Below are 115,343 nucleotides of genomic sequence, written 5' to 3'. Positions count from 1 at the left end.
AGATTCAGTTAATTCAAACTTAAGTAAGTGGGCGGGTGCTTGATGTTTAATTAATATATTTTCTATTTTTTCAGCTAAGTTATTAATGGCTAAGTTTTTAGCGCTTAAGTTAACGCTAATTGTGTGCTCTTTATGGCCGCTGTTAATTAGCTCTACAAGATCTTTACAAGCTTGTTCAATAACCCACAAGGTCAGCTCATTAATTATTCCGGTATGCTCAGCCAATATTACAAGCTCTTCAATCGAAATGTTTTTATAGGTGGGATCAGGCCAGCGTAGTAGCGCTTCAGCGCCTATTACTTGATTATTGACTAAACTTATTTGCGGTTGATAATACAGCGCAAGCTGGTTTGTTTTAATTGCTTTTTGCAAATGAGCCGCCAAACCAACATCCATTATTAAACTGTTATTAATTGCAGACGACGCAACGCGATCTGCACGTCCTTTTGCATCTTTTAAGGCTAAGTAACCGCGCTTTAACCAATATTCAAAATCATTACTTTGGTTTGCACTACTAATGCCAATTGTGTAGTTGAGTTGCAGACTCAAACCTTTAATTTCATATTGCTTGGGGAGGTTACTAATGACTTTTGTGAGTAGTGTTTTGAGTGTGTCTTGGTTTTGGTTTTTGGTTGAGATACAAGCAAATACACCACTGTTTAAATCAGCCAGACGAGGACTGTTATTTAAATCGGTTTCAAGGTTTGCAAACTCTCTTTCGTGCATTAATTCATTCTCTAGTCGCTCAGCAATGTGCTTTATGAGGGTGTAACCTTGAGTCGATGTAATGATGGTATTAAGCGAATTAAAATGACATATTTTTATTAGGCACAAGGTGGTAGAACGGTTTTGGCTTTGCAGGGACATAAATGCTTGTTTGAGCTTAGAGCTATTAAGCAACTTAGTTTGTTGAGTGTGAGTTGCATGGTAAAGCGCGCGCTCTCGTTGATAGCGTACACGATCAGCCAACGCCATGGCCATTAAAACAATTTCACATAAAATCGCCACCAAAAAGGCGTGACGCGAAGTGAAACTGTAATCAATCACGCCGGTGAGCTCCAGTGGTTGTATTACAGCACCTAAAATAAGGGGAACCCACGAAAAAACGTAAAATTTGGCCCATCTAAAACCACTAAGCAGTTTTTTATAAATTAATATAGTGCATGCAACATATAGCAGCGCTAATACGCAGAAAAAAAGTGGCGCAGCGATGTTTTCAGGAATAAAAAAGCTAGCTATACCCATAACAAACATAAGAGAAAGCAGCGCTTTGCTCATTGTGTATCGCCAGCATTTATCTTTATGGTAGCGCAAAAACATAGTACAAAAGGCGAGAGTAAAAAACGAAACAGCGTAATTACTCACAATGACTTTGTGATGAAAAAATAGTTGCCATTCTAAAGGCCAAAGGTAAAACCCAAACCCAAGCACTATACCCATTAGTATCAGTGCGCTAATTATGTAACCAATATAAACAAGGTAAACCCGGTCTTTTATACCAAAATAGAGTACTAGGTTGTAAAGTGCAGCCATGAGTAATACGCCAGCAAATATTCCCCAAATACCAGTTTGAGAACGCATTAAATCTACAAATTCTTTATCGCGGTATAAATTGATAGGTGTTTTGCTAATGCCCACGGTGTCTATTTTAATAACGAGGCGCTGGGTTGATTTTTGCTCCATCAAAAAGTTGATGTGTGGCACGCTGTACTGAAACAAAGTCAGTTTTTTTTCTCTATCACCCAACTTATAAGTTTTTAATATATGGTTGTTTTTATCTAAACGATAAACTGTGAGGTGATCGGCCATTGGGTTATCAAAGTGAGCAACTACTTTTTGACTTTCTTGGCTTTTGTTTTCTAAATCAAGAAACAACCAATAATTTTGCTGAGTAAAACTCCAAGGAATTTCTGAAAAAGGAGCATGGGTAAGTAAATTAGGTTGCTTGATAATTGCATCGAATGTTTGGTTTTTGGTTTCATCAATGTAGTAGGCGTGATTGAGATACATTGGTGATGTTTTATCAATTGTGTAACGAGTAGGCACTACTAGGTTTGAAGCCAATGTATTGATAATAAAAAATATAAATATCAAAATGGCAACAGCAAGTGAATGATAACGTAAAGTTCTAAGTTCCAATGTATGCTTACTTTTTAAAAACTTTTAATTAGTGTAGCACTAAAAAAGCGCAGGCGAACTGCGCTTTTTTAGTTAAATTAATTGGTCATACCAATCAATTTTTATTAGCTTACTGCTCGCGAGCAATAGCACGATAAGCAATATCAGTTCGATACTCCATACCATCCCAGCTAATTTGTTTAACCAGCTCGTAGGCTCGTTGTTGTGCTTCTGTTACGCTATTACCCAATGCCGTTGCGCACAAAACACGGCCGCCGGCAGTAACAACATCATCGCCGCTTTGTTTAGTACCCGCATGAAATACTTTTTCATCAGCAGGGTAATTAACCTTAAGGCCTGAAATAGCATCGCCTTTAGGGTAGTCACCCGGGTAGCCTTTAGCTGCAAGTACAACGCCTACCGCTGCGCGTGGGTCAAACTCGATGGTGGTTTTATCTAGTTCTTCACGGTTAGCCGCTTCAATCAGTTCAACTAAATCTGATTGTAAACGTAGCATCATAGGTTGTGTTTCAGGGTCGCCAAAACGACAGTTATACTCGATAACTTTAGGTGTACCTGAGCTATCTATCATTAAACCTGCGTACAAGAAGCCAGTGTACGGGTTGCCTTCGCTTGCCATGCCTTCTACTGTCGGGGTGATCACTTCATCCATAATGCGTTGGTGGATTTCGTTTGTCACCACTGGCGCAGGAGAGTATGCACCCATACCGCCAGTATTTGGGCCTGCATCGCCATTATAAGCACGTTTATGATCTTGGCTTGTCGCAAACGGAAGGACGTTTTTACCATCTACCATCACAATGAAAGAGGCTTCTTCGCCATCCAAAAACTCTTCAATAACAACACGGCTACCAGCATCACCAAAGGCATTACCGGCAAGCATATCGCGAATAGCGTCTTCAGCTTCCTGATGTGTCATTGCTACAATAACGCCTTTACCTGCGGCTAAACCATCGGCTTTAATTACAATTGGCGCACCTTTTTCTTTTAAATAAGCAAGGGCCGGGTCAATTTGCTCAAATGTTTGGTAATCGGCGGTTGGTATAGCATGACGTGCTAAAAAGTCTTTCGTAAACGACTTAGAGCCTTCAAGCTGGGCAGCACCCGCTGTTGGGCCAAATATAGCCATATCATGTTCACGAAATTTATCCACAACACCTAATACGAGCGGTACTTCAGGGCCTACAATGGTGAGCTCTACATTGTTTTGCTGAGCAAATTTTAATAAGCCATCTAAATCTTCAACGTTAATTGCAACGTTTTCGAGTTTAGGCTCAAGTGCAGTACCTGCGTTACCTGGAGCAACAAACACGGTATTTACTTTACTGTTTTGAGCGGCCTTAAACGCAAGTGCGTGTTCGCGGCCGCCGCTGCCAATGACTAATACATTCATGGCGTACTATTCCTATTTAAAGCGGTTTTTTAAATTTAAGCGTCATACGGTCGCTTTCACCAATAGCTTTATATTTTTCAGCGTCTTGTTCGCCAAGTCTTAAGCTAGGTGGTAGCGTCCACACCCCTTTAGGGTGATCGGCTGTATCTTTTGGATTAGCATTTATTTCACTAGTTGCTGCTAGCTCAAATCCTGCTTGCTTTGCAAGGTCAACCACGTAACTCTGTTTCATATAACCTGATGTTTTTTGATCCTCATCAGCACGGTTTTCAGCTAAACGATGCTCAACCACACCCAATGTACCACCTGGTTTTAGTGCTTTATAAAACGCTTTAAATGCGCTCAATGCACCGTCTGTATCTTTACCCATATACCAGTTATGCACATTGCGGAAGGTAAGTACCATATCGGCAGATTCTGCAGGCGCAATATCTAGGTGGGTTAAAGGAGCAAACTCTGTAATTTTAACATTACTAAAGCGTTCGTCTTCAGCTACTTTTTGTTTAAACGCAGCTAATGAACGTTGATAGTAACCAACCGATGAGTCGCTAGGGAAATGAGCAGCATAGTATAAGCCTTGCTCTTTCAATGCTGGCGCTAAAATTTCACTGTACCAACCACCGCCTGGCGCAATTTCAACAACGGTCATTGACGGTTTAAAGCCAAAAAATGCCAATGTTTGCTCAGGGTGGCGATATTCATCACGAGCACTATTTTTAGCGCTTCGCTCGCTTGCTTTTATTGCGTGGCTTAGGCTTGATTCATGGTTATGGCTTAATGCCATTGTTGAAGTAAGTGCTAGGCTAGCAACAAGTAGAGACTTTAGTGCAAATTTCATCGTTTGTTCCTTCACATTAAAATTAGGAGTTAGAATAATCAGAATACGTGAATTGCTTGCAAACAAAAAGGGTTAAACGTTGAGCTTAACCCTTTTTGTGATTAGTGGCGGAAGTGACGCATGCCAGTAAACACCATAGCCATGCCTGCTTCATCCGCGGCCGCGATAACTTCTTCATCGCGCATTGAACCACCCGGTTGAATAACCGCTGTTATACCAGCCTCTGCAGCAGCATCTATGCCATCGCGGAATGGGAAAAACGCATCCGATGCCATAACAGAACCCGGTACTTCTAGGTTTTCATCAGCAGCTTTAATACCCGCTATTTTAGCAGAGTAAACGCGGCTCATTTGGCCTGCGCCTACACCAATAGTCATACCGTCGCGGGCATACACAATCGCGTTTGATTTAACAAACTTAGCGACTTTCCAGCAAAACAGTAAATCTTTAAGTTCTTGCTCAGAAGGCTGACGCTTAGAGACGACTTTTAAGTCGCCTTGAGTAACCATACCTTGGTCGCGATCTTGTACTAAAACGCCGCCGTTCACACGTTTAATATCGTGGCCCGTTGCTTTGCCACTCCATTGTCCGCACGCTAATAAACGTACGTTCTTTTTAGCTTCAACAATTTTTGCAGCTTCACTTGAAATGCTCGGGGCAATAATCACTTCAACAAATTGACGGTCAACAATGGCTTGTGCTGTTGCTGCATCAAGCTCGCGGTTAAAGGCAATAATGCCGCCAAACGCTGATGTTGGGTCTGTTTTAAATGCACGCTCGTAAGCACTAAGAATATCTTCACCAATTGAAACACCACACGGGTTTGCGTGTTTAACAATAACACACGCAGGTACATCAAATTCTTTAACGCACTCAAGGGCTGCATCGGTATCTGCAATGTTATTAAACGACAATGCTTTACCTTGTAACTGAGTAGCAGTTGCAACTGATGCTTCACTTACATCGTTTTCAACGTAAAAAGCAGCATCTTGATGTGAGTTTTCACCGTAACGCATATCTTGCTTTTTAGTGAATTGCATGTTGATAGTACGTGGGAACTTAGTGTCTTCGACGGCTTCTTCAGTGTAATCAGGAACCATTTTGCCAAAGTAATTAGCAATCATGCCATCGTATTGAGCTGTGTGCTCATAGGCGGCAATAGCTAAATCAAAACGTGTTTTATACGTAGTTGAACCATTGTTATTTTGCATCTCGCTAATAACGCGATCGTAATCGCTTGCGTTTACAACAATCGTTACGTCTTTGTGATTTTTAGCAGCTGCACGAACCATTGTCGGGCCGCCAATATCAATATTTTCAATGGCATCTTCAAGGCTGCAGTTTTCTTGAGCGACAGTATTCGCAAAGGGGTATAAGTTAACTACAACTATGTCGATTGCAGAAATGTTGTTATCTGCCATTACATCTTCATCTTGTCCGCGACGGGCTAAAATACCGCCGTGAATTTTAGGGTGAAGGGTTTTTACGCGGCCATCCATGATTTCAGGGTGACCGGTGTGATCTGAAACTTCAGTCACTTTTATGCCGTTATCAGCAAGGAGTTTACACGTACCGCCAGTTGATAAAATATCTACACCTTGCGCTTCTAGTGCGCGGGCGAATTCAACAATACCGGTTTTATCAGACACACTTAATAGTGCGCGACGAATGGGACGATGAGTATCCATTGTAGTTTGATTTCCTCAGTTAATGAGCTAGCTTAGAAGCGGGCATTTTAACTGATTACAACTTAAAAAACGACTTATAAAGCGCCAATAAGCGTGAGCATTTTGCAACATCTCTACTAAATTGTACGCATAAAAAAAGCACCCTAAGGTGCTTTTTTAATAAACAGCTGTGATTTATCACAGCCAGCATATTAGTTCATGCCGTATTTTTTAAGCTTTTTGCGTAAAGTACCACGGTTGATACCTAGTAAAATAGCTGCACGAGTTTGGTTACCACGTGTGTATGTCATTACTTCTTCAAGTAATGGCGCTTCTAGCTCTGAAAGAACAAGGTCGTAAACGTCTTGCACATCTTGACCGTTAAGCTGTTTTAAGTAGTGGTGAACAGCTTTTTTTACTGCATCACGCAATGGCTGCGGTTTCTCGTGTGACTGAACATGAGGGTTTGTGATAAATGGAGAAGTCACGTTTTGTTCGAACATTATAAAGTCTCTTTCTTTCTTAGTTAGCTGCTAGTGTTTTAAAGTATTGCTCTAATGCGACGACCTGTGCTTCTGAGTTGTCGAGCGCATTAAATACTCGCCTAAACTGACCATCACTGTCATGGGTTTGCAAATACCAAGATACATGTTTGCGAGCAATTCTCGCGCCCATTGGCTCACCGTAAAACGCATGGAGGTTTGTTAAATGCTCCATTAAAATACTGCGCACCTCTGCAATAGCAGGTGGCTGCATGTGTTCACCAGTTCGCAAATAGTGGTCTATTTCCCTAAATATCCAAGGGCGACCTTGGGCGGCTCGACCAATCATAATGGCATCTGCACCCGTATAGTCTAAAACCTGTTTTGCTTTTTCTGGCGAGGTAATATCACCATTTGCAACAACAGGAATTGACACTGAACGTTTTATATCCCTAATCGTGGCGTACTCTGCTTCACCTTTATACATACATGCGCGTGTTCGCCCATGTACAGCCAGTGATGCAATGCCATAACGTTCAGCTATTCTCGCAATCTCTACACCATTACGGTTATCCGGATCCCATCCTGTACGGATTTTAAGTGTTACAGGTATATCAACAGCATTAACCACTGCATCAATAATCTCTTCCACGAGTTCAGGAAACTGTAATAAAGCAGAGCCTGCGAGTTTCTTGTTCACTTTTTTTGCTGGGCACCCCATATTGATATCTATGATTTGTGCACCGTTAGCAACATTGAATTGTGCGGCCTGCGCCATAAGCTCAGGATCAGCTCCTGCAATCTGCACCGCGCGTATACCCGACTCACCGCTGTGATCCATACGATTCATCGACTTTTCAGTTTTCCAAACCTTTGGGTTTGACGACAACATTTCAGACACAGCAAGCCCGGCGCCTAAGCGACGGCAGAGTTGTCTAAATGGTCTGTCTGTAATGCCGGCCATAGGCGCAACAATTACATTATTCTCAAGTTGGTATTTACCGATACGCACTGTATTCAATAGGCCTCTTTTCAAGGGGCGCTAAGTTTACGGCTTTTTTGACAAAAATCAAAGGCTATAAATTGAACAAAAGTGACTTTTTTTTGCACTTTTCGTATTGACATTTGATAACCGTATGACGAAAGGGTTTATTTGTGTGAAATTTGAACGAATGGTGTTTTTATAATAAATAATGTTTATTTTTTATTTTGTAAAAAAATAGTAAAGCCTGTTAAATACAGGCTTTACATGCGACTTTTGAGTTAATACTCTAAAATTTATAATGTATATGCTTAGCTATTTTTTGTACCGCTAACACGGGTCCAATCACCTTCAATGGCAATTTCATCGAGCTCAATAAAGGGCGCGTATATGTCAGCAACCGATTGTGCTTGTTCTTCTAAAATGCCAGACATCGCAATTTTACCGCCTGGCTTTAACAACCCTAAAATCACACTGTGAAGCTCTCGTAGTGGTTGCGCTAAAATATTTGCCACAACAAAATCGGCTGTAAACTCAGGTTGATTTTCTGGCAGGTACACTTCAAGTTTGTCAGCAACGCCATTACGGTTAGCGTTATCTAAGCTTGCTTCGAGTGCTTGCGGGTCAATGTCTATCCCTATCATACGCTCAGCACCCAGTTTAATAGCAGCGATACCTAAAATGCCTGAGCCACAACCAAAATCCACGACGGTTTTACCGGTAAGGTCTTGGCTTTCTAGCCATTTTAAACACAGAGCTGTTGTTGCGTGTGTGCCTGTGCCAAACGCAAGGCCTGGGTCAAGTAAAACGTTAACAGCATCAGGATCAGGAATATCGCGCCAGCTAGGGCAAATCCATAGTTTTTCACCAAACTGAATAGGGTGGAAGTTATCCATCCATTCACGTTCCCAGTCTTTATCTTCAAGCTGTTCAATTTTGTAAACGAGAGATTCATTTATTTCGTCGTGGCGCTTTAATAGTGCGATCACTTCGTTCATATCGTGATTAGCTTCAAATAAACCAATTACAGTGGTGTCAGCCCAAAATTCAACAGTGCCAATTTTTGGCTCGTAAATAGGGGTGTCTTTAGCATCCATAAAGGTAACAGACGCACTGCCTGCTTCCATTAATAGGTCACTTACTGCATCTGCGGTTGCTGCATTGGCATTGATACGGATTTGGATCCAAGCCATCTTTATTTCCTTGAAATAGAAAAAAGGCCGCTACAGCGGCCTTTTTAGTTTATACAAAGCGCTAAATTACTTAGCGTCTAAAAAGCTTTTTAGTAAATCTGAGCGAGAAGGGTGGCGTAATTTACGCAGCGCTTTCGCTTCTATTTGACGAATACGCTCACGTGTTACGTCAAATTGTTTACCTACTTCTTCTAAGGTGTGGTCGGTATTCATATCAATACCAAAGCGCATACGAAGTACTTTAGCTTCACGCGCTGTTAAGCCCGCTAGTACGTCGTTAGTTGCGCCACGAAGCGACTCCATTGTTGCCGAATCGATTGGCGAATCAATGGTGGTGTCTTCGATAAAGTCACCTAAGTGCGAATCTTCATCATCACCGATTGGTGTTTCCATCGAAATTGGCTCTTTAGCAATTTTAAGTACCTTACGGATTTTATCCTCAGGCATCATCATGCGTTCTGCTAATTCTTCAGGATTTGGCTCACGACCCATTTCTTGTAACATTTGACGAGAGATACGGTTAAGTTTATTAATCGTTTCGATCATATGTACCGGAATACGGATAGTTCTTGCTTGGTCGGCAATAGAGCGAGTAATTGCTTGACGTATCCACCACGTAGCATAAGTAGAGAACTTATAACCACGACGGTATTCAAACTTATCTACCGCTTTCATCAAGCCAATATTACCTTCCTGGATTAAATCCAAGAACTGTAAACCACGGTTTGTGTATTTTTTAGCAATTGAGATTACAAGACGTAAATTAGCTTCAACCATTTCTTTTTTCGCACGGCGCGCTTTTGCTTCACCAATACTCATACGACGGTTAATGTCTTTAATACGCTCTATGCTTAAACCAGTTGTTTGCTCAATAATAGATAGCTTATTGATACAACGAATTATTTCAGGTTTAACTTCTTCAAGTTTAGCTGAGTATTTTTCGTTGTTTGAAATTTCTAAATCAACCCACGAAGGATCTGTTTCGTTATTAGCAAAGTGCTTAACGAATGCTTTTTTAGGTAGCTTAGCAATTTGTACAGCTTGTTTCATGATTAGACGTTCTTGAACACGAACGCGGTCCATCATTTCGCGCATGTTGTTAACCATGCGATCAAACTGTTTAGGAATTAGCTTGAAGGTTCTGAAAAGCTCACCAATTTCAAAAATGGCGGCTTGTGAGTCAGGATGTGAACGACCTTTAGCTTCAAACGTATCACGTGCTTTATTATATAAATCACGTAAGTTTTCAAAATGAATGCGAGCTTCTTCAGGATCTGGGCCTGTATCTACTTCTTCTTCATCTTCATCATCGTCACTTTTGTCATCGTCTTCATCATCGTCATCAAGTTGTTTTTCACTTAATTCTGAACCGATGTTAGTTGCTGAAATTGGCGCTTCGTCTTCGTTTGGATCAATGAAACCAACGATGATATCGCTTAAACGCATTTCTTCTGCTTCAAACTTATCCCACTGCTCTAGTAGGTAAGTGATTGCTTCAGGGTATTCAGCAACTGAAATTTGTACTTGGTTGATCCCTTCTTCAATACGCTTAGCGATAACAATTTCGCCTTCACGTGTAAGAAGTTCAACAGTGCCCATTTCGCGCATGTACATGCGAACTGGATCGGTAGTGCGGCCAATTTCTTTTTCTACCGTAGCAAGTGCAGCAGCGGCAGCTTCAGCTGCGTCTTCGTCTGTCGTTGTTTCTTGCATCATTAGTTCATCGGCATCAGGCGCGTTTTCGCTAACCTTAATACCCATGTCATTAATCATGCTTATGATATCTTCTACTTGATCTGAGTCAATTATGTCTTGTGGAAGGTGATCATTTACTTCTGCAAAAGTTAAGTAGCCTTGCTCTTTACCTTTTTGAATCAGAAGTTTTAATTGTGACTGAGGAGTTGGATCCATAGAGATTGTTTCTTCCACTCTGATAAGTTGATACAACAGGCGCCATCACTTGGTTTACATTAATGCCAACCAGAACAATGTGACGCAGTGAATAGCACAGTATAACATCCAAAACTAGATCTGACTAGCTGTTAGTCGCTTTTAACGCTGTCATTAGTAAATGACATTCTAGTCTTTCGTCGCTATTTAAACCTTGTGTCTTGTCTTTTATTAATAAGGTCTCTAGTCGATAATTTAAACACTGATCTTCAATAAATTTAAAAGTATTTTTAAAAACAGTCTCTAAACGCTCTTCATTTATTTCATGTTGCCAAGTAGCGAGCTTAATAAGAGGCTCATAATCGTCAGTATCTCTAAAAAATTCGAGTATCTGAGCCGTAGTGATAGTCTCTTTTTCAAGTGCTTGTTGCTGCAAGCGAAGCAATAAACCAATACCTGCAATGTTCATTTGTGCAAGTTCTGGCAAATAAGGAACACTTTTAGCTAGGTTTGGATGCTGAATTAAAATACCAATAGCCTGTCGCATTGGGGTTATTTTAAATTTTCGCTCAATAGAATGCTGTTGCTTTGGTGTTTTTAATCGATTATTAAGTTGTTCACGCGTGCGCCCAATTAGTCTGCCTAATTGCTCTAAAATATTTTCTTGGTAAAATTCACTCGGAATTTTTTCAATGAGCGGTAGGGCTGCACTGAGTAATTTTGCTTTACCCGAATCGAGTGTTAAATCAATTTCTTGGCTTAATCTGTTAAACATGACTTTAGTAAAGTCATCGGCTTCACTTAAACGCTGTTCGAATGCTTCTTTACCTTCTTTTTGCACTAATGAATCGGGATCTTCTCCATCAGGCAAAAATACAAAGTTCAATGCTTTACCGTCATTTAAGTAGGGGAGCGCATTTTCAAGTGCCCGCCAAGCTGCATCGCGTCCAGCTCGGTCGCCATCGTAACAACAAATGACCTTATCGGTCGTTCTAAATAACGTATGCATGTGTTCGCTTGTTGTGGCGGTTCCCAGTGCTGCAACAGCGTATTCAATCTCTTTTTCTGCAAGTGCAACAACATCCATGTAGCCTTCAACGATAAGAATGTGCTCTAACTTTTTGTGTGCTTGTTTAGCTTCATAAAGGCCATAAAGCTCAAACCCTTTATGAAAAATTCGAGTCTCTGGAGAGTTTAAATATTTAGGCCCTTGATCAGCTTGCATAACGCGACCGCCAAAGGCGACAACTCTGCCGCGTTTATCACGAATAGGAAACATTAAGCGGTCGCGAAAAAAATCGAACTGCCTGCCTGGTGTTTTTTCTGAGGCGAGCTTTAATTCGACGAGTTGCTCTTTTTGTTCTTTATTACGGCCAAGTTGTAAACATAAGCCATCCCATTCACTAGGGGCGTAGCCAACCATAAACTTTTTAACGGTTTCTCCGCTCAGTCCTCGACCTTTAACATAGTCAATGACTGCGGCCGAGTTAGCGTGGTGCTTTAGTTGGTGCTGATAAAAGCGAGCTGTATGAAGCATCAAATCGTAATCTGAACGCTTTTGCGCAGCGGTACGTTCTGGCGCAGAGCTACCGCCTTGTTCGCGGGGCACGTCCAAGTTGAGCATGCTGGCAAGCTCTTCAATGGCATCAACAAACTCTAGTTTGTCGTATTCCATAACAAACGATATTGCGTTGCCATTCGCCCCACAGCCAAAGCAATGATAAAACTGTTTATCTTGCGATACCGTAAACGAGGGAGACTTTTCGTTATGAAAAGGGCAACACGCTTGATAGTCTTTACCGGCTTTTTTAAGCCCAACTTTAGAGTCTATCAGGTCGACAATATCGGTTCTGGCAAGTAAATCATCTATAAAACTTCGTGGGATCTTTCCAGCCATTAGTAAAATACAGTCCTGAAATATTAAGAAGAATAACGAAAGTGAAACTTAAAATTTATACTCGTAAGGTATAAATAATTGGAACTTAACTTATCAAAATGACGGCTAAATAAATAGAGTCAGAATAAATAATTTCATTTTTGAATATAGGCATAACGTTTACTTTTTAGCGACGTAAAAACAAAGAAACCGAGCACAAGGCTCGGTTTACTTCAATTATACTTTACGTATAGGGAGTGTTAGGCAGTTAATCTTTGCTTTATTAAACCAGAGATCTTACCCATATCGGCGCGACCTTCAGCTTTGCTTTTGATTATACCCATCACTTTACCCATGTCTTGCATACCTGCTGCGTTAGTATCAGCAATAGCCGCGTCAATGAGAGCAATTATTTCTTCGTCACTCAACTGTTGAGGTAAGAAGGTTTCAAGTGCTGCTATTTCATTGGCTTCAATTTCAGCTAAATCATCACGCTCAGCATCTTTGTACTGAGTGTAAGAGTCGCGACGTTGTTTAACAAGCTTCACTATAACGGAGGTAATACCTGCGTCGTCTAGTGTTATTTGCTCGTCAATCTCACGTTGCTTGATTGCAGCAAGTACCATGCGAATAGGGTTAAGACGTTGTTTGTCTTTAGCTCTCATCGCATCTTTTTGCGCATCTTTTAGCGTTATTAAAAGGCTCATTTATACAAGACCTAATGTATTAGTATAATTTAACGCGACGAGCGTTATCACGAGAAAGTTTTTTCATGTGACGCTTAACTGCTGCAGCTTTCTTACGCTTACGCTCAGCTGTTGGCTTTTCATAGTGCTCGCGACGACGAACTTCTGAAAGGATACCTGCTTTTTCACATGAACGCTTGAAGCGACGAAGTGCTACGTCAAACGGTTCGTTCTCTCTTACTTTAATTACTGGCATTAAAAATTCACCTACCTAAATTATGAGCGTTGCTCAAGTTGATCAAACATTGATCAAGTGGTTCAAAAATGGTGCGGTATTGTAATCCGAAGCAACACCACATGTAAAGGATAATATTAACAGAAACGCATAGTGTAAAACAGTATTAATTTAGCTGGCGTTGGTAGAGTCTACAAAATACTTGGCCTGTTTTTTTTTCTTTAATTAACAGCCAGTTACTAGGTGGTTTGAACGTATTTAGATCGCTCTCTACTTCAAGGTAAATTAGTGCTTCTTCGCTAAGCCAATTATTTATTTCTAATAAGTTACAGCTAGTTTGAGCTAAATTTTTGCGAAAAGGCGGGTCAACAAAAACAAGATCAAAAGGCGTATTACTATTTTTTTGTTCTAAAAATGAAAGAGAGTTAGTGTGCCTTACCTGTGCATTTTGTAATTTTAGTGTTGCTATGTTTTGCGTTAGTTGCTTTGCTGCACTTGGGTCAAGCTCTATAAAAAGAGCAGTACTTGCAAAACGCGAAAGAGCTTCGAACCCCAACCCACCAGAGCCTGCAAAACAATCTAGAACGTTAGCATCACGCGTGTCTTGCATTAACCAGTTAAATACTGTCTCTTTAATTCGGTCTGTAGTAGGACGTAAACCTTGTACGTCTTTTACTGGAAGCCTTCGGCCGCGAAATTGCCCACTTATCACTCTAATAAAGCCATCAGTAGATTTGGTAATTGCTTTATTTTTAGTTGTTTTATTTCTCATTTAGCTCACTAAAAAATGGTATCTGGGATCTAGCTCAGATAATATTGTAGTAGATTACGTATAGCTTCATTTTTCAACCGCATTAAAAGTGTTACTATTGAACACTTATGTTTTGAATGGTTGTTTGGCTGGCAAAGTGTGTTGGCTCTTCCAAGCTATTTTCAAATTTTAGTTTATCAGATTTTTATAAGTGGTTATTAGCAAGTATGGCAAAAAAAAGTAAATTAATGTCTTGGCTCGGCTTTGGTAAGTCAGATAAAAAACAAGCCGAACAAAAAGCAGAGGCTGATAAACAACAAGCTTTAGCAGAGCAAGAAGCTAAACGCTTAGAAGAAGAACGCGTTGCCGCTGAAAAAGCTGAGCAAGAAAGCGCTGCTGCAGAGCAAGCGGAAAAGTTAGTAATAGAACGAGCAAATGCTGAGCTGTTAGCAAAAGAACATGCGGAAGCCGAGCAGCAGAGAGTGGAGCTGCAAAATCGCCTTGCAGAGCAAGCAGAAGCGCAGCGTTTAGAACAAGAACGTATTGCAGCACAGCAAGCAGAGGCGCAGCGTTTAGAACAAGAACATATTGCAGCACAGCAAGCAGAATCGCAGCGCATAGAGCAAGAACGCATTGCAGCAGAGCAAGCAGAAGCACAGCGCATAGAGCAAGAACGCATTGCAGTAGAGCAAGCAGAAGCACAGCGTTTAGAGCAAGAACGCATTGCAGCAGAGCAAGCAGAAGCACAGCGCATAGAGCAAGAACGCATTGCAGCAGAGCAAGCAGAAGCGCAGCGCATAGAGCAAGAACGCATTGCAGCAGAGCAAGCAGAGGCGCAGCGCATAGAGCAAGAACGCATTGCAACAGAGCAAGCAGAAGCACAGCGCATAGAGCAAGAACGCATTGCAGCAGAGCAAGCAGAAGCGCAGCGCATAGAGCAAGAACGCATTGCAGCAGAGCAAGCAGAGGCGCAGCGCATAGAGCAAGAACGCATTGCAACAGAGCAAGCAGAAGCGCAGCGCTTAGAACAAGAACGTGTTGCAGCAGAGCAAGCCGAAGTGCAGCGCTTAGAACAAGAACGTGTTGCAGCAGAGCAAGCTAAGAAAGAAGAAAAGCCTAAGAAAGAAGGCTTTTTTTCACGTCTTAAAAAAGGATTACTAAAAACCCGCGTTAATATTGGCGCAGGATTTTCGTCTATTTTTAGTGGTAAAAAAATAGATGATGACCTTTTTGAAGAGCTTGAAACTCAATTATTGACGGCTGATTTAGGCGTAGACACCACCATGAAGTTAATCGATAGACTAACGGACGGTGCAAATAGAAAGCAGCTTAAGGATGGTGATGCTTTATATGAGCTAATGAAGCAAGAAATGGCAGCGATGTTAAAGACTGCTGAACAGCCATTAACAATACCAGCAGAAAAAAAACCGTTTGTGATTTTAATGGTAGGTGTAAATGGGGTTGGTAAAACAACTACGATTGGTAAGCTAGCTAAGCAATTTCAAAATGAAGGTAAGTCGGTCATGCTTGCTGCGGGTGACACTTTTAGAGCTGCTGCGGTTGAACAACTTCAAGTGTGGGGTGAGCGTAACAGTATTCCTGTTATAGCACAGCATACCGGAGCCGATAGTGCATCGGTGGTATTTGATGCTTTTCAGGCCGCAAAAGCGCGTAATGTCGATGTGTTAATTGCTGATACAGCGGGTCGTCTGCAAAATAAAGATAATTTGATGCAAGAGCTTGAGAAAATAGCTCGTGTAATGAAAAAAATAGATCCTGATGCACCGCACGAGGTGATGCTAACTATAGATGCAGGTACAGGGCAAAATGCGATTAGCCAAGTAAACTTGTTTAACCAATGTGTAGGTTTAACGGGTATTACTTTGTCAAAACTTGATGGTACAGCAAAAGGTGGGGTTATTTTTGCTGTAGCTGATAAGTTTAACATTCCAATTCGTTATATTGGTGTTGGTGAAGGTATTGATGATTTGCGTTCGTTTAAAAGCGATGACTTTATTGATGCATTATTTAGCCAAGATGAGGACGACGCTTAATTTACCAAGAAGGGAGCTTGCTCCCTTTTTAATTGCGAGGAATACCAATTGCATTAACACTTTAATGAGGTTGGCATAATAAAAAATGATAAATTTTCAGCAAGTAAGTAAAACCTATCCAGGGGGGCATCGTGCCCTCGAAAAAGTTAATTTTCATATAAAACCTGGCGAATTAGCCTTTTTGACCGGTCATAGTGGTGCGGGTAAAAGTACACTTTTAAAGCTTATCAGCTTAATGGAACGTCCATCTGCTGGTAACGTATTTATTAATGGTGTTGATTTAAATAAAGTTAATTCGCGACAAATCCCTTATGCTCGCCGAGATATTGGTATTATTTTTCAAAACCATCGATTATTAGAACGATACACTGTATTTGATAATGTCGCGCTACCGCTGATCATCGAAGGAACTCATCGTAATCAAATCGCAAAGCGTGTTCATGGTGCGCTCGATAAAGTGGGTTTAATCGATAAAGTTAAATGCCATCCATCTATGTTGTCGGGTGGTGAGCAACAGCGAGTCGGTATTGCACGCGCTATTGTAAATTCTCCGCCAATTTTACTTGCCGATGAGCCAACGGGTAACTTAGATCCTGAACTCTCAATGGAAATACTTAAATTATTTGAAGACTTTAATAAGCATGGTACAACCGTACTTATTGCTACCCATGACTTAGGCCTTGTTGCACGCATGAAGTATAGGAGCTTAACGTTAAAGGATGGCAGAATGCTTGAAGATCCATTAGCGCAGGGGGCATTATGAGTTTACTGTTTAAAAGCCGCCAAAACAAAAATGAAAAACAAAAAAAATCAGTTATTTCAAATGGCTACTTTTTTATCGTTAACATTTTTCGCCAAGGGATTCATAGTCTGGGTGAAATGTGGCGTACACCACTGGCATCAATGATGACAATTGCGGTACTTGGATTAAGCTTAACGCTTCCTGCCACACTTTACTTAGTGGTTAAAAATGTGCAGCAAGTAAGTAGTGGCTTTGAAGAGGCTAGTGAAATATCGTTATTTGTAAAACAAACAATGACGAAACAAGAAACAGCGACGCTAGTTAAGCGCCTAGCCTTATATCCTGAAGTAGAGAGTGTAACGTTTATTTCAAAACAGCAAGCATTAAAAGAATTTCAGGAAGTGTCAGGTTTTGGGCAAGCGCTAGAATATTTAGATAGCAACCCATTACCCGATGTTGTGCTAGTTACGCCTACTAAGCGGCACCGCCAGCCTAATGCCGCCAAGGTACTTATGACTAAGTTAGAAGCGGAACGTGAGGTTGATTTTGGCAAACTTGATATAGCCTGGTTAGAGCGCTTAAATGCATTGCTTAGCTTGCTAAAAGAAAGTGTAATAACCATTACCTTATTATTATTAACGTCTGTAACTCTCATAATAGGTAATACTATTCGCCTATCGATTATGGATAAAAAAGAAGAAATACAAGTAATGAAACTTGTAGGTGCTACAAATACGTTTATACACGCACCATTTTTATGGACTGGTATTTGGTATGGCGTTATTGGTGGATTATTTGCTTTTATATCAGTTGCATTGATGATGTGGTGGCTTTCTTCAGCCGTAAACAGTGTGGCTGGTGTGTATCAAACTAACTTTTTACTCATTGGTTTAACGCTTAGCGAATTTGGCTTTTTAGTTTTACTTGCTACAAGTTTGGGGTTTGTTGGCTCTTACTTATCTGTAAATCGATACATTAAAGAAATAGAGCCAGACAAAGTGTAATACGCACCTATATAGCTCGCTGTTAATCAAGCGAGCTATATAGGTTATGCTATTGGCGCTTTATTCGCTTCAAAGTAAACTTTGTGAATATACATTTAACTTTATAAGCGTGTTTATCTCTTCCTCATTCGCGCAAGCTAATACAAGTGAACTAACTCAATGCTTAGCGCGTATGTTATTGGGTTGGGTTGTTCAGGTCCTATAAAAACTGTCACATTTATCTACTACCCTCCATATCAAGCATGAATTGTAAATAGAGTGAAAAACTGACGTTAATCACCCGCAATCCCTTAATTCATCGCTTATTCAGTCGCTTATAGTAGACTTCAATAACGCTAAAAAACCGCTTGATTTATACTTTAAAAAAGTTTTAAATTGGGGTTAGCACTCTTCAGGAAAGAGTGCTAAGATGGTTTCAAATGTTTATCACCGAGGTGAAAAATGAGTAAAGATTTATACGCAATGGCACTTACAGTTGGACAACAAAGCGCAAGCATGGATGGCTACCTTCAAGCGGTCAGCACAATCCCTATGCTTAAAGTTGAAGAAGAGCAAGAACTTGCTAAAAAACTTCAGGAAGAAGGCGATCTTAGTGCTGCAAAGCAACTCATTATGTCGCATTTGCGCTTTGTAGCGCATATAGCTAAAAGCTACTCGGGATACGGCTTGCCACAAGCTGACCTTATTCAAGAAGGCAATATAGGCCTGATGAAAGCGGTTAAACGTTTCGACCCAAGCGTGGGTGTTCGTTTAGTATCGTTTGCAGTGCATTGGATTAAAGCCGAAATACACGAGTTTGTTCTTAAGAACTGGCGTATAGTTAAAGTAGCTACTACAAAAGCACAGCGTAAATTGTTTTTTAATCTTCGTAAAAATAAAAAGCGTTTAGGCTGGTTTAACCAAGCAGAGGTTAGCACTGTTGCTAGTGAGCTGGGTGTAAGCGAAAAAGAAGTGCGTGAAATGGAATCTCGTATGAGCGGTCAAGATATGGGCTTTGACTTAACGGGTGATGATAACGATGACGCACCAACAAGCACTTATTCACCGGTACAATATTTAACGGATGGTTCTGCTGATTTAGCTGATGACATTGAGCAGCAACAATGGCAAGAGCAGTCTCATACTCGTTTGTTTAGTGCACTTAAAACACTAGATGAACGTTCACAAGACATTGTAAGTGCGCGCTGGTTGTCTGATGACAAAGCAACACTACAAGAGCTTGCTGAAAAATACAGTGTATCTGCTGAGCGTGTTCGCCAGCTTGAAAAAACAGCAATGAAAAAGTTACAAAGCGCTATGAGCTGATACGTTCTAAAAGCGTAATATTTTTGAAAGCCCTGCATTAAAATGCAGGGCTTTTTTGTTGAAAATTTATGCGCATTCATGTAGGTTCTAGTGATTATAAAAAGCTTAAAAGGATATTTAGCTTTGAATTACTATTTAATGTCGTTAATTATCGCCCTTGGCGTGATTATTAGTATTGGGCATGACCCAGACTATTACGAAGTAAACTACATCTTAATCCCCGCTTTTTTGCTCACTATATTTGGTTTTATTTATAGATTAACTGGTAAAAAGATATTTGGCTTTGTAGCAATGCTCGGCTTTATTTTTTTTGTCCCTATTGGTCTGATAGGTATCTACGCAATCAGAAACATGATGGATGATCATGCTAAATTACTATTCAAAAGGACACTGAAAAATGACAACAGAAACCATCGATAAACCTACAGGTATTATTAAAGTTGATAAAGGTAAACTGCAAATACAATTATATGTAGGTATATTAATTTTACCTTTAGTCTTTTTTACACCAATGGCTGCATTTTATGGTGTACTACTCATTACTATGTATTTTGTTAATAGCAATATTGAAGTGGTTAGGTTTTATTCTAAATATTCAGAGGTTAAACAAGGTTTAATTCGTTCACGTTGGTTAATAGCTAATAGCGCGGTTGTAAGTGCAAAAAAGTTAGATGAGCACATAGTTCTTACATTGATAGAAGATGAAAAGCTAAGAACACGAAAAATAACACTGAAACCACTTAGTGAAGACGGTCAAAAGAGTATTTTGAAATACTATCAGGCACAAGCAAGAAAGAATAAGCACCCTATTTAATTTAATTATCGCGCGCTAATTGTTTTCGCTTGAGCTTGCGCTAACTGAATATATTTACGTTGTACTAACTGAGAAACAGGAACTAACTCATAGCCTTGTTGAGTAAGCTCAGGCAGGGCTTTACGTAAAAAAGCAATGGTCTCAGGATAAGGGTGAGCAATGGCAATGGCAAAATTGTGATCTGTTGCTTTTTGTTTAAGTTCATCGAGCCTAAACTGAAGTTGATCTGCTGTTGTTATGTTGTCCAAAAAAACATGGCGACCAATATTTTCAACCCCAAAAAAGTTTGCAGCATTTTGTGCCTGGCTTAAGCCAGTTGTTCGGCTATCTAAAAAGTACAACTCGCGCTTTTTAAGGACTTCCATTGTCCATTTCATAGCTTGGCTTTGCTGAGTTAATGCAGAACCCATGTGATTATTAACACCTCTAACTTGCGGTAAACTTGCTAGTGCTGTTCCTAGGGTTTGTTGTAGTTGAGCTTTGTCCATATCAAGAGTAAGCGCACCAGGTCCTAGTGCTTTGCCGTTAAGTGCCTGCATAGGCACATGTAAAAGCAGCTCTTTATTTGCTTTGCTAGCACGTGTTGCAAAAACTTGCGAATAGGGTGTGTGGGGCAAAATTGAATAGGTCAATTGCCCAGGTAAGGTTAAAAACTCTAAGTCTCTTTGGTGATAGCCTATATCATCAATAACTATCGCTATTTGTTTAGCATTAGCGCTAAAGCAAGCGATACATACACTGAAAAAAAGCCACATCCGTATTTTTTTGTTAATAGTATTCACGTTTATAATTTTTATTATCTTTTTATGCCCAGTAACGCTCAAACAAAATAGATTACTGCATACTGAGTAATTGCTTTGCTTTAACTAACTGTAAATCAGCTAAGGTGTTAACAAGCTGGTGTTGATTATTTTTTACTTGCTCATTTTTTATTATAACGGCTTTATTGTTTTGTGGAAGTGTTGTTTGATTAATCGTCACATCGGGCTTTATTCCAACGCCATCTATTGATTCACCAGAAGGTGTAAAATATTTTGCGGTAGTGAGTTTTAAAGCGGTATTGCCATCACTTAATGGTATAAGTGATTGCACTGACCCTTTTCCAAAAGATCGGCTTCCGACCACTTTAGCCCTGTTGTTGTCTTTTAAGGCGCCGGCCAAAATTTCGGCCGCAGAGGCTGAATTTTCATTAATAAGTACAACAATTGAGGCGCCTTTGAGTATGTCGCCCCGTTTAGCATAAAAGGCTTGGTTAGCGTCAAAGTATCTGCCTTTCGTTGTTACTATAGTTCCGCTTTCTAAGAATAAATCAGAGACCGCAATCGCACTTTTTAGGGTACCTCCGGGGTTGTCACGTAAATCAATTACAAGCCCTAATAATGGATAATCATAATTATTTTGCATCGCTGCAGTTTGCAGTGCAACTTCGTGTAGCGTGTGATTAGAAAAACTATTAATAGCTAAATAGCCAATGCCTGACTCTAAAATTTTACTGGTTACACTCTCTAATTGTATTTGCGTACGAGCTACGTTAAACGACAAAAGTTCAGGGCTTTCATTTCGCTTAATGGTGAGGTTAACTGTTTTAAATTTATTTTCTTTTATTAAAGTTGCGACTTCGCTAACGCTGAGCAAATTGACCGTTTTTTGATTAACACTAACAATAATATCGCCAGCTAAAATACCTGCTTCTTTCGCTGGTGAGTTATTTACCACGTTAACTATTTTTATATCAATATCGACTTTTTTTACTTCAATACCTAAGCCCGTATATTGGCCATTGGTATTATCAAATAAGGCATCGAGCTCGTGTTCGTTAAGGTATTTAGAGTAGGGGTCTAGCTTTGAGTATAAGCGCTCAAATTGTTTGTTGTTGTATTGCACATAATGGCTGTTTTGTAGCTCTAAATCGTCAACATAATAGGCGTGTATGTTAAATAAAATTTCATCTATTTGTTGGCTTTTAAGGTTTTTTACTGAGCTGGCAAATGCATTGTTAAGTACTAAAGTAAAGGTGAATAAAAGCAGACTGAAAGCATAGCCTGCTTTTTTAAATGCGGGTATTACATTGTTGTTTTTCATCAGCGACTCCTCAGCGGAGCAGCGGTTTATTCAATTAAATACGTCTGCACCATTTTACGGGATTTACTGCGCGTCCTTTGTGTCGTATTTCAAAGTATAGACCAGAACTTGCCTGTCCGCCGCTTTGGCCAACCAACGCTAAAGTTTCGCCTTGGCGTACCATGTCACCTACGTCTCTCAGTAGTGTTTGTGCATGGCCGTATAGGCTCATAAATCCTTCACCATGATCGACTACAATTACCCAACCATAACCTTTTAACCAATCTGCAAATACAACTTGGCCATTGTGCACGCTATTAACATTTTCGCCTTCTTTAGCGCCAATTAGCACGCCTTTCCAATCAATGCCGCCATGTTTGCGCTGGCCAAATTGGTGTTTTAATTTACCTTTACTAGGCCAGTTTAATTTGCCTTTATTTTTATTGAGGCCAAGTAATTCTATTTTTTTTGTTTTTTCTTTTTCTAACTCTTCAATTGTATTAACAAGGGTTTGTTGGTTTTCTTTTAAGTAATCGATAGAGCTTTTAGTACTCGTAAGCTGAGCTTGAAGATTCCTTAGGTTTGCTTGGCGTTCACTTTGTGCATTTACTAAGGCTGTTTGACGCCTTTTTTGCTCGTCGTATAAAGCTAAAAGCTTTTCTTTTGTTTTGTTTAGTGCAACTTGGTTTAACGCGATTTGATGTTTAAGTTCTTTTAATTCTTCAATTTGTTCAATTCGTGATTTGTTTAGGTAATTATAATAGCTAAGTGTTCGCTCAAATTGCGCTGTGTTTTCTTGATTCAGTAACATTTTAGAGTAGTCATCACCACCTGCCATGTAAGCGCTTTTAAGTTGCGCTCCTAGAATACGTTGAAATTCGATGTGTTTTTTATCGAGTTCATCAGCTTTTTTTTGTTGTTGATTTTGCTGTTGTTGGGTTTCTTTAACAGACTGCTCAGCCATATTAAGTGCTTTAGCGTTTTTAGCTATTTCAAGCTCATGGCTTTTAAGATTTTTTTGAAGTTGAGATATTTTTTTTCGTTGTTGATTATACTCAGATTGGCTTTGTTCAAGTGCTTGTTTCACCTGTGAGAGATCTTTTTTAGTGCGATCTTCATTGGCAACTGCTGATGCAGTCACCAATGAGGCGAGTATTAAGCCGCACTTAAAGTATCGGTTAACACGTTTAATCATGGGTTATTTCAACGTCATGATAGGTGTGCCAGTCATTTCACTTGGCTGCTCCATGCCCATTAAGTGCAGCATTGTAGGGGCAACATCACTTAATGCTTTACCTTCAGATGGTGTCGCATCGCGACCAACATAAATAAATGGCACCGGTTCACTTGTATGCGCGGTATGTGCTTGGCCCGTTTTAAGGTTAGCCATTTGTTCTGCATTACCATGATCGGCTGTGATCAACGCTTCACCGCCAAATTCGTTCAATGCATCAACTACACGGCCAATACAGGTGTCAACGGCTTCACAAGCTTTTACAGCGGCATCAAATACACCTGAGTGGCCAACCATATCGCCATTAGGATAATTGCATATAATGGCGTCGTATTTCCCGCTTTTAATTGCTTCTACGAGCTTATCGGTTAGCATTTCTGAGTTCATTTCAGGTTGCAAGTCGTAGGTAGCCACTTGTGGTGAAGGGATTAATTCACGCGTTTCACCTTCAAATTCGTCCTCACGTCCGCCGCTAAAAAAGAAGGTAACGTGTGCGTATTTTTCTGTTTCAGAAATACGCAGTTGTGTTTTTCCTTGTTTTTCAAGCCATTCCCCTAATACGTTAGTAAGAGGAGTTGGGCCAAATGCAACGGGTGCGTCTATATCGGCTGCATATTCTGTCATCATAACAAATGCGCTGAGAGCGGGGGATTTTTTCTTGGTAAAGCCATCAAATTCAGGCTCTACAAAGGCGCGTGTAATTTCACGTGCTCGGTCTGCCCTAAAGTTTGCAAAAATAACGGTGTCGCCATCATTAATTTGCGCTGCTTCTCTACCTGCTGGTGTAATGGTTGTAGGAGCAACAAACTCGTCGTTTTCGTCGCGCTCATAAGCTGCATTTAATGCGGTTACGCCATCGCTGTAGTTAAACTCTCCAATGCCAGAGGTCATTACGTCATAGGCTTTTTCTACACGATTCCAGCGGTTATCTCTATCCATTGCATAATAACGACCAACGAGTGTTGCTAGCCGACCACATTCAAGTTTTGCAAACAACGCTTCTATACGTTCAATAGATTCTTTGGCACTACGCGGTGGTGTATCACGGCCATCTAAAAATGCATGAAAATAGACTTCCTTAGCACCGCGTTTTGCAGCCAGCTCTATGCTTGCAACAATGTGATCTTCATGACTATGAACGCCACCCGGGCTCAATAACCCCATAACATGAACGGCTTTGCCGGCATTAACTGCTTTATCAATGTTTTCAACAAGTGCAGGGGTTGAGTCAAATTCACCGTCATTTATTGCTTTGGTAATTCGAGTAAAGTCTTGGTATACAACACGTCCTGCACCTAAATTAACATGTCCAACTTCGGAATTACCCATTTGTCCATCAGGAAGACCTACATCAAAACCAGATGCTGAAATTAATGTGCGAGGGCGAGATGCCCATAAGTTATCTAATACGGGGGTATTCGCTGCTAGTATTGCATTGCTTTGCTCGTCTTCACGATATCCCCAACCGTCTAAAATCATTAATACCAGTGGTTTTTTATGTTCAGTCATAGTCACTCCTAAAAGTTAGCACCTGTTTTGCTTTAGCATACCGTGTTTTGTTACTTGAATCAGCATACAAAACAGCATATTAATTTTTTTCACTTAATTGAATATCGTATTGATGCTGATGTGCGGTTAATAACCTTTATATGGGGTGTTTTTCGTACTTTTAAACTCTGTGTAAACTCGCATTTTAAGTTGGTTTGGGTATACTTGCGTGGCTAAAGTCTAAAATGTCTAAAACATTGCGTTTTAGGATGTAATTTATAGTGGAAGTCGAATGGATCAATATATTGAATTTATAAGCAATCACCCTATTTTAAGCCTTGCTTGGGTTGGTATTGTTTTTCTTATTGTCAGTGGTTGGATAAAAAGTAAATTTTCAGCTATTCGTCAAATAAACCCTCAGCAACTAACGCTACTTATTAACCGTGAAGATGGCCAAGTAGTGGATATGCGCGCACAAAAAGAGTTTACGTCTGGCCGTATTTCGGGGGCTGAACACTTAAGCCCTGAAAATGCAAAAAAATCTGACTTTTCAGGCCTTGAAAAGTACAAGACTAAACCCATTATATTGGTATGTACTACAGGTATGACAGCCCAAGGCACGGCCACAGCAATGCATAAAGCTGGTTTTGAACAGGTTTATGTATTAGCGGGCGGAATGGGTGCATGGCAATCTGCTAGCTTACCAACGATAACAGGTCGCTAATCTCGTTTAGCTAAACCGATAGAGGATTTATTATGAGTAACGTTGTTTTATACACCAAGGCATATTGTCCATTTTGTCAGCGCGCTATGGCGCTTTTAAAAAGCAAAGGCGTTGAATTCACTAATTTTGATATTGGTGTACAACCTGAACTTCGCGATGAAATGATTACTAAAGCCGGTGGCGCAAGCACTGTACCGCAAATTTTTATTAATGATGAACATATCGGTGGCTGTGACGACATGATGGCTATTGAGGCTCAAGGTAAACTTGACGCTAAGCTTAACGCTTAATTTAATTATAATAACGAACAAGTTAGGAATAACAATGAACGAAGAAACTCAAAACGCAGCAGCGGCACAAGACGCAGGCGCACAATTTACTATTCAACGCATTTACACTAAAGACGTGTCGTTTGAAACGCCAAACTCTCCGGCAATTTTTCAAAAAGAATGGACGCCAGAAGTTAAGCTAGACCTAGATACTCGCTCTAACAAGTTAGACGAAGGTGTATTTGAAGTTGTTTTAGCATTAACTGTGACAGCATCAATTGGCGAAGAAACTGCGTTTTTATGTGAAATTCAACAAGCGGGTATTTTTACTATTGCTGAGGTTGAAGAAGTACAGCTTGCTCATATGCTAGGTGCATTTTGTCCTAACGTATTGTTCCCATATGCACGTGAAGCGGTATCTAACCTAGTTAACCGTGGCACTTTCCCACAGTTAAACCTTGCGCCAGTAAACTTTGACGCATTGTTTGCACAGTATATGCAACAACGTACTGCGCAAGCTGACCAGGTTACAGCAGACGCATAACTTATGAGTACAGCAACTTCAGCTGTTACTGTATTGGGGGCGGGGTCTTATGGCACCGCCCTTGCTATTTGTTTAGCCCGAAATGGTCATAAAGTGACGCTTTGGGGACGCAATAGCGACGACGTTGCTACGCTTGCAGCTGAGCGGAAAAATCAACGTTACTTACCAGATGCACCCTTCCCAGACACTCTAGTACTAGAAGCCGATTTACAACGTGCGGTTGCATGTAGTGCTATTGTGCTTGTTGTTGTCCCAAGCCATGCATTTGGTGACACACTTGCGCAAATAAAACCTGCATTGCAAATCGATGCTAAAGTCGCGTGGGCGACTAAAGGCCTCGAGCCAAATACAGGGCGTTTATTACAAGAAGTTGCGCAGCAAGAGTTGGGGGATGAAATCGCACTTGCGGTGCTTTCGGGTCCTACATTTGCGAAAGAAATGGCAATGGGTTCACCAACAGCTATTTCTGTTTCGTCTACCTCACCTGAGTTTGCACAACAATTGGCTGATTTACTGCATTGTGGTCGTTCATTTCGTGTGTATAACAATGACGACTTTATTGGCATACAGCTAGGTGGTGCGGTTAAAAACGTAATTGCTATTGGCGCGGGTATTTCTGATGGTGTAGGTTTTGGAGCCAATGCTCGCACAGCTTTGATCACACGAGGTCTTGCAGAACTGACTCGGTTAGGTTGCGCTCTAGGCGCAAAGCCAGAAACCTTTATGGGAATGGCAGGACTTGGCGATTTAATTTTAACCTGTACCGATAACCAATCACGCAATCGTCGTTTTGGTTTAGCACTGGGTAAAGGTGAAAGTGTTGAAGCTGCAATTGAGTCGATAGGCCAAGTAGTAGAGGGCTTTAGAAACACCAAAGAAGTGTATTTACTTGCCCAGCGTGCAGGCGTTGAAATGCCTATCACAGAACAGATTTACAAAGTACTTTATGAGAATAAAGATATGAAAGCTGCTGCCATGGCATTGTTAGGCAGAGAGCAACGATCAGAATAGCATTCACTACTGTGATAAAAACAAAAAAAACCGACGTAATGTCGGTTTTTTTGTTAGCTTTAATAATACGCGTATTACTGCGCGTTCGGAAAGCCCAGCTGTCGCCATGATTCGTAAACAAATACAGCGACTGCGTTTGATAGGTTCATGCTTCGACTATTTGGTTGCATTGGGATGCGTACGCGCTGCTCGTTTGGTAGAGCTTGAATCATCTCATCGGGTAGTCCGCGTGTTTCTGGACCAAATACTAGGCAGTCGCCGGCTTCGTAACGTGCCTCATGATGAAATTGGCTGCCTTTGGTTGTACATGCATACACTTTTTTCGGTTTACACTTTTCAAGATACGCTTCAAATGACGCATGACGCTGAACATGGCTGAATTCATGGTAATCAAGGCCTGCACGCTTTACACGTTTGTCGTCCCACTCAAACCCTAAAGGCTCAATTAAGTGCAGCGAAAAGCCGGTATTTGCACAAAGGCGGATAATATTCCCTGTGTTTGGTGGAATTTCAGGTTGGTATAAAACAATATCCAGCATAATTAGCCTTTTAATAATGGTATTTGACGAAAGCAGTATACACGAAACCCTTAAAAAAAATGATATACTCAAGGTATTGAATACTCTTTTTAGCGGATGAAATTGTGCATAACCGCAGTTACGAATTTTGGGTTAAAGCTTCTAGTATTATTACTATGGTAATGGTGAGTTTAATGATTGCGGCAAAGGCGTGGGCCTGGCTTGCTTCAGGCTCTGCTTCAATGCTTGGCTCCTTAACAGACTCATTAATGGACATTACCGCTACATTTATGAGTTTTTTAGTTTTAGGTTACGCACTGCGCCCAGCTGATGATGATCATCGGTTTGGTCATGGTAAAGCCGAGGCATTAGCAGGGCTTGGGCAAGCTGCATTTATTGCAGGCTCGGGCTGTTTACTGGCATTTCATGGTGTTGAGCGCTTATTTAACCCTATAGAGCTTACACATTCATTATTAGGTGTATGGGTAAGTGCTTTTGCAATTGCATGTACTCTGGTCATTGTTTTTGTACAAACTAAGGTTATTAAGCATACCGAATCGATTGCTATAAAAGCAGATTCGGTGCATTACAAAGGTGATTTGATTTTAAACGCTGCTGTTTTAATTGCGATTGCTCTATCTTATTACGGAATGATGTATGCCGATCCTATTTTTGCAATAGGGGTAGCAGGTTACTTACTGTATAACAGTTGGGATATTGCAAGAGATAGTGCCGATCATTTAATGGATAAAGAACTCCCAGACGATGAAAAGCAAAGCATTTTTGATATTGCTAAAGAGCACAGCGATGTGCATGGCGTACACGGGATCCGTACTCGCCAGGGGGGGAAAATTAAGTTTATTCAAATGCATTTAGAGCTTGATGACCATTTAAGTCTAATACGAGCCCATACTGTGGCTGATGAGGTTGAAGCGATGATTGGTGCTCGTTTTGAATCTGAGGTTGATATACTAATCCACCTCGACCCGCTTTCTGTTTTAACTAAGCCGTCACCGACTCACAAAACTTATACAGACTCTTAAGTACTGGCTGGCGTACATCATCACATTCAAAGAATAGTTCGTGCTTGGCATCAGTAAAGCTTTCTAAGGTAATATTTGCGTACTTATTAGCTAGTCTATAGTGCGCTTCATTATCGACAACTACATCGTTTTTTGCGCTTGCAATGTAAAGTGGAATATCAACAGTAAGCTCATCTATTGATGATAAAAAAGTAAAGGTTGAATTTAGCCACCCATAAGTAACCCCGCCAAGTTGCAGTAAAGGCTCCTCATTATATGTTTGCCTAAATAGGCTGTAGCGTAATTCGCAACTTGTTAATACGTTTAAAGGGAATTCTTCTGGGGTGTAGTCGGTTTGTCCAAGGGCATAGCTAAACTGAAAACCAAGACGTACGGCATTACTTGCAATTATTCGGGCTAAAGGCTTTGGAATACCTTTGGTGTGTATATCGAACATTGGGGCTGATAAAAACGCACCGCTAAAACTATGCTCGTAGTTTGCCAAATAATCAAATGCAATAGCACCTCCCATCGAGTGGCTCACTAATAGCTTTTTACCTTGCCAAACGGTGTCGACTATTTGGGTGTTAAATAAATTAAGATCGGCACTGTAGTCACCAAAATTATTTACATAGCCCTTATGTTTATTTTTTAAATAGCGGTAAGAGCGACCCTGTCCTTGGTGGTCAACAATAAAAACAGCAAAATTATTAGTATAAAGCTCCCATAACAACTCTTTGTATTTATCGAGCCCTTCGATTCTGCCTGAGCTAATAACTATGGCAACATGAGCTTTATCTGGCTGGGCATGCGCATAAAATAACTGCCCATTAGGCGTATTTAAATACGCTTTAACTAATGTGTTTTGATAAAAATCATTAATGGCTGATTGGTTACCTTTAAGCTCGCGCTCACTACTATAAAACATGGTTTACTCTTTGATTATTGGCAGTGTGATATTAGCACACAAGCCGCCCTGATCTTTGTTCGATAAAACTAAGGTGCCATTATGAGCTGTAATTGCATTTTTTGCGATAGCTAAGCCTAAACCGGTTCCACCACTGACTCTATCTCTTGCATCAGACTGCCTAAAAAACGGCTCACATAGCTTATCAAGCTGGTTATTTGGCACGCCTGGGCCATCATCACATATTTCAATATGCACGGCATCACCATGCGATAGTTTTATACTTATTGTGTTATTTGCATATTTAATGGCATTACGAAGTAGGTTTTCAAGCGCGCTGGCAATCAGGGCTTCATCGCAGCTAATGGTTACGCTTGCATCGCCTGTTATTGTTAACTGCTTATCATATTGTTTTGCTTCAAATTTTGCATCGTTTAAAACATGTTCAACAATAAGGTTTAGTGATTGCTTTTGCATTGCAAGGGTTTGGCTTTTTGCTTCTAAACGAGACACTTGAAGTACATCAGCAATCATTTGATCGAGTTGATTAGCCTCTTTTTCTATTCGTAATAAATAAGACTGACTTGCTTCATTTGCTTGCATTTGTGCAAGGCCTGTTGCCATTTTTAAGCGAGTAAGTGGCGAACGTAACTCATGGGATATGTCAGCAAGCAAGCGTTTTTGTGAGCTTATTAATAGTTCTAGCTGGTTTGCCATACTGTTAAAGTCTCGACCAAGTACCCCTAGCTCATCTTTTCTGTTAGTTGAAATGGCAGCACGTGCGCTTAAATCGCCAGAAGATAGTTTTATAGCCGCTTTTTTAAGGCTATTAATAGGTGCAATTAAGTTACGACTAAACAAAAAGCTTAAAATTAAAGAGGCAATAATTGCAATAGATACCTTAATCCAGCCGGGCATTAGCTTTAAGCGTATAAACAGAGGTGGCTGATTGTTTATGTCTATTTCATATAAATAAAATACTCCTTCGGGGACAGTTAATTGAACTGGTCCAAAGGCTTGATATTGCTCAGTGAAAACAATTTGCGGTGACATGTTTTTGGTAAAATTAAGAAGGCTTAGGTCTATGTTTATAGGTGTTTCTTTATTAGTAAAAGAAATATCTGATTGCTCAGCGCTTAAATATAAAAGCTTACGTTTAGATAAGCGTGGATGCGAAAGAATACTCTCAAGCGAACGCTTATGCTTATATGCAGAGCGCTCAATACTTCTTGCTGTATAAGCTAGGTTTTTTTCCATCGGGCCATGTAAGGGTTCATTACTTACTAAGTTCAGTACGCTGATATTACTTAAAAAAACAAGCGCAGTAACGGTGCCAATAATGGTTAGCCAAAACCAAACAAATATTTTAAAAAATAAATAATGCCTAGGGTGCTTAAGCCAAGATAAAGCGCCTGATTTATTCACCTTGGATGAAAACATAACCGCTGCCTCGCATTGTTTTAATTCGTTCTGTTTTAATGTGCTCTGCTATTTTTTTTCGGATATTACTTACATGCATATCAATAGAGCGGTCGAACGATGCTAAACGCCTGCCTAGCACTTCTTCACTAATTTGCTCTTTACTAACAACTTGGCTGGCGTTTTTACATAAAAGCGCCAGTATTTCGTACTCTGTGCCAGTAAGCGTGAGTGTATTCTCATCAATAGAGGCTTCTCGTGCTGCAAGGTTAATTGTTACACCATTTACAAGCAGCTTATTAGTTGTGTTGATATTTAAGCTGTTTATATGCTCTATACGACGTGCAATCGCTTTTACGCGGGCTAGTAACTCTCTGTGATTAAATGGTTTTGGTATGTAATCATCAGCGCCAAGCTCTAATCCAAAAATACGGTCAAAGTCTTCCCCTTTCGCAGTGAGCATAATAACGGGCGTAAGTTTTGTTTGCCTAAGCTGTTTTAGTACTTCGAAGCCATCTAAAGTAGGTAGCATGACATCAAGCAATATTAATGCGTAGTCGTTGGCCTGTGCTAACTTTAGGCCTTGTTCGCCGTCGTGTACGCTTTGTATTTCAAACCCTTGGCTTGAAAGGTATTCGCTGAGTAACTCACAAAGACCCGTATCGTCGTCAATCATTAATAGTTTCATTTACAAACCCTTAGGCAATATTTCATTTCTTTATTTTACGCCCTTAATTGCTCAAAAGTGAATCTTTACACAACCTTTACACTGCTTTGCGTTACTTTGCGTTGAGTTAGTTATAGTTAACTCACTGGCTAAGCAATTACACGACAGCCAACCACAACCAACCCAACAGTTAAGGTGATGATTATGACTAAAGTAAATACACTTTCAAAATTAGTACTTATTTGTGGCTTAGCAACAGCCACACTTGGTGCAGGTAGCGTACTAGCTAAAGGCGGTATGCATGATAGACAAGGGCATTCTTCAGCGCGTTTTTTGCTTTCTGAACGCGGCGCCGAAAAACTTGATTTAACGCAAGAGCAGCAAACTAAGCTAAAAGCTATTTTTGAAGCACAAAAAACACAAATGAAAGCCTTACGAGGCGACGATAAAGAAGCGCGAAAAGCAATGCGTGAAGCGCACAAAGCAAAAATGGACGCACTACTATCAGCAGCAACATTTGACGAAAATGCAGCAAAAGAGCTTTTAAGTGAGCGCCAAAGTAAAGGTGAAGAGTTCGCCTTAATTAAGCTAAAAACGCAGCATCAAGTAATGCAGTTGCTTAACGCAGAGCAAAAAGAAAAGTTTGCTAAAATTCAAAAGCGTAAAAGTAAAAAGCAGCGTAAGCAAAAAAGCTAACTGATCCTGAGGTTAACTTTTAAGTTAGTACTAAAAAGCCAGCATTTAGCTGGCTTTTGTTTATATAAAAACTAGATGGCATTACTTAAAAAAGTCATCTTCGTTTTTAGCCATCATGGCTTCTATGTCTTCAATCATGTCTTGGTTTATTTGATCAGCCGATGTGATTGGCGCTGAAATTTTATTATTTTCAAACGACCACTCACCCAGATCAATGAGTTGGCAACGCTTAGAACAAAATGGGCGGTGAGGACTTTGCTCAGACCACTCAACATTTGTTTTACAGGTTGGACAATTTACAACAGTAGGCATGTTTTACTCTCAACAGGTTACTCATTAGCGCTTGCTGTATTTAGAGTAAGCAAAGCGCTAAATAGTTTTACATATTAGTTACGCGGTTTATTTCAGCAAGTGACGTTAATCCATCAGCGGCTTTACGTAAACCCGATAGGCGCAAATTATTAAAACCGGCTTTTAATGATACCTCAGCGATTTCTAGTGAGTTACCACCGCGCATGATTATTTGTGCAATTTCTGGTGTGATTTGCATAACTTCGTAAATACCTACACGGCCTTTGTAACCATCGGTACAGCCATCACACCCTTTAGGTGCATATAGAGTCATATCTTCGATTTGCGCTTTGCTAAATCCTTGGCGAGAGAGCTCCTCGCTTGGCAATTGTTCTGCCGTTTTACATTTTGGACATAAACGGCGTGCTAATCGCTGTGCAATAATTAAACTAATTGAACTGGCTACGTTATAGGCGGGTACACCCATATTTAATAGTCGGGTGATGGTTTCTGGCGCTGAATTGGTATGTAACGTAGATAAAACCAAGTGACCTGTTTGCGCCGCTTTTATTGAAATTTCTGCGGTTTCAAGGTCACGTATTTCACCTACCATAACCACATCGGGATCTTGACGTAAAAACGCACGCAATGCATTAGCAAAGGTCATATCGGCTTTAGGGTTAATTTGTACTTGGTTTATCCCTTCAAGGTTTATCTCAACCGGATCCTCAGCGGTACTAATGTTTCGCTCAGGTTGGTTTAATATGTTTAAACCCGTATAAAGCGATACCGTTTTACCTGACCCGGTAGGACCTGTAACGAGTATCATGCCTTGTGGTTGACCAAGCGCATCCATGTATAGATTTTTCTGCTCTTCTTCGTAACCAAGTACATCAATACCTAGCATAGCGCTTGATGAATCAAGAATACGCATTACTATTTTTTCGCCCCACAGCGTGGGCATAGTACTGACACGAAAGTCGATACTTTTTCGCTCAGTAATTTTTAATTTAATTCGGCCATCTTGTGGTTTACGCTTTTCGGCAATATCAAGTCGCGACATTACTTTAATACGAGCAGAAAGCTTGGTTGCTAATGTATTAGGTGGACTTGCCACTTCGTGCAAGATGCCATCAATACGAAAACGAATTCGGTACTTATGCTCGTAAGGTTCAAAGTGTAGATCCGATGCGCCTTTTTTTATCGCGTCCATTAAAATTTTATTAATGTACACAATAATTGGTGCATCGTCTTTGTCGTCATCTTGCGGTGCAGATTCTTTTTGGCTTTCTGTGTCTAGGTCGGCAAATTCTTTAAACTCATCATCGCTCAAATCTAGGCTGCCGGTTGCATCTAGCAATTGCTCAATTTTATTATCGAGCTGAATGTAATCAACGACGACTATTTCGCATGAAAGACCGGTACTAAATTCAAAGTTTTCGAAGGCGCCGTAATCGGTTGGATCAGAGGCTGCCACATACACTTTTCGGCCTTTTTGTACCAACGGTAAAATATGGTGTTTGCGGATCAGTTTTTCTTTTACAAGATCGGCAGGAATAGACGCAGGGTCAAAGTCTTTTAAATCAAAATAGGGAACACGAAACAAATCAATACATTGCTCTGCTAACTCTTTACTGTCTATTTTTCCGCATTTAGAAATCAGTTCAGCGGTTGAGGCAAACTCTTGCTGCTTTGCTTTTACCGTATCGGCATCAATACGCCCAAGCGTAAGAAACTTTCTTAATAACGGTGAGTTAATATTCATTGCGCACCTTTTTAATCCTTCAGAGAGAGTAATTTATCAGAAAAAAGAAGGGGATTACATTACTCTTCACAATCTAGGCTAAATTTATTAATTAATATAGGAGATTAGTTTGTTTTGACTCGTTTTTACAATTTAAGTTGCTTGCATTTGTGCCATGTGCAGATAACGTTTATGCAGCGTTAATAAGTCGTGGTTAACGTCGTTAAGTGCACGGTCGTTATTTAAAATATCATCTGCTTTTTTTTGTTTGTCTTCGCGTGACATTTGCGCTGCAATAATCGCTTTTACTTGCTCAACACTTACGTTATCACGCGAAGCCGTGCGCTCTATTTGTACACTTTGAGGTATATCAATCAGTAGCGTTCGATTACACAATTTATCTAGGCTGTTTTCAAACAAAAGTGGTGCTACAAGTACTACATATGGACTTTTTGCGGCAGTAAGGTCGTTATGTATTATGTTTCTAATGAGTGGATGCAATAAATTATTTAGCCACTCTTTGTCGGCACTATTAGTAAAAATGCGTTCACGTAAAGCGCTTCTGTTTAGTGTGCCATCGCTCAATAAAATACTTTGGCCAAATTTGCTTACAATGGCATTTAAACCATCGCTTTTCGGTTTTACGACTTGGCGCGCAATAATGTCGGCGTCAACTATTGTAATGCCAAGCTGCTCAAACATATTACTTACAGCCGTTTTGCCACAGCCTATACCGCCTGTTAAGCCAAGAACCCAAGGTGATGTTTTATTTATGGTGTCACTCATTTTAGTTAGCACTCAAGTTAGTACCCAATTAAGTTAAAATACGCGCTTTGTAATTGGTTACCCCACATTAACGTGATCCACCCGGCTATTGCTAAGTAAGGACCAAATGGAATGGGCGTTGCCTTATCTTTACCCTGAATACTTAATAAAGCGATACCGATAATGGCGCCAACAACACTTGAAAGTAGTATTATAGTGAGTAATGATTGCCAGCCTAGCAGAGCACCAAATAACGCTAACAGTTTAAAGTCGCCATAGCCCATACCTTCTTTACCTGTTAGCAATTTAAATAACCAAAAAACACTCCATAAGCTTAAATAACCAAAGGCTGCCCCCATAATGGCATCACTTGGCGTAATTGTAATTCCGGCAACGGCAGCAATAAGTGCGAGCCAAACAAGCGGTAAAGTGAGCTGATCGGGCAGTAACATGTGGTCTATATCAATAAAGGTCAGTGCCACAAGTGCCCACGTGATCACTATATATAATAATGCTTGTTCTGTTGCGCCAAAGGTATAAGCAACCACTAAGCTTAATAGAGCGGTAATGGCCTCAATAGCAGGGTATCGAATAGAGATAGGGTTACTACAACTTGCGCATTTACCTTTAAGTATTAACCAGCTAATGATAGGAATATTTTGCCAAGGCTTAATGGCCGTTTTGCATTTTGGGCAGGTGGAATTTGGTTTTACAAGATTAAAATGCTCGCTGGTGTTTTTTGGTTTAGCTTGATTGGTATTGAGCTCGTCTTCAAGTAATAGCCTACACTCGCTTTGCCACTCTCGCTGCATCATAAGCGGCAAACGGTAGATAACTACATTTAAAAAACTACCCACACATAAACTAACTAAGCCAACGGTGGTTAAATAAAACCACAGTTGGCTTTGCATTACTTCAATAATACTTTGCATATATACCTGAAACTATTCTAAAAAAGTCTAAAAATTAAATGAAATAATAATCACAAAGAGAAGTTAAAGAAAGCAAATGAGAAGACTAAATCGCCAACCATAAAAATAAGACGCTCTTTAATTTCTGTAAAATTTTTTATTAATTAAATGACAGAACCTAATTGGAAAATAGGTAAGTACATGGCAACAATTAAGCCGCCTACGAGCACACCAAGTACCGCCATAATAAGTGGTTCTAACAGGCTTGAAAGGCCATCGACGGCATCATCAACCTCTTGCTCGTAAATAGTCGCTACTTTTGCCAGCATGCCATCTAACGAGCCAGACTCTTCACCAATGGCAACCATTTGAATTACCATATCAGGGAATATTTTAGAGTTACGCATGGCCCAGTTCATTTGATTACCCGAGCTAACCTAAGCTTTAATATCTAAAATAGCATAACGGTACACTGCGTTACCCGAAGCACCTGCAGCAGAGTCAAGCGCATCAACAAGTGGTACACCGGCTGCAAAAGTGGTGGAAAGTGTTCGGGCATAGCGTGCAACAGCTGCTTTATTTAAAATCATTCCAATCACAGGGAGCTTTAAAATGGCTCTATCGGTTGCATCTCTGAGTTTTAAGCTTCTGAGTTTGGCTTCTTTAAACGCATAACCAAAGCCAACAATTGCAATTAAAATCATCCACCAATACGCTTGCATAAACTCAGATATCCCGATTACAAATAAAGTAAATGCTGGGAGTTCAGCGCCAAAGCCAGAGAATATATCCTGAAATTGTGGCACTACGAAGATTAGCAAAATAGAAGTTACAATACCTGCTATCACTAATACAGATATTGGGTAAAACATTGCTTTTTTTATTTTTGATTTAAGCGCTTCAGATTTTTCTTTGTACAATGCAACACGATCAAATATTTTATCAAGCGCACCTGATTGCTCGCCCGATGCGACTAAGTCGCAATATAAGTCATCAAAATAACGAGGGTGTTTTCTTAGCGCTTGCGATAAAGGCTGACCTGCCTTTACTTCATCGCCAATGGTTTCCATTAGTTTACCCACGCTTTTATTAGTTGAGCCCGTGCCTATCATTTCAATGGCTTGTATAAGAGGTACACCCGCCATAAGCATGGTGGCGATTTGGCGTGTAACAAGCGCTATATCTTTAGGGGTGATTTTTTGAACACTTTGAATGCCAAATAAAGGTTTTGGCTTACGCTTTACTTTTGAAGGTGTAATGCCTTGCTTTCTTAGCTGAGCTTTAACAAGTGCAATGCTATTCCCTGTAAGCTCTCCTTCAAGTTTTTTCCCTCGGGCACTTACGCCGACCCACTGAAATGTATCGAGGCCTTTATCTTGTTGTTTTTTTGCCATGAGATGATCCAGCTGAATTAATATTATTAAAGAATGCTTTGTCTAGCATAACTTAATCGAATGATTCTTGGTAGAAATATACTGTTTATCAGGCACGTTGACCAATGGACCAAAACCTTGGCCCGTAAATATAGCCATTATCAGGATCGATATTATTATAAATTTCTATTGCTTTTTGTAAGTATAAAAACCAAGCGAGGATGAATACACACGCCAAAAATAACTTAGCGTATACATTTATAGGAATATGTTTGTACTTGTTTTTATTAAGCCTGCCAATAAGTAAGCCCCACATTATAAACAACAAGGTTTGAGAAACTGGCATCACATGTACACCAGAGAATAGTGAATACGTAATACCTATAGCAAAAGAGTAAAAAATACTTTCCGTAATTATATCTTTTTTATGATTTTTTAGATGTATTATAGATTTTCTCAATGTATTAAAAATTACGATTAAAATACAAATTAGTGCTACTCCTCCCCACTCATTTAAAACTTCTATCAATGAGTTGTGGGGATGACTAAACGGTGCTGAACTCCCGAGAGACATTTCAAATACACCAGGGCCACTTCCAATCAAAAAATGCTTCCATGATAGGTTAGAAAGTGTATTTAACCATAAATCAATACGGCCTGAAGAGGATGCACGAAGTATATCCGCACCTCCTTTATTCAACGAATCTAAAATATAAAAAGCGATACAGCTAAGAGCAAGGCAAACTAGCCCGGTTAAAATTTGCTTTTTTAAGGTTGTTTTCAATATGAGAGCAAATACTGAAAAAATAAAAAATGAGAGAAGCGCCCCTCGGGCTTGACCAATAAAAATTAGTAATAGATTTAAAAATAAAACAATGAATACGATGCGTTGAATATTTTTAAATTTTAGCAGTAATATTAAAAAGGGAAGAATAAAAACCTGTACCTGATTAAAGAAGCGAATGTTAATAAAACCAGAGTAGATTATGTAGGGGTTTAAAGGTTGCTGCTCTGCTAGTGTAAAAACTATGTTTAGCAGGCAAATTAAAATCAAGCTCGTGTGGGCTATCAGTAAGGTATAAATAATAAATAATACAGGCTTTTTATCATTGATTGCACTTACGTAACACATACATACAATAAGTAAACTTATATGAAATGTATAAAGCAAACTAAAGCTTGCATCCTGACTCATTAATGATGATAAGAAGCCACAAAAGATAAAGGTAAATAACAAAACGCAACTTCTTTTGTCTAATAATGATTTTCTAACTGGTTTGTTTTTAGAGGTGAAATAAGTAATAGCAAGAAGACTCGTACTAATCAAAAAAGCAATTTGGATTATTCGTTGATGGTTATGATAATCGTATGAGGCTATAGGTATGAAAGGTAATAGAGTGCTATAAAGAAACACAATTATAGGGGGGGAACTGATTATTTTGTTTACAATCATTGGTACTGAATCTAGGCATTAAAAAAGCGCCAAATTGGCGCTTTTAAAGAAAGAATAATTTTAAGAGTGTGGACAGCTTTTCGGCGCTAACTCTTGGTTGGCTGCCTCAGTGATTCCTGTAGTGGCACATGACCATCCACCAGTTGATGTTCTTGTCCAAGTTAGTATTGCACCTGATATTTGTGTTGGAGCATTAATAACTTCACATGCAATCGAAGTTCCAGTAACTGTTATGTTACAGTTAGCAGTAGTGGCTTGCAACCCTGCATCATCACGGTCTGGAGTTTCGCCAGCGTTAGCAGCCACTTCAAAACCAGTTTTACCAGCTGAAATTTCAGCTAAACCAGCGGTCAATTTTGATGATGCTTGATAGTTAGAATAAGCAGGCAGTGCTACTGCTGCAAGAATACCGATGATTGCTACTACAATCATTAATTCAATTAGGGTGAAACCCTGTTGTTTTTGAGTCATTGTTTTCATGTTTCCTCTCCTAAAGGATAGATTGTGTAAATTAAATCATTAATTGGCATTGTGCCTAACTTAATTTAACTGATTTACTTTACGGTTTTGCTTAAAATAAACTTTTTCGCTATCCACATTTTGCTGCAGAGTTAGCGCTATATTTGCACTTTAGCTTTAGGGTATGAAACACAAAAGCTAGGTGTGAATTCACTATGTTTTATACTTAACTGGCTGCTTATAGGCTGGATACAAATAATTGCTAACAGCAGCTAATAAAAAGTGTAGTCATAAGTAACTTGGATTGCTTGTTAGGATGAGCTTAAAAACAAGTATCTAGTTATTTATGACGATCTTTTATAATAAAACAGTACAAGTGTATCATTTTATTTTAGTTGTTAGCACGCTACTTTTCCTAAAATAGCTAATCAATTTAACAAATTGTTACAATTAGTTATTTTTAACTATTAAATTACTTTTGTTTTAACTTGTCAACGCTTTAGCATTTATTAAATGTAGAACTAAATTATTACTTTGGCCATACATCATTCAAAACGCATCGACAAATCGATTGATTGTAAGTTTTTTGTTAATGCACCGCTAGATATAAAGTCGACACCCGCTTGTGAATACGTTTTAAGTGTTTCTAGCGTCATATTACCAGACACTTCTAATTTAGCGCGTTTGTTAGTTAAAATAACGGCTTGCTTAATTTGTTCAACGCTAAAGTTATCAAGCATGATTATATCGGCGCCTGCGTCTATGGCTTGCTTTAGCTCTTGCAGCGATTCAACTTCAACTTCAACCGGTTTGCTTGGGTGATTTAGTTTTGCCTGAGCAATGGCTTTATTTATACCTCCGCAGGCTGCTATGTGGTTTTCTTTTATTAAAAATGCATCAAACAACCCAATACGGTGGTTTGCGCCACCACCGCACTTTACTGCATATTTTTGCAGCGCTCTGAGTCCTGGAATAGTTTTACGGGTATCGAGTAGCTGTGTGCTAGTGCCGCTAAGCTCTTTTACATAATGCGCTGTGGTTGTTGCTGTACCAGAAAGCGTTTGTACAAAGTTAAGCGCGGTGCGCTCTGCGGTTAAAATTGCGCGGGCGGACCCTTTTGCTGTAAATAGGGTGCTATTGGCAGTGACAACGTCACCATCGTTTACCAGTACTGACACTTGTACTGTTGGGTCTACTTGTTTGAACACTTCAATAATGATGTCTTTTCCACAAAATGTGCAGTCTTCACGGGTTATAACTTTGGCACTTGCTTGCTCGTTTTGTGGGATAAGCTGAGCGGTAATATCTCCATCGGCTGCGGTTTGGTAGTTTAAGTCTTCGTCGAGCGCAAGGGTAACAAGTTGACTAAGTAAAGTGTGCGAAATAGACATGGCTAAAAGCTCATAAGCATTAATAAATTAAAGAAAATTTTACTATGTTTAAATAATGAATAGAAGCGCTTTTAATTATTAGAGCATAGCTGAGAGCTTTAATATTAAAATATAAGCAGCTTATAATTCCCTACCTACCTAGGTGAGGCTTGGTTACTATCATTATTTTTATAAATCCTTTAGCATCAAGGTTATGAATAGTTTGGTATAAATGTAATGGCAATTGATTTAAATGGAGTGTTATTAGCGGCGCAACAGCGCGCATGCACGCACTGTGATGAGCGACCAGAACACACAGATATTACCTTGTTGGTCATTCATAATATTTCACTCCCCGCAGGGCAGTTTGGTACCCCCTTTGTGGATGATTTATTTATGGGGTGTATTGATTGCAACGCCCATACAAGCTTTGGTGATTTAAAAGGGCTGCGTGTATCAGCTCATTGCTTTATTAAACGCACTGGTGAGGTGATTCAATACGTGCCATTTAACAAGCGTGCTTGGCATGCCGGCGTATCTGAATATGAAGGACAAACTGCGTGCAATAATTACAGTATTGGTATTGAGCTTGAAGGCACCGATACAGCTGCTTATACTCGCGCTCAGTACGCCTCGTTATGTAATTTAAGTAAATTCATAATGCAGCGCTATCCCAAAATTACCTCTTCGCGTATTGTGGGGCACTGCGATATTGCACCCGGTCGCAAAACAGACCCCGGCAGTAGTTTTAACTGGCCATTATTTTTAAATATGCTTGAGCAACCAAGTTGAGAGAGTCACTATCATGATTTTAGTTTCTATTATTTTAGCGTTAATTTTAGAGCGTTTAGGGGCGCGAGCTAACTATTGGCAAATAAGCTATTACGCTAATGGCTATTTAAAACGCTCCAACCGCTTACTTGCCAGTAACGGTTTATTTAGTTCGGCAATGGGTTTTTTAATTTGGCTATTTTTACCTGTAGTAGCTATGGCGTGTATTTACAACTTGTCGGAATTTGTTTTGTGGGAGTTGGCCATTAATATTGCTGTTTTACTTGTTTGCTTTGGTTGTGCTAAGCAACGTGCTTTATATAAAGCGTATTTAAACGCACTTACACGCGATGATGGTACTGCGGCGTCTTTATATGCATTGCAAATGGGGCAAAAACGTACTGAAGATCAAAAAGGCGGTGAAACCTTTGGGCAAACACTTGCTTGGGTAAATTTTAGATTTTACTGTGCAGTTATTTTTTGGTTTGTTGTTTTAGGTGCGCCGGGTGCTGTTTTATATGCCCTTGTACGTACCTTTGCCGATTTAGTGCGAGACAACCACAAAGTGATATTTGCTAAACATTTTAAGCTAATACATAAATTACTGTTTTGGTTAGATTGGTTACCCGCACGTATAGCGAGTTTTGGTTACTTAGTAATTGGTAACTTTAATAAAGGAACGAGCTGTTGGTTACATTACGCGCTTGATTTTTCAAGCCCTAACCGAAAGGTCGTCACTTATACTGCGCTTGCAGCAGAGCAAGTAGAAAAGCGTTATTATGGTTGCACTTACGAGGCAACGTGTATGATTAAGTTAGTTAAGCGTAATGTGCTCTTTTATTTAGTTTTAATTGCATTACTTACTTTGTTTGGCGGTTTGTCTTAACACCTTATTTTTTTGAAGCCAATTTAAAGGCAAAGCACTTATTTACGCTAAAGTGCTTTGGTTTTGGCTTCCTTGCCTATTTAAAACGTTTTAAACATAGCGATTAAACCTCCCCCTAAAATAGAGTTAAAACTCTAAACCTATCTGGTCAGACCATTTGAATGGCCACCTTACTAGCTTCTCAAAACTAAGCTATATTGTGTATTGTTTGATCTTCGTTAAAAATGCGTTACGCTAATATCCCCGTACAAGTAACCTGTAAATTGACAGCCATATGGGTTTTTGATAACGTATTGCAAATTCTTGGTATGACCAATTTACCTTTTGGGTAAATCTTATAACTTTAAGCTCCAGTTTTAGGGCTTGGTATTTATACAACGCGGACGTTGATTCATGTCTTTAAAGATTAAAGCAGCAAAACTATCTGATGTTATTTTACAGCAACTTGAGAATATGATTCTTGAGGGATCGTTAGCACCAGGAGAAAAGCTGCCTCCAGAGCGTGAACTAGCAAAACAGTTTGAAGTGTCTCGTCCTTCGCTGCGCGAGGCCATTCAAAAGTTAGAAGCAAAAGGGCTAGTTACGCGTCGTCAAGGCGGTGGTACGTTTGTAAAAAATCAGCTGGAAGAAGGGTTAACTGATCCGTTGTTTGAACTGATAAGTAAACACCCTGAGTCACAATTTGATTTGCTCGAATTTCGTCATGCTTTAGAAGGTATTGCTGCTTACTACGCAGCACTGCGAGGTACAAGTAACGATTTTACTAAAGTAAAACAAAGCTTTGATAGAATTGCGCTTTCGCATGATGACCTACAGCAAAAAGCAAAAGCAATTAATGCCTTTCATTTTAGTGTGGCTGAGGCCTCACATAATGTTGTGTTATTGCACTTGGTGAGAGGTATGCAGGCGCTGCTTGAGCAAAACGTATTGCAAAATTTAACGGTTTTATTAGAAAAACCTGATATTAGCAGTCAGTTAGCCGAGCACAGGCGTTTGTTAATGGATGCGGTTATTGACGGCAATCCAGAGCAAGCTCGTTTAGCAAGTAATGCGCATTTAGCGTTTATTGAAGAAGCATTACTTGAAGCGGGCAAAGAATATTCGCGAATTGAACGTAGTTTAAGACGCACAAAACAAAATTAAGCTAATACTCTATTACTTGAACACACTAACTTAAGTATCAGTTGTATTAAATTAACAACATTCGTATTTTAAACATAAGGAAACCTCCATATGTCTGAAGTCAATAAAATTGACGTAGACGCGCTAGAAACACAAGAGTGGTTACAAGCTCTTGAATCAGTTGTGCGCGAAGAAGGTGTTGAACGAGCTCAGTACTTACTTGAGCAAGTATTAGAGCAAGCCCGTTTAGACGGCGTTGATATGCCAACGGGTATTACCACGAACTACGTTAATACTATTCCTGTAGATCAAGAACCTGCTTACCCAGGTGATGTGAACCTTGAACGCCGTATTCGTTCAATTATTCGTTGGAACGCGATTATGATCGTTCTGCGTGCATCTAAAAAAGATCTCGACTTAGGCGGCCATATGGCGTCTTACCAATCGTCAGCAGCATTTTATGAAGTGTGTTTTAACCACTTTTTTAAAGCGCCAAACGAGGTAGACGGCGGTGACTTAGTTTATTACCAAGGCCATATTTCTCCGGGTATTTACGCGCGTGCATTTGTTGAAGGCCGCTTAAGCGCAGCTCAACTAGACAACTTCCGCCAAGAAGTAGATGGTAAAGGTTTACCGTCGTACCCACACCCTAAATTAATGCCTGAATTTTGGCAGTTCCCTACAGTATCAATGGGCTTAGGTCCAATTGCATCTATTTACCAAGCGCGTTTCTTAAAATACCTAGACGGCCGTGGCTTAAAAGACACTAAAAACCAACGTGTATACGCGTTTTTAGGTGATGGTGAAATGGATGAGCCAGAATCACGCGGCGCAATCTCTTTTGCTGCACGTGAAAAGCTAGACAACCTATGTTACTTAATTAACTGTAACTTACAGCGTCTAGATGGCCCAGTAATGGGTAATGGCAAAATTATTCAAGAACTAGAAGGCCTATTTAAAGGCGCTGGTTGGAACGTAATTAAAGTTGTATGGGGAAGCGGTTGGGATATTCTGCTAGCTAAAGATACAACAGGTAAATTACTACAATTGATGAACGAAACAATTGACGGTGACTACCAAACATATAAAGCAAAAGATGGCGCGTACGTTCGTGAGCATTTCTTTGGTCGTTACCCAGAAACAGCAGCCCTTGTTGCTGATATGACGGATGACGAAATTTTTGCGCTTAAGCGTGGTGGTCATGAGCCATCAAAACTTTACGCAGCATTTAAAAAGGCTGAGCAAACTAACGACCGTCCTACTGTGATACTTGCTAAAACAGTAAAAGGTTACGGCATGGGTGAAGCAGCTGAAGGTAAAAACATTGCGCACCAAGTGAAAAAAATGGACATGAGCCATGTTGAACACTTACGTGACCGTTTAGGCCTACAAGACTTAGTCTCTGAAGAAGCAATTAAAGACTTACCATACTTAGAGCTTGATGAAAGCTCTGAAGAGTACAAGTACTTACACGCTCGTCGTAAAGACTTAGAAGGTTATACTCCAACACGTATAGCTAAGTTTTCTGAAAAATTACAGTTGCCAGAAGTAGCAGCATTTAAGCCACTACTTGAAGAGCAAAAACGTGATATTTCAACCACAATGGGCTTTGTTCGTGCACTTAATATTTTATTAAAAGACAAAGGCATTGGTAAAAACATTGTACCAATTATAGCCGATGAAGCGCGTACCTTTGGTATGGAAGGTTTATTCCGTCAAATTGGTATTTACAACCCACATGGCCAAAACTATACCCCTCAAGACCGTGATATTGTTTCTTATTATAAAGAAGCTACATCAGGGCAAGTACTTCAAGAAGGTATTAATGAGTTAGGTGCAATGTCGTCATGGGTTGCTGCTGCAACATCATACAGCACGAATGATTTACCAATGATCCCATTCTACATTTACTACTCTATGTTTGGTTTCCAACGTGTTGGCGACATGGCATGGATGGCGGGAGACCAACAAGCACGTGGTTTCTTGTTAGGTGCTACGGCTGGTCGTACTACGCTAAATGGTGAAGGTCTACAGCACGAAGATGGCCACAGCCATATTCTTGCAAACACGGTTCCTAACTGTATTTCTTACGACCCGACTTACGCATTTGAAGTAGCCGTAATTGTACAAGATGGTATTCGTCGTATGTATGGTGACGACCAAGAAAACATTTACTACTACCTAACGCTAATGAACGAAAACTACCATCAGCCAGCTATGCCAGAAGGCGCTGAAGAAGGTATTCGCAAAGGTATTTATAAGCTTGAAAGCTACGAAGGTAAAAAAGCCAACGTACAGCTATTAAGCTCAGGTACTATCATGACTGAAGTGCGTAAAGCGGCTGCAATTTTAAGTGATGATTACGGCATTGCATCAGACGTTTACTCTGTAACGTCATTCAATGAGCTTACGCGTGATGGTCAAGATGTTGAGCGCTTCAACATGCTTAACCCTGAAAGCGAGCAAAAAACAGCTTACATCACGAGCGTATTAAACGACTCAGTAACTGTTGCCGCTACCGATTACATGAAAAACTACGCAGAACAAGCGCGTTCATTTATCCCTAGCAACAATTATAAAGTGTTAGGTACAGATGGTTACGGTCGTTCTGATAGCCGTGAAAACTTACGTCGTCATTTTGAAGTTAATGCAAGCTACGTGGTTGTTGCTACGTTATCTGAACTTGCTAAACGCGGTGAAGTTGAAAAGTCTGTTGTTGTTGACGCGCTTAAGAAATTCGACATCGACACAAATAAACTAAACCCACTGTACGCATAAGAGGTTTGCAATGAGTATTGAAATTAATGTTCCAGATATCGGTGGCGATGACGTAGAAGTAACCGAAATCTTAGTAAGCGTTGGTGACAAAGTAGATGTTGACCAATCTTTACTGACAGTTGAAGGCGACAAAGCCTCAATGGAAGTACCTGCTGCGCAAGCGGGTACCGTAAAAGAAATTAAAGTAAATGTTGGCGATACAGTAACAACGGGTTCTTTAGTATTTATATTTGAAGGCGAAAGCGCAGATGCTGATTCAGCACCTGAAGCATCTGCTGAATCGGCGGCACCGGCTCACGCTTCAGGTTCTTCAACTAAAGAAGTAACCGTACCAGATATTGGTGATGACGAAGTTGAAGTAACTGAAATCATGGTTGCTGTTGGCGATACCGTTGAGGAAGAGCAATCTATCTTAAACGTTGAAGGCGACAAAGCAGCTATGGAAGTACCTGCACCGTTTGCTGGTACTGTAAAAGAAATAAAAGTAGCCACTGGCGATACAGTAAAAACAGGTTCATTAGTATTTGTTTTTGAAGTTGCAGGTTCGAGCGCATCTGCATCAGATGCACCTAAGCAAGAGTCTGCACCAGCAGAGCCTGCTCAAAGCGCCGAGCCAAGCATAAAAGAAGTAAACGTACCTGACATTGGCGACGACGAAGTTGAAGTAACTGAAATCATGGTTGCTGTTGGTGATACCGTTGAAGAAGAGCAATCTATCTTAAACGTTGAAGGCGACAAAGCGGCTATGGAAGTACCAGCGCCATTTGCAGGTACAGTTAAAGAAATTAAAGTAGCAGCGGGCAATAAAGTAAAAACTGGTTCACTTATTTTTGTATTTGAAGTTGCAGGCAGTGCACCTGCAAAAGCTTCAGCACCTGCTGAACAAAAGCCAGCGGCGGCACCTGCAAAAACCGAGTCTGCGCCAGCACAGGCTGCACCTGCTGCTAAAGTTAGCAACGAAAGTTTTGAAAACAATAGCGCGTATGCTCATGCATCGCCAGTTGTTCGTCGTTTAGCACGTGAGTTTGGTATTAACTTAGCGAACGTAAAAGGCACGGGTCGTAAAAACCGTGTGGTTAAAGAAGACGTGCAAAACTATGTTAAAAGCTTAGTGAAGCAGGTTGAGTCTGGTCAAGTTTCAGCATCAGCAGGTAATGCTGGTGGCAGTGAGCTTGGCTTAATTCCTTGGCCAAAAGTAGATTTTGCTAAATTTGGTGAAATTGAAGAGAAAAAACTGTCTCGCATCCAAAAGCTATCGGGTAAAAACTTACACCGTAACTGGGTACAAATACCGCATGTTACACAGTTTGACGAAGCAGATATCACAAGCCTTGAAGTATTCCGTAAAGAACAAAACGTTTTAAGCGAGAAGAAAAAGCTTGGCGTTAAAATCACACCACTAGTTTTTGTGATGAAAGCTGCAGCTAAAGTACTTGCTGAGTTCCCAACGTTTAACTCGTCGCTGTCTGAAGATGGCGAAAGCTTGATTCTTAAAAAGTACATTAATATTGGTGTTGCGGTAGATACGCCTAATGGCTTAGTTGTTCCAGTATTTAAAGACGTGGACAAAAAAGGCATTATTGAGCTATCTCGTGAGCTAATGGAAGTGTCTAAAAAAGCGCGTGAAGGTAAGCTAACTGCATCAGATATGCAAGGCGGTTGTTTTACTATTTCAAGTTTAGGCGGTATTGGTGGTACGGCATTTACGCCAATTGTTAACGCACCAGAGGTTGCTATTTTAGGTGTATCTAAATCTGAAATGAAACCTAAGTGGAATGGTAAAGACTTTGAACCTAAATTAATGGTTCCGTTGTCTATGTCGTACGATCACCGCGTGATTGACGGTGCACTAGCTGCACGCTTTACCGCAACGCTTGCTAGCTACATGAGCGACATACGTCAATTAGTGATGTAATCGCTACAATATGAACAAAATCAAATCCCAGCCAGTTGTTTTTAGCTGGGATTTTTACTATATGCAATGATACAATCTTTGCACTATTTGTGAATTGCTCTGATTTTCTGCCCATGCAGAAACATGGCAGTTAAATTTTAGGGCAGTGTCCCGTTCAAACAATTAAGGTAATAGCATGAGCAACGAATTAAAAACTCAAGTTGTTGTACTAGGCGGTGGTCCTGGTGGTTACTCTGCGGCTTTCCGTGCTGCTGACTTGGGCTTAGAAGTTACATTAGTAGAATCGCGTGAAACATTAGGCGGCGTATGTCTTAATGTTGGTTGTATTCCTTCAAAAGCACTTTTACACGTAGCTAAAGTAATTGATGACGCTGCAGAAATGTCATCTCATGGTGTTACTTTTGGTGCACCGCAAATTGACTTAGACAAAATCCGTTCTTGGAAAGAGTCTGTTGTTGGTCAGCTTACGGGCGGCTTAGACGGCATGGCTAAAATGCGTAAAGTTAAAGTTGTACCAGGCTATGGTAAATTTACTGGTAGCAACACTTTAGCTGTTGAAGGTGCTGACGGTACAACTACTATCACATTCGACAATGCTATTATTGCCGCAGGTTCAAAACCAGTTAATTTACCTTTCATCCCAGAAGATGACCGTGTAATTGACTCAACTGGCGCATTAGAGCTTAAAGATATTCCTGAAAAACTACTTGTTTTAGGCGGTGGTATCATCGGTCTTGAAATGGGAACTGTTTACCGCGCATTAGGTTCTGCCATTGATGTAGTAGAATTTGCTGATCAATTAGTTCCTGCAGCGGATAAAGATATTATCAAAATTTACCAAAAATACGTAAGCGATAAGTTTAACGTTATGCTTTCAACTAAAGTAGTTGCTGTTGAAGCGAAAGACGATGGCTTATACGTTACATTTGAAGGTAAAAATGCACCAGCTGAGCCAGTACGTTACGATAAAGTACTTGTTGCAGTAGGTCGTACGCCTAACGGTAATTTACTTGATGCTGAAAAAGCAGGCGTAAATGTAGATGAGCGTGGTTTTATTAACGTTGATAAACAGTTACGTACTAATGTAAGCAATATTTTTGCAATTGGTGACTTAGTTGGCCAGCCTATGCTTGCGCATAAAGCGGTTCATGAAGGTCATGTTGCTGCAGAAGTTATCTCTGGTCAGAAGCACTTCTTCGACCCTAAATGTATTCCTTCAATTGCCTACACTGACCCAGAAATTGCGTGGGTAGGTGTTACTGAGAAAGAAGCTAAAGAGCAAGGTTTAAGCATTGAAACTGCGGTATTCCCGTGGGCTGCTTCAGGCCGTGCAATTGCATCTTCTCGTACTGAGGGTTCTACTAAGCTTATCTTTGATAAAGAAAGCGGCCGTATAATTGGTGGTGCTATGATTGGTATTAACGCGGGCGAAATGCTTGGCGAAATCGGTTTAGGCATTGAAATGGGTGCAGATGGTGAAGACTTAGCACTTACTATTCATGCTCACCCAACATTGAACGAATCAATTGGCCTTGCAGCTGAAATTTTTGAAGGTTCAATCACTGATTTACCAAACAAAAAAGCAGTTAAAAAGAAGAAGTAAATTCTTTTAACTAGCAACGCTTTTTTAAAACCCAAGCTTCGGCTTGGGTTTTTTGTTTTTATAGCTGTTAATCCAAACATAAACAAAATTTGCTTTAATAAAATACCATTTTATTTTGAGCTGATAGCTGATAGCTGATAGCTGATAGCTGATAGCTGATATCTATTCATCACGTTTTTAGCTACAATATGCGCCGATCAAATTTAAGGTAATTAATCACTGTGACTCACTCTTCCCATAATTCAGTACTGGTATTACGCGCTCAGCAAATTAGTGAATCTCGTCGCGAATTTAATGCCCGTGGCGCTAAGTTAGCACGTTGTGAGCAATGCTTAATTGCAAAGCACTACTGTATTTGTGAAGGCGTAGAGAAAGCGCAGTGCGATGCTGCAGTGTGTTTATTGATGTACCATAACGAAAGTTTTAAACCTTCAAATACGGGGCGTTTAATTGCCGAAATTATACCCGATAACCATGCTTTTAAATGGGATAGAACTAATCCAGATGATGCGCTAATAGCGCTTATTAATGATGAGCAATATCAGCCAATGGTTATTTTTCCTGCTGAGGATGTAGAAGAGGGGCGAGCTATTACGCAAGTGAATATTGAGCCTAATAAAAAGCCGCTATTCATATTTTTAGATGGTACATGGCGTGAAGCGAAAAAAATGATTCGTAAAAGCCCATATTTAGATAACTTGCCCGTATTGTCTATTACAGCTGATAAGTTATCAGATTATCGCTTACGAGTTGCGCCTCATGCGCATCAATTAGGCACAGCTGAAGTAGGTATTTTAGTGCTAGCACTCGCGGGTGAAATGGATGCAGCTAAAAAGCTTGAGGATCACTTTATAAAGTTTAGAGATGCGTATCTTATGGGAAAACGAAATAAAGGCAGACCAGAGTCTCTTTAATACCGATTGTATTGAGTGGTAGTATTAAATTTAGGTCAAAGAAAAGCGCGCTCTATCTCTAGGCGCGCTTGCGGAATCTTCTAATTTTCTGCATCCTGCAATTGAACTTAATCAACTCCAATTTTTACTGTTCCATGTTTATTGCTATATTACTTTTTAGTTCTATGCAATATAAGCCAATCCGGGCTTATCTCCTTTATTCCTAAACGTCCTGTTGCGGTAAAACCTATTACCAAATCCTTCATTTGCACGTCCTAGTGCTTCCGTGTTGTTATCAGTCCATTGTGTTGCCTGTTAAGGCCTGTCCTTTATATTCCTTCAACTTCCTGTTAAGCAACACTCCAATGTTGCACTCCTTTGTGCATCTTCCTGATGCTGTCCGTTTATTAACACTCCGTTGCGATGCTCATCCTGAGCCTGTCCTAACTCCGTGTTATCCTTAATAACCAGTCACTGGTTTGCGAGTAATTGATCCCTGTCCTTTTACTCGTTAAGCGTCATTGCTTAGTTGATGAGGTAATTATAGGTGAATGGTCCAACTAAAGTAGGGCAAAAACCCTAAATAGTTTATGTATTATTATTGTTAAATACTATATAGGTATTAAATATCAATGGTTTATGTTGTTTTTGCTAGGTATTTAATCGGCGTTTTACTTATAAGCTGCCACTTCCGTGAGATATCTCTTACAGGGTATTTCTGTTTTGGACGCTTTTTTAGTATTTATGGGTATTTAGGGTGTGCACTTTTTAACTGTTCACGGTAGAATTATTGATAATAATTACTATTTAGGTGGAATAATGAAGAAAACACTCGCTATCGCTTTAGGGTTTATCGTATCGGCGCCAGCCTTTGCAAATGATGTTGTTAATATTTACTCTTTTCGCCAACCTTTTTTAATACAACCTATTTTAGACGACTTTACTAAACAAACCGGTATTAAAACAAATGTTGTGTTTGCTAAAAAAGGCTTAATCGAGCGTGTAAAACGCGAAGGTAAACATAGTAAAGCTGATTTAGTTCTTACTTCTAATTTTAGTGCACTCATTCAATTAGAAGATTTAAACTTAACTCAAACAATTAATAGCAATAATGTAAATGCTAACGTACCTTCTGCTTTTCGAGATGGAGATGGTCAATGGGTTGCGCTAACAAAACGCGTGCGAAATGTATATTCGTCGAAAGATCGTTTGGGCGCATTACCAAAGCTCACTTACGAAGAACTAGCCGATCCAAAGTATAAAGGGCAAATTTGTACTCGTTCAGGTAAACATCCGTATAACCTAGGGTTAGTTGCTTCAATGATTGCGCATCACGGTGAAGCGCAAACTAAAACATGGCTTGAAGGCATGAAGGCTAATTTAGCACGTAAACCACAAGGTAATGACCGTGCTCAAGTTAAAGCTGTTAAAGAGGGGCTATGTAATCTTGCGTTAGGCAATAGTTACTACTTGGGTAAAATGTTGCAAGACGAAGAACAAAAAGCATGGGCTGAGGCGGTACACATTAATTTCCCTAATCAAACTGATCGTGGTTCACATATTAATGTTTCGGGGGCTGTTATCACTAAATATGCTAAAAACCCTGAAAATGCCTTGAAACTCATAGAGTATATGACCGACAATAAATCGCAAAACATGTATGCATCGCTTAATATGGAATACCCAGTTAAGCCTGGTGTGCAATTATCCAGTTTGGTTGCATCATGGGGCAGCTTTAAAGAAGATAGCTTGCCACTTGATGAGATCAGTAAATATCGTCCGTTAGCGCTTAAGTTAATTGATGAGGTGAAGTTCGATCTTTAATGACTTATAAATTTAAGCTGTCTAAATGGCAGCTATTCGCGTGGTCGACAGGTTTAGTTTTGTCGGCCCCGTTGTTCTTCCTTCTTTTTGAATCGCTACAAGGCAACTCAGAGGTTTTTACTCACCTTTGGGACACTGTGCTTTGGGATTACATTTCTAATACTGTACTACTTATATTGGGTGTGTGTGCACTCAGTAGTGTTATAGCGTTGCCACTTGGTTGGCTAACTGCTTATTGTAACTTTCCCGGAAAAAAACATTTTGAATGGGCGCTCATGCTGCCCCTTGCTATGCCTACTTACATTATTGCCTACGTGTATACTGATTTACTTGATTACGCAGGACCCGTGCAAATTACTCTAAGGGAGTGGTTTGGCTGGCAATCTCCCAGTGACTATTGGTTTTTTGATATACGTACCCTGCCGGGCGCAATAGTCATGATTGCCTTGGTACTCTACCCATACTTATTTTTAATTTTTAAAACGGCTTTGAGAGAGCAGTCTTTTAAATTGGTACAGGCAAGTCAATTAATGGGACTTTCCCCAACTAAAAGTTTTTTTAAAGTGAGTCTTATATTATCTCGTGGTTCTATTGTTGCGGCCCTTGCGCTCATTAGTATGGAAACAATGGCCGATTTTGCAACAGTAAGTTATTTTGCTGTTAGCACGCTCACAACCGCGGTATACGATACATGGTTTGGTTATTACTCCTTGACTGCTGCTGCAAAAATATCAGGTGTAATGCTGTTACTACTTTTTTTAGCGCTTATGGCAGAGCGCTTTAGTCGTCGTAATCAAGCTGTATTTGAACGCCAATCGGGCGTAAATAGCGAAGCACTTTATATTTTAAAGGGAAAGTCGGCTTGGTTAGCAACGGCATTTTGTGGCACGGTTTTACTTGTATCTTTTGTGATCCCGATTGCAGTATTACTTAATTACGCCATTACCTACTTTGAAAAAGCATGGAGTGCTGAGTTTTTTAATTATGCGTGGCAAAGCCTAAAAGTGTCAGGCGTTGTGAGCGTAATAACAATTGCATTAGGTGTTTTTGTTGTTTTTTATCAGCGTATAGCAAAACAGTCTTACCCTCTCGTACCTGGGCGACTAGCTAGTACGGGCTATGCACTGCCTGGCACCGTATTAGCAATTGCCGTTTTATTACCTTTAACACTGTTAGAAAGTAGTATTAATAATGTATTAGAGCCTTATAATTTAGATATAGGCCTGTTACTAACAGGCAGTGTGTTTACTATTGTGATTGCTTATGTCGTTCGGTTTTATGCCATTGCTCACGGAGCGATAGAGTCGAGCTTTGTGCGTATTAGTCCATCACTTGATATGGCAAGCCAGTCTATGGGTAAAAGCCAAGGCCAAACATTGCGTTTAGTGCACCTACCTTTATTAAGAAGAGGCTTACTGACTGCTGCTTTACTTGTTTTTATTGAATGCATGAAAGAACTTCCTGCGGCGTTATTACTCAGACCATTTAACTTTGAAAGTCTAGCAACGCATGTTTTTCAGTACGTGAGTGATGAGCAGTTAGAGCTTGCTTCTATATCTGCTTTATCTATTGTTATTGTTGGATTTATCCCTTTGTATTTTATTAATCGTTCTATGGAGCAACACACTTAAATGAGTAGTTTAATTTTGCAAGGTGTCAGCTATCACTATAACGGTACAAAGGTGATCGAAAACTTAGACTTAACCGTGGGTAAAGATGAGATTGTATGTTTGCTTGGTGCCAGTGGCTGCGGTAAAACCACCACATTAAAAGCCATTGCAGGCTTAGTTGAGACCAAGCACGGAAGTGTATTTATAGATGGAAAGCTGGTAAGTGATGAGTCAACATTTATTGCACCAGAGAACCGAAATATAGGTATGATGTTTCAAGATTACGCGTTGTTTCCTCATCTAAGCGTAGCAAATAACATTGCGTTTGGGTTAGGTAAAATGAGCCAATCCGAAAAACAACAGCGTGTGGATGAAATGCTTCAGTTAGTGCATTTGTCTGGTTGCGCAGATAGATTTCCTCACCAGCTTTCTGGTGGGCAGCAGCAACGCGTTGCGATTGCCCGTGCGTTGGCTTATAAACCAAGTTTACTACTTCTTGATGAGCCGTTTTCAAATATAGATACCCAAGTTCGTTTTGAATTAATTGCAGATATTCGCCGTATTATTAAGGCGCAACAAGTATCAGCGGTATTTGTTACCCATTCAAAAGAAGAGGCTTTTGCTTTTTCTGATACGCTTGCCATTATGGATCGCGGTAGTATTGCCCAACAAGGCACGCCAGAGCAGCTTTTTGCTGCTCCTAGGTCAAAGGTGGTTGCAGAGTTTCTAGGTCAAGGCATATACTTATCCGCAGAAGCATTAACGGCTACTGAATATAAAACACCTTTTGGCACCGTTGAGTCAGATATGCAAACGAGCTGCTATCCATGTAGTGGTGAGTTATATGTGCGACCTCACCAAATTGAACTTGTGCAAGAGTGTCAAAGTGACAAACTCAGTAAACGGGCTACAATATTAAGTCGTCGCTTTATTGGCTCTGCGTATGTTTATAAAGTTGTTATAGCCGAACAAACGCTTGAAGTTGAAGCGCAATATGGCCAATCATTTGAAATCAATGAGCAGGTTATAATAAAAATAAAACCCCACACAGTGAATTTTTTTGAATCATAGTTAATGTGATTCACTGTGTACATATCTGTAAAACTGAGGAATAACAATGGCGCAAGCGCAATCTGGGATTTGTGCTGAAGCAAACCTGCATGGTTTGCATTTATTTTTTAATGTGTTTGATGGTCAAGACGAATCATTGCGCGCTAAATTAAAACAAGTAAGCGCAATTGAAGAAGAGTTTAATGATCAGTTTTCAGAGTCGATGTTGTCGTGCGTTGTTGCCATTGGCGCCCAATATTGGCCTCATATTCTTCCTGAGTATATTCCTAGTGAGCTGCAAAGCTTTCCAAATATAAATCATCCAGATCACCAAATGAGTGTTCAGCCGTGCGACTTGTTTGTGCAGGTGCGTTCAGACAGAGAAGACGTAAACCACTTATTTGCATTGCAAGTTTTAAAGCTTTTTGCACCTGATGTGGAGCTGGTGGAGCAAATACGTAACTTTCGTTTTTTAGATGGCCGAGATTTTAATGGTTTTATTTATGGTGGTGATACGCCACACGGAAGAAAAAAGCGTTCAACTGCTTTAATTAATAAACCTGGTTGTTTTGAAGATCAGGGAAGTTATATTCATGTTCAGCGCTATAAACACGACTTAACTGTTTGGCAGCACTTATCGCTCAGTGAGCAAGAGCAAATTATGGGCCGTACACGACTTGATAATACGCTTATAACCCCAGCACTAAATACCAGTCATGCCACGCGTAGTGAGTTAAAAGATGAAGAGGGGCAACCCCTTTTGTTGAATCAAAGCATGCCTTATGGCGATGTTTATGAGCAAGGTATGTTATGCATAAGCTGCGCAAGTACTGGTACTGCATTTGAGGCTGTATTAAATAGCCGTTTAGGGGAGGGGGAGTGTTACGACCATTGGCTTGATTTTACTCAAGCCGATATGGGGTCAGCTTTTTTTGCCCCCTCAGTTGGGTTTTTAAAGCAAATTTAAACCGTATCAAATAAAATACGTACTCGTTCAAGTGTGACGTCTATTTCAGAGATTTTTGCTGGGGCAATAAATATAGTATCGTCTCCGGCAATAGTACCTAATACACCATCGGCCTTTCCTAACGAGTCAAGTAAGCGGGCAATAAGCTGCGCAGCGCCTGGACTGGTGCGAATAATGATCATCATTTCATTATGCATAATATCAATGACTAACTGGCGTAATGGGCTTTTAGCTGTCGGCACTCCCATTTCAGCGGGTAGGCAGTAAACCATTTCTTGTTTAGCGTTGCGGGTACGCACAGCACCAAACTTACTTAACATGCGTGACACTTTACTCTGGCTTATATTGTCAAAGCCTTGCTCTTTAAGCGCATCAACTATTTCGCCCTGAGAGCCAAAGTTTTCTTCTTTTAAAAGTGATTTAAACGCTTTTACCAATGCTTCTTGTTTATCTTGAGGTTGCATAGTCTTTATTCATTATTGTTATTTATGCTGTAAATACTACACAAAAATGAATAATTATGCAGCAGTTGTTTAGTCAACTTGACAGTTTGATGCGATAAACCACCAAAGTTTACAACTATGGTCGAAAATATCGCAAAATAGGCCCGATAAATTTGTTTTTAGGCGCTAATTTCATTATCTTAAGGGCCACAAGTATTTCCTACCTCAAATGACGGAGAATTCCAATGAAAGTTGCTGTATTAGGTGCTGCAGGCGGTATCGGTCAAGCATTGTCTTTACTATTAAAAACAGGCTTACCAGCTGGTTCTGAATTATCACTTTACGATGTTGCACCAGTTGTACCAGGTGTTGCTGTTGACCTATCACACATCCCAACTGATGTTAAAGTAGCAGGTTTTGGCGCAGACGATTTAAACAAAGCGCTTGACGGTGCTGATATTGTTTTAATCCCAGCGGGTATGCCACGTAAACCAGGTATGGATCGTGCAGATTTATTTAACGTAAATGCCGGTATCATTAAAACACTAGCTGAAGGCATTGTAGCTAGTTGTCCTAAAGCACTTGTGGGTATTATTACTAACCCAGTAAACGGCACAGTACCGATTGTTGCTGAAGTGTTCAAGAAAGCAGGTACATACGATGCAAGCCGTGTATTTGGTATTACTACGCTTGACGTGATTCGTTCAGAAGCATTTGTTGCTGAACTTAAAGGCGTAGACGTTGCTACAGTTAAAGTACCAGTAATTGGTGGTCACTCTGGCACAACGATTCTTCCTCTACTTTCTCAAGTTGAAGGCGTAACTTTCACTGAAGACGAAGTTGCTGCACTTACTCCACGTATCCAAAATGCAGGTACTGAAGTAGTAAATGCTAAAGCAGGTGGTGGTTCAGCTACATTATCAATGGGTGCTGCTGCAGCACGTTTTTGTATGTCTTTAGTTAAAGGCCTACAAGGTGAAGATGTTGTAGATTACGCATACGTTGCTGTTGAAGATGGTGATGCAGAGTATTTTGCACACCCAGTACGTTTAGGTAAAAACGGCGTTGAAGAAATTCTTTCTTACGGCGAGCTAAGCGCATTTGAAGAAAAAGCGAAGAACGATATGCTTGAGACACTGAAAAAAGACATCAAAGAAGGTGTTGATTTCATGGCGTAATAGCCAGAATGAGCATTAAAAAAGCCTGCATTTGCAGGCTTTTTTGTTGCTCGAATGTTATTTACTATTAGTGTTAAATAACAGGCTCGTTAAGGTTAGTGATCACGGTCAACGGCTATACGGGCTAAGCTTACCAATGCGTGCTTGTATTCAGATTCTGGTAGAAAATCTAAGCAAGCAATTGCTTTATCGGCTTCAAGCTCTGCTTTTTGCATTGTAAACTCAAGCGCATTGGTTTGTTTTAACGTAGATAAAATCTCTTCTAAATGTTCCATACCATTACTGTGCTCAATTGCATCACGAATTAACTGTGTTTGATGCGCATTACCGTGTTGCATTGCATATATAAGTGGTAGGGTCGGCTTACCTTCGGCTAGATCATCGCCTATATTTTTACCTAGCTGGTCTGCATCGGCGTTATAATCAAGCACATCGTCAACAAGCTGAAATGCCGTACCTAAGTGCATACCGTATAAGTTTAATGCATTGAGCGTGGCTTCATCATTATTGGTAATAATAGCAGCAAGCCCGGTAGCAGCCTCAAACAGCTTAGCCGTTTTAGAGTAAATAACTTGCATGTAGCTGGCTTCGGTTGTGTCTGGATCGTTGCAATTCATAAGTTGCAGCACTTCACCTTCAGCAATGATATTGGTAGCATCGGCGAGTATTTGCATAATTTGCATTTTGCCTAAACCAACCATTAACTGGAATGAGCGCGTGTATATAAAGTCGCCAACTAATACGCTAGCAGCATTACCAAATTCAGCGTTAGCGGTTGGGGTGCCTCGGCGTAAGTTTGACTCATCAACAACGTCGTCGTGTAATAAGGTCGCGGTGTGAATAAACTCAACAATGGTCGCAAGTGTAATGTGGTCTTTACCAGTATATCCTAGCGCTTTGGCAGCTAAAATAGCCAACATAGGGCGAACGCGTTTGCCGCCGCTATTAACTATGTATAAACCAAGTTGGTTTACTAACGCCACCTCTGAGCGCATTTGCGCATGTATAAGTTGATTGACGTCATTCATATCGCTTTCTATTAACGCCTGGATAGCTTTTATATCCATTGATCTCCGAGCCAATTTTTATGTGTGAACGGCGCAGATTGTACAACAAAAAACGCACTAGCTCGATATTTTGTGACGATTGATTTAAAAAACCTACCTAAAGTGCTTAATAAGTGCTTAATTCAATCACAAATGTGTTTAATTACTAGACGATGAAAGATGGTTTTTGAGTTTGAATAATGTACAACGCAGGTTGTAATTTTATTAGTAGGGTTATTTTTGCAAAGAGTTAAAAAGCGCTTGGCAAAAGGCTTAATTAATATAAAATAGAGAAAATATTGAATTGCTCTCAAAGCAGCTACTTTTTATTCATTTTAATTACAAAATAGGCTTGCTAGTTATTTCGCGTTAGCGTAAACTTCGCGCCCTATCGAAGAATATTTTAGTTGCGCCGATTTGAGGGTGCACAGACGGAGTTAATTATGTACGCGGTTTTCCAAAGTGGTGGTAAACAGCATCGTGTGACTGAAGGTCAAACGATTCGTCTTGAAAAATTAGACGTTGAAACTGGTGCGGCAGTTGAATTTGATTCAGTGCTTTTAGTTGCTGATGGTGAGAAGATCGAGATCGGTGTACCGTTCGTAAACGGTGGTAAGATAACAGCTGAGGTTGTTTCACATGGTCGCGGTGAGAAAATTAAGGTTGTTAAATTTAGACGCCGTAAGCATTCTCGTAAGCAAATGGGCCACCGTCAATGGTTCACTGAAGTTAAAATCACTGGCATTAGCGCTTAATTAGAGGTACTTAGAAATGGCACATAAAAAAGCAGCTGGTAGTACTCGTAACGGTCGCGATTCAGAAAGCAAACGCCTAGGTGTTAAGCGTTTTGGTGGCGAATCAGTTCTAGCGGGTAGCATCATTGTTCGTCAGCGTGGAACACGTTTCCACCCTGGCACAAACGTAGGTATCGGTAAAGACCACACTATCTTTGCAAAAGCAGATGGTAAAGTTCAATTTGAACAAAAAGGTCCTTTAAACCGTAAATACGTAACTATCGTAACTGAGTAATCAGTAAGGTAGTTAAAAAACCCCGCCTTTGCGGGGTTTTTTGTTTTGAGACAAAAATATATACCAAAGCCAAGCCTGCAATCGGCTTGGCTTCGGTATATAATGTATAAATTAGCAAGCCAATCCCTAAAGTGAGTAATCATGAAGTTTGTAGATGAAGTAGAAATTCGCGCAGAGGCCGGAGACGGCGGAAGCGGTATCGTGTCTTTCCGACGTGAAAAATATGTCCCAGATGGTGGGCCTGACGGCGGTGACGGTGGAGACGGTGGTAGTGTTTATCTACAAGCTGATGAAAACTTAAATACCCTGATTGACTATCAGTTTGAGCGCTTTCACAGAGCTGAGCGCGGTACAAACGGACGTAGCCGAAACTGTACAGGTAAAAAAGCAGACGACTTGTTTGTAATGGTCCCTGTAGGTACGCGTATAACCGATGTTGATACGCAAGAAGGGCTTGGTGATTTGACCCAACATGGTCAACGAATTTTGGTTGCAAAAGGTGGTTTCCACGGCTTGGGGAATGCACGTTTTAAATCAAGTACTAACCGAGCGCCTCGTCAAAAAACACTAGGTACACCCGGTGAAGTACGTAACTTAAAATTAGAGTTACTATTGCTAGCTGACGTAGGTTTACTAGGTTTGCCAAATGCAGGTAAATCGACCTTTATTCGCAGCGTGTCTGCTGCAAGACCTAAAGTGGCTGACTACCCATTTACAACGCTTATTCCTAATTTAGGTGTAGTGCGTCCGGAAGCTAACAAGTCATTTGTAATAGCTGATATACCTGGGTTGATTGAAGGTGCGTCTGATGGTGCCGGTTTAGGTATCCGCTTCTTAAAGCATTTAGAGCGTTGTCGTGTGTTATTGCACATTATTGACGTAATGCCTGTAGATGGATCAAACCCAGTCGATAATGCGTTTGCAATTATAAACGAACTGCACCAATACAGTCCTAAGCTTGCAGAAAAGCCTCGTTGGTTAGTGTTTAATAAAATAGATTTGTTACCTGAAGATGAAGCACAAGCGCTATGCGATGCTATTGCACAAGAGCTAGGTGAGTCTGAAAATATTTATCAAATCTCAGCTATTAACAAGCTGCATACTCAACCGCTTATACATGACATTATGACATTGCTTGATAGCATGCCTAAAGAGAAGTTTGAGCAAGTTGAAGATGAAGAAATAGAATTTAAGTGGGATACCTACCATCAAAAAGCCACCAAAGGCGATGATGATGATTGGGATGACTGGGATGAAGATGATTACGATGTAGAAGTAGTCTACGAACGTTAATTTTCATTAAATATAAAAAGGAGCATAGGCTCCTTTTTGTTTTTTAATAATAAAGTACTAGGTATTTAGTGTGATTATTTCAATGATTGCCGCTATGGCAAATAACCGTGTTATTGGTCTTGATAATAAAATGCCGTGGCATTTACCCGCAGATCTTCAACATTTTAAAGCCGTTACTACAGGTAAGCCTGTGATCATGGGTCGTAAAACTTTTGAGTCTATTGGTCGTCCTTTACCTGGTAGACGCAATATTATTATTACGCGCAACACTGAATATAAGGCCGAGGGTATTGAAACTGTAACAAGTCCAGAGGCCGCGCTGAGCTTGGTTTGTGGTGTTGAAGAGGTCATGATTATAGGCGGTGGAAATGTTTATCAGCAGTTTTTAACACAAGCTGAGCGCTTATATTTAACCTTTATTGATCTTGATGTAGAGGGTGATACACAGTTCCCTGATTATCAAGCTGTTGCAAATTGGGAAGTGAAAGAAGAGCAAGTTAAACTGCCAGACGAAAAAAATAAACATAGTTATAAATTCGTAACTTTGTATAAATACTGCTAACATTATTGCGTAAGGTTAACTAGGTTGGTACAATAATAACCAGTTAACGTAGGAATAAAGTACCAAACAAGGGTCAACAATGTTTAAATTATCAAAGTTAGTTGTTATTTCTGCTATTGCTGCAGGTTCACTTTCGTACACAGCTCCAGCAAAGGCTAATGATCAACTAGCGCTATCTATTTGCGAGTATATCGCAGCAGATGATAAAAACCGTTTACGTAGCAAGTTAAAAAGCTCTCGTGTAAAAATTCGTAACATATATGATTCTATTCAATGTAACGGTAATAACTTATTGCGTCATGCTGTTGCCAGTAATGCAGTAAATGCAGGTGAGTATATTGTTAAAAACTTATCTAAAAGTTCATTGTCAGACGGTGCCGACATAGCCTGGGCTGAAGGCAATCACGCAGGTTCTGCGCTTATTCCTGTAATTAAAGACCGTGCTGGTTTGTAATTATTAGTAATTTAAAAAAAGCCGCGATTATCGCGGCTTTTTTGTTGCTGGAAAAATAATTGACTATTTAGAGGCCGATATTACTGAGTAATATCGGCCTCTATCTGTCTGAGTACTCTGATCAGCTTTTATCATGTTTATTTATGAATGTCTCAGTTCACTCACTTATAAATGCTTCACCTTCAATCATCCATTTAGCTGCAGGCTGACCCTTTAGGTAATGATCGAAGTACTGCATCATACGGACTGAAAAATCGACCTGATTTGGGAATTTTTTAAGGTGATGCGGTTCACCTTCATACTGTAAAAAAGTGGCATCTTTGCCTGCACGACGAAGTGCTAAATAATACTGTACGCCTTCGTGCCAAGGCACCGCATCATCTTTGTCTCCAAACATGATTAAAATTGGCGTATTGACCTTGTCAGCAAAAAATACGGGTGAGTTTTCAATATATAACTCTGGTGCCTCAAATAAGTTTTTACCTATGCGGCTTTGTCCTGTTTCGTATTGAAACTGGCGAGCAAGGCCTGACTTTAAGCGTATGCCACTGTATGCGCTGGTCATGTTAGATACCGGCGCGCCTGATACAACCGCTTTAAACATATCTGTTTGGGTGATCATAAATGCACTTTGGTACCCGGCCCATGAGTGACCTTGCAAGCCAATTTTGTTTGGATCGGCAATACCAAGATCTATTAACTTTTGGGTGGCGTTGATCATGGTTTGCGTTGACGATTTGCCCGGGTGACCTATTTCAAAACGAATATCAGGTAAAAAGATGGCGTAGCCATTTGATGTAAACATTGGGAAATTAGGGCGATGATTTAACTCCATTTTAGGAAAATCAAACATACGCTGGCTCATGTAACGATAAAAATAAACAACAACAGGCACTTTATCGCCTTTTTTGTAACCGTCAGGCTTTATTAAAACACCTTGCAAGTCTTCACCATCAAAGCCTTTGTAGCTAATCAGTTCAGGTTTTTCACCCCAAGCAAAATTTGCGGTTTGAGGGTTCAAATCAGTTACTTTTTGTGTGGTTAAAAAGCTTAAGTCGGTTTGATAGAAATCTGGGAACTGATGATAACTCTGTTCCGTAAATAGGTACCTATCTGCTTTCTTGGCTTTTTTAACAATATCAAAACGTTTATCACCACTGAGTGTCTCAGTAATGGTCGTATTTTCTAAATCAAGTTTTGCAACCCCCCGTTGCTTTGTTTGAAGGTTAACAGCAGTAACTAGTAGTGTTTCATCTTGTTTAAAGCCTACCTGGTTTCTATCAAGCTTGATGACGCGATACTGTGTGTTAGTCTGCTTTCCATTTGTTAAGCGTTTAGCTTGATTGGTATTTACATTAAACGCCCAAATATCATATTTGCTATAAGCAAGTACTTGGCTGCTATCGCTCATCCAGCCTGCAAAACCATAGCCTGGTTGTGTAGAAGGGTAATCGTGTTTGTCGTCGGCAAAAGTTGCTTTTATGGCTTTTGTAACCGGAGTAACTTTATTGTTAGCTAATTCTTTTAGTTGTATTTGGTTGTCAGCAAAGTAAGCCGCAAATAAGCCATTAGGAGAAAGAGAAGGTCTAAAAGGGCTGTTAGCCACAATAGGAGTTTGCTTGCCTGTATTGATGTTTACAGCGTAGTAATCTGCAAAAAAGCCGCCATACATTATTTTTTCTAAATAGGGAGAATTTGACGAGCCCAGCAAGGAAGTATCGCGTTCTGTATTAAGAGCAACACTAGGCATTGCAGGGGTACTCAGTTGAACCACTTTTTGTGAATTTACATGGTATACGGCTTCGTAATGACGGTGCTTATTAACCGTGTTCCATTGCTGTTTTTCTCGTGGTTTTATTTCTGGGTCTTTATTATGCCAAACATCCAAGCCTTTTTGATCGCGAATAGTGGCAATGTCATAAAGTGAGGTTTCATCTACGAATTCTTTGGCTTTTACTTTCGCTGCAAGTTTTGGTCGGTTTTCAAAGTATAAGCGTTCGCCGTTTTCTGACCAGCTTAGTTTTGCGGTTTTGCCTATAGTCCACTCTTTGTTTGTAGATTCAATAGTTAAAAGTGCTTCGTTTTTCCATAATTGTAGTAAGTGGTTTCGACGGCGGGTATCTTCGTTTACATAATTACCCAAAGTAAATGCTACGGTTGCTTCGATTGGGTGCCATGCTATTTTATTAGCAACAACACCGGGTTCATCAATTAGCACTTCACTTTTAAAAGTTGTTAGTGTGATTAGCTTTATCTGGTTGTCGTTACCATCAGGGTAACTTTGGCTTAGCAAAAGCTGTTCATTGGTAGCACTTATACTGTAACTAAAAACATTATCAATAGTTTCACTTTGTTGGTTTTTTAAATTAACAATAACGAGCGAGTAAACCTTGTCTTTTTTGTCAGGTGAAATGGCGCTATTGTCTTCATCTTCACTCTCATCCTTGGTATTTTTTTCTACATTATCAGTTTTATCTGCTTTTTTATCTAAACGATACGCAAGCCATACCCCGTCGTTTGATAATGCGTAGTCTTTTACATTCTCAAAACGTTTTTGCTCACCTGTTTCTGTATTTACTAGTACTAAGTTATTTTTAAGCGTGTTTTTTTTCTTGGTGGTTTCTTTTTCGAGTAATGTGGGTACTTGTATAAATGCAGTCCAGTTGGCTGCTTTGTTTATAAACGGCTTGGTGCCGCGGTCCACTTCGCTGATTAAACTATTTGAGGTTAAAGAGTAAACCTGACCTGCAGCATTGCCGCGGTATGGCGTGGCACTTAAAGATAAAATACGTCCATCTTCAGATAGTTGTGTGCCTTTGGCTGATTTAAAGTTAAATACATCTGTAAATTCTAATGCCTCTTTTGCATTAGGCGCGATGCTGACTAAGCCAGTAATAAGTGCGCTACTTAGGAGGGTGAGCTTTGTTTTCATTATTGAATCTCGTTTTTTAACATTATTTTATTGTAACGAGTTTGACCAATATTTCGACCAGATAGGATAGAAGGCAGGTAGTGGCGATAAGTAACAGGTATAAACGATAAAACGACCATTTGGTCGTTTTATTAAAAAAATAATTCAGTGGGTATGATTATGTTAGAGCCAAATTTTTTGCAATTCAGGCCATTGTTTTTCAAATTGCACGCTTGGCTTAGTTTTAAAGTCACTGCGCACAAATTGATTCATTTTTCCTTCAACATAGGCAAGTAAAAAGTTAGCCAGTGTAAGCTCATCGCTTTGGAAGTTTTTACCTTCACGAAGCTTACGTTCTCTGAGTACTTGTTTAAGTTGGGTCTCTAATTTCTCAAAAAAGCTTTGAACGCGTTCACGTAAGCGCTCTTGTTCACCTTGCAGCGCATCACCGGTTAAAATACGAGTAATACCAGGGTTTTTTTCGGCAAATGTTAAAAGTAAAAGTAAAATATTATAAACACGGGTTTGGCTTTCTTTTTCGTTTTCTAAAATAAGGTTGATGCGCGATAAAAGAGTGTCTTCAATAAACTCGATTAAGCCTTCAAACATACGCGCTTTGCTAGGAAAGTGACGATAAAGAGCCGCTTCAGATACACCAACCTCAGCAGCTAGTTTAGCTGTGGTGATACGTTGACCAGGGCTTGTTTCTAACATTTGTGCGAGTGCTTGCAGTATTTGCTCTTTGCGATTACTTCTTTTTGTCGCAGGCATGAACATTCCTTTTTTATTAGTTATTCTTGGCTGGGGTTAATCATTTTTTGTTCAAATGAAAAGCATATGTTAATGTTTTATTCAGTTTGTTTCCAGCCTTTTATAGATGTTTAGCCAGCTGTTCGATCACTTTTAAAGCAATTGCACTTTTACTGCTAACGGGCAGTTCTAACTGTTTATTTTGCCAATACAGAGTCAGCGCGTTTTGATCAGAATTAAACCCTAAACCACTTTGTGATACATCGTTTGCGCATATCATATCTAGGTTTTTATTAACTAATTTACCTTTAGCATAACTTTCAACGTTTTGCGTTTCAGCGGCAAAACCCACAGTGTAAGGGCGGTTTTTTTCTATATTAGCAACCGCTGCAATTACATCTGGGTTTTTAACTAACGTTAGTGTTAGCTCGTCGCCTTGCTTTTTCATTTTTTGAGTTGCTACTTCGCCAGCTCTGTAATCGGCAACAGCTGCGCAGCCAATAAACGCATCCGACTGCGGTGCATATACTAGTGCTTCATTTAATAGTTGCTCTGCGCTTTCTATATTTATTAGATTTGCACCAGTAGGGGCTTTTATAGTTACAGGGCCAGAAATTAAATTAACGTTAGCACCGAGTAACAACGCGGCTTCTGCAAGTGCGTAACCCATTTTTCCAGAGCTATGGTTTGATATAAACCTAACAGGGTCAAGCGGCTCACGGGTTGGGCCTGCGGTGATAGTAATTGTTTTACCAGCTAAAATTTGAGGAGGTTGCTCTTCAACACAAAACGCTACAAGCTCATGTGGTTCAAGCATACGTCCTGAGCCGACATCTCCACACGCTTGCTCTCCTTTACCCGGGCCCCAAATAAGTACGTTACGCGCTTTCAGGGTGGCTAGGTTTGCTTGCGTTGCAGCATGTGCATACATTTGCTGGTTCATAGCTGGGGCTACTGCAACTTTTGCTGGGGTCGCAAGCAGTAAAGTCGTCAGTAAGTCGTCTGCAATGCCGGTCGCCATTTTTGCAATGATATTACATGTTGCAGGAGCGACTAAAATAAGATCAGCCCACTTGGCAAACTCAATGTGTCCCATCGCCGCTTCGGCGGCAGGGTCGAGCAATGAATCCGATACTATCTCACCGCTAAGGGCTTGCATTGTGAGTGGCGTAATAAAATGCTTAGCAGACTCAGTCATGACAACTTTTACTTCACAACCATGCTCTTTTAATCGTCTTACGAGCTCAGCGCATTTATAGGCTGCAATTCCACCGCTAATACCCAGTACAATTTTTTTGTTTGTTAACGTCATCATGGTTGTCTGTCAATCTTATTAAATATGGCGCCTAAAATAACAAATCTTTACTCGTTCAGCTAAGTTTTTAATTTAAAATTACAAGCTAAATTTTTATTTTGCATTACATTTATAAGACACATGAGTTATTCAAGGATGAAAAAATGCAACTAACTTCACTGCCCAATGCTCAACGCCCACGTGAAAAGCTTATCGAAAAAGGCGCTAAAGCGCTAAGTGATGCAGAGCTCCTTGCCATATTTTTACGTACCGGGTTGCCGGGGATGAACGTAATAGAGTTGGCTCAGCACTTACTGAACGAAAATAAAACATTACATAACTTGTTTAATGCCAGCATGGACGAATTTTGTTCGCAAAAAGGATTGGGAACGGCGAAGTATGTTCAATTACAAGCGGTACTTGAATTAAGTCAGCGTTATATGCAGGAGCGCTGCCAACGAGATGCCGTGTTTAACTCCCCTAATTCAGTATACGATTACCTAACCATTCAAATGCGGGGTCTACAGCAAGAGGTATTTATGGTGCTTTATCTTGATAGTCAAAACCGCTTAGTAAAAGATGAGATTCTTTTTTACGGCACAATAAATGCCGCAAGTGTGTATCCGCGGGAGGTTGTTAAAGCGGCACTTAAAAATAATGCAGCGGCTGTTATCTTTGCTCATAACCATCCAAGTGGGATTGCTGAACCAAGCCAAGCAGATAAGCTTATTACCAATAAATTGCAGCAAGCACTGCAATTAGTAGACATAAATGTGCTTGACCATATCATTGTGGGAGGTGAAACGTGTGTTTCGTTTGCCGAGCGTGGCCTTATTTGACTCTCTTTAATATAGAAATGTGCTAAAAATGAGCGGTTTAATACATTTTAGCAAATTAGTTTAATTTAAATGCAGTTTTTACTTTCCCTAAGGGCATTCGATCTTTATAATTGGCCGCTATCAAATTTACATATGAGCTGGTTGGATAGATCAGTATTTGATCTTTGCCTGTAAAAGCTGTATAAAGAGCGCCCTTCGATTTATCTAGGGCAGAAATACACGGCCTTAGATTAAATTAAGCTCGAGCGAAGTTATTGGAGATATATAGACATGTCTAAAGTATGTCAAGTTACAGGTAAGCGTCCAGCGGTTGGTAACCACCGTTCACACGCGAGAAACGCGACTAGACGTCGTTTCCTACCTAACCTACAAACACACCGTTTTTGGGTTGAAAGTGAAAAACGTTTTGTAACATTACGCACTACTACTAAAGGTATGCGTATTATCGATAAAAAAGGCATCGACGCGGTTCTTACAGAAATCCGTGCTCGCGGCGAAAAAGTTTAAGGAACTGAATCATGCGCGATAAAATCCGTTTAGTTTCAACTGCCGGTACTGGTTTTTTCTACACTACTGACAAAAACAAACGTAACATGCCTGAAAAGATGGAAATCAAAAAGTTCGATCCTAAGGCTCGTAAACACGTGATTTTCAAAGAAGCTAAAATCAAGTAATTTTAGTTTTTTAGAATTTAAAAACCCAGCTTAGGCTGGGTTTTTTGTTTTCTGGTGATAAGTTAGTAATATATTTGAACTAATACGTGTGTTCATTAGCAACTATACTTAACCAGTTTTAGATAATAAAACTGATATTGTTCGTTTAATCTTTATATAAAACAGGTATATAACGAAGCTTCCTCTAGTGATTGACGAGGCTTAGTTGTCTAAAAATAGCTCGTTAGTATTAAGCCTCATTAAACTAAAAAATTATCTTATTCACAAAAAAAGGCCAAACAGTCAGTTTGGCCTTTGCTATCCCAAAGATTATGAAATTACTATTATGGTTGGTATTGTCCGCTAATAGTTAAACCAGAGAAAGTTCTGTAAGCATTTACACTTAAATGCCATGTACCGGCTTGTGGATTATTAAAGGTACATGTTTCAGCATTACCATTTTTATATGGACGACAATCGTAGCTAGACGATGTTGGCTGACTACCAAACTTCACAAATAAATCAGCATCACCTGTACCACCAGAAGTAGTTACAGTAAATGTAGACATACCAGCAGGCACATCTAGTGTGTAGTGTTTCCACTGACCAGCACTGGCACTTACGTCACTAACAGTACCGCCACCTGCTTCAGGTGTGCCTGAACCGCCACCAGAAGATGCACCTGTGATATTACCTACCAAACTCACACCAGAGTAAGCAGAGTAACCACGAAGCATTACATGGTATGTACCTGCCGTTGGATTATCGATAGAACATTCTTCGCTGTTGCCGCCTTTGTACGGACGACAGTCGTAGCTTGATGTAGTTGGTTGGCTGCCAGCACGAACGTATAGATCGGCATCACCTGTACCACCGCTCATTGTAAACGTCACATTGGTTGCTCCGCTTGGCACGGTCATGGTGTAAAAGTCTTGTGCGTTAGCACCACCGCTTAAGCCTGTTTTAGCTTCGCCATCAACAAGTTCACTATCACCTGCTGTAGGTGGTGTTGTACCGCCACTTGCTGCGGCAACAGCAGCTGCTGCATCAACAATACCTGTACCACAGTTGTTACATGTTGCAGGGAACGAGCGAGTAGACGATTTTAAAATACTCTCAATTTCATCAGGCGTAGCATTTGGTTTTGCTTGCTTGATAAGTGCAGCTACACCCGCTACGTGCGGAGCGGCCATAGATGTACCTTGAGAGAATGAATAGCTATCGGTTGATGGAGAAGAAGATCCCGAGTTATATGTAGACAGAACACCTTCAGAATCGTTAGCAAAGCTTTGCGCGCCACCGGGTGCAGCAACATCAATGTTACTACCGTAGTTTGAGTAATAAGCACGGCCACCATTTCGACCAACTGATGCTACATTAACAACACCGTTACAGTTACCTGGGTTGTAGTTTGCTGAGTTATCGTTATCATTACCTGCTGCAATAACTACAACAGCGCCATTGTTGCGAGCTGTATTGATTGCATTTTGTGTTGTAGAACTACAAGAGCCGCTGCCACCTAAGCTCATGTTAATAACATCAGCTGGGTTAGGGTTTCCAGGAATGCCCGATACGTTACCGCCAGATGCCCAAATAATGCCATCGGCGATATCAGACGTTAAACCACCACATTTACCAAGTACACGCACTGGAACTACTTTTGCGTCATAAGCAACACCGGCAACGCCTTCACCATTATTTGTAACGGCTGCAACAGTACCCGCAACGTGCGTACCATGCCAGCTAGACCCTTGCGCACCATTATTACCACATTCGCCGGCTGCTACTGCATCGCCCGGATCACGTGCATCGCTATCACGGCCGCCGCCATCGTTAGCAACTGATAGGTTAGAAATCATATCGTAACCTGGCAAAATATTAGCGTTTAAGTCGGCGTGAGGGCGGTAACCTGTATCAAGAACAGCCACTACTACACCACTACCTGTTGCTGTGTCCCAAGCTGTTGGTAAGTTTAAACCGCCAGCTTGCTCATAGTAGTGCCACTGGTCGCCATAGCGCGGATCGTTAGGTGTCGCAAAAGGTTTTAACATTTGGTCAACTTCAATGTACTCAACGTTGCCTGAATCAACCATTTCTTGCATAAACTCTTGTGCTTCTGCTGCGCTAAGCTTTTTATCAGCTCGCATAACATGGTGGTTATTTAGTGCCATTGCGCGAATGTACTTTGCTTTTACCTTCCCTTTTTTAGAAGCAAAGTTTTTAACAAAGTTTTTTGCACGCGCTTTCATGTTTACAGGGCTTTCATCTGCAGTTGAATAGCTCAGTGCGTCAAAATTGTTATTTTTATATTTAATGATGAATTGCGTTTCAAAGCCACTTTGATTTTGAAGTTTAGCTGTTGTGTCAGCCACTGAAGGGCCGATTGCTTGTGCTGGGTTAGCCATGCTTGATGCAGTAGCAAAAAGCGTACTAATGGTAAGTGCTATTGCACACTTATTAAATGTTTTACTTGTTGTCATAATTTTCCCTAGATTTTTTTATTAGTTATATCGTGATGAATTGTCACAATGCAGGTACAAAGGTAAATTATGTGTTAATAAAGTTAAAATACTAAATCATTATGTCCCTATTTCATTTAGTTATAACGAGTGTTTTAAAGGGGTTTGTCATTGTTTTGTATTTGTCATATAAAATAAAAATGATATAAAGGTACTGCTTTTTAATTTGTATTTTTAATACTTTTAAAAAATAGAAAATATATTTGTTGTGTTATTTGTAATAATGAATTCTGTACATTGCTGGCGATTAAATTTTGCTATAATCGAGCAAATTGTTAAGTGAGATCAATAGATGACCCAGGTAGATGTAATTGTAATTGGCGCGGGAGCGGCTGGATTAATGTGTGCGGCGCAAGCTGGATACCGAGGCCGACGTGTTACAGTGCTAGACATGGGTAAAAAGCCGGGTCGTAAAATTTTAATTAGTGGTGGCGGGCGCTGTAATTTTACAAATGAGAATGCAGCACCGGAAAATTACTTATGCAGCAATCCACATTTTGTTAAATCATGTTTGAGCCGTTATACGCAACATGACTTTATTGAGCTGGTGGACCGCCACGGTTTGGCATACCATCATAAAACGTTAGGCCAGCTGTTTTGTGATAATAGTGCGCAAGATATTGTGAATATACTTCTTACTGAATGCGAGTGGGCAGGTGTAAATATAACCTTGCGCAGTGAAGTGATTAATGTACAAAAAACAGAGTCGGGTTATAGCGTTACCACAGAGCAAGAGACCTTACATTGCGAGTCGTTAGTGGTTGCGTCGGGTGGGCTTACTATGCCCAAGCTTGGTGCTACACCTATTGGTTATAAAATTGCTGAGCAGTTTGGTTTAAACGTACTACCTACTATGGCCGCGCTTGTACCATTTACCCTTCACCAACACGACAAAGAACGCTTTGAAGGATTATCAGGCGTTAGCATACCGTGCGAAGTAACAAGTGAAGACGGCACCACATTTAAAGAAAATATATTATTTACGCACCGTGGTTTATCTGGCCCCGCTATATTACAAATAAGTTCATTTTGGCGTGCAGGGCAGGCTGTTACTATTAATCTACTTCCAGAGCTAGATTTAAAGCAGCAGCTTGCAGACTGGAGAGAAACGCAACCTCAAAAATCACTAAAAAATAGCCTAACGACAATATTGCCAAAACGGTTCATTGAAATATTACATGAAAGCAATGCAATACCTGATTGCAATATTAATCAGCTTACCCATAGTCAAATTGAAGACCTTGCTAACTACATTCATGCGTGGCAAATAAAACCCAACGGAACCGAAGGCTATAGAACTGCAGAAGTAACCCTGGGTGGTGTAAATACAGACGAACTAAGCTCTAAAACATTTGAAGCCAAAAAATCACAAGGCTTGTACTTTATAGGGGAAGTAACCGATGTAACCGGTTGGCTTGGAGGGTATAATTTTCAGTACGCTTGGAGCTGTGGATTTGCAGCCGGGCAATACGCGTAGTTATTTTATCCATTGTTAAATAGAGCACACTCATATTACACTTAAAGCTTATGTGGCTAATATGAGTGTTCTAATGCTGAAGCATGTTTTAATTGTTTTTTTGCTTTTATATGTAAGCATGGGTGCAAAAGCCTCTGAAAACTTAAGTGATCATGAAGTGTTTTGTATGAAAACAGACCAAGATTGCTTAACCTACATTCAATCTCGCCTTTTAAATACACAAAAGAACTCCTCTAATTGGTATAAATTGAAAACTTACGAGTTTGACTATTATTTTGATTATCAAAAATTCGATAATCTTCATAGCGCATTAAGCCCCTTTGTTGACCAAGAAGAATTACCCGGCGCATTTAAAATACAAGTTTATTTTTATTATGCTAAATCGCTTAATTACTTGGGTGATAAGCAACAAGCGAAAGCCTATGCGGCAAAAGCATTTGCTCAACTTGATGAAATTTATAATGTATTTGGTGATCCTTTAAGGCTTGTAGAGCTGGCTAATTTACAGCACATATTTGGCGATAAAAAAAAGGCACTAAGGGTATTGCTTGATGCCGAAAAGCGTTATGCAAAAAGTAGTGATGCTATTTTTCACTTTGAGCTGCACATCAATAAAGGGCACATTTATTACAATTGGCAACAGTACCCTCAAGCGATAGAAAGTAATTTAAAAGCCTACAACGCTATAAAAAGAACAAAACATCATGCTAAAACTGTAATTGCGCTAGGTAACTTAGCTTTTTCATATTTTAAGCATAATGATTTTAATAACGCAGTAAAATATTATAAAACTGCGTTCGACTACATCGAACCGGATAGCATTTACCAAGCAACCTATAGTTTACGTTTAGCGCAATCGTATTGGGAGTTGGGTAATAAAACACAAGCGGCGTTGTGGTTAAATAAAATAGATATAACTAATGTGGAATTCTCAAAAAGCCATGCAAAAATTTATAATGAAATAAAAAGTAAAATCTAATGCTAGTTTGCTCTTTAAATTTAAAAACAAAAAAGCCGATAATGCATATGCAATATCGGCTTTTTAGTGTTATTTATTAAAGCTATTAGGCTTTAGCAAAGGCATCTTGTAGTGGAGGTACTACTTGCTTTTTACGGCTTAATACACCATCTAACCATACTTTATCATTTTCTGGTTTTACGCCGTAAGCCTGCTCAACTAAGTTTGCATCGTCAGATACAATTAGCATTTGTGAGCCTTCTTTCATAATATCGGTAAGCAGTAAAAATACTGAGTGACGATTACCTTCGGCTTTAAGCTTTGCAATATCAGCTTCAAGGTCAGCTTTAATATCGTCAAACACTGCAAGGTCGATTACTTCTAGTTGGCCAATACCTACTAGGTGACCGTTCATGTTGAAATCTTTAAAGTCACGCATAACTAAGTCACGTGCAGGTGTATCTTCTACTGCAGACTTAACGCGGAACATATCCATGCCTAGCTCTTTAAAGTCTTCAACACCCGCAATTTCAGCAAGTGCTTCAACACATTTAATGTCGGCAGTCGTACATGTCGGCGATTTAAATATTACAGTGTCGCTTAAAATGGCACACATCATAATACCTGCGATGTCTTTAGGGATTTCTACGCTGTAAAAATCGTACATCATTTTAATAATGGTATTTGAGCAGCCAACAGGACGGATCCAACATTCAAGCGGAGTAGATGATGTTAAGTCACCTAATTTATGGTGATCTACCACGCCAACAACACGGGCTTGGTCGATATCATCAGGTGCTTGTGTTTTTTCTGTGTGATCGACAATATAAACATCTTCACCCGCGTAGCTTAGTTTAAGCTCAGGTGCTTCGAAGCCAAATTTATCAAGGATAAATTGAGTTTCTGGTGAAACTTCACCAAGACGAGTTGGTATTGCCGGCTCATCAATTTGGTTTTTTAAATAAGCCAGTGCAATTGCACCACAAATAGAATCTGAATCTGGGATTTTATGGCCCACTACATACATAGACATTGACGGAACTCCTTTAAATTTGCCGATATTCTAACAAAGTCTGCGCCCTTTAACATATAGACAGTGCAATTAAGTTTTAGTTACACTTTAAAATATTGAATTTACTAGGTGTATAAATATGCGACTGGGCCGTAAGGGGTGGAATAACGTTATAATCTTCTCGATGCTGATTATGATTTTCTTTTTAAATGGTTGGCATAAGCAGTTTTTAAGTGGTGAACAAGAGCCCACATTGCAAGCGGTGTTACCTACACAAAGCTTTGTTTTAACCCTTAGTTTTGTTGATCAAAAAATTGAGCGTATTGGTACTAGTTGGCGTACAACTGCAATAAAGAAAGATGTGCCTGTTTTTTGGCAACCATCAGAGCAACAACTACAAGAACTTGTTAATATTTGGCAAGGAATACAGTTGCCAGTGGTTAATGAGTCTGTGGTTTTTAACCCAAATGCGCCTTTGTTTGTTGCCACATTTGAATTAGCTGGAGAAAGTTTGCCTTGGGTATATTTACTTTACAAAGTAAATAATCAGTATTATTTACTCGAAAAAAGTACTCAGCGCGTATTTTCACTTGATATAACTACAGCTACACAGTTGTTTCCTAGTTTTGATTTTTCACAAAGTGGGTCTAATTAATGCCTGAATTACCAGAGGTAGAAGTGAGCCGAATGGGCATTACTCCTCACATAAAAAACCAAGTTGTAACCAAGGTTAATATTTATAATGCGAGTATGCGCTGGCCAGTACCTGACGATGTTTACCAGCTAGAGGGGTTAACTGTTACCAATATTGAGCGCCGTGCAAAATATTTATTGCTGCATTGTGAGCTTGGTAGCACTATTTTACATTTAGGTATGTCAGGTAACCTACGGGTTGTAGATAAGAGCGAGCCTTTAAAAAAGCACGACCATGTTGAATTTGTATTTGCTAATGATAAAGCGCTGCGCTTAAACGATCCTCGCCGCTTTGGGTGTTGCTTATGGCAAGAGCCAGGTGAGGTGCATAAGTTACTCTCAAAGCTTGGCCCAGAGCCCTTAACGGATAACTTTTTCGCAAAGCGCGTATACGAGCAGTCACGCAATAAAAAAGTACCTGTAAAACAGTTTATTATGGATAACGCTGTGGTAGTAGGGGTTGGGAATATTTACGCTAACGAGTCATTGTTTAAAGCTGGGATTCATCCAAAGCGCGAAGCGGGGAAGGTGTCACTTAAGCGCTATCAAGCACTTATCCCTATAATAAAAGACACGCTTGCTGCCGCTATAACTCAAGGTGGTACCACGCTTAAAGACTTTGCACAAAGCGATGGTAAGCCGGGTTATTTTGCTCAAGAGCTATTGGTATATGGGCGAAAAGGAAAGCCCTGTTTAACGTGTGATAATGAGCTGGAAGAAATAAGGCTGGGGCAGCGTAGTACTGTTTTTTGTTCACAGTGCCAAAAGTAACTACCTTTACTTTCTAATGCTATAAAGAAAACCCCGTTAACACATGGTGCTAACGGGGTTTTTAGTATATGCAAAGCGTTTTAAACTTTAAACTCGTCTACCGATAAACGCAGCTCTTCGGCTAGTTTTGCTACTTCAGAGCTTGAGATATTAGTTTGGCTTGCGCCTTCAGCTGTTTGTTCTGCAATAGCAACAATTGACTCTAAACGTTCACTAATTTCTTCAGCCACTTGTTGTTGCTCAAGTGCTGCTGTAGATATTTCTTCACTCACGTCATGGGCCTGTGATACCGCAAAGGTGATTGAGTCAAGCGCTGTACTTGCTAAGTCAGTTTGCTCTACACACGATACTGCGCGTTGCTTACCTTTGGTCATTGCTGTTACAGCCGCTTCTGCGCCCGTTTGTAGCGATTCAATCATTGATTGGATCTCTTGTGTCGACTCTTGAGTTTTACTTGCCAATGAGCGTACTTCGTCTGCTACAACGGCAAAGCCACGGCCGTATTCACCTGCACGGGCGGCTTCGATTGCGGCGTTAAGCGCGAGTAAGTTAGTTTGATCTGCAATGCCACGAATAACATCAAGTATGCTGCCAATCGATGCGCTATCTTGGTGAAGCTTATTAATAACTTGAGAGGCATCATCAACCTCGCGAGCTAATTGCTCAATAGTTGATTTGTTATTGTTGGAAATACCTTTAACACGTTCAGCTTCTTTATCTGCGTTTTTAATTTCGCTTAATGCTTGCTGTGCACTATTGCTTACTGTTTGCGATGTGCTGCTCATTTCAGTCGTTGCTGTTGCTGCCTGCTGCACTTGTGCTTGCTGGTTACTAATAGCTTGGCTTGATTCTGCAGTAATGGCTGAGGTTTCTTCTGATGCAGCTGCTAATTGAGTTGAGCGAGAAATAATACCTTTAATTAAGCTGCGTAAACTGTCTATTAAGGTATTACAGCTTTTAGATAGCTCGCCAAATTCGTCTTTAGCGCTGTCATCTAAGCGTTGAGTCATATCGCCACTGGCTACAATGTCTAAAATTCGGTTTACTTCGGCAAGTGGTTTTGTAATACGGCTTACGGTTATATATGCAATGGCGATGGCAAGTAAAGTTGCGATAACCATACCAACCCATGTCCATAAATTTGCTGAGTCTACGTCATTACGAACGCCTTTTTGAAGCTCAAAGGCAACATTACTTGCTTGCGAAACTAACTCGTCAATTTGATTAAGTGCTATTTTTGTTGCGGCTTCTGAGTCGGCTAGCTCTTTTTCAGTGAGCGCAATTGAATCAATTAAACGTTTTTTATTCGCGGCTAAACTGTTATTACCTTTTACGTTACTCTCAAGTGCTTCAACATGCTCTTTGAGGTCATTAAACAAGTCGCTATGGCTTTGCTCAATAGCCGGTTTAATTAGAGCAACAGTGCGTGTTACTTCTTCAAGATAGTAGGTTTGCTCGCTTTTAACGATATCTAATGTGGTTAACGTTTTTACTGTTAACATGTCGGTACTGTTGGTAACCACCGACATAAAGTTATTTTCCAAGTTATTCGCAGCTTGGAAAGCACGAGGGTGGTCTTGTTCAAAACCATCTATATCAATTATGTCTAAAACTACTGAGTTAGCATCTTCTGCGCTAAGCTCAATGGCTTCAATTTGTGCAGTGAGTGTTTTATTTAATGCCAGTTGCTTATTTTTATCTTCGAGTAAGTTTTCAACAATACTTAAAAAGTTTTCATAGGTTTGCTCAACACTTTGACTACTTTTACTTAGTTCAGGGTCGTTTTTAACAACGCTCTGAAGCTGTGCATGGAGTTCGTTGAATGATTTTTTTTGTTCGAATACTCTTTTTTTAATGGGTTCAAGCTCACTTGCGGATGAAGTATAAAAACTTGCTTGTGCTGCCTTACTCATTAATATGAATTCAGCTTGTAGCTCTGAACTTTTGTTTAATGCCGGTAATGATAGCTGGTTCACCTGTTGAGTAGAACGGTCTATATTCGCTATTTTAATTAACGAATTGCCGCCAATAATTAAAAGTAATAGCGTGATAAATATAAAACCACCCCAAATACGTTGGCTCACTGTTAGATTCATATGGATTTCCACTCAAAGATACTTTAATTAAAACTTATCGGCTTTTATTCGGATAAGTTAAGTAATTAAAATCAATTACTTTAATTAATTTTAACTATTAGTTTATAAATCTAACAGATGTATTGGAATTTTTCAGGTTATTTAGGTAAAAAGAGTCATTTTTCTATAAATAGATTTTTTGTTTTAAGTTCCATTAACGTCATCCCGTTACCCCATACACAGCCTGTGTCTAAAGCATGAACATGGTTAACCCCTGTTTTACCCTCAAGTGATGCCCAGTGACCAAAAATAAGCTCATTCTTAAGTATGGCAATGTTAGGGTGCATAAACCAAGGTGTTAACGAATTACTATCTGCTATTGCGCCTTTTGCATTAAGGTCAAGCATATTATTGCGGGTTAAAAAACGCATTCGGGTAAAGTAATTGACTATGTATCTAAATTTTTCATAGTCATTAAGTGTTGTTGACCACTTTTTAGGATGGGGATAGTACATATGCTCAAAAAAGTTTTTTGCATTCTTTGATTGATAGCAATCTTGAGCAAATTGTGCGTGTTGCAATGCCTCTTCAATTGACCAATCAGGGTTTAAGCCTGCATGGGAGATAAAGCAATTATGTGTTTTTAAATATAAAGCGAGTGGTTGGGTTTGTAAAAAAGAGATATAACGCTTAAGTAAGCTGCTTTTAAAAATAGGGGCTAATTTATCTTTTGGGTTAGTCGTCTTATTTAAAAAGTAGCAAGCAATCATGTGTAAGTCATGATTACCCAGTGTGATGGTCATGCTATCTTGATGTTGATAGATGAAATCAAGACAAGCAAGTGAGTCAGGGCCACGGGCAACAATGTCACCCACTAAATATAGGTGATCTTTACTTGGATTAAAATCAACCCGTTGTAACAAGGTGCTGAATTCTTTGAAGCACCCTTGTAAATCACCTATTGCATAATCGGCCATGTAGCGTTTTTACTAATGCAAAATATTAGGGCAAGCTAAACGAAACACATTGATAGGCGCTTCAAACTCTGCACCAAACTCGTTGCGTAGCGTGTAGTGGCCTTGCATTGTACCTACTGGAGTGTCGAGAATAGCACCACTGGTGTATTTGTAACTCTCACCTGGGCCAATTGTTGGGGTTTCGCCAACAACGCCTTCGCCTTCAACTTCAACTTCTTTGCCGTTTGCGTCTGTAATCAACCAATAACGATGCAATAACTTAGCACTACACAAACTATGATTTTTTATTGTTACAGAGTAGGCAAATACGTACTTTTCGATTTCAGGCTGTGATTGACCTTCAACATAAAATGTCTCTACAGACACCTTTACAGGTGATCCAATATTACTGCTCTTTGTCATAAATCCAGTTAGCTATATCAATAAATTGTTGTAAAGATAAACTTTCAGCACGTAATGTAGCGTCAACACCTATGCTTGCCATTTCTTCGGCTGTAAGTAAGTTGCCAAGGCTGTTTCGTAATGTTTTACGGCGTTGATTAAACGCTTCTAAACATACCGTGTTAAGTATTTTTACGCTTTTAGCTGTTCGTTGTTCAGGCTTTTTAGGAATTAAGCGAATAACTGCAGAGTCAACTTTAGGAGCGGGCTTAAAACATTCTGGCGGCACTTCAATTACAGGCATTGCATTACAGTAGTACTGAGTCATTACACTTAAACGACCAAACGTTTTACTACCAGGGCCTGCAACCATGCGTTTTACAACTTCTTTTTGAAGCATAAAGTGCATGTGCTCAATGTTATCGGCAAACTCAAAAAGATGAAATAACAATGGCGTGGAGATGTTGTAAGGTAAGTTACCAAACACTTTTAACTTTTTGTCGTCTTTAACTAAGCTTGCAAAGTCGTATTTCATTGCATCGCCTTGGTTTACCGTTAATTTTGGCCCTAAAAACGGGTGTTCAATTAAGCGTTTTGCAAGGTCTTTATCTAGCTCTACAACTGTTAGGTGTCCGCTAAGTTCAGCCACAGGTTCGGTGATTGCACCTAGGCCTGGGCCTATTTCTACTAAATTATCTTCTGGTTTAGGATCGATTGCTGAAACTATTTTATCGATGATCATTTCATCAAATAAAAAGTTTTGTCCAAAACGTTTACGGGCGCGGTGTCCTAAGTGTACTTTATCGGTCATTGATTCTGTGCTTTTTCATGGGCGAGCTTGATTGCTTCGCGGATCGCTAATTCAAAACTTCCAACATCGGCGGTACCTGTACCAGCTAAATCTAGCGCTGTACCGTGGTCAACTGAAGTGCGAATAAAAGGTAAACCCAGCGTGATATTCACCGATTTACCAAATCCTTTGTATTTTAGCACAGGTAAACCCTGATCGTGATACATAGCAAGTACTGCATCGGCTTCTGAAAGGTATTTATCTTGAAATAATGTATCGGCAGGTAGTGGACCAATTAAATTCATACCCTGGCTTCTTAAAATATCAAGGGTAGGGGTAATTGTGTCTATTTCTTCACGGCCCAAGTGACCATCTTCACCAGCGTGCGGATTTAACCCACAGACTAATATACGTGGCTTTTCAATACCAAACTTAGTTCGTAAGTCGTGATCTAATATAGTGGCAACTTTAGTCAGGCGATCTTCGGTGATTGCACGCGATACATAAGCCAGCGGGATATGTGTTGTCACAAGTGCAACACGAAGCCCTTCTGTGGCTAATAACATGACAACATCTGCGGTGTTTGATTGTTGTGCAAAATATTCTGTGTGGCCACTGAACGAAATGCCGGCTTTATTTATAATCCCTTTGTGAACAGGGCCTGTAACGACAGCGTCAAACGTGCCATCCATGTTTTTTTCGCTTGCGATACGCAAGGTGTCTAACACATATTGGCCATTAGCATCGTTAAGTACGCCTAGCTCTACATCATCACCTAAATTGACTTGATAAATATACACGCTGCCTGCGGGTGTTGCTTTAGCAGGGGCGCTTTCATCAAACTCAATGAGGTTTATAGGTAGACCTAACAGCTTCGCTCGTTCTTTTAATAGTTTGGCATCAGCAAGCACAACAAGTTGTGCGTCCCACGCTTGCTGAGCAAGCGTAATAAGCAAATCTGGACCAATACCGGCAGGTTCACCTGGTGTAATTGCTATTCTTAAGGTCATATTTATTCGTCTGTAGGGAAAATTTCAACATGGGCTTGTTCGCGCATTTCTTGCTGCCAGTTGAAGCTTTCTTCTTTAAATTTACGGTTAAATAGCATGCCATGTGCGCGGTTACGTTTTGCTAACTCAGTTTTATCAGCAACACGTTTGTCGAGTAGCTGTACTATATGCCAACCAAACTGGGTTCTAAAAGGCTCGCTAATCTCGTCTTGTTTGAGCGATAGTAATGTATCTCTAAACGCAGGAACATAGGTAGTTGGATCAGTCCAATCATATTCGCCGCCTTTAAGTGCAGAGCCTGGATCTTCAGAGTATTCTTTGGCGAGCTCGCCAAAATCAGCGTTGCCAGCACGTAAGTCTTTAGCAAAACCAGCAAGCATATTACGTGCTTTTTCTTCGCTTAGAATAATTGAAGGTTCAATAAGTATGTGGCGTGAGCGCACTTCTGTTGTTTCAACTACTTGTAGGCCACGCACATCTTGAACTTTAATAATATGAAAGCCAGCACCTGAGCGAAGTGGGCCTACGATAGCATCTTTCTTTTTACTCTTTACAGCTTCAGCGAAAAGAGAAGGCATCTCATTTATACCCATCCAACCTAATTGACCGCCTTCAAGTGCTTTTGAGCCGCTTGATGATGAAATTGCAATGCGTTTAAATTCTTGGCCGTCGTTAAGTAATTCAATAACTTTATCAGCACGGGTTTTAGCCGCTGATATTTCATCTGCTGTTGCTTCGTTAGGAATATCGATCAGGATGTGGCCAATATCATACTCTTCCGCACTTTGACCTTGGCTAGCCATTATTTTTAATAAATTATCGACTTCTTGCTCACTAATATAAATGCGGCGGTCAACGTTTGCGCGGGTAACTTGTTGTGTTGTGATCTCTTTACGTATTTCTTCACGGTATGCTTGAAAGCTATCGCCAGATGCCTCAACCGTACGTCGTAAATCGCTAATTGTACCGCCTTGCTCTTTTGCAATGTTAGCAAGCGTTTGATCTAACTGGCTGTCAGAAATTTGTAAACCCATGCGCTCAGCCATTTGCATCATCAGTGCTTGGCTAACTAAACGCTCCATGGCTTGCACACGTAAAGTTTCGTCTTTAGGTAATTGTTGACCTTGTTCTTGGGCTTGCTTTTTTACGCGATCAACAATGGAGTTTACTTCGCTTTGTAAAATAACACCTTGGTTTACAATGCCAACAACTTTGTCAATTTCTACTGGTTCAGCAAATGCATTTTGGCACAGGCTGATACTTAAAACGGTTGATACTAATAATTTTTTTAAAGTCATGTTCTATTTACTACTCTTGCTAATAGTACGTTTGTGATACTAGTTATTAAGAAAATACGGTCTACGATAGCCAAAAATACCTTGTTGTAATAGTTTTTGTGCATCATAGCGGCTTTTACTTCCCAGTCCTTTTAGTACAAAATTAAAACTAATACCTGAATCAAAGGTGGCTTGCTCTGTACCTATTGACTGATTTAAATCAGTTTCGATTTGGCGGTGACCAGTAATTTGAAACGCCCAACAGCACGATTCATACTGCAACCCACTTAATATTTCGACACTTCGGTTGTTTTCAAGGTCGCGATGATAGCTTGCAATAAACTGCCATTCGTCACTTATTGGAATACTTGTAAACACACCTGTTTGCTCGATTGTATTTCCTGAGACATCATTTGCATAGCGATGGTTCAATTGCACTAGCTGATTATTATCACCTTTGTAATCTAAAGTGGCATTTGATTGAATCATTTGTTTGCTATCAGTGTTGTACTGTATACCCGCAGAAAAATACCAACGACGATGCCAATGTACCATGGTTTGCGCTGCAAATAATGCATTGTAATTGGTATCTGAGTTTAAGCTTTGCTCGGTTGGCTTGGCATCATCAGATAAATAAAATATTTGTCCGGCACTAAAGTTAAAAATCTCTTCTTGTTTTTTATCAAATAAGCGCGTTGTTGCACCGAGCGTAAACTGGTTTGCAGCGGCTATTCTATCAACACCAGAAAAGCGTGTGTCTCTAAATAAGCCGTAATAATCGTCTTGTAATTTGGTTGTATCGTATAAACCAATATCAGACTGATCCTTATTAGGCGTATATAAATACTGTATTTGCGGCTCTAGTGTTTGAATACCGTCTTGGACAAGGTAGGACGTATCGCGCTCAAAATTAAGCTGTGAATATAAACGTACTTTTGGCAAAGTACGCGATACGCTTTGCTTAAACTGTGTGCCAGATAGGTCACCTTGTTGATCGTAATTTGTTTGTAATAAGCTTACTTCAGATAAAAATGACCATGCGTATTGGTCGTAATCAAACCGTGCTTTTGGCTCAATATGAACTCGAGTTGCTTGATCTATAATTGCAGAGCTGTTGGTAAAATGGCTCAATTCACCAGACACGCTAAAATCAAAATGATCAAATTTCCATGGTGCTGTTTGTGTGAAATTAATTTGTGGGATAGCAGTGTACGACTCTAAGTGATCACCCAGTACCTCAAAGTTTTGAACTTTTATATCGGTCCGCCATGTGTCTCCTAAATGAGTCAGTACGCCGGTACGATAAAGTTGGGTGTCGGTTTTACTCGCATAACTTGATTCTAAATCAGTAATGTAGTTATCGTCGCTTACATTGGTAACGTCAACACTTGCTCGCCAATTTTCGTTTAAGTAACTTTTTTGCTGCCAATGAAACATGTAGCGCTCACCAAGCGCTGGCTCTGAGTCGTCTTTGTTTAGGTATTCTATACCCACTAGGCCTTCATGTTGCTTGGTTAAATATCTAAGCTCTGTTTTTAGTTGCAAACCCTTGTTAGCCATATAACGCGGCGTGATGGTGGCATCTAAGTTAGGCGCAATATTCCAATAATAAGGAGTAATGGTTTCTAAGCCATACTTGTCTGAGCTTGAGATACTAGGCGTGAGTAATCCCGATTTACGGCGCTCGTCTAATGGAAAAGTAAAATAAGGTAAATACAAAACAGGGGTATTTAAAATTCGAAGTATGGCGTTGTGAGTTTCACCCCAACCTTCTTCGCGAGATAAATTAATCTCGTCGGCTTCAATTTCCCAAGCTGGGGTTTCACCCGGACAAGCAGTAAAGCTTGCATTCATCAGTACTAAGCCAGAATCATTTATAGTGAGCTTTTCAGCACCGCCTTTACCTTGTTGTTCTGTTAGCTTGTAATCAGCACCTAACAGGCTAATTTCTGAATTATTTAAATCGGCATTTAACCCTGAGCTATTTACGTTACTAACAGCATCGCGATATACAATAGGACCTGTGGCATTAAGTAAACCACGTTGCTTGTCTATCAATGCAGTTTGTGCGGACAAACTCATATTAACGGTGTTAATATCAACATTGCCGGTAAATTCGGCGCTTTGAGTACCAAGGAGTTCTACATCATCAGCTTTAATGTCAACATTACCGAGTTTTACGCCAGGTAGCGGTTGCCAAGCTCTGGTTTGCATTGAAGTGCCACAAAGTTTGTGTGTCAGTTCAGTTTCGGCAAGCGATGGTGCGCTAACTACGCTTAGCATCAAAATGCCCCAGGTTTTGCTCATTTATTGACCCTAATACTGTGTGTATAAATATAATTTACACATAATAAAGGAAAATAATGGCAAATACAGTAATTGACCTAATTAACTTAGTTAAAAATAGATATCTTATAAAATGACACGCTTTGATAATTTACAACACTTCATAACGACCCACTTTGGCAAACAGCCAGATACACTTGAGGCGATAACCGGAGATGCCAGTTTTAGGCGGTATTTTCGCTTAACAATTAACAATCAGCACTTTATTGTAATGGACTCCGATCCACAAAAGGTCAATAACGCACCGTACTTATCTTTGAATCAAGTTTTTACTGACCAGGGTTTTTTGTTACCGCATATTATTAAAAGTGATGAACAACAAGGCTTTTTTATTTTAACTGATTTAGGCAGCACACACTTAGCTGACATGCTTAATGATGCAAATAGAACCGACTACTACACACAGTTAATAAGTTTATCAGCCAAGTGGGCAAAAACGCCTGAGGCTTCAGATATGCAGGCCTATGGTAAAGACTTTATAGCGCTTGAATTATCGATATTTAGCCAATGGTTGGTAAAAGATTTTATTGCTGAAAGCGTTGATACAAACCAACTTAAAATGTGGGAGTCGAGCTGTGATCTACTCACTCAAACCATGCTTGAACAACCCACGGTAACAGTTCATCGCGACTTCCACAGCCGTAATATTATGCACAGCGATTCTCAGTGGGCAATAATTGATTACCAAGACACCGTACGCGGGCCACTTTGTTACGATTTAGTTTCGTTGTTACGCGATTGCTATTTTAAGCTCCCTAATAATGAACTCGCTCAGCTATTAGCATTTGGATATAACGAGTTTAAACGCGAAGGCTTAGTCAGTAATACTTCGTTTGAAGAATTTAAAGTTTGGTTTGACTTAACCGGTTTACAGCGTCATTTAAAAGCCGCCGGTATATTCTGTCGCCTGTATTTGCGTGACGGTAAGACAGGTTATTTAGCTAATATTTTACCTACCCTTGAATATATTGTAGATGTTGCTGAACGCTATCCTGAACTCAATGCACTCAGTGACTGGGTTAAAAATACGATAGTACCAAAAGTGACTAAAAGATTAGAGCAGGTAAATTTATGAAAGCCATGATTTTAGCCGCAGGGCGTGGGCAGCGCATGATGCCGCTCACTCAAGCTATGCCTAAACCTATGCTTAAAGTGCAAAATAAACCACTCATAGAGCACCATGTTAATAACTTGAAGGCCGCTGGCATTACCGACATAGTGATAAACCTTGCATGGCAGGGTGATAAAATTAAAGCGTACTTTAAAGATGGCAGTCAATTTGGTGTAAATATTGTTTATAGCCAAGAAGTTGAAGGCGGCCTTGAAACCGCGGGTGGTATTATTCAGGCACTTCCTTTATTGGGAGAGTCGTTTATTGTGATAAATGGCGATGTATTTACCGATTACGATGTAAGCTCGCTTATGCAATTACATTTACAACCAGGTGAGGCACATTTGGTGCTTATTGAAAATCCCCCACATAATCTTGATGGGGATTTTACATTGAGCCATTTATCGCCAGATAGTCAAAAATATACGTTTTCGGGTATTAGTCGTTATCAGGCTGACTTTTTTAATGGTTTAGAGCCGGGCATTCGTCCGCTTGGGCCGTTATTGCGAGAAAAACTAAGTAAGCATTTAGTGTCTACCGAGCTTTATATTGGTAATTGGGATGACATAGGCACACCAGCGCGTTTAACGGCATTAAATGAGCGCTTGGCTTAAGCCGACACATAATTAATAGGAGTAGTCGTTTACATGTGGGGAAAAATACTCGGATTTTGTTTTGGTTTTATGTTTGGCAAAATTTTTGGTGCTATTTTAGGGTTATACCTTGGTCATTTATTTGATAAAAGCTTAAAAAATAATTTTGATAAGGCGGGTGGTTTTTCAAGTTTATTTAATGGTGATGATGTCCACGAGCGCCAAGCGCTATTCTTTTCAAGCTGCTTTGCAGTGATGGGGCATATTGCAAAGTCTAATGGCCGAGTAAGCGAGGTACACATTAAAGCCGCTAGCTTATTTATGGACGAAATGGGTTTGAAAGGCGAAGAACGCCGTGAAGCACAGCATGCTTTTCAAGCGGGTAAACAAAGCGACTTTTCATTAAAAGAAACCGTCTATGATTTTAAAGAACGCTTTGCTAAGCGTCATGACTTACTGCAATTATTTTTAGAAATACAAATTCAAATGGCGTTTTCTGATGGCGTTTTAGCTGACCAAGAAAAGCAGTTATTAAGTGAAGTAAGCAAGCAGTTAGGTATTTCTAAAACTCATTTTGCGTTTGTACTTAAACGCTATCAAGCTGAATTTAACTTTAGAAAACAGCAACAGCGTTACCAACAGCAGCAAGGGCAAAGTAGCAGTTATAAAGAAGGCTCAGGGCACCATGTACCCCCCAACAATAATATGAATCGTGCGCAAGCGCTTGGGCTTTTAGGACTTAACGATGGGGCAACCGAGCGGGAAGTAAAAGTAGCGTACCGAAAGTTAATGGCGCAACATCACCCTGATAAATTAGTATCGCAAGGTTTACCAAAACATATGATGGAATTGGCGGTTAAAAAAAGCCAAGACATTCAAGCAGCCTATGAGTATTTAAAAAAGGCGGCGTAAAAAGCCGTCTATTTCTTTTGTTAGCCGAGCATGTTGTTGAGGTTGATCACGAAGCCCAAATAACTGGCGCTGGCGGTAGTCAAACTTAGCGTTTCGGTTAACCCAGCGCTGGCGATTTTTTAAGTTAATTAAAATATCACGGTTGTCGCTGGCGTAATAAATATCTAAAAGTGCAGGCGTAACAAGAGACGTTGTTTGGCTTAAGCTTTTATTGCGCTGTGCATTGGGCAGATAGCTACTTACACTAATAAACGCATCAATACGCTCTTGTGGAAAGTCTGCATAGTACTCAGTTAAAACTCCTGCGCTGGTGCCTTGCGCAATTACAACGATATTAGTGGGTTCTTGCATCGCGGTTTGGTAAAGCGCTTTGTAGCGAGCAAGTAAATTTAGTTTGTAGTTATCGAGTATTTCGTCGCTGATGGCTTCAATGGCACCCACATGATGAGGCGCTTCATTTTTACTTGAAGCATTAGGCTGCTCTGATTCACTGTTGGCTTGACTCTCTGTTTCAGTGGCGGCACTTGGTGCTGTTTCTGTAGCTGGCTCAGCTATTTTACTCGCTTGCCAATCAATATCAGGGGTGGTCATTGCATAGGTGGTGTAGCCTAAATTGTTAAGCTCTTTGCGTAAGTAACTCATTCCAGCATTGTTGGTAGGGGCTGATTGCCAATCGGGAATAAGTAATACAACCCCTCTAAAATCAGCGCTCATGTATTCACTACGTAAACTTAAAAATTCAGTTTCACCTGCTAGCATTGTTTTTACTTCGTCGGTAGGTAAAAGGCGTTTAATATCGCTATTTTCAATACTTGATAAAGAAGGCGGGGCAATATGTTCTGCAGCCGTTGTGCAGAGTGCTAAAAGGGCTACACAGCTAAATGCCATGTAACATAGAATCTTTTTAAATAATTGCAAAAACACCATAACACGCTCAACCAATCGTCATTAGTTAGGTATCGGCATGCTTGTTTAAAAGTTTAATTTTCCTAAGTAATTGAGTCCATTAAAACTCGGGTTCTGCTTCAAAGGTCATTACTTGTTCGGTTACTGGGTGTTTTAGTTGCAACATTTGTGCGTGGAGTTGTAAACGCGGTGCGGCTGCAAGCGCCTCTTTATGAGCATAGAGTCGGTCACCTAAAATGGGGTGGCCAAGACTTAGCATGTGTACGCGCAATTGATGTGAACGCCCCGTAATTGGAGTGAGCTCTACGCGTGTGGCGTTTTCCTCTCGTTCAAGTACTTTGAAATGAGTGAGTGATGGCTTGCCATTTTCATGATCTACCATTTGCTTTGGGCGATTAGGCCAGTCGCAAATAAGGGGTAAATCAACCGAGCCATTGTTTTGTTCAAGCTTACCAAAAACGCGAGCTATATAACGCTTAGCGGTTTCGCGTTCTTGAAATTGCATACTTAAATGTCGGTGTGCAGCTTTATTAATAGCTAGGCAGAGTATGCCAGACGTTGCCATATCAAGACGATGAACAATTCTTGCGGTTGGAAATACACGATTAACGCGGTTAATTAAGCTGTCGGCATGCTTAGGATCTTTACCCGGCACGGTCAATAATTCGCTGGGTTTATTAACAATGAGCAAGTCGTCGTCTTGAAAAAGTATGGTTAAATACGGGTTCATTGGGGGATTGTAATTAACTAACACGGCCGACCTTAATGATTTTGAAGGACGCTATTTTAGGGTAGCAAGGGCAAAGGCTCAAGGAAAACATTGATAGCCTGTACGAAGGCTTCTAATTTATATACTTTTTTGAATATAAAAAAGCGCGGTATAAATACCACGCTTTACTTAGCTGCTGTTGTTTGCAATTTTTACTAACAACTAAAAGCTCAAAACCTTAGTGAGAAACCACGATTAAGCGAATTGCATCTAGTTGTAACTGCGCTTTTTCAATGTGTGCAGTTAGCTCGGTGCGTTGCTTATCGTAAAAAGTAATTTCTTCTTGGCGAATATTAGGGTTAATTTGCTTAAGCGCGCTTAATCGCTCTTGTTCTTCGCTAAGAGACGTTTGCATTTTAGCTAGCGACTGTGTTCGAATAACCTCGAGCTTTTCTTGTGCCATGTCTTTTGCAGTTGTGATCATAGGGTGAATTGCGCTTTGTAGCGCACCCGCAAGTTTACTTGCTGTTTGACGACCAACGGCTGAAAGCTGTTGGTTAAACCCGTCAAATGCGACGTTTTCGCCTAAGTTATTACTGGCTTTATCAAGCAATATACGAATAGGCGTTGGAGGTAAAAAGCGACCCACTTGTAATGCTTTAGGCGCCATTGCTTCGGCTACAAAAATAAGCTCAACAAAAAAGGTGCCCGCAGGGAGTTTTTTGTTTTTGAGTAAAGCAACCGATGCGCTACCAAAGTCATCATCACAAATCATATCCATCGTGCCTTGCACCATTGGATGATCCCAACTGATAAAATGTACATCTTCTTGCGAAAGAGCAGTATCACGGTCAAATGTCACTGTCATGCCGTCATCTTTAAGCGATGGAAATGATGCGCTTAACATATGCTCTGTAGGCTTTAATATAATTGTATTTTCGCCTTTGTCTTCTTGGCTTACACCAAAGGTGTCGAACACGTTAATCATGTAGCTGGGCAGCTCAAACTGGTTGTCGAGCTTTTCAATATCAGCAACTAATGAGTCGGCGGCGCCTTGCCCCGATGAGTGCAGTTCTAATAAACGATCTCGTCCACTTTCCATTTTTTTACGTAGCACAGTATTTTGCTGAGCTACTTGCTCAAGGAGTGGGTCAAGTTCGTCTTCATCACAGTTATGGGCTGAAATAAACTCGAGTAAGTCATCACGAAATTCTTTATACAATAGCTGACCAGTTGTTGACGTGGTTTCAAACGCATCAAGGCCTTCGTTGTACCAACGCAGTAACACTTCTTGCGCCGTATTTTCAAAGTATGGCACGTGAATGTTTACATCTTGTGTTTGCCCTATACGGTCTAATCGACCAATTCGTTGTTCTAGTAAATCGGGGTTTAATGGTAAATCAAATAACACTAGGTGATGTGAGAACTGAAAGTTACGACCTTCTGAGCCAATTTCTGAACACAATAATATTTGTGCGTTATCGTATTCGTCTGCAAAAAAGGCGGCCGCGCGGTCACGCTCTATAATCGACATACCTTCGTGGAAAACCGAGGCTTTAATCGCTTCACGTTCACGCAGTATTTGTTCAAGGCTAATAGCCGTTTCTGCCTTGGCACAAATAAGGAGTACTTTTTCGTGTTTAAGCGTTTTAAGTGTTTCGATTAACCAATCTACGCGAGGGTCAAAGGCACCCCAGCTTGCGCTTTCACCTTCAAACTCTTGGAATATTTTTTCAGGAAAAAGAGCACGATGCGCGCTCAGTTCAGCGTTTTGAATTCCACTCATGTTACCTAATACCGACATGGCCGTTTTGTATTGCTTTGGTAATGCCATTGGATAGGCATGCAATTTACGACTTGGGTAGCCATCAATGCCACTGCGGCTATTTCTGAACAATATACGCCCTGTACCGTGTCTGTCGAGTAGCATGTTAAGTATTTCTTTGCGCGCTGGTAAATCACCTTGCTGCGCTTTTTCAAGAATGACGGTAATGTCGGTTTCTTTTAATAGCTCAATTAGCGTTGTTTTTGCATTGTCGTCAAGAGCTTGCTCTTGCAATAACTGGTTTGCCGCTTGCGCTACATCTTTGTAATTGGCTTCTTCTTCTTTGAATACGTCGTAGTCGTAAAAACGGTCTGGGTCGAGCAATTGTAAGCGAGCAAAGTGACTGCTATGGCCTAGTTGATCAGGCGTTGCTGTAAGTAAAATAAGGCCCGGAATATCTTGGCTTAGCTCAGCCATGCGTTGATATTCAGTACTTGGTTTACCGTTATTAATGCTTAAGTGGTGCGCTTCATCAACAACTAATAGATCCCAATCAGCCAATGTGGCTTGTTCAAACCAGCGCTTTTTCTTGGTTAAAAACTCAAGGCTAGTAAGGACTAGCTGCTCTGTATCAAATACATTTGGCGAGTCGGCAAAGGCTTCGTCGCAACGCTCTTCATCAAAAATAGAAAAACGTAAGTTAAAGCGGCGTAGCATTTCGACTAACCACTGGTGCTGAAGGTTTTCAGGTACAACAATAAGTACACGGCTGGCGCGACCACTAATAATTTGCTGATGCAGTATCATGCCTGCTTCAATGGTTTTACCTAAGCCTACTTCGTCAGATAATAATACGCGTGGTGCAAAACGTTTACCCACTTCTTGGGCAATGTAAAGCTGATGCGGAATAAGGTTAGCGCGTTGGCCAATCAATCCTTTTATAGGTGATTGCTCGCGTTCAAATTTATGTTGCCATGTTTGGTAACGAAGCGTGTAACGATCAAAACGATCTACTTGGCCGGCAAATAAACGGTCTTGTGGCTTATTAAATTTTATAAAATGATCTAAAAAGGTTTCTTTTAACTTTGCTTCTTCGCCGTTATCAACACGGGTGCCTACATAGCAAAGTAACTCGCCTTGTACTTCAATAGATTCGACTTCTAATTCCCATTCTTCAACGCTTTTGATCACATCGCCTGGATTAAATGCCACACGGGTAACGGGTGCTTCTGCTGTAGAGTAAACACGGTTTTCACCACTGGCTGGAAATAATATGCTGACCTGACGGCCTTCAATGGCAACAACGGTGCCTAATCCTAAATCTGACTCTGTATCACTGATCCAACGCTGACCTAAGGAAAAATTCATGTATGTCTCGTCTATGATGAAAAAGGCGGCTATGTTACCTGTAAGCTAACACCACTGCAAGGCGCTATTTAGCTCACTTTTAATTAATTTTATAAGTGTTAATTATAAAGAATAAAACCGCCATTTTTTAACCCATTAAAAAGGTAAATAAAAACTAAATTCAGGTTGTAATAAAACGGACTTTTATGACAAATAGACTAAACTTTCAATATGCCTTGGCAATTAAGTATTGCAGGTTTTGATTTTTGCCCGTTTTACTTAGTTATTTTGGTATAGCATAAAAATCATAAAACGTAAGGAAAGTGCTATGGAAAAAGCTTCGAACCTTGAAAGTAAAATGTATGTGCTAGACACCAACGTACTCCTCCACGAGCCCCTCGCTTATTTGTCTTTTCAAGAACATAACGTGGTTATTCCGATGACCGTACTTGAAGAGCTTGATCATATTAAAGATAGAAAACACGATGTAAGCCGCGATGCCCGCGTTGCAATTCGTGGTTTAGATGAGGTACTCAAAAACGCAACCCCGGAACAAATGCTACAAGGTGTAGCCTTACCCAGTAATAAAAAAGCAAAGTCGAGCTCTGCCGGTACGCTCATTATTGTTAACGACCATTTATTCGCAGACTCAATTTCGGGTTTGCCAGGCAATGAAAACGACCATCGAATTATTAACTGTGCTGTGTATCTACAAAAGCAGCATAGCGATTCAAAAGTGATATTGGTTACCAAAGATATAAACATGCGCTTAAAAGCTAAAGGTGCAGGGCTTAAATATGTAGAGGATTACCGAACAGATCAGCTTATTGATGATATTAATTTGCTCACTAGCGGTTATAAAAAAGTAGAGGGTGATTTTTGGGAACATGTAGGGCAATGCAATACAGAGCAGCACGGGCGAGATACGTTTCATCATGTGCCTAAAAATTTAATACCCGATGTATTTTGTAATGAGTATTTACTTGACGAGAGTAATCACTTTGCAGCTAGGGTAAAGTCGTTTGATGATAAGCACATTACTATAAAAGATATTAGTGTTGAGCGGCTAATGCATCATCATGCATGGGGTGTTAAGCCCAAAAATATTTATCAGGGTATGGCGCTTGATGCATTACTTGATACTAGCATTGAGTTGGTGATTTTAACGGGTCCCGCTGGATGTGGGAAAACGTTATTAGCGCTTGCCTGTGCACTTGAGTTGGTTATAGAAAAAGGTATTTACGATAAAGTGCTTGTGACCCGAAATACCCCTGAAATTGCAGAGTCTATTGGTTTTTTACCCGGTACGGAAGAGGAAAAAATGGCGCCGTGGCTCGCTGCTATTACCGATACGCTAGAAGTACTCCATAAAGGTGACGAGAACCCAATATCGAGCCGAAATTACATCATGGAAAAGGCCAATGTACAGTTTAAGTCGGTTAATTTTATGCGTGGGCGCAGTATTCAAAATGCGGTGGTAATTTTAGATGAAAGTCAAAATTTAACAGCGTCTCAACTTAAAACCATTATTACTCGTTGCGGAGAAGGCACCAAGCTCATTTGCACCGGTAATTTAGCGCAAATAGACAGTAATTATTTAACGCCAGTTACATCAGGTTTAACCTACATAGTGGAGCGTTTTAAAAACTTTGAAGGTAGTGCAACTATAAATCTTAATGGTGTTGTAAGGAGTCGGTTGGCTTCATTTGCAGAAGAGAATTTATAACTTGCGCTTAACTATTTGGCTCGATAGTCTAATGATTGATTTTCGGGCCAAATGGCAGACTGCACGTTGAATTTTTTACCTCTCAAACATTATTATCGCTCTTTAATTGTTGCCCTGTTGGTGCCTTTAATCGTTGCTTTTTTACTGTGTTTACATCTTTACAATATCAAGCTTGAGCGCACAGTAGAAAAACGTGACGCTGATTTTCTTAATATATCCGCCCAAATAAATCATGGCATGCAATCAATCAGTGATTTAATGGCTAATATGCTTAACTTATACGAGCAGCCTGCACTGAGTCTTGCTAATCGTAATTTATTTGAAGGTATTAATCAGTATGAAGGTTATTACTATCGCCATTTTACTCAACAAGGCACCGAGATTGTAGGTAAAGGGGATTTTAATCTTTCACCAAATGAACTTTCAAAGTGGCAACAGTTAGTTAAATTAGGTCCTTCGTTTAATACAACTCTGGCACTTATGCAGTCGCTTAGCGCCGTTGCGTATGTTGATGAAAATGGCGCTGCATTTGTAGCGAGGCGTAATAAGAGCAAGAGTTTATTACTAACAGAGATTCTTGAAGGGCGATTTAAACCAGACTTTTCAGGCAGCCTTTTATCTTCAAGCCCGATTGTAAATATAGACGGGAAGGCTTACTACTCAATCGGACGCCAGCGAGAACTTGGCTCGCGTGATTATATTATCGTTATTTACGATGTGGAGGTTATTTCTGCCTGGCTAAAAAAAGTTACGCCAAATCAGGGAGAATATATATTTGTTAATCGGTTTGATCAGGTTGTTGCAAGCACAAAAAATGCAATAGCTGAGGGGATCACACTTAAAGAATACTGGCCTGAAATGGCGGCATCACAACAAAAATTAACGGTGTTAACCAGTGGCACAAACTTTTTTATGCAGCCAAAAAGCAACCTCCCAATACATGCTGCATTTTATGAGTCTAAATCCGGTTTTGTAAATGTTATTCGGTATGAAATTTTACTCGAGTTTACATTTTTAACGCTGTTTCTAAGTTTAATGTTTTGTGTGTTCTTTTGGTTAAGTCAGCGCATATTTTTAAAACCTATGACACATCTCATGCATTACTTAGAGCAAAGCAATAGCGACAACAGAAAAGAGTCTAATTATCAAATCCCTATTAATTGGCAGCCATGGTTCACTAAAATAAAACTAGTATTTGCTAAAAACAGACAACTAGTCGATTCGCTGCAAGATGTAAACCGAGAGCTTGACGAAAAGCTTCAATTGCAATCAGAAAAACTAACACGCAGTTATCAAGCTAAAGAGCGACATTTAGCTTTACTAAACACAATGTTAAACAGTGTTCCTGACTTTATATATTTTAAAAATATTGATGGGTCTTTTTTAGGGTGTAACAAGGCGTTTGAAGCTTACATTGGATGCGATCAAAGCGCGCTAGTGGGTAGGCGTATACAAGATATAACGGACGAATACGAACAAATAAGTATTCTTGAAAAACAGGTTTTACAAAATCGCAGTAATGTTCAGCAACGCGTTGATACAGATGATAAGTCTTACCAACTGACGATTGCGCCTTTTTACAATGAGCAGCAGCACTTGTTAGGCACAATGGGGATCGGTAGAGATATAACAGAACAGCAGCAAACTTTACATGCACTAAAAGCGTCTGAGTCTAAATTTAGAAGTGCTATTGAATTTGCTGCAAACGGTGTTGTGCTTCTTTCGCTTGATCAGACTATATTGCAGGTAAACAAAGCAGCAAGAAAACTATTTACTGAGCAAGATGTGTTGGTAGGTGAGCAACTTAAACTACTATTTGATGATAGTCAGTGGCAAGAAATTAAAACAAGATTAGCTCAGCTGCTTGATGATAAGAAAGAGGTTTATCATTTAACATTAGCACGAGGAAATTTGACTAGCTGGCTTCAACTCAGTGTATCGCTCGTGTGGGATGAAAAGCGAGATCCTTCGTATTATGTTATCCACTTACAAGATGTGAGTGCATTAACTAAAGCTAAGCACAATGCTGAGCGCGCAACCCTTGCTAAAAGTCGCTTCATTGCTAACTTAAGTCATGAAATACGTACCCCTTTGAATGCGGTGTTAGGTTTGCTTGACATGCTTATAGAGCAAGGGCTTACGCAAAGACAAATTCAGCAAACTGATCAAGCTAAGCAAGCTGCGCAAAGTTTACTCTTAATGCTCAACCGCATGCTCGATTTTGCCAGAGTAGAAAGCGCACAGGCTGAGTTAAAACTAGCCCCATTTACGGTTGTGGAACTTGTTGATATTTGCGATAGCTTAACAGGGCCCTTGTGTGAGCAAAAAGGGGTTGAATTTATTATTGATGTTGACCCTTTAATTGCACCTAGTTTGATTTGCGATAGCATAAGACTACAGCAGGTGTTGGGTAATTTATTAACTAATGCTGTTAAGTTTACTCACAATGGCAATATTACCTTAAAAATGGAGCTAATTGAGGGAGATAGTACCGAGCAAGCGATCTGTTTTAGTGTAAAAGATACTGGCAGCGGGATTAATGAGGCTGACCAATTACGTTTATTCGATGCCTTTACACAAGGTGATGAATCATCAACACGCGCCCATCAAGGTGTAGGGTTAGGGCTGGCTATTGTAAAACATGCTGTATCGCTCATGGGCGGCGAGATAGCCGTAAACAGTGAAAAAGGCCTTGGTTGTGAGTTTTATTTCAGCATTAGTTTACAGGTAGACGATACAAAAAATCAGCTGTTGCCTGTTGATGCTCTGGCTATTATATCCCAGCGAAGCCGAGCTTTAAAACGCGCTGTAGCAGCCTATTCAGAGTTAACCAGTATTGACTTAGATGAAGCATTGAATTACCCAATCAAGCTTTCGGGATGTAATCAGCTCATTGTTGATGAAGCTGATTTACCTGAGCTATTAAGTGTAAAAGCAATATATGACTCGCTTACTTCACACGCTGTATCGGTCATTATCGTTAATCATCAGCTAACCTTTAGTTCATCTATGAGTAAAGGCTTATTAGCGCAGCATGTTAAAGCATCTGCACTTGGGCAGCGATTATTTGATTTAAGTAGTGGTTTTGCATTAAAGCAAATTGCAAGTGACGCTAATATACAGGCACAGCAACCGAGTAGAGAGGTGTCAGGTTTACTGATCTTGGCAATTGATGATAATAAACTAAACTTAGAAATTATAAGTAGTGTTTTAGAAAAAGCTAATGTAAATGTTGTAACCTCAACCAATGCATCTGATGGTATGGAGCTGCTACAAGTTTTAAAACCAGATCTGATTTTAATGGATGTGCAAATGCCGCATATAGATGGTTGTCAAGCTACTACGTTGATTCGTCAACAGTTTGACGATAAGCAATTGCCTATATTTGCATTGACAGCGCATTGTGAGCCTGCGGATATAGAGCGTTCGTTAAAATGCGGTATGAATAAACATTTAACAAAGCCCGTTGTAGCAAAAGTACTACTTGATGCTATTGCAGATATGCAGATCACTAAAACGGTATTTTTTGATAGGGCATTTGCCTTAGCTCAATTTAGCGCTGATGAGGCGTTACTTAATACTATGATTGATAAATTTTCTAGCCTATGTGAGACCCAATTACAACAAATTGACGAATGTACTGTTAAAGGTGAATTGGTACGTTTAGTGCATAGTATCAAAGGAGTATCGGGTAACTTGGGTTTTAAGCGGTTATCGTCTTGTGCGCTTCAGTGCGAACAAAGTCTTAAAGCAACCAATGACCCTGAAGATCAAATCATAAAAGAGCTTATTATGCAGTTGAAGCAGGTTATTGTATTTATTAGAGGTTTGGAGGCGGTGGATGTCAAAAAAAGCTAAAGTGCTTGTAGTTGACGACGATCCACTTAACAGGTTAGTGCTTGAAAAAACGTTGTGTGAAGAGCATGACGTGTTTTTAGCTAAAAGTGCAGAAGAGGCACTCGCTTTTGTAAGAACTACACAGTTTGATTTGATTCTGCTTGATATTGTAATGCCCGTTATGAACGGCTTTGAGCTTATTGTTAAGTTAAAAGAAAATCCTATTACCCAGGCTATTCCAGTTATTTTTATTTCTGCTAATCAAGAGCATGCTGATGAATCAAAAGGATTAGAGCTAGGCGCGATGGACTATATTACTAAGCCATTCAGCGCTTCTATTGTTAGAGTGCGAGTACGAAATCAATTACTGATAAAACAAAAAAACGATTTACTTGAAATGTTAGCGTCCATTGATGGATTAACCGAAATACCCAACAGACGCTACCTTGATGAAAATTTGTCTCGAGAGTGGCGAAGAAGTAAACGAGGGGGCTCGGTGCTATCTGTACTGCTAATGGATATAGATTACTTTAAACGATACAACGACACATATGGCCACAGAGCCGGTGATGAATGTTTAAAAAAAGTAGCACAATCTTTATTGGCACAATGTAAACGTGGAAGTGACTTTATTGCCCGCTACGGTGGGGAAGAGTTTGCGGCTATTTTACCTGATGTATCTAAAGAGGAAGCAATTGCGTTTGCAAATAAGCTTAGAAGCGCTGTAAACAAATTAAATATAGAACACAAAACATCGTTAAATGCACAATGTATAACTATCAGTATTGGCGTTGCAACCATGGAAAATGGCCGCTCAACCTCAGAGCATTCATTATTAGAAGAAGCTGACTTAGGGTTGTATGAAGCAAAAGAGGCTGGCCGTAATAGAGTGGTCGCTCACTAACAAAATAGGCCAGTAACGTTACTGGCCTTTTTGTATTTTAGTGGCTAACCATATTTAATGCGCTGTCACCAATACCGACAAGTTTATCGTTTTTGAATACAAGTGGCGTACACTCATCTTTAGTCATTTTACCATCAGAATGAATGCTATGAGTTGCATAAAATAAAACTTGATACAGATCATCCCCTTTTTTTAGTAACTCGGTAAAATTAGGGGTTTTAAGTGTTGTTAATACCGACTGGTAGCTGCTATCCATTTTTAATTCAGAAATCGCTTCGCGATTATTTTTGTGCTTAGTTTGCCAGCTAGTTGAGTCATTACCTGCCCAGTGCGTTTCTGCTTCACCATCAGATACGGCGATAACACAACCCGTTAAAAATGGAGTAATAAGTGCCGCTGCTAGTAGAGATTTATTCATTTTTGTATGTACCTTAATCATTTTTACTTAATTATTAATGATAGTAACGCAAAGTATACGCCAAGTTTAAATTTTATTTATAATCAATTACTTACGTTGTGTGGGGTATTTCGTTAATTTTAAAAAATAAAAAAATTAGTAAAAACAGCCACTTTTTGGTTTATTTAACCCAAGCAATGATTAAGGTATTTACTATTCAGAGCTCAGGTTACTTCGCTAATGCGAGTATTAAACTAAGCGGCTACGAGACTCCCCTTGCTTGAACGCTTTAATATTTAAACTTACCTCTTTGACTAATCGCACAATTGATTCGGTGCTTGCCCACGCAATATGCGGCGTTAGCAATAGGTTATTCCCTTTATAATTTGCCAGCGGATTTGAAAGCTCAGCAGGTTCTTTTGTTAATACATCAACGCCTGCGCCAGCAATTATATTTTGCTCTAGTGCACTGGTTAAATCCGCCTCATTAATAATACCGCCTCGTGCTGTGTTAATTATGATGCAGCTTGGTTTCATTACTTTAAATTCGTTTAAGGTAATTAGATTGCGCGTTTCTTCTGTTAACGGACAGTGCACACTAATTATGTCTGCGGTTTTTATGGCTTCGTCAAAAGGCGTTCTGCCATCACGACATGGTGCGCCTTTGCGCTCAGACATAACTACATTTGCACCAAAAGCCTCGGCTACATTTGCAACAGCGTGTCCTAGTGTACCACCGCCTATGATTGTTAGTGTTTTGCCTTGTAAATCATTAAAACTGTAGTCAAGACGGCAAAACATTTCACTTTTCTGCCAAGCACCTTGCTGACAATCAGCTTGATATCGGTGTGTATTACCTAGCAGGTTTGTGATTAAAGAGAAGGTATGTTGAACAACCGAAGGTGTTGAATAACCTGCAACGTTTGTAACTGCAATGCCGTGATCTTTTGCAGCCTCTAGATCAACATTATTAGTTCCCGTAGCACTCACGCATATTAGTTTTAGATTTTTTAGTTGGCTAATTGTTTCGCGGTTTAACACGACCTTATTGGTAATTAAAATATCAGCCCCTTGGCTATGCTCAACAACTTGCTCAGGGCTAGTAAGTTCGTAGGTTTTAAGGCTCCCTAGTTGCTCTAAACAGGCAAGTGATGTATTTGCTAATGTGGCGTTATCGAGAACAGTAATTTTCATGATGTGTCCTAATTAAATAAAATAAATTTTAATACTTGACCTTGGTGTGTGCTCTAAGGTTTATAGTTGGCATCAGTTGAGAATATACTCATTGGAGAAACAAATGAAAATAGGTGAGTTTGCAAATCAGTTAGGTGTCTCAACAGATACCCTAAGATACTATGAAAAACACAATTTGTTAACGCCATCAAGTCGAACCGAGGCAGGTTATCGCGATTATGATAAGGCAGCTCTCAAACAAATGAAGTTTATTTTGCGTGCTAAAAATGTTGGTTTTAGCCTGTTAGAGATCAGCGAGTTACTGCAAATTAAATTTAAAAAACACCAGCATTCGTGCCATGAAGTGAAAGATTTAACGATACAAAAACGCGATCTAGTTGCAGAGCGTATTGCTGAGCTAACACGTTTTCATCAATCGCTATCGATACTGGCAGATAAGTGCTGTGGTGGACAAGAACCCGCTTATAACTGTTCAATATTAACAACCTTGGAGGACATCGATGGACTTACTTAATAATTTTTGGCAGTTATTTTTATTATCTGCCCCTTGGTTAATGCTTGGTTTGCTGATTGCTGGGTTATTAAATGTATATTTACCGGCAAATTTTTTAAATAAACATTTAGGTAAAGAAGGCTTTTTGACCACAGTGAAAGCGGCTTTAATTGGTGCGCCAATGCCTTTGTGTTCATGTGGTGTTATTCCTGCTGCAATAGGATTGAGACGCGCCGGTGCTTCAAAAAGTGCCACGACTGCGTTTTTAGTGTCGACGCCTGAAACAGGGGTTGATTCTGTTTCAGTATCGTATGTGTTATTAGGTCCGTTTATGTCTATTATTCGTCCCATAGCTGCTATCTGCAGTGCTATTGTTGCAGGTGTGTTAGTTGGGCGAGATACCGATAGGCTGCAGACTAAGCCAGCGGCAGGTGCTCAAACAAAAACCAGTTGCTGTGCGTCTAAAACGGCAGAGCCTGAAGTTCAAACCAGTTGTTGTGCGTCTAAAACGGCGGAGCCCAAAGTTCAAACCAGTTGTTGTGATAAACCAAACAAGGCATTACAAAGTCAATGGCAGAAAGTACAACAAGCGATAAGTTTTAGCTGCAATAAACTTCTGTCGGATACCATGGTCTGGTTAATGATTGGTTTATTCTTTGCCGCGTTGGTACAGACCTATGTTCCAGAGTCATTTTTAACACAGTGGGGCAGTGGCATTGTTGCCATGCTCGTGGTGATTTTGATCAGTATACCCATGTATATTTGTGCCACTGCTTCTACGCCTATTGCTGCAGGCTTGTTATTGAGTGGAGTATCGCCTGGAGCGGTGTTAGTGTTTATGCTCGCAGGGCCGGCAACAAATATTGCTACGTTAGGTGTTGTAGCTAATGAGCTTGGCAAGCGTGCTGTATTCGCTTATTTGACAGGGGTTATTGGGGTTGCATTGATTTTTGGGTTTTTAACGGATTATTTAGTAACTGAGTTTGGGTTTGTTGTTTCCCCGCAACTAGGTGAAGAGCATCAGGTGCTTCCATATTGGCTAAGCTTTATTTGTGGTGTAATTTTAATCGCACTTATTCTGCGTTTAGTTGTCATAGCATTACAAGCAAAGCGAAAGGTAACTGGTAAGAGCATTACTTAATTATTTGTTATATATGTACTTTTTAGAGTGCTTGTTAGTTTTTATAAAAATGCAATAGCCTGACTTAGTTCGCATTTCAGTTTGCCTGAGTTATACTCAAACCAATAAAACAAACGGTACGTATTTTACGTGCCGTTTTTTAACTTTATAGATGCAGTAATGAGTGAATTAGAAGACAAGTACGCAGACATAAGACCTTACAACGACAATGAGGTTAACGCATCATTAGCGCGTTTAATGAGTGATGATGCATTTATAGATGTCATTGCTAAGTATAACCTACCGCGCTTTCTATCAGCAATGCCATTTATTGCCCGCCCATTGGTAAGAAGCCAACTACGCAAAAAGTGGGGAAAAGTAACGAGCGTTGAAGATGTTCAAAATGAAGTTGCTAAGTATTTAGATAAACTTATAAAACGCACCACGTCTAAAGTCACCTTTTCAGGTTTAGATAAATTAGATCCTAATCAAGCTTATTTATTTGTTTCTAACCACCGCGATATAGTGCTTGATCCTGCGCTTGTTAACTGGGGGTTATACCAACATAAAATGAAAACGGTACGAATAGCTATTGGCGATAATTTACTGCAAATACCCTACATAACAGAGCTGATGCGTTTAAATAAAAGCTTTATTGTTAAGCGCTCAGCTAAAGCCCCTAAAGAAATGCTAAAAGCCCTTACGCAATTGTCGTCGTATATTTATGACTCATTAATGGGCGGGCACTCCATTTGGATTGCACAAAAAGAAGGGCGCGCTAAAGATGGCTTTGATCAAACCGATCCTGCATTACTAAAAATGTTGCAACTTAATGGCCGTAAGCAAAAGAAAGAGTTTGGTGAATACATTAAAGAGTTAAAAGTTGTGCCTGTGTCTATTTCTTATCAATATGAGCCATGCGCTATAGCAAAAGCTAAAGAGCTTTATCATAAGCAACAACATGGTGAATATGTTAAGTCGGTGGGTGAAGATATTTTAAGCATCGTTGAGGGCTTTAGTACGGCAAAGGGCCATGTTCATTTAGCTTTTGGGCAGCCTATTGAGTCACAATGCGATAGCGCTGAGGAACTTGCTAACACTATTGACCAGCAAATAATAGATTCATTTTACTTACATCCAGGCAATTATATTGCTGGTGGTTGTAAAGAGTCGGTAATTAACTCTCCAGATACGGCAACATTTGAACAACGTATTGCGCAGGTACCTGAAGAGCTTAAGCCACTTGTATTGGCTATGTATGCAAAACCATTTCATCGTAAAGCACAAATAAATGTTAAAAGCCCTGAATCGCTTTAGCATTAAGTAAATAAAGTAAAAAGTAGCAATAGTATTGCTACTTTTTTTTTGTTTAAAAATAACGCTATACTGCAAGTATGACCTTAACTAAGCGGTGTATGCTATGCAACAAATTGAAATATTTGATATTCCAAGTCCTTGTAAAAGTATTTGCTTAGTTAACAATAGAGGGTATTGCAAAGGGTGTTACCGTAGTCGTGACGAGCGATTTTTATGGAACTCTTTAACCAATGCACAAAAGAAAAAAGTTTTGAGCCTATGCCAGCAACGCTACAAGCGATATCTACTTAAAAAACAGCAAGCTGAAAGTGCAACTAACACGACAAAGCAGCACGGATTCGATTTTTAATCATACATATTGTATTTAGCTTTAAGCGCATAAGCCGTGCCATTGTTATGAAGTTTATTAAGTGCCACTTCTAAGCCTTCAATTAGATGCGCATTTTGTTTGTTTAAGTAATGATAAACAGGTGTTACACGTAGTGTCTCTTTTTGGTAGCAAACATCAGGATGCTGGATTGGTAGACTGTCAGATGCAAAATCGAGTAGCAATATACCTTTTACTTTTTCTTGAGTAAGCAGGTTTAGTTGCGTACTTATATTTTTTACTTCAATTACATTACCATCAAATTGCGTATTTTTTATGTACTGTGCTTGTATGGGGCAATCAGCTAAAATAGCGACGTTATCGAGCCGGTTTAATATGCTTTGCTGGCAGTTTTTATACAGTATTAATTTAAACTTGAACAATGGGTAGTTAACAGGCAGCAAATTAGGAAAATCTACCTCTATACTGTTGTCTCTACCCAACTGTCCGTCTAGTGTGCCATTATTAGCAGCGCGAAGAGCATTTTGGGGATTAAAATCGATAAGGTGTATTTCGTAGCCTATGTCCTTGTAGGCGAGTGTAAGAAGCTCAAGAACATAATTTGCTTGCGGTACGTTATCAGGGCGGTTAAATGTGAGCGTGTTTTGATTGCTAAAACATGCCGTGCTCAACATAAAACACGTTAATAGAAACAATACACTAAAGCGGCTTTGCATTATCATTTCCAATTACTGCTGAGATAAATTAATAAGAGGCGTATAATAGCAAGGTGCTTGCTTTTTGCCCAGCACTGCAAGCTATGTATTACACCCTAAGCCATATAAAGAATGAGGAAATCCTGTGAGTTTTAACCTATGTTTATTACCACGTGAAGATAAGTACCAAATCCAGCTCGACTATGAAGCCTCATTTTGGGCATACCAAATTAAGCGTAATAAAAAAACACGCGAGCAAGTTTATAATACAATCCATAGCCGTCCAGTAGCAGAGCAAACGGTATTAAAACAAAAATTTGAGCAATATTTGGCACTAATGCTTAGTTAAAATGTATACCACCCAATTATTAGATAAAGTAAAAACACCCTTAGTAAATAAATTTTACAAACTACATGGGGCTAGCGGGCGCGCTAATAAGCAAGATCAAGTATGGGTTATATACTTAGATGAGCAAATAGTGGCTGCATGTAGGGTGCAACATAAATCCAATTTTTTGTTTTTATCCACGGTTTATGTTGCTAAAGAACATCGCTCAAAAGGGCTAGCAAAGCAATTAATAACTGATCTTTTGAAGCATCAACACATGCATGTTTATACCTTTGCATTTAAAAACATAGTCGATTTATACCTCAGTATTGGTTTTAACCAAGTGTTAACATATACTGCTGATCTACACGTACTTTTTGATATGTATAAGCACCGCAATATTGTCGCACTAGAGTACCCATAAAAATAAAAAACCATATGGAATGACCATGAGTAAGGGCGTTAATTGGATTTTAAGTTGCTGCTTAGTTTTAATAACTATAGTGAGTTGCCAGGCTGGTGCACAAGTTAAGCGTTTATCACCCAGTGAAGGCCTATCACAAAGTTACGTTAATACCATACTCATTGATAACAACGGGTATTTGTGGCTTTCTACCGAAGGGGGGTTAAACCGTTACGATGGGTATCAAGTAACCCCGATTAATGGCCCAAATGGAGAGCTAGAAGAAGCAATTATTGACAGAATATACCAAGACGTAGACGGTTATATTTGGATTGCCTCATTACTCGAGGGTCTTTTTAGATATGATCCAGCCACAGATACTTACAAGCAATTTTTAAGTCCTCCAAGCAACGAAGAGCAAATTTTTAATCAATCAGTATTTACCATGCTAGCGGCTGATTCAAAAACACTATGGATTGGACGAGGTCGAGATTTTGCGAAGCTCGATATTCAAAGCGGTGTGATTGAATCTGTTTTTGAGCTGCCTAAAGAATACAAAAATACATTAGTAAGAAGCTTGTTTCATTATAACGGTTACATTTTTATAGCGACCTCTCACGGTGCTTACGTTCATGATATTGCTAATGATCTAACTCGTCCATTACAGCATTTAAAAGGTGAGGCGGCGCATGTTTACCAAAATAATGTTAAGTCGTTTGAGCTGGGTGAAAATAACCAGTTATTAGTCGGTGCGGTTAAAGGTATGTATCAGGTTGATATTAGTGATTTACCAAGCATGTTTGAACGTCCCGACATTGCATTCAAAAATAAAGTATTACTTGCCGACCTAAATGTGTGGAAAATAGAGTACAACCAAGGTGAAATCGATCTTGCGACAGACAAAGGGTTATTCAAGTTTGATTTAAACAGTGGTGAGTTAATAAAAAATACACGAATCACTCAAAGTAAATATACCTTAGCCGACACCAGCATTATTGATATGGCCAAAGATAAGTCTGGTGGTGTATGGGTGGCCACAAAAAGTGATGGTGCCTTTTATCTATCAAAAGATACGTATCATTTTAACAATGTTGATGGCAGTGTGCTGGGTGGCGCAGGTTTATCTCACCATTCAATATGGGGAATAACCGAATTTAACGAAAAGCTCTGGCTTGCAACCAATAATGGCTTAACTGAGGTTGATTTAAAAACCAATACCAGCAAAGTATATTTAAAAGATTATAAAGCTGACGCTTACACACGCGAGTTTAGTGTTTGGCAAATTATGCCCTATAAAAATATGCTTTGGCTTAATACAAATCGAGGCTTGTATATTTTTGATCCAAATACGTACCAAGTCACTGAGCCTAAAACAAAAAATGCGGCAAACCAAGATCATATCGCAGGGTGGGTACACGGTGTTGCTTTAATGCCAAATGGCGATTTATATTTTATGCATCGTGACCATGGCGCGTTTGTTTATAACATAGACACTAAAATTGTGACACGATTGGGCGGTGAATTGGCACAATTTAACCCTTTTTTAGCGCATGGTTTTTTACCCGCTTTACCAAATAAGCCTGATTGGCCACTCTTTTTTAATGCCGGTATTTTATATCAATTAAACCCTAACAACCTAGCGTTAGAAATGATTTATAAAGTACCCAAACAACATGAAAACGTTGCAATTAGTGTGCTTTCATACGTAATTGATAATAACAACGTGTTATGGATCTCTCTTTCTAACTTTGGCTTAATTGGTATTGATTCATCAACGTATGAACACCTTCATACTATTGATCTTGATAAGAATAAACTAGGTACATTACTTTACAGTATGGTGCTTGACGACGACGGTATGATTTGGATGAGTAGCCATAAAGGAATATGGCGTTTAAATCCAGAAACGCTCCACTTTCAGCAGTTTAGTACAGCCGAGGGGCTTTTATCGGCTGAATTTAATAGCTCAGCAATGGCGCAGCTTAACGATGGCCGCATTGTATATGGGGGGTTAAAAGGAATAACGTATTTTCATCCAATGGAAAACCAAAGTTATAAGCCGCTTATAGAGCATGTAAATATAACGCGGGTAAATTTAATGTCCCGAGAGTTATCTCGCGATTTAAGGCAACCTCTGAATGAAGTCGTTTTAAACCACGATGATATTGGTCTTGAAGTGGCTTTTTCTGCAATGGCTTTTAGTAATCAAGAACGTATTATTTATGAGTACCAGCTTGATAACGGGCAAAAAACCTACGCAAGAAATAATAACCGAGTACTATTTCCTAAGTTAAACCCAGGTAGTTATACATTAAAAGTGTGGGCTAAAGACCCCTTAACGGGAATTTTTACCAAGCCAGCTACATTAAAAATAAAGGTTAAATACCCACTTTGGCGTGCGCCTTATTTTATGGTGTTATACGGCGCTTTATTTTTATTTTTTATTGCCATGTGGGTTAAGCGACGTAATAAAATTCAACGTATCTTATTGGCTGCGCATAAAGAAAGTAAAGACAGTGAGTCCCGTTTAAAGCTTGCCCTTGAAGGCAGTGAGTCTGGCGTATGGGATTGGCAGTCAAGTAATCCAAGTATTTACCAGCCTCGTTTAAGTAATGAGCTGGGTTATAAACACGATACTGTAAGCCTTGATGAATACTTGGCTAAAATACATCCGCAAGAGAAACAACTATTTCGTTTAGAGTGGTTAGAGTTTTTGTCGACCGATAAAGGCTACTTTAACTGCACATACCGTGTTCGCCATGCCAAAGGCTATTGGCGTTGGTATAAAGACTTTGGCAAAGTGGTTGAGTGGGATGAAAAAACGCCTCAAAAAGTAGCGGGTACATACACTAACATGACCCGTGAAATGGTATTTGAAGAGCACGCACGCTTATTTACTGCTGCATTTGAACAAACTCGTGATTGGGTTTTTATTCTCGATAAAAACTTTAATGTTCGTGCATCTAATAAATCACTTCAAACCGCTTTTAACTTTGCTGCAGAGCCCATTTCAAGCAGGGCGTTAAACTTAGGTATGTCGCCTAAAAGCCGTGTTGATTACTTACGTATTATGAAAAAGCTCTCAGAAGGGGAGCATTTTTCTTGTGAAGATATGGTACGCCTTCACAATGGAGAGTCGCGCCATGTGCTAGTTAAAATAAGTGCGGTTGCTGATACAGAACAACGCTTAAGCAGCTACGTGATTATTTTAACGGATATACATGCACAAAAACTGGCAGAGAGTGAACTGCACCAACTCGCTAACTTTGATGTGTTAACCGGCTTACCAAATCGTACGTTGTTTAATGATAGAGTTGAGCATGCCCTTGAGCAAGCCCAAAAGCACTTATGCAAAGCTGCGCTTTTACATATTAATATTAAGCGCTTTAAATATTTTAATGATTCATTAGGCCACGAAGTCGCCGATGAACTTATTAAAAAAGTTGCAGAGCGATTAAAATGCTCACTACGTTCATCAGACAGTATTGCACGATTTGGTGGTGATGAATTCGTGGTCCTGGTTGAAGATATTCACCAAATAGAAGAAGTATTACTTATTTGTACCAAACTTATGGATTGCGTGAATCAAAATATAAGTATTAACGACCAAGTAGTGAATATTAATTTAAGCATTGGTGTTGCTATTTCTCCTGATGATGCAACACAAAGTGGTGCCTTAGTGAAGGCGGCAAACATTGCGCTCTATCATGCCAAAGGTGCGCTTGAAAGTAATTATCAATTTTACAAACAAGAAATGAATCAGCATGTTCAAAAAGCCCTTCATTTAGAATCACAGTTAACAAAAGCTTATCAAGAGCATGAGTTTTGTAATTACTACCAACCTATTATAAATGCTCACACACATCAAACTGAAGGCTTTGAAGTATTACTTCGCTGGCCTGAAAATAAGCGAATCCAAACACAGGAGTTTTCGTTGGCGGCTGAAGGTGTTGGTTTAATAACTAAAATAATGCTACAAACCTTTGGCAGAGCATTAAATGAGCTTAACGAATGGCGAAAAGCATCTCCTGATTTGTATTTATCGATTAACTTATCGGCATTAGATTTTGAATTTATAGAACTTGTGCCAGAGATTAAAAAAGCGCTTATCAATGCTAACGTGCCATCAGAGGCTATTGTATTTGAAATAACAGAATCTATTTTAATGCGTGACTCAAACCTTGCACTGCAAAGTATGAAAAAGCTAAAAGAGTTAGGCTGTAAACTCTATATGGACGACTTTGGTACCGGCTATGCATCGCTGACTTACTTAAAGCGTTTTCCTATAGATGTGCTTAAGATTGATCGAAGTTTTGTCCAAGACATCGGCATTGATTCTGATGATGAGGCAATTATTGAATCAACACTCACATTGGCACACAGTTTAGGCAAAGAGTGTGTGGCTGAGGGCGTTGAAAGCCTGCAGCAGCTTCTGTTTTTAACCGCGTTAGGGTGCAAGCATTTTCAGGGCTATTTATTTAGTAAGCCTGTTCCAAGTGAAGATGTACCAGCGCTCATAGTACGTGACTGGCAAGATATTTTTAGTAGTAACCTACACGCAGATCATAGATAAGCGGTCATAAATATCAAAAATAGTGTTATTATTCCTTTTAAGCACAGTGCACGTTAAGTTGCAATATTATAGCGCCTTATTGGTTTTAGGCGCTCTGAACATAACTTAAGTTATTGGGCTGAGTTTATTTTGTGTTGAGCACCATGTTAATGCTGCCTTCTTCAAAATCGCGGCTTACTTTAAAGCCCAACTTGCGGGCAAGTTCAATCATACCTGTGTTTTCTGGTAGTGTTATACCTTCAATCCATTCAACGCCTTGGCGTTTACAATGGTTAATTGCAGCATTCATTAAAATTCGACCTAGCCCTAAGCCCTGGCAGTCAGAACGAACCACAATAGCAAACTCGGCATGCACGTTGTCGGGATCCATAATCACACGCGACACCCCTAAGGTACGTGTTTTTCCCTCTAAGCGTTGGCAAACAATAAACGCCATTTCTCGGTCGTAATCAATTTGAGTCATTTTAGCAAGTTGATCGTGGTTAAATTGAGGTAACTCGCCAAAAAAGCGTTTGTAACGATCTTTTTTATTGAGTGATTGATCAAATGCCTTATGGGCTTGTTCATCTTCAGGTTTTATTGGCCTAAGCGTTGCTTGAGTATTATTTTTTAGCGTTACTATTTCTACAAGATCTATAGGGTAGGGGCGAATACATAACCGTTTACGGTTACTTTTTGACTGGTATCGATTTAGCGTTATGGTGGCATCAAGTACTAAAAATTGCCCGTTACTTGCAAGTATTGGGTTAAGTTCCATTGCGCTAATATCGGGTTGATCCACAACGAGCTGTGAAATACGCGTGAGCAACGCACATAAACGATATTTGTCGACCTTTTCAGGTAAAATGCGATCTTTTAATACGCCTTTATCATGTGCGGCAGCAATTAAGTATTTAGCCAAGTTCATATTAAGGGGAGGGAGAGCTACTGCCGCTTGAGCGTACTCAAGTCCTGTACCTGCCTCACCAAGTAAAATAACGGGGCCAAAATTAGGCTCTGTTTTAATTGCAATCCGCAGCTCGTTTGCACCTGCACGCGGTGCCATTTTTTGGAGTGAAAACCCATCAATAGTGGCATCTGGATAAGTGTTTTTAATTCGAATAAGCATCGCAAATGCGGTTTGCTCAACTTCATTGGCATCGTTTAGATTTAAAACCACGCCGCCGACTTCAGACTTAGAAGCAATACTTGGGCTTATAAGCTTAAGCGCAACGGGAAAGCCAAGCTCTATTGCTTGTTCTTTTGCTTCAGTAGGTGTGTACGCCACTTTAGTTTCAATACATTCAACACCATAGTGGCTTAGTACTTGGCTTGCATTGTGAGTGGGTAGATAGGTTTGTTCTTCATCTAAATATTCAGTTATTAACCTTGTGGCAGCAGCTTTGTTTATTTTTGCATCGTCAGTGTTAGACTCTGGCGTTTGCGTTAAATGTTTTTGGTTTCGACGATACGATACCAAGTGCATAAACGCACCGACAGCGCCTTCAGGTGTTCGATAAGTAGGAATTGCATTATTAGCGCATATTTTTCTGGCTGCGAATGAAGCATCTTCACCCATAAAGTTGGTAAACACATAAGGGCGAGCCATTTTGGGCAACGTTTGTAGCGCTTGAACAATTACATTGGCATAGTCTTCACTTGGAGCCAGTGCCGATGGGGTGTGTATTATCAATAAGTTTTTTACTTCTTTTGCATGCAATAATATTTCTAATGCTTGTTTGTAACGCGCTGGTGCCGAGTCACCAAAAATATCAATCGGGTTGGAGGTTGCTTCTGAGCGGGGAATAACATGATTAAGCGCACTGCGTGTTTCACTACTAAGAACTGCTAATTTCCCAGAACGTTGAATTAGCTCATCGACCGCCATAACACCCGGACCTCCACCATTTGTTAAAATAGTGAGCTGTTCAACTTGTAATAATTTTGGGTGCATGGCGAGCGTTTGTGTTGCAGCAAATAGCTCTCGTAGGTCGTTAACGCGCAGCATACCCGCACGTTGAAATAACGCATCGTATACGGCATCAGAGCTTTGTTTTCCACCGGAATGGATCTCTGCAGCAAGAGCGCCAGCATTTGTCTTTCCAGTTTTTATGGCAATAACAGGTTTACTAAATGCAGCCGCTCTTGCGGCCGAAATAAAGCCACGGATGTCTTCAATATTATCAATATAAAGTAAAATAGCTTTAGTTTTTGAATCACGCCCTAAAAAGTCGAGCAGCTCATCAAAATCAATATCTAAACACCCTCCCACAGAAACAAAGTACGAAAAGCCAATATCTTTATTTTTAGCCCAATCTAATATGGTTGAACATACCGCTGCAGATTGAGATACAAAGGCAATTTTACCTGGGCTTGCCACTGTATGAGAAAAGCTGGCATTTAAGCCAATATGGGGAATTAATAGCCCTAAGCTATTAGGGCCTAATAAAGTAACGTGGTGTTTATGGGCGCATGCTTTTAGCGCACTTTTTTGATCGTTCGTTAAGCCATCGGCAATAATAATAGCGCTTTTACAGCCCAGCTCGCCTAGTTGGCTAATAATGTCGAACAGGGTATTTTTATTGGTACAAATAACGGCAAGGTCAGGCACTTTAGGTAGATCATTAATACACGGGTATGCAAGTACGCCATGAACAGCGCTATAGCTTGGCGTTACAGGCATGATTGGTCCTTTAAAACCGCCTTGTAATAAATTACGCATAACGACAAAACCGGCACGAGAGGCATTATTTGACGCGCCTATCACTGCCACTGAGCTTGGATTAAAAAACTGACTAATTCGCTTTAGGCTCATTGCGTTTCCTTAGTTTTAAATTTTGCGTTATACATTGTCTCAATGTACCCTGTTTAACAGGTTATTTCGAGTTTATAGATACGTATTATAGATATCAATCAAGGAGTGTACTGTGATCAAAACACCTGGTTTTCACACTGTGCTGGCGGCTATTTTTTTAAGCCTAGGCTTAATTAGCTTAGGGTTTATTTTAAAAAGTGCAGCACTAAATGTAAAAGAAATGGAGCGTACAGTACAAGTTAAAGGATTAGCAGAGCAAGAGGTGATTGCCGATACTGTTATATGGCCTTTGCAATTTAGCGATGCAGATAACGACCTTGAAAAGTTGGTGAATAGGGTTGAGAAAAAAAACGCTGCCGTGATCGCATTTTTAAAACTGCATGGTTTTGATGACACTGAAATATCACTTGGTAGCCAATCTATTGTTGATAAGCAGGCGCGCGAGTACGGCAATGAAAACCAGCAATTTAGGTACATTGTTCGTTCAAATATGACCGTTTATTCTAGCGCTGTAGACAAGGTGCAAAATGCGCTGAGCAAAGTAAGCCAATTAGCTAAACAAAATATTGCCATAGTACAAGATAGTTACGAAACACGTGTTGAGTATATTTTTACAGGGCTAAACGATGTGAAACCGGCCATGGTTCAACAAGCAACTGAAAAAGCCCGCGAAGTAGCTAACAAGTTTGCTAGGGATTCCAATTCAAAACTAGGAAAAATAAAAACAGCTCGCCAAGGGCAGTTTAGTATTACTAATCGCGATTCAAATACACCACAAATAAAAAACGTAAGAGTAGTAACCACTGTTGAATACTACTTAAACGACTAGGATCTATCTATTATTCTTGGTTAAATTTATAGCGGTGTGTTTAGTATTTATGTAACTCATTAGGTTACAAATCTCGTACCTTGGTAAAATAGTTACTCGATTGGCCAACCCTTAATCTATCAAGGTTTTCACGACCTAAACCGCTTTAACTAAATGTGCAACTTGCGCGGTTGAACGTTGCAGGTAAGCAGCACTAAGTAAAATACTGGTTTCGTTAAGATCTGTTCCTTTTAATATATTTGCCAACTGCTGTTTAGCTGTTGGGTTCTGTTTTTGTTCTATTTCCATCAAGGCTAACAGTGCCGAAAACTCATGCTTAACCGGCGTGCTTGGTTTATTTGCATACGCAATATAACAAGCAACAGGTGTTAGGCCACGAGCATTGGGTTGGGCAAGCGCTTTTACTAAGTCATCGTTAGACTCAAATAACATTAACGAGCGCACATAATTAAACGCCAGCTTTTGGGCATTAGCGTGTTTAAATACAGTGTGTAACACATTATTGCCTTGGGTATCTTGTGCCAAGAAGCCCTTATTTTCTCTAAGCGCCGGAGTAAAAAACGTCAAGGCATCTGTGGTTGTTAACTGATTGATAAAAGGTGCAGGTGGGGTATTGCTTGTTAAAATACGTGTTGCTACATTTTGCATAAAATCGTACTTAATACTCATACGCAAAGCGCTTTCGTATAGATGATTAAGCTGCTGTGTTTGTTGGTCTGGACTTAACTGCTTAAAGTCATTATCAAGTTCATTTAATTGATGCTTTGAAATACGTGCGTTAAGTAACTGTATGCATAACTCCATAATTTTTGCGCCTCTTAAATACCTTTTTGTTTAGCTTAACCTATTATTGCCAATTGGTACAAAATACAAAAAAGGCCGCATAAGCGACCTTTTAGTTAGCTTTATAAATTGGGATTAAGCTTTTTTGCTTGCTACCCATTCATTTACAAAGTTTTCTAGTACGTTTAGTGGCACAGGGCCATTTTTTAGCACTACATCGTGGAACTGACGAATATCAAACTTGTCGCCAAGTTGCTTTTTAGCGTCTTCACGTAGTTCTAAAATTTTCAACATACCTACTTTGTAAGCCGTTGCTTGCGAAGGCATTACAATGTGACGTTCAACCATTTTAACGCCGTCAGAAGTGGCATTAGGGGTGTTATTCACGTAGTAATCAATCCCTTCTTGGCGAGTCCACTTCATTGCGTGAATACCAGTATCAACCACTAAACGGCACGCGCGCCATAATTCCATAGAAAGACGACCAAAGTCTGAGTATGGGTCTGAGTACATACCCATTTCTTTAGGTACAAGCTCAGAGTATAAACCCCAACCTTCAATGTAGGCTGTGTAGCCGCCAAACTTACGGAACTTAGGCACACCTTCTAGTTCTTGCGAAATAGCTATTTGCATGTGGTGACCCGGAATACCTTCATGGTAAGCCAGTGCTTCCATTTGGTACGTTGGCATCGCTTCCATGTCATAAAGGTTTGCGTAGTAAATACCCGGGCGTGAACCATCTGGCGCAGGCTGTTGGTAAAATGCTTTACCCGCCGCTTTTTCACGGAAAGCTTCAACTGCTTTTACTTTAAGGTCGGCTTTTGGCTTCACAATAAATAGCTCATCAAGACGCACTTTCATTGTGTCGATCATAGCTGTTGCTTCGTCAAGGTAGCGTTGTTTACCCTCTGCTGTATTTGGGTAGTAAAATTGCTTATCAGTTTTCATAAACTGCATAAACGCTTTTAAATCGCCCTTAAAGCCTACTTTATCTTTAATCTCACGCATTTCGTCATGTATACGGCTTACTTCTGATAGGCCAATTGCATGAATTTCTTTTGCCGTTAAATCAGTGGTGGTTGTGCGTTTAAGTGCATTATTGTAAAAGGTATTACCTTCAGGTAATTTCCAAGCACCATCACGGT

100 protein-coding genes and 1 pseudogene (2 of these 101 cut by a window edge) are annotated in these 115,343 nt (G+C 39.9%); 50 read left to right on the top strand and 51 right to left on the bottom strand.

Going from position 1 to position 115,343, the window contains the following annotated elements:
- The 12 genes from ATS72_RS09645 to rsmD form a co-directional block, all read right to left on the bottom strand.
- Window positions 1-2,139, bottom strand: partial view of an EAL domain-containing protein gene (locus ATS72_RS09645; protein WP_006791166.1) — the 5' portion only. It extends 402 nt beyond the left edge of the window; the window shows 2,139 of its 2,541 coding nt (coding positions 1-2,139); it begins with the start codon at window positions 2,137-2,139; its stop codon lies beyond the left edge, outside the window.
- Between the two features lie 109 nt (window positions 2,140-2,248).
- Window positions 2,249-3,532: a phosphoribosylamine--glycine ligase gene (gene purD / locus ATS72_RS09640; RefSeq protein ID WP_058429654.1), complete on the bottom strand. Its 1,284-nt coding sequence runs from the start codon at window positions 3,530-3,532 to the stop codon at window positions 2,249-2,251.
- A 16-nt stretch (window positions 3,533-3,548) separates the two neighbouring features.
- Window positions 3,549-4,370 (bottom strand): class I SAM-dependent methyltransferase, encoded by an 822-nt coding sequence (locus tag ATS72_RS09635; protein WP_006791164.1) that lies wholly within the window; start codon window positions 4,368-4,370, stop codon window positions 3,549-3,551.
- Between the two features lie 101 nt (window positions 4,371-4,471).
- Window positions 4,472-6,058: a bifunctional phosphoribosylaminoimidazolecarboxamide formyltransferase/IMP cyclohydrolase gene (purH, locus tag ATS72_RS09630; RefSeq protein WP_058429655.1), complete on the bottom strand. Its 1,587-nt coding sequence runs from the start codon at window positions 6,056-6,058 to the stop codon at window positions 4,472-4,474.
- Between the two features lie 191 nt (window positions 6,059-6,249).
- Window positions 6,250-6,540 carry a DNA-binding transcriptional regulator Fis gene (gene fis, locus ATS72_RS09625; RefSeq protein WP_002957804.1) on the bottom strand — a complete coding sequence of 97 codons (291 nt, stop codon included), beginning with the start codon at window positions 6,538-6,540 and terminating at the stop codon, window positions 6,250-6,252.
- Window positions 6,541-6,559: 19 nt separating this feature from the next.
- Window positions 6,560-7,531: a tRNA dihydrouridine synthase DusB gene (dusB, locus tag ATS72_RS09620; protein WP_010556644.1), complete on the bottom strand. Its 972-nt coding sequence runs from the start codon at window positions 7,529-7,531 to the stop codon at window positions 6,560-6,562.
- Between the two features lie 281 nt (window positions 7,532-7,812).
- Window positions 7,813-8,694, bottom strand: a complete 882-nt coding sequence (prmA, locus tag ATS72_RS09615; protein ID WP_058429656.1) for a 50S ribosomal protein L11 methyltransferase — start codon at window positions 8,692-8,694, stop codon at window positions 7,813-7,815.
- 66 nt (window positions 8,695-8,760) lie between these two features.
- Complete coding sequence (gene rpoD / locus ATS72_RS09610) at window positions 8,761-10,605, bottom strand: RNA polymerase sigma factor RpoD (RefSeq protein WP_006794813.1); 1,845 nt, start codon at window positions 10,603-10,605, stop codon at window positions 8,761-8,763.
- Window positions 10,606-10,729: 124 nt separating this feature from the next.
- The gene (gene dnaG / locus ATS72_RS09605) at window positions 10,730-12,481 is read right to left on the bottom strand and encodes a DNA primase (RefSeq protein ID WP_058429657.1); all 1,752 of its coding nucleotides are present in this window, start codon (window positions 12,479-12,481) and stop codon (window positions 10,730-10,732) included.
- A 239-nt stretch (window positions 12,482-12,720) separates the two neighbouring features.
- Complete coding sequence (locus ATS72_RS09600; RefSeq protein ID WP_058429658.1) at window positions 12,721-13,167, bottom strand: GatB/YqeY domain-containing protein; 447 nt, start codon at window positions 13,165-13,167, stop codon at window positions 12,721-12,723.
- 19 nt (window positions 13,168-13,186) lie between these two features.
- Complete coding sequence (gene rpsU, locus ATS72_RS09595; protein ID WP_002957797.1) at window positions 13,187-13,402, bottom strand: 30S ribosomal protein S21; 216 nt, start codon at window positions 13,400-13,402, stop codon at window positions 13,187-13,189.
- Between the two features lie 145 nt (window positions 13,403-13,547).
- A complete protein-coding gene (rsmD, locus tag ATS72_RS09590; protein ID WP_058429659.1) occupies window positions 13,548-14,153 on the bottom strand; it encodes a 16S rRNA (guanine(966)-N(2))-methyltransferase RsmD in 606 nt (201 codons plus the stop codon).
- 206 nt (window positions 14,154-14,359) lie between these two features.
- On the opposite strand from rsmD, the gene ftsY reads away from it, so the two are divergent.
- The 6 genes from ftsY to ATS72_RS09560 all read left to right on the top strand — a co-directional run bounded on the left by ftsY (window position 14,360) and on the right by ATS72_RS09560 (window position 20,051).
- Entirely contained in the window at window positions 14,360-16,186 is a 1,827-nt protein-coding gene (gene ftsY, locus ATS72_RS09585) for a signal recognition particle-docking protein FtsY (protein ID WP_058429747.1), read from the top strand.
- A gap of 85 nt (window positions 16,187-16,271) precedes the next feature.
- Window positions 16,272-16,949 carry a cell division ATP-binding protein FtsE gene (gene ftsE, locus ATS72_RS09580; protein WP_006794808.1) on the top strand — a complete coding sequence of 226 codons (678 nt, stop codon included), beginning with the start codon at window positions 16,272-16,274 and terminating at the stop codon, window positions 16,947-16,949.
- The gene (ftsX, locus tag ATS72_RS09575) at window positions 16,946-17,932 is read left to right on the top strand and encodes a permease-like cell division protein FtsX (RefSeq protein WP_039037998.1); all 987 of its coding nucleotides are present in this window, start codon (window positions 16,946-16,948) and stop codon (window positions 17,930-17,932) included. Before ftsE ends, ftsX begins: the two co-directional genes overlap by 4 nt.
- A 441-nt stretch (window positions 17,933-18,373) precedes the next feature.
- A complete protein-coding gene (gene rpoH / locus ATS72_RS09570; protein WP_008128777.1) occupies window positions 18,374-19,237 on the top strand; it encodes an RNA polymerase sigma factor RpoH in 864 nt (287 codons plus the stop codon).
- Window positions 19,238-19,360: 123 nt separating this feature from the next.
- Window positions 19,361-19,657 (top strand): hypothetical protein, encoded by a 297-nt coding sequence (locus ATS72_RS18850; RefSeq protein ID WP_152995205.1) that lies wholly within the window; start codon window positions 19,361-19,363, stop codon window positions 19,655-19,657.
- Window positions 19,635-20,051: a hypothetical protein gene (locus ATS72_RS09560; protein ID WP_058429661.1), complete on the top strand. Its 417-nt coding sequence runs from the start codon at window positions 19,635-19,637 to the stop codon at window positions 20,049-20,051. The genes ATS72_RS18850 and ATS72_RS09560 overlap by 23 nt, the downstream gene beginning before the upstream one ends.
- A gap of 5 nt (window positions 20,052-20,056) precedes the next feature.
- On the opposite strand, the gene ATS72_RS09555 is transcribed toward ATS72_RS09560, so the two are convergent.
- The 4 genes from ATS72_RS09555 to gpmM form a co-directional block, all read right to left on the bottom strand.
- Entirely contained in the window at window positions 20,057-20,806 is a 750-nt protein-coding gene (locus ATS72_RS09555) for a divergent polysaccharide deacetylase family protein (protein ID WP_058429662.1), read from the bottom strand.
- Window positions 20,807-20,885: 79 nt separating this feature from the next.
- Window positions 20,886-22,133: a S41 family peptidase gene (locus ATS72_RS09550; protein ID WP_058429663.1), complete on the bottom strand. Its 1,248-nt coding sequence runs from the start codon at window positions 22,131-22,133 to the stop codon at window positions 20,886-20,888.
- A gap of 34 nt (window positions 22,134-22,167) precedes the next feature.
- Window positions 22,168-23,307, bottom strand: a complete 1,140-nt coding sequence (locus tag ATS72_RS09545; RefSeq protein WP_058429664.1) for a murein hydrolase activator EnvC family protein — start codon at window positions 23,305-23,307, stop codon at window positions 22,168-22,170.
- 3 nt (window positions 23,308-23,310) lie between these two features.
- Window positions 23,311-24,855, bottom strand: coding sequence for a 2,3-bisphosphoglycerate-independent phosphoglycerate mutase (gene gpmM / locus ATS72_RS09540; RefSeq protein ID WP_006794824.1), 1,545 nt, complete (start codon window positions 24,853-24,855; stop codon window positions 23,311-23,313).
- 271 nt (window positions 24,856-25,126) lie between these two features.
- On the opposite strand from gpmM, the gene ATS72_RS09535 reads away from it, so the two are divergent.
- Genes ATS72_RS09535 through gpsA form a run of 4 tightly spaced genes read left to right on the top strand, consistent with a single transcriptional unit; the run spans window position 25,127 to window position 27,382 of the window.
- Window positions 25,127-25,558 carry a rhodanese-like domain-containing protein gene (locus ATS72_RS09535; protein ID WP_006794823.1) on the top strand — a complete coding sequence of 144 codons (432 nt, stop codon included), beginning with the start codon at window positions 25,127-25,129 and terminating at the stop codon, window positions 25,556-25,558.
- 32 nt (window positions 25,559-25,590) lie between these two features.
- Complete coding sequence (gene grxC, locus ATS72_RS09530; protein WP_006794822.1) at window positions 25,591-25,848, top strand: glutaredoxin 3; 258 nt, start codon at window positions 25,591-25,593, stop codon at window positions 25,846-25,848.
- Window positions 25,849-25,882: 34 nt separating this feature from the next.
- The gene (secB, locus tag ATS72_RS09525; RefSeq protein WP_006794821.1) at window positions 25,883-26,371 is read left to right on the top strand and encodes a protein-export chaperone SecB; all 489 of its coding nucleotides are present in this window, start codon (window positions 25,883-25,885) and stop codon (window positions 26,369-26,371) included.
- Window positions 26,372-26,374: 3 nt separating this feature from the next.
- Window positions 26,375-27,382, top strand: a complete 1,008-nt coding sequence (gpsA, locus tag ATS72_RS09520) for an NAD(P)H-dependent glycerol-3-phosphate dehydrogenase (RefSeq protein ID WP_039038003.1) — start codon at window positions 26,375-26,377, stop codon at window positions 27,380-27,382.
- Window positions 27,383-27,456: 74 nt separating this feature from the next.
- Here gpsA and trmL read toward each other — a convergent pair whose 3' ends face one another.
- Window positions 27,457-27,921, bottom strand: a complete 465-nt coding sequence (gene trmL, locus ATS72_RS09515) for a tRNA (uridine(34)/cytosine(34)/5-carboxymethylaminomethyluridine(34)-2'-O)-methyltransferase TrmL (protein WP_006794819.1) — start codon at window positions 27,919-27,921, stop codon at window positions 27,457-27,459.
- A 155-nt stretch (window positions 27,922-28,076) separates the two neighbouring features.
- On the opposite strand from trmL, the gene ATS72_RS09510 reads away from it, so the two are divergent.
- Window positions 28,077-28,943 carry a cation diffusion facilitator family transporter gene (locus ATS72_RS09510; RefSeq protein ID WP_074210171.1) on the top strand — a complete coding sequence of 289 codons (867 nt, stop codon included), beginning with the start codon at window positions 28,077-28,079 and terminating at the stop codon, window positions 28,941-28,943.
- On the opposite strand, the gene ATS72_RS09505 is transcribed toward ATS72_RS09510, so the two are convergent.
- The 3 genes from ATS72_RS09505 to ATS72_RS09495 are packed head-to-tail and all read right to left on the bottom strand — an operon-like array spanning window position 28,903 to window position 31,936.
- A complete protein-coding gene (locus ATS72_RS09505) occupies window positions 28,903-29,850 on the bottom strand; it encodes an alpha/beta fold hydrolase (protein WP_058429665.1) in 948 nt (315 codons plus the stop codon). The two genes, ATS72_RS09510 and ATS72_RS09505, sit on opposite strands and share 41 nt — an antisense overlap.
- 3 nt (window positions 29,851-29,853) lie before the next feature.
- The gene (locus ATS72_RS09500; RefSeq protein ID WP_058429666.1) at window positions 29,854-31,269 is read right to left on the bottom strand and encodes an ATP-binding protein; all 1,416 of its coding nucleotides are present in this window, start codon (window positions 31,267-31,269) and stop codon (window positions 29,854-29,856) included.
- Entirely contained in the window at window positions 31,247-31,936 is a 690-nt protein-coding gene (locus tag ATS72_RS09495) for a response regulator (RefSeq protein ID WP_058429667.1), read from the bottom strand. The genes ATS72_RS09500 and ATS72_RS09495 overlap by 23 nt, the downstream gene beginning before the upstream one ends.
- A 183-nt stretch (window positions 31,937-32,119) precedes the next feature.
- On the opposite strand from ATS72_RS09495, the gene ATS72_RS09490 reads away from it, so the two are divergent.
- Window positions 32,120-32,611 carry a Spy/CpxP family protein refolding chaperone gene (locus ATS72_RS09490; RefSeq protein ID WP_058429668.1) on the top strand — a complete coding sequence of 164 codons (492 nt, stop codon included), beginning with the start codon at window positions 32,120-32,122 and terminating at the stop codon, window positions 32,609-32,611.
- A gap of 81 nt (window positions 32,612-32,692) precedes the next feature.
- On the opposite strand, the gene yacG is transcribed toward ATS72_RS09490, so the two are convergent.
- From yacG to nadC, 8 genes and pseudogenes are all read right to left on the bottom strand, one after another.
- The gene (gene yacG, locus ATS72_RS09485) at window positions 32,693-32,923 is read right to left on the bottom strand and encodes a DNA gyrase inhibitor YacG (protein ID WP_006794561.1); all 231 of its coding nucleotides are present in this window, start codon (window positions 32,921-32,923) and stop codon (window positions 32,693-32,695) included.
- A gap of 67 nt (window positions 32,924-32,990) precedes the next feature.
- A complete protein-coding gene (pilB, locus tag ATS72_RS09480) occupies window positions 32,991-34,667 on the bottom strand; it encodes a type IV-A pilus assembly ATPase PilB (protein WP_058429669.1) in 1,677 nt (558 codons plus the stop codon).
- A gap of 132 nt (window positions 34,668-34,799) precedes the next feature.
- On the bottom strand, window positions 34,800-35,432 hold the full coding sequence (gene coaE, locus ATS72_RS09475) for a dephospho-CoA kinase (RefSeq protein WP_058429670.1): 633 nt from the start codon (window positions 35,430-35,432) through the stop codon (window positions 34,800-34,802).
- Between the two features lie 17 nt (window positions 35,433-35,449).
- Window positions 35,450-36,343, bottom strand: coding sequence for a prepilin peptidase (locus tag ATS72_RS09470; protein ID WP_058429671.1), 894 nt, complete (start codon window positions 36,341-36,343; stop codon window positions 35,450-35,452).
- Window positions 36,344-36,486: 143 nt separating this feature from the next.
- Window positions 36,487-37,716: pseudogene (locus tag ATS72_RS09465) on the bottom strand (type II secretion system F family protein).
- A gap of 88 nt (window positions 37,717-37,804) precedes the next feature.
- Window positions 37,805-39,148 carry an O-antigen ligase family protein gene (locus ATS72_RS09460; RefSeq protein ID WP_058429672.1) on the bottom strand — a complete coding sequence of 448 codons (1,344 nt, stop codon included), beginning with the start codon at window positions 39,146-39,148 and terminating at the stop codon, window positions 37,805-37,807.
- A gap of 60 nt (window positions 39,149-39,208) precedes the next feature.
- The gene (locus ATS72_RS09455) at window positions 39,209-39,628 is read right to left on the bottom strand and encodes a pilin (RefSeq protein ID WP_058429673.1); all 420 of its coding nucleotides are present in this window, start codon (window positions 39,626-39,628) and stop codon (window positions 39,209-39,211) included.
- 524 nt (window positions 39,629-40,152) lie between these two features.
- A complete protein-coding gene (nadC, locus tag ATS72_RS09450) occupies window positions 40,153-40,998 on the bottom strand; it encodes a carboxylating nicotinate-nucleotide diphosphorylase (protein ID WP_058429674.1) in 846 nt (281 codons plus the stop codon).
- Between the two features lie 216 nt (window positions 40,999-41,214).
- On the opposite strand from nadC, the gene ampD reads away from it, so the two are divergent.
- The 11 genes from ampD to ATS72_RS09395 all read left to right on the top strand — a co-directional run bounded on the left by ampD (window position 41,215) and on the right by ATS72_RS09395 (window position 56,396).
- The gene (gene ampD, locus ATS72_RS09445) at window positions 41,215-41,769 is read left to right on the top strand and encodes a 1,6-anhydro-N-acetylmuramyl-L-alanine amidase AmpD (protein WP_010556622.1); all 555 of its coding nucleotides are present in this window, start codon (window positions 41,215-41,217) and stop codon (window positions 41,767-41,769) included.
- Between the two features lie 13 nt (window positions 41,770-41,782).
- Window positions 41,783-42,634 (top strand): beta-lactamase regulator AmpE, encoded by an 852-nt coding sequence (gene ampE, locus ATS72_RS09440; protein ID WP_008131099.1) that lies wholly within the window; start codon window positions 41,783-41,785, stop codon window positions 42,632-42,634.
- A gap of 393 nt (window positions 42,635-43,027) precedes the next feature.
- Entirely contained in the window at window positions 43,028-43,777 is a 750-nt protein-coding gene (pdhR, locus tag ATS72_RS09435) for a pyruvate dehydrogenase complex transcriptional repressor PdhR (protein WP_058429675.1), read from the top strand.
- 90 nt (window positions 43,778-43,867) lie between these two features.
- Window positions 43,868-46,534: a pyruvate dehydrogenase (acetyl-transferring), homodimeric type gene (aceE, locus tag ATS72_RS09430; protein ID WP_058429676.1), complete on the top strand. Its 2,667-nt coding sequence runs from the start codon at window positions 43,868-43,870 to the stop codon at window positions 46,532-46,534.
- Between the two features lie 10 nt (window positions 46,535-46,544).
- The gene (gene aceF / locus ATS72_RS09425) at window positions 46,545-48,449 is read left to right on the top strand and encodes a pyruvate dehydrogenase complex dihydrolipoyllysine-residue acetyltransferase (RefSeq protein ID WP_058429677.1); all 1,905 of its coding nucleotides are present in this window, start codon (window positions 46,545-46,547) and stop codon (window positions 48,447-48,449) included.
- Between the two features lie 175 nt (window positions 48,450-48,624).
- Window positions 48,625-50,052: a dihydrolipoyl dehydrogenase gene (gene lpdA, locus ATS72_RS09420; RefSeq protein ID WP_006794548.1), complete on the top strand. Its 1,428-nt coding sequence runs from the start codon at window positions 48,625-48,627 to the stop codon at window positions 50,050-50,052.
- A gap of 221 nt (window positions 50,053-50,273) precedes the next feature.
- Window positions 50,274-50,966 (top strand): tRNA-uridine aminocarboxypropyltransferase, encoded by a 693-nt coding sequence (locus tag ATS72_RS09415; RefSeq protein ID WP_008131110.1) that lies wholly within the window; start codon window positions 50,274-50,276, stop codon window positions 50,964-50,966.
- Window positions 50,967-51,764: 798 nt separating this feature from the next.
- Complete coding sequence (locus ATS72_RS09410; protein ID WP_058429678.1) at window positions 51,765-52,769, top strand: Fe(3+) ABC transporter substrate-binding protein; 1,005 nt, start codon at window positions 51,765-51,767, stop codon at window positions 52,767-52,769.
- Window positions 52,769-54,400: an ABC transporter permease gene (locus ATS72_RS09405; RefSeq protein ID WP_058429679.1), complete on the top strand. Its 1,632-nt coding sequence runs from the start codon at window positions 52,769-52,771 to the stop codon at window positions 54,398-54,400. The genes ATS72_RS09410 and ATS72_RS09405 overlap by 1 nt, the downstream gene beginning before the upstream one ends.
- Entirely contained in the window at window positions 54,401-55,450 is a 1,050-nt protein-coding gene (locus ATS72_RS09400; RefSeq protein WP_058429680.1) for an ABC transporter ATP-binding protein, read from the top strand.
- A 46-nt stretch (window positions 55,451-55,496) separates the two neighbouring features.
- Window positions 55,497-56,396 (top strand): Dyp-type peroxidase, encoded by a 900-nt coding sequence (locus ATS72_RS09395; RefSeq protein ID WP_039038021.1) that lies wholly within the window; start codon window positions 55,497-55,499, stop codon window positions 56,394-56,396.
- Here ATS72_RS09395 and argR read toward each other — a convergent pair.
- Window positions 56,393-56,860: a transcriptional regulator ArgR gene (argR, locus tag ATS72_RS09390; RefSeq protein WP_006794541.1), complete on the bottom strand. Its 468-nt coding sequence runs from the start codon at window positions 56,858-56,860 to the stop codon at window positions 56,393-56,395. The two genes, ATS72_RS09395 and argR, sit on opposite strands and share 4 nt — an antisense overlap.
- A gap of 224 nt (window positions 56,861-57,084) precedes the next feature.
- Between argR and mdh the strand changes: the two genes are divergently transcribed.
- Complete coding sequence (mdh, locus tag ATS72_RS09385; RefSeq protein WP_006794540.1) at window positions 57,085-58,017, top strand: malate dehydrogenase; 933 nt, start codon at window positions 57,085-57,087, stop codon at window positions 58,015-58,017.
- A 95-nt stretch (window positions 58,018-58,112) separates the two neighbouring features.
- Here mdh and ispB read toward each other — a convergent pair whose 3' ends face one another.
- Entirely contained in the window at window positions 58,113-59,084 is a 972-nt protein-coding gene (gene ispB, locus ATS72_RS09380) for an octaprenyl diphosphate synthase (protein WP_008131122.1), read from the bottom strand.
- Window positions 59,085-59,506: 422 nt separating this feature from the next.
- Here ispB and rplU point away from each other — a divergent pair, with 422 nt between their 5' ends.
- The 5 genes from rplU to ATS72_RS09355 all read left to right on the top strand — a co-directional run bounded on the left by rplU (window position 59,507) and on the right by ATS72_RS09355 (window position 62,401).
- Window positions 59,507-59,818 (top strand): 50S ribosomal protein L21, encoded by a 312-nt coding sequence (gene rplU / locus ATS72_RS09375; RefSeq protein ID WP_006794538.1) that lies wholly within the window; start codon window positions 59,507-59,509, stop codon window positions 59,816-59,818.
- Between the two features lie 16 nt (window positions 59,819-59,834).
- Complete coding sequence (gene rpmA, locus ATS72_RS09370; RefSeq protein WP_002957747.1) at window positions 59,835-60,092, top strand: 50S ribosomal protein L27; 258 nt, start codon at window positions 59,835-59,837, stop codon at window positions 60,090-60,092.
- Window positions 60,093-60,233: 141 nt separating this feature from the next.
- On the top strand, window positions 60,234-61,385 hold the full coding sequence (gene cgtA / locus ATS72_RS09365) for an Obg family GTPase CgtA (protein ID WP_006794537.1): 1,152 nt from the start codon (window positions 60,234-60,236) through the stop codon (window positions 61,383-61,385).
- 70 nt (window positions 61,386-61,455) lie between these two features.
- The gene (gene folA / locus ATS72_RS09360) at window positions 61,456-61,947 is read left to right on the top strand and encodes a type 3 dihydrofolate reductase (protein WP_006794536.1); all 492 of its coding nucleotides are present in this window, start codon (window positions 61,456-61,458) and stop codon (window positions 61,945-61,947) included.
- Window positions 61,948-62,026: 79 nt separating this feature from the next.
- Window positions 62,027-62,401 (top strand): DUF3718 domain-containing protein, encoded by a 375-nt coding sequence (locus ATS72_RS09355; protein ID WP_006794535.1) that lies wholly within the window; start codon window positions 62,027-62,029, stop codon window positions 62,399-62,401.
- 157 nt (window positions 62,402-62,558) lie between these two features.
- Here ATS72_RS09355 and ATS72_RS09350 read toward each other — a convergent pair whose 3' ends face one another.
- From ATS72_RS09350 to coaBC, 3 genes are all read right to left on the bottom strand, one after another.
- Entirely contained in the window at window positions 62,559-65,333 is a 2,775-nt protein-coding gene (locus ATS72_RS09350) for a S9 family peptidase (RefSeq protein ID WP_058429681.1), read from the bottom strand.
- Between the two features lie 162 nt (window positions 65,334-65,495).
- Window positions 65,496-66,083, bottom strand: coding sequence for a nucleoid occlusion factor SlmA (gene slmA / locus ATS72_RS09345; RefSeq protein ID WP_006794533.1), 588 nt, complete (start codon window positions 66,081-66,083; stop codon window positions 65,496-65,498).
- Between the two features lie 100 nt (window positions 66,084-66,183).
- Window positions 66,184-67,377 (bottom strand): bifunctional phosphopantothenoylcysteine decarboxylase/phosphopantothenate--cysteine ligase CoaBC, encoded by a 1,194-nt coding sequence (gene coaBC, locus ATS72_RS09340; protein WP_058429682.1) that lies wholly within the window; start codon window positions 67,375-67,377, stop codon window positions 66,184-66,186.
- Window positions 67,378-67,520: 143 nt separating this feature from the next.
- Between coaBC and radC the strand changes: the two genes are divergently transcribed.
- From radC to rpmG, 3 genes are all read left to right on the top strand, one after another.
- Window positions 67,521-68,195: a RadC family protein gene (gene radC / locus ATS72_RS09335; protein WP_008131137.1), complete on the top strand. Its 675-nt coding sequence runs from the start codon at window positions 67,521-67,523 to the stop codon at window positions 68,193-68,195.
- 270 nt (window positions 68,196-68,465) lie between these two features.
- Window positions 68,466-68,702 (top strand): 50S ribosomal protein L28, encoded by a 237-nt coding sequence (gene rpmB, locus ATS72_RS09330; protein WP_006793236.1) that lies wholly within the window; start codon window positions 68,466-68,468, stop codon window positions 68,700-68,702.
- Between the two features lie 11 nt (window positions 68,703-68,713).
- A complete protein-coding gene (gene rpmG, locus ATS72_RS09325) occupies window positions 68,714-68,869 on the top strand; it encodes a 50S ribosomal protein L33 (protein ID WP_004587947.1) in 156 nt (51 codons plus the stop codon).
- Window positions 68,870-69,192: 323 nt separating this feature from the next.
- On the opposite strand, the gene ATS72_RS09320 is transcribed toward rpmG, so the two are convergent.
- A complete protein-coding gene (locus tag ATS72_RS09320; protein ID WP_058429683.1) occupies window positions 69,193-71,328 on the bottom strand; it encodes a S8 family peptidase in 2,136 nt (711 codons plus the stop codon).
- Between the two features lie 331 nt (window positions 71,329-71,659).
- Here ATS72_RS09320 and ATS72_RS09315 point away from each other — a divergent pair, with 331 nt between their 5' ends.
- Window positions 71,660-72,844 (top strand): NAD(P)/FAD-dependent oxidoreductase, encoded by a 1,185-nt coding sequence (locus ATS72_RS09315; RefSeq protein WP_058429684.1) that lies wholly within the window; start codon window positions 71,660-71,662, stop codon window positions 72,842-72,844.
- Between the two features lie 73 nt (window positions 72,845-72,917).
- Complete coding sequence (locus tag ATS72_RS09310) at window positions 72,918-73,823, top strand: tetratricopeptide repeat protein (protein WP_058429748.1); 906 nt, start codon at window positions 72,918-72,920, stop codon at window positions 73,821-73,823.
- 85 nt (window positions 73,824-73,908) lie between these two features.
- Here ATS72_RS09310 and ATS72_RS09305 read toward each other — a convergent pair whose 3' ends face one another.
- Window positions 73,909-74,835: a manganese-dependent inorganic pyrophosphatase gene (locus ATS72_RS09305; protein WP_058429685.1), complete on the bottom strand. Its 927-nt coding sequence runs from the start codon at window positions 74,833-74,835 to the stop codon at window positions 73,909-73,911.
- 118 nt (window positions 74,836-74,953) lie between these two features.
- Here ATS72_RS09305 and ATS72_RS09300 point away from each other — a divergent pair, with 118 nt between their 5' ends.
- Both ATS72_RS09300 and mutM read left to right on the top strand, forming a co-directional pair.
- The gene (locus tag ATS72_RS09300; protein ID WP_058429686.1) at window positions 74,954-75,469 is read left to right on the top strand and encodes a hypothetical protein; all 516 of its coding nucleotides are present in this window, start codon (window positions 74,954-74,956) and stop codon (window positions 75,467-75,469) included.
- On the top strand, window positions 75,469-76,278 hold the full coding sequence (gene mutM / locus ATS72_RS09295; protein ID WP_058429687.1) for a bifunctional DNA-formamidopyrimidine glycosylase/DNA-(apurinic or apyrimidinic site) lyase: 810 nt from the start codon (window positions 75,469-75,471) through the stop codon (window positions 76,276-76,278). Before ATS72_RS09300 ends, mutM begins: the two co-directional genes overlap by 1 nt.
- Window positions 76,279-76,358: 80 nt before the next feature.
- Here the strand turns inward: mutM and ATS72_RS09290 are convergent, their stop codons facing one another.
- The 7 genes from ATS72_RS09290 to lptD all read right to left on the bottom strand — a co-directional run bounded on the left by ATS72_RS09290 (window position 76,359) and on the right by lptD (window position 85,095).
- Window positions 76,359-78,374 (bottom strand): methyl-accepting chemotaxis protein, encoded by a 2,016-nt coding sequence (locus tag ATS72_RS09290; RefSeq protein ID WP_010556604.1) that lies wholly within the window; start codon window positions 78,372-78,374, stop codon window positions 76,359-76,361.
- Window positions 78,375-78,529: 155 nt separating this feature from the next.
- The gene (locus tag ATS72_RS09285; RefSeq protein ID WP_058429688.1) at window positions 78,530-79,330 is read right to left on the bottom strand and encodes a symmetrical bis(5'-nucleosyl)-tetraphosphatase; all 801 of its coding nucleotides are present in this window, start codon (window positions 79,328-79,330) and stop codon (window positions 78,530-78,532) included.
- A gap of 12 nt (window positions 79,331-79,342) precedes the next feature.
- A complete protein-coding gene (gene apaG, locus ATS72_RS09280) occupies window positions 79,343-79,732 on the bottom strand; it encodes a Co2+/Mg2+ efflux protein ApaG (protein WP_006793227.1) in 390 nt (129 codons plus the stop codon).
- Complete coding sequence (gene rsmA, locus ATS72_RS09275; RefSeq protein ID WP_006793226.1) at window positions 79,716-80,522, bottom strand: 16S rRNA (adenine(1518)-N(6)/adenine(1519)-N(6))-dimethyltransferase RsmA; 807 nt, start codon at window positions 80,520-80,522, stop codon at window positions 79,716-79,718. Before rsmA ends, apaG begins: the two co-directional genes overlap by 17 nt.
- Window positions 80,519-81,511, bottom strand: coding sequence for a 4-hydroxythreonine-4-phosphate dehydrogenase PdxA (pdxA, locus tag ATS72_RS09270; protein ID WP_008131824.1), 993 nt, complete (start codon window positions 81,509-81,511; stop codon window positions 80,519-80,521). Before pdxA ends, rsmA begins: the two co-directional genes overlap by 4 nt.
- Window positions 81,512-81,513: 2 nt before the next feature.
- Window positions 81,514-82,809 (bottom strand): peptidylprolyl isomerase SurA, encoded by a 1,296-nt coding sequence (gene surA, locus ATS72_RS09265; RefSeq protein ID WP_006793224.1) that lies wholly within the window; start codon window positions 82,807-82,809, stop codon window positions 81,514-81,516.
- Window positions 82,810-82,848: 39 nt separating this feature from the next.
- Window positions 82,849-85,095, bottom strand: a complete 2,247-nt coding sequence (gene lptD, locus ATS72_RS09260) for an LPS assembly protein LptD (RefSeq protein ID WP_006793223.1) — start codon at window positions 85,093-85,095, stop codon at window positions 82,849-82,851.
- 112 nt (window positions 85,096-85,207) lie between these two features.
- Here lptD and ATS72_RS09255 point away from each other — a divergent pair, with 112 nt between their 5' ends.
- The 3 genes from ATS72_RS09255 to djlA are packed head-to-tail and all read left to right on the top strand — an operon-like array spanning window position 85,208 to window position 87,750.
- Window positions 85,208-86,209, top strand: coding sequence for an aminoglycoside phosphotransferase family protein (locus ATS72_RS09255; RefSeq protein WP_058429689.1), 1,002 nt, complete (start codon window positions 85,208-85,210; stop codon window positions 86,207-86,209).
- On the top strand, window positions 86,206-86,859 hold the full coding sequence (gene murU, locus ATS72_RS09250; protein WP_008131831.1) for an N-acetylmuramate alpha-1-phosphate uridylyltransferase MurU: 654 nt from the start codon (window positions 86,206-86,208) through the stop codon (window positions 86,857-86,859). Before ATS72_RS09255 ends, murU begins: the two co-directional genes overlap by 4 nt.
- 33 nt (window positions 86,860-86,892) lie before the next feature.
- The gene (gene djlA / locus ATS72_RS09245; protein ID WP_058429690.1) at window positions 86,893-87,750 is read left to right on the top strand and encodes a co-chaperone DjlA; all 858 of its coding nucleotides are present in this window, start codon (window positions 86,893-86,895) and stop codon (window positions 87,748-87,750) included.
- Here the strand turns inward: djlA and ATS72_RS09240 are convergent.
- The 3 genes from ATS72_RS09240 to rapA all read right to left on the bottom strand — a co-directional run bounded on the left by ATS72_RS09240 (window position 87,733) and on the right by rapA (window position 92,498).
- Window positions 87,733-88,638 carry a DUF3530 family protein gene (locus ATS72_RS09240; RefSeq protein WP_235591614.1) on the bottom strand — a complete coding sequence of 302 codons (906 nt, stop codon included), beginning with the start codon at window positions 88,636-88,638 and terminating at the stop codon, window positions 87,733-87,735. The two genes, djlA and ATS72_RS09240, sit on opposite strands and share 18 nt — an antisense overlap.
- Before the next feature lie 118 nt (window positions 88,639-88,756).
- Window positions 88,757-89,410 carry a bifunctional tRNA pseudouridine(32) synthase/23S rRNA pseudouridine(746) synthase RluA gene (rluA, locus tag ATS72_RS09235; RefSeq protein WP_058429691.1) on the bottom strand — a complete coding sequence of 218 codons (654 nt, stop codon included), beginning with the start codon at window positions 89,408-89,410 and terminating at the stop codon, window positions 88,757-88,759.
- A gap of 193 nt (window positions 89,411-89,603) precedes the next feature.
- Complete coding sequence (rapA, locus tag ATS72_RS09230; RefSeq protein ID WP_058429692.1) at window positions 89,604-92,498, bottom strand: RNA polymerase-associated protein RapA; 2,895 nt, start codon at window positions 92,496-92,498, stop codon at window positions 89,604-89,606.
- A 307-nt stretch (window positions 92,499-92,805) separates the two neighbouring features.
- Between rapA and ATS72_RS09225 the strand changes: the two genes are divergently transcribed.
- The 3 genes from ATS72_RS09225 to ATS72_RS09215 all read left to right on the top strand — a co-directional run bounded on the left by ATS72_RS09225 (window position 92,806) and on the right by ATS72_RS09215 (window position 98,944).
- Window positions 92,806-94,203, top strand: coding sequence for a PhoH family protein (locus tag ATS72_RS09225; protein ID WP_058429693.1), 1,398 nt, complete (start codon window positions 92,806-92,808; stop codon window positions 94,201-94,203).
- A gap of 66 nt (window positions 94,204-94,269) precedes the next feature.
- Window positions 94,270-98,061 carry a PAS domain-containing hybrid sensor histidine kinase/response regulator gene (locus ATS72_RS09220; protein ID WP_058429694.1) on the top strand — a complete coding sequence of 1,264 codons (3,792 nt, stop codon included), beginning with the start codon at window positions 94,270-94,272 and terminating at the stop codon, window positions 98,059-98,061.
- Window positions 98,045-98,944 (top strand): diguanylate cyclase, encoded by a 900-nt coding sequence (locus ATS72_RS09215; RefSeq protein ID WP_010556592.1) that lies wholly within the window; start codon window positions 98,045-98,047, stop codon window positions 98,942-98,944. The genes ATS72_RS09220 and ATS72_RS09215 overlap by 17 nt, the downstream gene beginning before the upstream one ends.
- Window positions 98,945-98,981: 37 nt before the next feature.
- Here the strand turns inward: ATS72_RS09215 and ATS72_RS09210 are convergent, their stop codons facing one another.
- Both ATS72_RS09210 and ATS72_RS09205 read right to left on the bottom strand, forming a co-directional pair.
- Window positions 98,982-99,362: a DUF3192 domain-containing protein gene (locus ATS72_RS09210; RefSeq protein ID WP_058429695.1), complete on the bottom strand. Its 381-nt coding sequence runs from the start codon at window positions 99,360-99,362 to the stop codon at window positions 98,982-98,984.
- A gap of 228 nt (window positions 99,363-99,590) precedes the next feature.
- Entirely contained in the window at window positions 99,591-100,535 is a 945-nt protein-coding gene (locus ATS72_RS09205) for a D-2-hydroxyacid dehydrogenase (protein WP_058429696.1), read from the bottom strand.
- A 103-nt stretch (window positions 100,536-100,638) separates the two neighbouring features.
- Here ATS72_RS09205 and zntR point away from each other — a divergent pair, with 103 nt between their 5' ends.
- From zntR to ATS72_RS09185, 4 genes are all read left to right on the top strand, one after another.
- Window positions 100,639-101,049, top strand: coding sequence for a Zn(2+)-responsive transcriptional regulator (gene zntR, locus ATS72_RS09200; RefSeq protein ID WP_058429697.1), 411 nt, complete (start codon window positions 100,639-100,641; stop codon window positions 101,047-101,049).
- Entirely contained in the window at window positions 101,036-102,169 is a 1,134-nt protein-coding gene (locus tag ATS72_RS09195; protein ID WP_058429698.1) for an SO_0444 family Cu/Zn efflux transporter, read from the top strand. The genes zntR and ATS72_RS09195 overlap by 14 nt, the downstream gene beginning before the upstream one ends.
- Before the next feature lie 159 nt (window positions 102,170-102,328).
- Window positions 102,329-103,465: a 1-acyl-sn-glycerol-3-phosphate acyltransferase gene (locus ATS72_RS09190; protein WP_058429750.1), complete on the top strand. Its 1,137-nt coding sequence runs from the start codon at window positions 102,329-102,331 to the stop codon at window positions 103,463-103,465.
- A 103-nt stretch (window positions 103,466-103,568) separates the two neighbouring features.
- Entirely contained in the window at window positions 103,569-103,814 is a 246-nt protein-coding gene (locus ATS72_RS09185; RefSeq protein WP_006793207.1) for a DUF1289 domain-containing protein, read from the top strand.
- Here the strand turns inward: ATS72_RS09185 and ATS72_RS09180 are convergent.
- Window positions 103,811-104,509, bottom strand: coding sequence for a transporter substrate-binding domain-containing protein (locus ATS72_RS09180; RefSeq protein WP_058429699.1), 699 nt, complete (start codon window positions 104,507-104,509; stop codon window positions 103,811-103,813). The genes ATS72_RS09185 and ATS72_RS09180 overlap by 4 nt on opposite strands.
- 124 nt (window positions 104,510-104,633) lie before the next feature.
- Between ATS72_RS09180 and ATS72_RS09175 the strand changes: the two genes are divergently transcribed.
- From ATS72_RS09175 to ATS72_RS09165, 3 genes are read left to right on the top strand one after another with little or no spacing between them, the layout of a single operon-like run.
- Window positions 104,634-104,837: a DUF3283 family protein gene (locus tag ATS72_RS09175; protein ID WP_006793205.1), complete on the top strand. Its 204-nt coding sequence runs from the start codon at window positions 104,634-104,636 to the stop codon at window positions 104,835-104,837.
- A 1-nt stretch (window position 104,838) separates the two neighbouring features.
- Window positions 104,839-105,240 (top strand): GNAT family N-acetyltransferase, encoded by a 402-nt coding sequence (locus tag ATS72_RS09170; protein WP_008132419.1) that lies wholly within the window; start codon window positions 104,839-104,841, stop codon window positions 105,238-105,240.
- Window positions 105,241-105,265: 25 nt separating this feature from the next.
- Window positions 105,266-109,792 (top strand): EAL domain-containing protein, encoded by a 4,527-nt coding sequence (locus tag ATS72_RS09165; protein WP_058429700.1) that lies wholly within the window; start codon window positions 105,266-105,268, stop codon window positions 109,790-109,792.
- A 124-nt stretch (window positions 109,793-109,916) separates the two neighbouring features.
- On the opposite strand, the gene ATS72_RS09160 is transcribed toward ATS72_RS09165, so the two are convergent.
- On the bottom strand, window positions 109,917-112,586 hold the full coding sequence (locus ATS72_RS09160) for a bifunctional acetate--CoA ligase family protein/GNAT family N-acetyltransferase (RefSeq protein WP_058429701.1): 2,670 nt from the start codon (window positions 112,584-112,586) through the stop codon (window positions 109,917-109,919).
- A gap of 112 nt (window positions 112,587-112,698) precedes the next feature.
- On the opposite strand from ATS72_RS09160, the gene ATS72_RS09155 reads away from it, so the two are divergent.
- Window positions 112,699-113,415 carry an SIMPL domain-containing protein gene (locus ATS72_RS09155; RefSeq protein ID WP_006793200.1) on the top strand — a complete coding sequence of 239 codons (717 nt, stop codon included), beginning with the start codon at window positions 112,699-112,701 and terminating at the stop codon, window positions 113,413-113,415.
- Window positions 113,416-113,550: 135 nt separating this feature from the next.
- Here ATS72_RS09155 and ATS72_RS09150 read toward each other — a convergent pair whose 3' ends face one another.
- Both ATS72_RS09150 and ATS72_RS09145 read right to left on the bottom strand, forming a co-directional pair.
- Window positions 113,551-114,219, bottom strand: coding sequence for a hypothetical protein (locus ATS72_RS09150; RefSeq protein WP_058429702.1), 669 nt, complete (start codon window positions 114,217-114,219; stop codon window positions 113,551-113,553).
- Between the two features lie 114 nt (window positions 114,220-114,333).
- Window positions 114,334-115,343, bottom strand: the 3' portion of a protein-coding gene (locus tag ATS72_RS09145; RefSeq protein ID WP_058429703.1) for a DUF885 domain-containing protein. 823 nt of this gene lie beyond the right edge of the window; 1,010 of the gene's 1,833 nt are visible here — the last part of the coding sequence; its start codon lies beyond the right edge, outside the window; its stop codon occupies window positions 114,334-114,336.

Origin of the sequence: Pseudoalteromonas sp. 13-15 (assembly GCF_001468205.2) — a bacterium.
Classification (GTDB): domain Bacteria; phylum Pseudomonadota; class Gammaproteobacteria; order Enterobacterales; family Alteromonadaceae; genus Pseudoalteromonas; species Pseudoalteromonas marina.
This window is presented reverse-complemented; position numbering and strand designations above follow the sequence as displayed.

Bases quoted from the DNA above. Each gene is read 5' to 3' on its own strand.
- purD (WP_058429654.1), bottom strand. From the start codon at position 3,532: ATGAATGTATTAGTCATTGGCAGCGGCGGCCGCGAACACGCACTTGCG.
- ATS72_RS09635 (WP_006791164.1), bottom strand. From the start codon at position 4,370: ATGAAATTTGCACTAAAGTCTCTACTTGTTGCTAGCCTAGCACTTACT.
- purH (WP_058429655.1), bottom strand. From the start codon at position 6,058: ATGGATACTCATCGTCCCATTCGTCGCGCACTATTAAGTGTGTCTGAT.
- fis (WP_002957804.1), bottom strand. From the start codon at position 6,540: ATGTTCGAACAAAACGTGACTTCTCCATTTATCACAAACCCTCATGTT.
- prmA (WP_058429656.1), bottom strand. From the start codon at position 8,694: ATGGCTTGGATCCAAATCCGTATCAATGCCAATGCAGCAACCGCAGAT.
- rpoD (WP_006794813.1), bottom strand. From the start codon at position 10,605: ATGGATCCAACTCCTCAGTCACAATTAAAACTTCTGATTCAAAAAGGT.
- dnaG (WP_058429657.1), bottom strand. From the start codon at position 12,481: ATGGCTGGAAAGATCCCACGAAGTTTTATAGATGATTTACTTGCCAGA.
- ATS72_RS09600 (WP_058429658.1), bottom strand. From the start codon at position 13,167: ATGAGCCTTTTAATAACGCTAAAAGATGCGCAAAAAGATGCGATGAGA.
- rpsU (WP_002957797.1), bottom strand. From the start codon at position 13,402: ATGCCAGTAATTAAAGTAAGAGAGAACGAACCGTTTGACGTAGCACTT.
- rsmD (WP_058429659.1), bottom strand. From the start codon at position 14,153: ATGAGAAATAAAACAACTAAAAATAAAGCAATTACCAAATCTACTGAT.
- ftsY (WP_058429747.1), top strand. From the start codon at position 14,360: ATGGCAAAAAAAAGTAAATTAATGTCTTGGCTCGGCTTTGGTAAGTCA.
- ftsE (WP_006794808.1), top strand. From the start codon at position 16,272: ATGATAAATTTTCAGCAAGTAAGTAAAACCTATCCAGGGGGGCATCGT.
- ftsX (WP_039037998.1), top strand. From the start codon at position 16,946: ATGAGTTTACTGTTTAAAAGCCGCCAAAACAAAAATGAAAAACAAAAA.
- rpoH (WP_008128777.1), top strand. From the start codon at position 18,374: ATGAGTAAAGATTTATACGCAATGGCACTTACAGTTGGACAACAAAGC.
- ATS72_RS09560 (WP_058429661.1), top strand. From the start codon at position 19,635: ATGACAACAGAAACCATCGATAAACCTACAGGTATTATTAAAGTTGAT.
- ATS72_RS09555 (WP_058429662.1), bottom strand. From the start codon at position 20,806: ATGTGGCTTTTTTTCAGTGTATGTATCGCTTGCTTTAGCGCTAATGCT.
- ATS72_RS09550 (WP_058429663.1), bottom strand. From the start codon at position 22,133: ATGAAAAACAACAATGTAATACCCGCATTTAAAAAAGCAGGCTATGCT.
- ATS72_RS09545 (WP_058429664.1), bottom strand. From the start codon at position 23,307: ATGATTAAACGTGTTAACCGATACTTTAAGTGCGGCTTAATACTCGCC.
- gpmM (WP_006794824.1), bottom strand. From the start codon at position 24,855: ATGACTGAACATAAAAAACCACTGGTATTAATGATTTTAGACGGTTGG.
- ATS72_RS09535 (WP_006794823.1), top strand. From the start codon at position 25,127: ATGGATCAATATATTGAATTTATAAGCAATCACCCTATTTTAAGCCTT.
- grxC (WP_006794822.1), top strand. From the start codon at position 25,591: ATGAGTAACGTTGTTTTATACACCAAGGCATATTGTCCATTTTGTCAG.
- secB (WP_006794821.1), top strand. From the start codon at position 25,883: ATGAACGAAGAAACTCAAAACGCAGCAGCGGCACAAGACGCAGGCGCA.
- gpsA (WP_039038003.1), top strand. From the start codon at position 26,375: ATGAGTACAGCAACTTCAGCTGTTACTGTATTGGGGGCGGGGTCTTAT.
- trmL (WP_006794819.1), bottom strand. From the start codon at position 27,921: ATGCTGGATATTGTTTTATACCAACCTGAAATTCCACCAAACACAGGG.
- ATS72_RS09510 (WP_074210171.1), top strand. From the start codon at position 28,077: ATGGTAATGGTGAGTTTAATGATTGCGGCAAAGGCGTGGGCCTGGCTT.
- ATS72_RS09505 (WP_058429665.1), bottom strand. From the start codon at position 29,850: ATGTTTTATAGTAGTGAGCGCGAGCTTAAAGGTAACCAATCAGCCATT.
- ATS72_RS09500 (WP_058429666.1), bottom strand. From the start codon at position 31,269: ATGTTTTCATCCAAGGTGAATAAATCAGGCGCTTTATCTTGGCTTAAG.
- ATS72_RS09495 (WP_058429667.1), bottom strand. From the start codon at position 31,936: ATGAAACTATTAATGATTGACGACGATACGGGTCTTTGTGAGTTACTC.
- ATS72_RS09490 (WP_058429668.1), top strand. From the start codon at position 32,120: ATGACTAAAGTAAATACACTTTCAAAATTAGTACTTATTTGTGGCTTA.
- yacG (WP_006794561.1), bottom strand. From the start codon at position 32,923: ATGCCTACTGTTGTAAATTGTCCAACCTGTAAAACAAATGTTGAGTGG.
- pilB (WP_058429669.1), bottom strand. From the start codon at position 34,667: ATGAATATTAACTCACCGTTATTAAGAAAGTTTCTTACGCTTGGGCGT.
- coaE (WP_058429670.1), bottom strand. From the start codon at position 35,432: ATGAGTGACACCATAAATAAAACATCACCTTGGGTTCTTGGCTTAACA.
- ATS72_RS09470 (WP_058429671.1), bottom strand. From the start codon at position 36,343: ATGCAAAGTATTATTGAAGTAATGCAAAGCCAACTGTGGTTTTATTTA.
- ATS72_RS09460 (WP_058429672.1), bottom strand. From the start codon at position 39,148: ATGATTGTAAACAAAATAATCAGTTCCCCCCCTATAATTGTGTTTCTT.
- ATS72_RS09455 (WP_058429673.1), bottom strand. From the start codon at position 39,628: ATGAAAACAATGACTCAAAAACAACAGGGTTTCACCCTAATTGAATTA.
- nadC (WP_058429674.1), bottom strand. From the start codon at position 40,998: ATGTCTATTTCGCACACTTTACTTAGTCAACTTGTTACCCTTGCGCTC.
- ampD (WP_010556622.1), top strand. From the start codon at position 41,215: ATGGCAATTGATTTAAATGGAGTGTTATTAGCGGCGCAACAGCGCGCA.
- ampE (WP_008131099.1), top strand. From the start codon at position 41,783: ATGATTTTAGTTTCTATTATTTTAGCGTTAATTTTAGAGCGTTTAGGG.
- pdhR (WP_058429675.1), top strand. From the start codon at position 43,028: ATGTCTTTAAAGATTAAAGCAGCAAAACTATCTGATGTTATTTTACAG.
- aceE (WP_058429676.1), top strand. From the start codon at position 43,868: ATGTCTGAAGTCAATAAAATTGACGTAGACGCGCTAGAAACACAAGAG.
- aceF (WP_058429677.1), top strand. From the start codon at position 46,545: ATGAGTATTGAAATTAATGTTCCAGATATCGGTGGCGATGACGTAGAA.
- lpdA (WP_006794548.1), top strand. From the start codon at position 48,625: ATGAGCAACGAATTAAAAACTCAAGTTGTTGTACTAGGCGGTGGTCCT.
- ATS72_RS09410 (WP_058429678.1), top strand. From the start codon at position 51,765: ATGAAGAAAACACTCGCTATCGCTTTAGGGTTTATCGTATCGGCGCCA.
- ATS72_RS09405 (WP_058429679.1), top strand. From the start codon at position 52,769: ATGACTTATAAATTTAAGCTGTCTAAATGGCAGCTATTCGCGTGGTCG.
- ATS72_RS09400 (WP_058429680.1), top strand. From the start codon at position 54,401: ATGAGTAGTTTAATTTTGCAAGGTGTCAGCTATCACTATAACGGTACA.
- ATS72_RS09395 (WP_039038021.1), top strand. From the start codon at position 55,497: ATGGCGCAAGCGCAATCTGGGATTTGTGCTGAAGCAAACCTGCATGGT.
- argR (WP_006794541.1), bottom strand. From the start codon at position 56,860: ATGCAACCTCAAGATAAACAAGAAGCATTGGTAAAAGCGTTTAAATCA.
- mdh (WP_006794540.1), top strand. From the start codon at position 57,085: ATGAAAGTTGCTGTATTAGGTGCTGCAGGCGGTATCGGTCAAGCATTG.
- ispB (WP_008131122.1), bottom strand. From the start codon at position 59,084: ATGGATATAAAAGCTATCCAGGCGTTAATAGAAAGCGATATGAATGAC.
- rplU (WP_006794538.1), top strand. From the start codon at position 59,507: ATGTACGCGGTTTTCCAAAGTGGTGGTAAACAGCATCGTGTGACTGAA.
- rpmA (WP_002957747.1), top strand. From the start codon at position 59,835: ATGGCACATAAAAAAGCAGCTGGTAGTACTCGTAACGGTCGCGATTCA.
- cgtA (WP_006794537.1), top strand. From the start codon at position 60,234: ATGAAGTTTGTAGATGAAGTAGAAATTCGCGCAGAGGCCGGAGACGGC.
- ATS72_RS09355 (WP_006794535.1), top strand. From the start codon at position 62,027: ATGTTTAAATTATCAAAGTTAGTTGTTATTTCTGCTATTGCTGCAGGT.
- ATS72_RS09350 (WP_058429681.1), bottom strand. From the start codon at position 65,333: ATGAAAACAAAGCTCACCCTCCTAAGTAGCGCACTTATTACTGGCTTA.
- slmA (WP_006794533.1), bottom strand. From the start codon at position 66,083: ATGCCTGCGACAAAAAGAAGTAATCGCAAAGAGCAAATACTGCAAGCA.
- coaBC (WP_058429682.1), bottom strand. From the start codon at position 67,377: ATGATGACGTTAACAAACAAAAAAATTGTACTGGGTATTAGCGGTGGA.
- radC (WP_008131137.1), top strand. From the start codon at position 67,521: ATGCAACTAACTTCACTGCCCAATGCTCAACGCCCACGTGAAAAGCTT.
- rpmB (WP_006793236.1), top strand. From the start codon at position 68,466: ATGTCTAAAGTATGTCAAGTTACAGGTAAGCGTCCAGCGGTTGGTAAC.
- rpmG (WP_004587947.1), top strand. From the start codon at position 68,714: ATGCGCGATAAAATCCGTTTAGTTTCAACTGCCGGTACTGGTTTTTTC.
- ATS72_RS09320 (WP_058429683.1), bottom strand. From the start codon at position 71,328: ATGACAACAAGTAAAACATTTAATAAGTGTGCAATAGCACTTACCATT.
- ATS72_RS09315 (WP_058429684.1), top strand. From the start codon at position 71,660: ATGACCCAGGTAGATGTAATTGTAATTGGCGCGGGAGCGGCTGGATTA.
- ATS72_RS09310 (WP_058429748.1), top strand. From the start codon at position 72,918: ATGCTGAAGCATGTTTTAATTGTTTTTTTGCTTTTATATGTAAGCATG.
- ATS72_RS09305 (WP_058429685.1), bottom strand. From the start codon at position 74,835: ATGTCTATGTATGTAGTGGGCCATAAAATCCCAGATTCAGATTCTATT.
- ATS72_RS09300 (WP_058429686.1), top strand. From the start codon at position 74,954: ATGCGACTGGGCCGTAAGGGGTGGAATAACGTTATAATCTTCTCGATG.
- mutM (WP_058429687.1), top strand. From the start codon at position 75,469: ATGCCTGAATTACCAGAGGTAGAAGTGAGCCGAATGGGCATTACTCCT.
- ATS72_RS09290 (WP_010556604.1), bottom strand. From the start codon at position 78,374: ATGAATCTAACAGTGAGCCAACGTATTTGGGGTGGTTTTATATTTATC.
- ATS72_RS09285 (WP_058429688.1), bottom strand. From the start codon at position 79,330: ATGGCCGATTATGCAATAGGTGATTTACAAGGGTGCTTCAAAGAATTC.
- apaG (WP_006793227.1), bottom strand. From the start codon at position 79,732: ATGACAAAGAGCAGTAATATTGGATCACCTGTAAAGGTGTCTGTAGAG.
- rsmA (WP_006793226.1), bottom strand. From the start codon at position 80,522: ATGACCGATAAAGTACACTTAGGACACCGCGCCCGTAAACGTTTTGGA.
- pdxA (WP_008131824.1), bottom strand. From the start codon at position 81,511: ATGACCTTAAGAATAGCAATTACACCAGGTGAACCTGCCGGTATTGGT.
- surA (WP_006793224.1), bottom strand. From the start codon at position 82,809: ATGACTTTAAAAAAATTATTAGTATCAACCGTTTTAAGTATCAGCCTG.
- lptD (WP_006793223.1), bottom strand. From the start codon at position 85,095: ATGAGCAAAACCTGGGGCATTTTGATGCTAAGCGTAGTTAGCGCACCA.
- ATS72_RS09255 (WP_058429689.1), top strand. From the start codon at position 85,208: ATGACACGCTTTGATAATTTACAACACTTCATAACGACCCACTTTGGC.
- murU (WP_008131831.1), top strand. From the start codon at position 86,206: ATGAAAGCCATGATTTTAGCCGCAGGGCGTGGGCAGCGCATGATGCCG.
- djlA (WP_058429690.1), top strand. From the start codon at position 86,893: ATGTGGGGAAAAATACTCGGATTTTGTTTTGGTTTTATGTTTGGCAAA.
- ATS72_RS09240 (WP_235591614.1), bottom strand. From the start codon at position 88,638: ATGGCATTTAGCTGTGTAGCCCTTTTAGCACTCTGCACAACGGCTGCA.
- rapA (WP_058429692.1), bottom strand. From the start codon at position 92,498: ATGAATTTTTCCTTAGGTCAGCGTTGGATCAGTGATACAGAGTCAGAT.
- ATS72_RS09225 (WP_058429693.1), top strand. From the start codon at position 92,806: ATGGAAAAAGCTTCGAACCTTGAAAGTAAAATGTATGTGCTAGACACC.
- ATS72_RS09215 (WP_010556592.1), top strand. From the start codon at position 98,045: ATGTCAAAAAAAGCTAAAGTGCTTGTAGTTGACGACGATCCACTTAAC.
- ATS72_RS09210 (WP_058429695.1), bottom strand. From the start codon at position 99,362: ATGAATAAATCTCTACTAGCAGCGGCACTTATTACTCCATTTTTAACG.
- ATS72_RS09205 (WP_058429696.1), bottom strand. From the start codon at position 100,535: ATGAAAATTACTGTTCTCGATAACGCCACATTAGCAAATACATCACTT.
- zntR (WP_058429697.1), top strand. From the start codon at position 100,639: ATGAAAATAGGTGAGTTTGCAAATCAGTTAGGTGTCTCAACAGATACC.
- ATS72_RS09195 (WP_058429698.1), top strand. From the start codon at position 101,036: ATGGACTTACTTAATAATTTTTGGCAGTTATTTTTATTATCTGCCCCT.
- ATS72_RS09190 (WP_058429750.1), top strand. From the start codon at position 102,329: ATGAGTGAATTAGAAGACAAGTACGCAGACATAAGACCTTACAACGAC.
- ATS72_RS09185 (WP_006793207.1), top strand. From the start codon at position 103,569: ATGCAACAAATTGAAATATTTGATATTCCAAGTCCTTGTAAAAGTATT.
- ATS72_RS09180 (WP_058429699.1), bottom strand. From the start codon at position 104,509: ATGCAAAGCCGCTTTAGTGTATTGTTTCTATTAACGTGTTTTATGTTG.
- ATS72_RS09170 (WP_008132419.1), top strand. From the start codon at position 104,839: ATGTATACCACCCAATTATTAGATAAAGTAAAAACACCCTTAGTAAAT.
- ATS72_RS09165 (WP_058429700.1), top strand. From the start codon at position 105,266: ATGAGTAAGGGCGTTAATTGGATTTTAAGTTGCTGCTTAGTTTTAATA.
- ATS72_RS09160 (WP_058429701.1), bottom strand. From the start codon at position 112,586: ATGAGCCTAAAGCGAATTAGTCAGTTTTTTAATCCAAGCTCAGTGGCA.
- ATS72_RS09150 (WP_058429702.1), bottom strand. From the start codon at position 114,219: ATGGAGTTATGCATACAGTTACTTAACGCACGTATTTCAAAGCATCAA.